Genomic DNA, 104,115 nt, shown 5'->3' on the forward strand with positions numbered 1-104,115 from the left:
GCCCCATCACCACAAAGATGGTCAGGATCACAATCTCAGCGACCAAAATGTAGCGGTTAGCCCGGGCAGTGAATTTAATCCCTACCAGGTTGACGGCACTGTTGATGACGATAAAGCTCACTATCCATAACCAGGACGGAACATCAGGCAGAATCGGCCTCAGAGCCGCCGCGCTGACGATATACAGTAGTGAAGGGACCAGAATGTAATCCAGCAGGATTAGCCAACCGGCAAAGAAACCGGCGGTTTCATGAATACCACGCTGCGCATAAGCATAAACCGAACCGGAAACCGGAAAGGCAAGGGACATCGACCAGTAGCTCATCGCGGTGAAGAACATCGCGACCATACCGATCAGATAAGCCAGTGCCACCATTCCGTTTGAGCCATCCCACACATAGCCGAAGACGCCAAAGGGGGCGATGGGCACCATAAAGATCATGCCGTAAATCACCAGATCTTTAAGTGTCAGGGTACGGTGCAATTCCTGTTTATAGCCAAATTGTTCTACAGACATGCTTCGGACTCCTAGTCCAGGCTGATGTTTAACTGGGTTGCCACGCTACGTGGTAGCGCGAAGCGGCAAGTTTTCAGTGGATCAACCACCTGACAGATTTGCAGGTCGCCAGTGATACTCAGCACATTGATGGCATCGGCGAGGGAAAGCTGACTGTGATCGGCGACAAAGTGTGCCATATTGTGTGTCGCCAATTTGGCCGCGTCATCCAGAGTTTTCGCCGAGGCCAGGGTATAGAGTGCTTCTTGGGTACTGATCATTGGGGTGGGCAGGGCGCACTCTTTTACTACGGTCAAATTCACCACGACTTCACCTGGGATCTCCAGCCCACAGACTGACACTTCGCCATCGCCCATGGCGGCATGCAAATCACCAAGGGCAAACAGGGCACCAGGAACGTTCACCGGTAGCCAAAGTGTGCAGCCTTCAGTGATAATTTTGCAGTCCATATTACCGCCATGAGCATCAGGTGTTCCGCAAGGTACGGCTTCCCCTGCTGGGGCAACACCAATTACGCCAATCATCGGTTTTAACGGCCAGCGCACACCGCCTGGCAGTAGTGCGTATCCCTCTTCCAAGGGGATGGTACGAATTTGCGGTTGCTGGAGTTGATCGCCAATCACTCCCAGACCGGGAGCGGTGACCATCACCGCCTGGTTGCTGCGTGGGGTAATACGTTTGATTTCGACCCGCAATATATCGCCAGGCTCGGCATCTTGTACGTAAACTGGGCCAGTGGCTGGGTTGATTCGGCTCCAATCTAATTCGGTAAACGTGGCCTGCTCAGAAGCAATCTGATCTTCAAAGCAGTCACAGGTTTCAAAACAAACGTCACTGCCGCTGGCGATACTGATGACAGGGGCGTTATCACGTGACATGGCGTAAACCACATGCGTGCGTGGGATCTTCTCCATGGTGATTCCTATTATTGTATTGATATTGTGTTGGTGGCATGAATCTCAATGTGTCGTTTCAACGCCACTTTCCTTGCCGGAACGGATTAATAAATCATATCCGTTGGGATGGAAGCAAGAGGCACTAACCGGGGCCAGATCGGGGTCAGAATCGCCATCTCAACTTAATTGGTGGGATATGCTTTAAATGTTTATCTCGACGAATTTTTAGCTCGAGTTAAGCTATTTTTATCGCATAACCGTTTGGCTAGTGGATGAAAATAGCCTAAAGTTTCTAATAGAGAATCTGAGCCATTTGAAGGTAAAGGGGGGCTCATCGCGATGAGATAAAAAGAAAGGTGACAGATTTAATCCTCAGATGGATTCAAGTGGGATATCCGCTGCAGCATGCATCAACCTGAGGATACAAGGTGTCAGGTGTGTTAGAAAGTGGCATGATTGATGGCGATATCTGTTGGTGCTGCCTGCCGTCAATGGCAGAGCAAATGTTACTGGGCTGTCATCCTTAATTCATTATTTTTTGCTATTAATCAGGGAATGTATGAGTAAACGTACGCTAATAGCGATGCTTATTGCTGCTGCTGTCGCCGGTTTCAGTGTGCTATATGAGAATGAAGGGCGTGTTATCGCTCCTGTTTCTGCCCCGGCAGCAGCGGCAGAGAGCATCGATAAGCTGACAGAGCAGAAACGCGTGGTTAGCTATTTGCAGCAGCATCGGCGGCTGCCGGACTACTACATCACGAAAAAGCAGGCACGGGAGCAAGGCTGGAATTCCCGCAAAGGCGATCTCTGTTCTGTATTACCGGGTAAGGCTATTGGCGGTGACTATTTTTCAAATCGTGAACGGCAGTTACCTACTACCAACAAACGAGTATGGTACGAAGCGGATATTAACTATCAATGTGGTCACCGCGGGAGTGATCGGTTGTTGTATTCCAGTGATGGCTTGATTTTTGCCACCAATGACCATTATAAAAACTTCGTTCGAGTGGAGTGAGCCAATGGGGAAAGTAGAGTTTGATTTTAACCAGATACCAGACTTGCCAACATTCTATCGCCGCTTTGCCGAACAATTCGGATTGGGTAAAAATGGCGAATTTGGTGCCAATCTTGATGCGTTATGGGATGAGGTGACTGGCGGTATTAATCTGCCGGTGGAGATTGAATTTCTCAATCTTAATGCTCGCCGCACACGCCGTTTTGGCGCCATTATTCTGTTACTTGAGGAAGCGGAGGAAGAGCTGGAGGGTAAACTGCGGTTCAATATGCGAGAGGTCAGCAATACGCTAACCCATCACCAGGGATGAGCATCATTCATTCCTGGTGAGGCGGTGGGTGAGTTATTGTTGCGCTTCAGCCAGATCGCGCAGGTATTGAAAGATTTGGCGGAATGATTTCGGCGGCTTGTTAGCAGCCTTCTCTTTTTGCGCATTACGCACCAGTGCACGTAATTGTTGACGATCGGCTTCTGGATATAACTCCAACACCGAGGGGATGGCATCATCACCCTCTTCCACCAGACGATCTCTTAGCGTTTCCAACTTATGGAACAATGAAACCTGCTGGTTATGGCGGTTCTTCAATTTATCGAGGGCAGTTTTAATCGGTTCGACATCACGTGCACGCAGCATTTTACCGATCAGTTGAAGCTGGCGGCGTCGACCTTCTCTGGTGATCTTTTGTGCCAATTCTATGGCGGCGCGCAGATCTTCATCCAGCGGGATACGCTCCAGCGCATTTTTACCCAACTCGACCAGTTCGCTTCCCAAGTCTTTTAGTGTTTCAGCGTCACGTTTTATTTCGCTTTTACTGACCCAGATAATCTCGTCTTCGTCCTGGTTTTCGTTCTGCGGGACATCGTCGAGCCAGTCTTTAGGTAGTTTGTTCATGGCAGGCTCCGTTAAAAAGAGGCTAATCCTAACAGGTTGTCGGCTTTATGCGAAATTTCGTGCGGTTCCTGTTAGACTCAAACTCATCTATTCGAGTTCATTTCAGACTGCAATCTGGCATCATTTGAGCTTCCAATCTGGCATCATTTGAGCATAAATGTGCAGCCTGAAATAATTTTAGCGTGCTATTGGGTGTAAGATTATGCCGCTACGGCACTTTTTCCAACGATTCTCTGATCAATGATGGCCGACTGATGAAAGTAGTCACTCAAGTTGCAGAACAGCGCAAGGCGCTGGAACAAGCGGTTTCACAGGCTCTGGAGTTGGCGCGTGCCGGTTCCGATGGAGCAGAAGTTGCCGTGACCAAAACCACCGGTATTAGCATCAGCACCCGTTTTGGTGAGGTGGAAAACATTGAATTTAACAGCGATGGCGCATTAGGTATCACGGTTTATTGTCAAAACCGTAAAGGCAGTGCCTCGTCTACCGATCTCAGCCCAGACGCTATTTCCCGCACAGTCCAGGCGGCGTTGGACATCGCGCGTTATACCTCGTCAGATCCTAACGCAGGTCCGGCAGATAAAGAGTTACTGGCGTTTGATGCCCCCGATCTCGACCTTTTCCACCCCACAGAACTGGATGCTGACCGAGGTATTGAACTGGCGGCTCGTGCCGAACAGGCTTCGTTGGCCGCCGACAAGCGGATTACCAATACCGAGGGCGGGAGTTTCAACAGCCATTACGGGATCAAGGTGTTCGGTAACAGTCATGGCATGTTGCAAGGTTACTGCTCTAGCCGCCATTCGCTCTCCAGTAGTGTGATTGCCGAGCAAGAAGGTGATATGGAGCGTGATTACGCTTATACCATTGGCCGCGCAATAGAAGATATGGCGAGCCCGGAGTGGGTGGGGCAGGAGTGCGCACGCCGCACCTTGGCCCGTCTTGCACCTCGTAAGCTGGCGACCATGAAAGCGCCAGTATTGTTCGCTTCTGAAGTTGCAACCGGTCTGTTTGGCCATTTGGTGGGTGCCATCAGTGGTAGTAGTGTTTACCGTAAGTCCACCTTCCTGCTTGATTCGCTGGGCCAACAGATCCTGCCTGCGTGGCTGACCATTGAAGAACACCCACATTTGCTGAAAGGGTTGGCTTCAACGCCTTTTGATAGCGAAGGTGTTCGCACTCAACGCCGTGATATTGTCAAAGAGGGCGTGTTGCAGACTTGGCTCCTGACTAGCTATGCGGCACGTAAGCTGGGGTTGCGTAGCACTGGTCATGCCGGAGGGATCCACAATTGGCGCATAGCCGGGCAAGGGGATGATTTTGCTGGCATGCTTAAGCAGCTAGGGACAGGGCTGGTGGTCACTGAGTTAATGGGGCAGGGGGTCAGCGGTATTACCGGCGATTATTCCCGTGGTGCTGCCGGTTTCTGGGTTGAAAACGGCGAGATCCAATATCCTGTCAGTGAGATCACCATTGCCGGTAATTTGAAGGATATGTTACGCAATATTGTGAGTATCGGTAGTGATATTGAAACGCGCAGCAATATTCAATGTGGCTCTGTTCTGTTGCCAGAAATGAAAATCGCCGGGCAGTGAGTGATGCCCAACGATAATAAAATGTACCGGCATCGGTAATAAACATCGCTAATAAACATCAGTAGTTGAGTTGTCGAGTATTTAGCATCATAGGGGCGCGCCAGTGCGCCCCTATGGTGAAATCGTCGGTCAATTCAGTTCATTTTCCTTGAGGAAGCTCTTTCCCCCGAGTTGCTGCATTTGGTGCAAAATCCATTGTTGTCGCTGAATCACATAGCGAGAAGGGGCATTCACTTTAAAACGATGCGGGTTAGGCAACACCGCTGCCAGCAAGGCCGCCTCGGAAGAGGTTAGGCGTATCGCGGGCTTGTTGAAAAAGCGTTGTGCTGCCATTTCTACACCAAAAATTCCGTCACCGAATTCGGCGATATTCAGGTAAACGGTTAAGATACGGCGCTTGGCCCAGGCAAGTTCAATACCTGTTGTTAATCCAGCTTCCAGCCCCTTGCGTAGCCAACTACGGCCATCCCACAAGAACAGGTTCTTTGCTGTTTGTTGCGATAGTGTAGAGGCGCCACGGATAGACGTCTGGTTTTTTTCATTATGGCTGATCGCCTTTTCGATGGCATCAATATCGAATCCCCAGTGGTCAGGGAACTTTTGATCTTCTGAAGCCATCACGGCCAAGGCCATATTGGGTGAAATATCATTCAGTTCAACCCAGTCGGAATGGGCCACATAACGGAAATTACCACTGAGCCAGGCGCTGACTTGTCGTTCCACCATTACGGCGGAAAATGGTACAGGCAGAAAAGCAAACAGGATAATGCCTGCCAACCATAAGCCCATGAGGGTTATGGCTCCACGTTTTGCCCAAGACCACAGGCGAGGCAATAGGGTTTTGCGTGAAAGTATTCTCATTTCGTTAAATTCAACACTCACTTGTCTCGATATCATCGACAGAGAAAATCACCTTTTCCCTACCCAGGTTATCCATCATGTTATCAAGAGAGGGAACGATTCCAATGGTCAGACGTGAATTTTGGGCAATAAAACAAAGGGAAAGCAGATAAGTTCTATTGTTTTACCTATCTTATGCATTGGTTGAGTAAGTTTGGCTAAATATTTATCAGCCAAATATTCAGCACCATCATTAGTAAAATCACTCAAATTCTTTACCCCAGTGCATCCACCAAGAGCGATTACCCCACCCAATTGATTAGCATCTGTTTGCGATAGGCGATAAATTTCTCTTCGGATAATCGATGTCGCCGCAAAAGAAACGTCACATTGCCCGGGTATTTTATCGCTGGATAACTGTTTAATTATAGGTTGTTGCTCTCTTTTTTGTATAAAAAGCAACCACTGGTATACCAATATCATCTTATGCGATTAACGTAAGGAACACTTTATGGATCTTGGCACTAGCATCAATAGCTAACCACTTAGCACGATACTCACTCGCTTGATTGCGGCTCTCCCGGTTAGGATGACCTATCAAGGTGGACTTAGTGTTTACAAATAATAAGTACATCACATTTTTTAATGAATCTTCTAACGAGAACACTTACATTTGCTATGTTGTTCACTGTATGATGTGCATGAGTTATTTAAGACCTGTTCGACAAAACACGCAATACCAATGTACAGGTAGTCGATTTCCCTGGTGTTGGCGCAATACTTCGCGCACCCCGGCCTCGGTCGGGGTCATTTTTTTTCAGCGCTCTCCACCCAAGCACGTAACATCGCTACGTCATTGCGCCATTCTTGTTTCAACTCATCTACCCAATCCTGCACGTTATCCCACCAAGCTGGTAAGGTTGGCGTCTGGATCTGCTGTGCCAATTGCTGCAAATGTTTTAGTCCTACGGAACCAGCGGCACCTTTGATTTTATGCCCCTCTTCAGCGATCCCTTTTTGGTCGCGTGCGGTCATATTGGAATCCAGCAGCGCCAGATAACCTGGCATCATCTGTTCAAACATGGCCAGGCTTTGATGAATCAACTGAGGCCCAACCAGCTCTATGTATTGCTCCAACATAGTGGTATCCAGAAACGACTCATTAATCTGCATCGGTTCTTGCTCCGTTTTCTTTAGGGTATGTAGCGGTTGATGATCCCAATAATGTTTAATCATCGCGGTTAGGGCGGGTACTGATAACGGTTTGCTCAGCACATCGTCTATACCTGCAGCAAGATACTCTTTTTTGTCTTTCAATACGTTAGCTGTCAAGGCAATCAATGGGGGCAGGGTGCGGTGAGCATAACGCTCGCGTAATATGCGTGCGATATCCAGTCCAGTCATATCCGGCAATTGTATATCCAGCAATACCAGATCAAATTCATCAGGGTCAAACATCGCTAGCGCATCATGGCCATTCATCGCGACTTCTACGCTGTTTCCCAGTTTTTCCAACACCGAGCAGGCAACGGTGACGTTCAGCTCAATATCTTCCACCAACAGGATATGCAGTGCTGGCAGTGGTAGCTCTTCCTCAACCTCTATCTGGTCCTCTGTCGGTTCCATGGCTGGAGAGACGATGGTCAAGGTAAAGCAGGAACCCTGCCCCGGTGCGCTTTTTACCGTAATATCCCCGCCCATACTCTGTGCCAGCCGTTTAGAAACCGCCAGACCGATACCGGTTCCCGTCGCTGGGTGGCCACCATGCTGGTCTTTGACCTGGTAGTACATGGCGAAAATTTTCTCTTGTTCTTCCAGCGGGATCCCCATGCCAGAGTCTTCCACTTCAAACACCAGCCGTTTGTGCTCCTCATACTTGATGCGTACGACGATTTGCCCCTGCTGCGTGAATTTCACCGCATTGCCGATCAGATTCCACAGGATCTGACGCAAACGCGTGCCGTCAGCCATGACTTGGGCTGGTAGTGGCAGTTGCGGTTCCATCACCAATTGCAGCCCTTTGGGCTGGGCTAATAGGCCGGAAAGATTCTCCAGATCCGCTAGAAAACCGGTAAAATCGACGGGCTGATTATCAAGCTGTACTTTGTTGCGTTCGAGTTTATCCATCTCGATGACGTCATTGAAAATATTACCCAGGGTAATGGCGCTGACATGGATAGTTTTCAGGTATTTCAGTTGTTCGTCGTTCAATTCGGTATCGAGCAGAATGCGGCTTAATCCGACAATGCCGTTCAGCGGTGTACGCAGCTCATGGCTGATCGTGGATATGAAGGTGGTCTTTTCCCGGCTGGCGTTCTCTAAGGCGTCTTGGTAACGCTTGCGTTCGGTGATATCGCGGCCAAAGCCCATCAACCCGTGGCGTTTACCGACGCGGTCATAAAAGGGCACTTTACGTAGTTCAAAACAGGCTTTGCGCCCATCGGGATAGACCAGCCATTGTTCATAAGTCAGAGAGACATTGTGGTGGAAGACTTTTTCATCGGTTTCGATGATTTTTTCCGCGACCTCTTTGCTGTACACCTCAAAGGGGGTAAGACCAATCAATTGTTTTTCACTTTTGCCGGTTAACAGTTCCATTGCCCGGTTGCAGCCGGAGAACTGTCTATCTTCGTTACGGTAGTAAACCAAATCTGGTGAAGCATCGAGAAAGGAACGCAATAGAACGGACTGTTGTTCGAACTCCACCTGGGCAATTTCACGCTGTTCCATCTCTTTGGTCAGTTTATCCATCACCTGATGGCGTTCTTCTTCTGCCTTGATACGGTCAACAATTTCCTGATTGAGTTGGGTGATGTTCTCTGTCATCTGTTGATTCAGGGTGAGATCACGGTGGCGCATTTCTTCCAGTTTATCCACCAGCCGAGCCAAGCGTTGTCGCGACTCTTCCAGTTGTTCCACCACTACGGAAAGAAAATAGACTGCCAAAGGGGTGATGACTAAACCGAACAGGATAGAAGGGAGAATATCGTGCATTTCTACCCGACCACTCAACAGCATGGTGACCGCTATCTGTACCACCATGGCCAGAATCACCAGCGCGGAAGCCAGTAACAGCGAAAAGCGCACCAGCCCTAGTTTTACCATTAAATCAACATAATACTGCGCTAACATCCGGATTTGCTTCATGAGCTATTCCTAGCAGAGGTCAGTGGTTTTCAGTTGCAGTCAACAACGCGACAGCATGATTGATGACGGATATAAATCATACCGCAAAATAGGGTGGAAATAAGCAACCTTACAATGAAGTGTGGGAGTGATTGCAAATTACTACCCGGCAGTCAGCCTAGGGATGATAGCGCTGGTCTGCACTCAGGGCTGACCCCTGCCCACCTTGGCTCAGGAGATAGCCCCCTACCGCCTGCATACCATTCCAGCGGTTTTCGCACCATAACGGGGCCAGTAAGGTGGGGCGGCGTGCACTGGCGGAAATACGGTGGTAAATAATCTCTTTAGGCGTATGGCGGATCATTTCACCGGCGCTGAAAGCATACTCTTCCAGGGCCAACTCGGGCAGACGCCCGGCCTGCCAGGCTCGTGCCATAATACTACCGGTGACAATATGTAGTGGGTGCAGCTTGATACCCTCAACTCCGCAGTCAATGACCGCTTGTAGTGTAGACAGGTGTTGCAGGTGTGTTTCCCCTGGTAGGCCAACAATCAGGTGGCAGCAAACTTTCAGACCGCGTTGGCGTGCCAGGCGTGTGGTCTGCTGATAACTGGCGAAGTCGTGACCACGGTTGATGCGTTTGAGGGTCTTATCCTGTGCCGTTTGTAGCCCTAACTCCAGCCATACTTCAAAACCTTGTTCACGATAACTGGCCAGTAGATCAAGCGCCGCTGTGGGCACACAATCTGGCCGGGTACCGACACAGATACCGATGATATCTGCCTGCATCAGCGCTTGCTGATACATATTGGCCAGCAGTGCGACTTCTGCATAGGTACTGGTATAGGCCTGGAAATAGGCCAGATAGCGTTTTGCCCGATTGACCTTTTTCGCTTGAATGGCTAACTGCGCGGCGATAGTTTGCTGTTGCATCTGTTCGTCGGCAAACGAGGCCACGTTGCAGAAAGTACAGCCTCCCCTTCCTAGCGTGCCATCACGATTCGGGCAGCTAAATCCACCATGCAGCGTGAGTTTATGGATCTTTTCACCGTAACGGCGTTGAAGATCGCTGCCAAACATATTGACTAACTGTGGCAACTGCATAATTCTGAGGTCTCTCTGTGTTTAAAGCGGGGGATGATGCCTGTCGTCATTTAAGTTGCAGCGAGGCGGGTAGCCCGGTGTATTCTGCTTGTCATGTCAGTCCCCTAGGTATAACCAGAAACGGCTTTCCCTGCGATGACAGAGATCAACGCTTTTCTTTAAAGGCGGGAAATTACATAACTATTCATCATTAGTGCAAATAAACTCATTGCCATGGTAATGAAATTTGCTAATCCTCATCGTTGGGTTAAGTTATTTATGGCATAACAGTGAAAAATAGTTACAAATAATAATTAATATGCCTTTATAAGAATAATAATCTGTTTATAGCGCTTTAATTAGCATGCTAAAGAGATGTAATGGGAAAAACATAGTGATGTCGCTCACGTTTTTTACTCTGATCATCTGCCTTTTCATTATGTTCAAAAATACTAAAAATCTTTATTTTCAGTAAATTAATTGCTATTTTTTGCATGAAAACCGCTGTGTAAGCAATATTTGACCTGAGTATTCTTTCTCGCTAAGTTGGGAGTCCGCTGGAAAGCTTTCTTGGCGGGCAAATATCTCGTCATAATTATGCATTAACTGAAGACCCCCTCTTAGAACAAGTCATCTACCACTTGTGAATCTTTTCACCAGAGGCCATTGATAGAGGGCGGAAAAGCAGATTGTCGATCTTGACCTTGCTGATTGGACTTCTTGGGAAGCCCCCTCGCAGTAGGTTGTAAGCGTTACACAGAGCCCGGGGAGGTTCATTGATGATGTTGTACGATAAATCCCAAGAGAGGGACAACTGTGGTTTCGGCCTGATTGCCCATATTGAAGGCGAACCTAGCCACAAGGTAGTGCGTACTGCGATCCACGCACTGGCTCGTATGCAGCACCGTGGTGCTATTCTCGCTGACGGTAAAACAGGGGATGGTTGTGGTTTGTTATTGCAAAAACCTGACCGTTTTTTCCGCATGGTGGCGGAAGATCGCGGTTGGCGCTTAGCTAAAAACTATGCAGTAGGGATGATGTTCCTCAGTCAGGACGAAGAGCAGGCCCGTGCCAGCCGCCGTATTGTTGAAGAGGAGCTGCAGAACGAAACACTGTCGATTGTCGGTTGGCGTGAGGTTCCCACCAACCCGGATGTGCTGGGTGAGATAGCGCTCTCTTCTTTGCCGCGTATTGAGCAGATTTTCGTTAATGCTCCCGCAGGCTGGCGTCCACGGGATATGGAGCGTCGCCTTTTTGTCGCCCGCCGCCGTATTGAGAAGCGTGTGGAGGATAATGACTTTTATGTCTGCAGTTTCTCCAACTTGGTGACGATCTATAAAGGCTTGTGTATGCCGGCAGATCTACCGCGCTTCTATCTGGATTTGGCGGATCTGCGTTTGGAATCTGCTATTTGCTTGTTCCATCAGCGTTTTTCTACCAATACCGTGCCGCGTTGGCCTTTGGCGCAGCCATTTCGCTATCTGGCGCACAACGGTGAGATCAACACCATTACCGGTAACCGCCAGTGGGCGCGTGCTCGTGCCTATAAATTCAAAACGCCACTGATTCCGGATCTGCGCGATGCCGCGCCGTTTGTCAATGAAACCGGTTCTGACTCCAGTTCGCTGGATAATATGCTGGAACTGTTCCTCAGTGGGGGAATGGACTTAATCCGTGCTATGCGTCTGTTGGTGCCACCAGCTTGGCAAAACAACCCGGATATGGATGCTGACTTACGCGCCTTCTTTGACTTCAACTCGATGCATATGGAGCCGTGGGATGGCCCGGCAGGTATCGTGATGTCCGATGGCCGCTATGCAGCCTGTAACCTGGATCGTAACGGTCTACGCCCGGCACGTTATGTGATCACCAAAGATAAATTGATTACCTGTGCGTCAGAAGTGGGTATTTGGGATTACCAGCCCGATGAAGTGGTGGAAAAAGGCCGTGTAGGTCCCGGTGAGTTGATGGTGATTGATACTCGCACGGGTCAGATTTTGCATTCTGCCGAAACCGACAATGACCTGAAAAGTCGCCACCCTTATAAAGAGTGGATGGAGAAAAACGTTAAGCGTCTGGTGCCGTTTGAAGACCTGCCGGATGATCAGGTGGGCAGCCGTGAAATGGATGATGCCACCCTGGAGACTTACCAGAAGCAGTTTGGATACAGCAGTGAAGAGCTTGAGCAGGTGGTTCGGGTGTTGGGGGATATGGGCCAGGAAGCAACCGGCTCAATGGGGGACGATACCCCATTTGCGGTGTTGTCCAGCCGTCCACGCATTATTTATGACTACTTCCGGCAGCAGTTTGCTCAGGTGACCAACCCACCTATCGACCCATTACGTGAAGCGCATGTGATGTCACTGGCCACCAGTATTGGTCGTGAAATGAACGTGTTCTGTGAAGCCGAAGGTCAGGCCCACCGTTTGAGCTTTAAATCCCCGATTTTGCTGTATTCAGATTTCAAGCAGCTCACCACGCTGGAAGGTGAATACTATCGAGCCGATATTCTTGATCTGACCTTTGATCCGGCAGAAGCAGAATTGGAGCAGGTTATCCGTTCGTTGTGTGATGAAGCGGAGCGTAAGGTGCGTAGTGGGGCGGTATTGCTGGTGCTGTCTGACCGCGCTATCAGCAACCAGCGTTTGCCTGTTCCTGCACCAATGGCCGTGGGGGCGATTCAGACCCGGCTGGTGGAAAAGAGCCTGCGTTGTGATGCTAACCTCATCGTAGAAACCGCCAGCGCCCGTGATCCTCACCACTTTGCGGTGCTGTTGGGTTTTGGTGCCACTGCCGTTTACCCCTATTTAGCTTATGAAAGTTTAGCCAAGCTGGTAGATGACCGGGCGATCGATAAAAAACACCGCGATGTGATGCTGAACTACCGCAATGGCATCAATAAGGGGCTCTACAAGATCATGTCCAAAATGGGCATTTCCACCATTGCCTCTTACCGTTGCTCGAAGTTGTTTGAAGCGGTTGGCCTGCACCGTGAGTTGTCTGACTTGTGTTTTCAAGGGGTGGTCAGCCGTATTGGCGGTGCCAACTTTATTGATTTTCAACAAGATTTGCAGAATTTGAGCAAGCGCGCCTGGCTGAAACGTAAACCGTTGGAGCAGGGCGGGTTGCTAAAATTTGTTCATGGTGGGGAATATCACGCTTATAACCCTGATGTTGTCAATTCATTGCAGCAAGCAGTACACAGTGGCGAATACCGTGATTACCTGGCCTATGCCAAGCTGGTAAATCAACGCCCAATAGCCACGTTGCGTGACTTGTTGGCCATCAAACCGCAACAGACGGCTATTCCGGTTGAGCAGGTTGAAGCGGCTGAGTCACTGTTTAAGCGCTTTGATACGGCGGCGATGTCCATTGGGGCACTCAGCCCGGAAGCACACGAATCACTGGCGATAGCGATGAATAGCCTGGGGGGCTTCTCCAATTCCGGTGAAGGGGGTGAAGATCCAGCGCGTTATGGCACTAACAAAGTGTCTCGTATTAAGCAGGTGGCGTCAGGCCGTTTCGGTGTCACCCCGGCTTACCTGATTAACGCTGATGTGATCCAGATTAAAGTGGCTCAAGGGGCCAAGCCAGGTGAAGGGGGGCAATTACCCGGGGATAAAGTCACCCCTTACATTGCTAAATTACGTTATTCCGTACCGGGCGTAACGCTGATTTCACCACCTCCTCATCACGATATTTATTCCATCGAAGATTTGGCTCAGTTGATCTTTGATCTTAAGCAGGTCAATCCGCAGGCCATGATTTCGGTGAAGCTGGTTTCAGAGCCGGGGGTCGGGACTATCGCGACCGGGGTGGCGAAAGCCTATGCTGACCTGATCACCATTGCTGGCTATGACGGTGGTACGGGGGCCAGTCCGCTTTCATCGGTCAAGCACGCAGGTTGCCCGTGGGAACTGGGGCTGGTGGAAACTCAGCAGGCGCTGGTGGCAAATGGTCTGCGTCATAAAATTCGCCTACAGGTGGACGGCGGCCTGAAAACCGGTGTTGATATTGTTAAAGCGGCGATCCTGGGGGCAGAAAGCTTTGGTTTTGGTACCGGGCCGATGGTGGCGCTGGGTTGTAAATACCTGCGAATTTGCCACCTGAATAACTGTGCGACAGGGGTTGCGACCCAGGATGAAAAATTGCGCCGTGATCACTATCACGGTCTGCCAGAGCGGGTGGTTAACTATTTCCACTTTATCGCCCGTGAAACCCGCGAAATTATGGCGGAATTGGGTGTTAGCCAACTGGTTGACTTGATTGGCCGCACCGATCTGCTTAACGAACTGGATGGGATTACGGCGAAACAGAGCAAGCTGGATCTGTCGCCGTTGCTGCAAACCGCGACACCTCATGCAGGTAAAGCGCCGTTTTGTACCGAAAGCAGTAACCCGCCATTCGATCACGGCGTGCTAAACAAAGCGTTGCTGGCGCAGGCGTTGCCGCATGTTGAAGCTAAGCAAAGTAAGACGCTCTACTTTGATATCTGCAATACTGACCGTTCAGTTGGCGCAACCCTGTCAGGGGCGATTGCCGCGCGGCATGGTGACCAGGGCATTGCTGCCGACCCGATCAAAGTGCATTTTTCCGGGACTGCCGGCCAGAGTTTTGGTGTATGGAATGTCGGTGGGGTTGAACTGACCCTGACCGGGGATGCCAACGACTATGTGGGTAAAGGGATGGCTGGTGGCCGTATTGCCGTGCGTCCGCCGGTGGGGTCATTCTTCCGCAGTCATGAAGCGAGCATTGTGGGTAACACCTGCTTATATGGTGCCACCGGGGGCAAGCTGTTCGCGGCAGGCCGTGCGGGTGAACGTTTCGCGGTGCGTAACTCCGGCGCCATTACCGTGGTCGAAGGAATTGGCGATAACGGTTGTGAATACATGACCGGGGGGATTGTTTGTGTCCTCGGTAAAACCGGCATTAACTTTGGTGCGGGAATGACCGGCGGTTTCGCTTATGTCTTGGATGAAGACGGTGAGTTTCGTAAACGTGTTAACCCAGAACTGGTGGAAGTCTTGGCTGTTGACCAACTGGCCATCCATGAAGAACACCTGCGTGGTTTGATTACCGAACATGTACAGGCGACCGGTTCCTCACGCGCAGAAGAGATCCTGGCGAATTGGCCGGAATGGGCAGCGAAGTTTGCGCTGGTCAAACCGAAGTCCAGTGATGTGAAGGCATTGTTGGGTCACCGTAGTCGCAGCGCCGCTGAGCTGCGGGTTCAGGCACAGTAAGAGGTCATATTGAATGAGTCAGAATGTTTATCAATTTATCGACCTACAGCGTGTTGATCCGCCAAAGAAACCGCTGAAGATCCGTAAAGTCGAGTTTGTTGAGATTTACGAACCGTTTTCAGAAACCCAGGCGAAAGCACAAGCTGACCGTTGCCTGTCATGTGGCAACCCTTATTGTGAGTGGAAATGCCCGGTTCACAACTATATCCCCAACTGGCTGAAGCTGGCGAATGAAGGGCGGATTATGGAGGCTGCGGATCTGGCGCACCAGACCAACAGCCTGCCAGAGGTTTGTGGCCGCGTTTGTCCGCAAGATCGCTTGTGTGAGGGATCCTGTACGCTGAATAGCGAGTTTGGTGCCGTCACCATTGGTAACATTGAGCGTTATATCAATGATAAAGCCATCGAAATGGGGTGGCGGCCAGACATGACTCATGTTCAGCCCAGCGGTAAGACGGTGGCTATCATTGGGGCAGGCCCGGCGGGCTTGGCTTGTGCGGATGTGCTGGCGCGTAACGGTGTGAAGGCGGTGGTTTATGATCGCCATCCAGAAATCGGTGGCCTGCTCACTTTTGGCATTCCCTCGTTTAAGCTGGAAAAAGAGGTGATGATCAAGCGTCGCGAAATTTTCAGCACCATGGGTATCGAATTCCAGCTCAATACGGAAATCGGTAAAGATATCGCCATGGATAAACTGCTGAGTGATTACGACGCGGTGTTCGTTGGTGTTGGCACTTATCAGTCGATGCGAGGCGGCTTGGAAAACGAAGCTGCTCCGGGCGTTTATGATGCACTGCCGTACCTGGTCGCCAATACCAAGCAGTTGATGAAGTACCCTGCACAGCCGGATGAGCCTTATATCGATATGTCCGGCAAACGTGTTGTGGTACTCGGTGGTGGTGATACCGCGATGGACTGTGTGCGTACCGCTATTCGCCAGGGGGCGACACTGGTCACCTGTGCCTACCGCCGCGATGAAGTCAACATGCCGGGGTCCCGGCGTGAAGTGAAAAATGCGCGCGAGGAGGGGGTTGAATTTAAATTCAACTTGCAGCCATTAAGCATTGAGGTGAATAGTGCTGGCCGTGTGGCGGGGATTAAAATGGTGCGCACACAATTAGGGGCTGCGGATGCCAACGGTCGCCAGGTTGCTGAACAAGTGTCCGGCTCAGAGCATGTGATTGATGCTGATGCGGTCATTATGGCCTTTGGGTTCCGGCCTCATTCGATGGGGTGGTTGAGTGAGCAAGGGGTACAGTTTGATGGGCAGGGCCGTATATTGGCACCGGAGTCCGTTGATTGTGCTTTCCAGACCAGTAATCCTAAAATCTTCGCTGGTGGTGATGCCGTTCGTGGTTCTGACTTGGTGGTCACGGCGATTGCCGAAGGGCGTAAGGCTGCTGAGGGGATCCTCAGTTATCTCGAGGTTTAGTAGTGTATTAAGTCCTCTTTTTGCAGAGAGTCTAAGCACCGCTCGATAAGGCAGAGGCACCTTTTGGGTGCCCTCTGCTCAACCGAGTTGGTGTCTGGTACTCAAACGAAATAGTGGGCGATTTCAAGATAACGTTGGCGGTAGCTTGTGGCTTAATGCCAAGCTGCTGCGTCTTCATCGCCTCCTCATGCCCCGCCCAAGTGATTCAAGCGAAAACCCAGCTCGGAGAATAGAACGCAGAATCCGGTTGATCTTCGGCAAAGAGGATAACGGTTTTACGATGTCAAAGAGCAAGTAACTATCATTCATTAACTGTACAAAACTGTACACGTGGTGGTTAGACAGCTTGAGATGGATTAAGCCCTGACATAATCTAGAATGGGTACGGCAGGGGACGAAAATCAATATTCATTCCCGCTGTCTCACATAAAGACTTCATTTCCTCAGATGAAATCACTTTATTTAGTTCTTTTTCATCCCGGCAAAGAGAAAAATCATCATCTACTTTCTTCATAACAAAATCTTCAAGCTTGAATTTTTTTAATTTAGGATAAAAATTTATTGGCTTCTTGGTTTTATCAATAATATCTATATATTTAACTACCTTCATAATATAAAACCCCTTAACATCATCTCCGATGTAATCCAGGATGTTATGACCAGAATATGTTAATGTACATTCTGAAAAAATAACTTCACTGGGACATGTTTTAGTTAAAAAGTCCATAAAATTATGAGAAACCACCTTGATTCCTGATAAGGTATCTATAATGTCAGTGAATATAAGAGACTCAGGAGGAAAGTCATTGGCAATAAATTTTCCATTATAATTGATATTATTATCAAATATGTCGTTATTTACCCTAATAGCATCCTCATAATTTGTTTCTTGTAAGCAGGCATCAGGATGATACTTAAAACTTGATACTAACGAATAAAACATTTTAATCTCCATTAACACGGTTTTGCTAAGGTTAAAGCCCCTGTACTCAGAAAAGGTCTATATCTCAGTTGTAACTGGCGTATTTTCAACGCCGCGCATTTTTTGCTACAATTGTTTGCATTAACAGTTTTTTCTAGTGCATTAAGTTCATCGAGTATCGCTGCATTATAGTCGCAATTTCCTGCTTCTCGCCATCTCGCACAAGGGTTAAACTCTTACCTCGCAAAAACTGTCACCGAGCCTCAACCTTATCCGGCCATACAACTCGGTTCGGAGACCAAAAATCAGAGCCTGGTTGATCTTCGCAAATGAAAACAGGGTTAGTTTACGATGTCAAAGAACGGGGACATCAGGTTAAGTGGTAATGTCAGGGAGGCAAGAACGTCCGCCGGATACAGTTCAACTTACACTCTCCTCTATTGAAATGGCTATGATATATTTTTATTTTAAATATCAATCTAAATTCTTTGCTCCATCAAAAATACGTGGCAAAGGAGAATATCCGGTGCCAAGTATATATTTTATCTGTTCGGTCTGTGTTTTTATAATTAAATCTCGTATGCTTTCCCCTGTATATCTAATAGAAAAGCAATCAGAGTCGACGAAAAAAAACTTAAAAATATTTCCGTTCCTAGCCCAAACCAGGAAATCACCATTAATACTTCTTCCATATATAATTATATTGCTTATGTGTTCAACTAAAAATTCACTTTCTTTGTCCAGAGGTTCAAGGCAGTCTATGTCTCCTATATTAAACCCATCATCAATCGCAGGTTGTAACTTTGAGTTAAATGCATTTTTATTTTGAATTATTCTGTTATGAAGGCCACTGTAATTTTTAAGGGTAATTGGGGTGTCTATAATAAAAAAACCATTTGATGTACCTATTCCATAATAAGATGTAAATTCAACATATGAATCTGGAAATATTATTCCAATATCTTTTTGGCTTTTTAATACCATATCAGATGTTGGTACATATGTTATTGATTTTGAATTAAATAGAGTTTCTATTTGTGACATAGTTCTTCCTTATATTATTTTCTATTTTGAAACAATCCGTTGGATATTGTTGCTCTAACTGTGAATCTCCCATCTGGTGTAACAGCGGTCATTGCTATTGCTGAAGGAATTAAGTTATCACCAATGTAAACTGGGTCAAGTATTCAATGTGTTGAGTGCAGTGTAAAATCTCTGCTTCTGGATGTGGGGAGAGAATGGCTAAAGTTGATGTAAGGTATCCGTTTTGTGAACAAACGGACCCTGTGAGGAAACACGGTTATGGCAAAAGAGGCCATTAGCGTTACCGTTGTCAGTCCTGCAAACGCACCTTCCAGCTCGATTATGCCTATCGCGCCAGCTTTGGTGTTGCTTTTCCAGCAAGGCAATCAGGAACGGTGGCAATCTGCTGCCCTCTGCTCAAACGAAATAGTGGGCGATTTCAAGATAACGTTGGCGGATATGTTCGATCAGCAGCCGGATCTTGCGAGGTGGCTGGCGGGTAAAAGGATAGACCGCATAGATGCCAAGTTTCTTGCCGACCTGATCCAACAGCAGTTCTACCAGGTCCCCATTCATTAGGTCGTGATAGACCAGACAGCGTGGCACATACACAATGCCATGTCCTCCTAGCGCGGCTTTGCGCAGGGCGCCAGCATTGTCAGTTGAGAAATTGCCAGAAACCGACAGCAGATAGTTACCATGCTTGCCTTTGAAAGCCCATTCTGATGCCCCGGTACTCTGGTAGAGGTAATGCAAACAGTTATGAGTGAGTAAGTCATTAGGTTCATGGGGGATGCCGAAGCGCCGCACGTAGGCTGGTGCCGCGCAGATCACCCATTGTGAATCCAAGATGTGACGGGCAATGAGGTTTGAGTCGTCCATAACACTGGTGCGGATCACCAGATCAAATCCTTCCTCCACCAGATTGACAAAACGGTTATCCAGCGACATGTCTACAGTCAATCCTGGGTGCTGTTGGCAGAATTCGGCCACCGCATCAGCCAGTAGCAACTCCCCTGAAATCGTCGGTACTGATATGCGCAGATGACCGGTGAGTTTTTCTCCGTATCCGGCAACCGCATCGAAGGTTTCAAGTGCGGCAGCCTTCACATTTTTCGCACCTTGATAGAGCGTTTTACCTGCTTCACTCAGGGTCAGTTTTCGGGTGGTGCGATAGAACAATTGCACCCCAAGTTGTTCTTCAAGGCGCCCAATTCGTTTACTAACCACTGAGTTTGTAAGGGAATACTGCTCAGCAACCTTGCTGAAAGAGCCGGCTTCTACAACGTGAGCAAACAGAATAAGGTCATCAGTACTGGCCATATTAATCCACTTTTGGAAAAAATATTATTCATTATCTCCATATATCGTTTAAATCGAACAGAGTAAAGTCACTTTTGCATAACAAAATAGCAACAAGGCGGGCGCAGTAGCGCCACCCTGAATAAGGATGCAATGATGACGGATACCCTACAGGCCTTGATGGCCTTTTCGCCTATCGTGGTAAGTGGCGTGCTTTTGGTCGGTTTTAATTGGTCAGCCAAGCGGACCATGCCGATTGCCTTTCTGTTAACTGTATTGATCGCCCTGTGGGGGTGGCAGATGAGCCCGAACAGGGTGCTTGCCTCGACCTTGCAGGGTTTGGTGATTACGCTGACCGTTTTGTGGATCGTATTTGGCGCCATTCTGATGCTCAATACGCTTCAACACACCGGTGCTATTACGGCGATCCGAAGCGGTTTTAGCCATATTTCACCAGATCGACGTATTCAAGCCATTATCATTGCCTGGTGTTTTGGTACCTTTATTGAAGGTGCGTCTGGTTTTGGCACGCCGGCCGCCATCGCTGCCCCTCTGTTGGTGGCGATTGGTTTTCCGGCACTTGCTGCCGTGATGCTCGGCATGATGATTCAGTCAACACCGGTCTCTTTTGGCGCCCTGGGAACCCCGATACTGGTGGGGATTAACAAAGGGCTTGATAGCCAAGCCATCAGCCAAACATTAGCGGCGGGAGGAAGTAGCTGGGACATCTATTTGCAGCAGGTGACAACTTATGTTGCGCTGATCCACGCGAGCATTGGCACCTTTATGCCCGTATTGATGGTGATGATGTTGACCCGCTTCTTTGGGCCTGGCCGCAGTTGGCGTGAAGGGTTGGCCATTTTGCCATTCGCTATTTTTGCTGGGTTGGCCTTTACGGTGCCCTATGCTTTGACCGGTATACTGCTCGGCCCAGAATTTCCTTCTCTGGTGGGTGGCCTGGTGGGGTTGGTCTTGGTGGTTACCGCTGCACGTTATGGTTTTCTGGTGCCGAAAAAGCACTGGGACTTTGCGCCAGAATCTCAATGGCCTGCGGTGTGGCTCGGCTCTATCAAATTCGATCGAAAAGCGACTTCCGAACGCCCTATGTCGTTAACATTAGCTTGGCTGCCTTACGTGCTGTTGGCTCTGTTGCTAGTGGCAAGCCGCATCATCCCTGAGTTTAAAACCCTGTTACTGTCAGTGAATCTGGCTTTCAACGATTTACTGGGCGAAAAAGGGGTCGGCGCCTCCATTGAGTTCCTTTACCTACCTGGCGGGCTTTTGGTGTTTTGTGCAGTGATGGCAAGCCTTATGCATGGTCGCTCACTGGCACCGGTGGGTAAGGCGCTGGGCGAGTCAGGGCGTACGCTGATCGGTGCTGGTTTTGTGTTGCTGTTTACTGTCCCTATGGTGCGTATTTTCATTAACTCGGGTGTTAATGGTGCTGATCTTGCCAGTATGCCAGTGGCTACTGCTAACTTTGCTGCGGGTTTAGTTGGCGAATTTTTCCCTATGCTCAGTGCCACTATCGGCGCGTTGGGGGCCTTTATTGCTGGCTCTAATACCGTATCGAACATGATGTTTAGTCAATTCCAGTTTGAAGTGGCTCAGACTCTTGGGATTTCTACTGTGGTTATGCTGGCTCTGCAAGCGGTAGGTGCGGCAGCGGGTAACATGATCGCTATTCATAATGTGGTCGCTGCCTCAGCTACTGTCGGCTTGCTTGGAAGAGAAGGGGTGACGCTGCGCAAGACCGTGCTGCCGACGTTATATTACCTTTTAGCGACCGGTCTTATCGGTTTGTTATTGATTTACGGTTTCCAGGTAACTGATGTACTGATGCAGTTAAAGTAAGGAGAGAACACGATGAAGGTCATGCGCGTATATCCTGCCAAGCCTGCTGATGTGTACCTTTATGCGACCTGTTTGGTGGATCTGTTTGAACCACAAGCAGGAGTTGATGCGATCACTTTGCTTGAACGTGAAGGCGTCAATGTACACTTTGTGCCGAAACAGACCTGCTGTGGCCAACCTGCTTATACCTCGGGTTACGAGGACGAAGCGCGAGCGGTGGCAACCAGCCAGATGGCGTTGTTTCCTGAGCCTTGGCCTGTGGTGGTGCTTTCTGGCTCTTGTGGTGGAATGATGCACCATCATTATCGGCGGTTGTTTCCTGACAGTGGCGCAGTGGCCGCTTTTTGTGATCGCGTATTTGAGCTTACCGAGTTTCTGGTAAACGTTTGTCGGGTGCGCTGGTTTGGCGTGGGAGAGGCGCGAATTGTGATGCATACGGCTTGCTCGGCTCGGCGGGAGATGCAGGTGCATACCACAGCGCGCAGCCTGCTGGAGCAGTTAGCGGGGGTCACGTTACTTGAACAGGCTGAAGAGAGTGAGTGTTGCGGTTTCGGTGGTACCTTCTCGGTTCGACATCCGGCGATTAGCGAGGCCATGGTGGAAGACAAAGTTCGCCATCTGCAGAATACCGGAGCAGAAATGTTAGTGAGTGCTGACTGGGGATGTCTGCTGAATATCAAGGGGGCCTTGGCTTATCAGGGGAAGGTGTTACCCGCTCAGCATCTGGCCAGTTTTTTGTTGGCTCACAGCCAGCGGCAGGAGAGCGTTCCCAAAGAGAGTGAACAGAGAAACCCGGTATTGACTCATCACAAAGAGGGGGGAAAGGATGAGTACACAGGCTAAATTTTCACCCCGCAATTTCCATCCGCAGGCGGAGGCAGCGTTGGCGGATCCGGTGTTGCGTCAGAATTTTCGTGGAGCGATGGATTACCTTCGCACTAAACGACGAGAGGCGTTTGCTGACCCGGCGGAAGAAGCGGCAGTGCGTGATGCTGCTGAGCAGATCCGCCAGCGCAGTCTCTCGCATTTGCCGGCATTGCTGGAACAACTCGAAGCACGCTGTCAGGAGAATGGTATTCAGGTGCACTGGGCGCAGACGCCAGATGAAGCGAATACCATCATTTATGAGATAGCACAGCGTCACCAAGTGCAGACTATCGTCAAAGGCAAGTCCATGGTGAGCGAAGAGGTGGGCTTCAACCATGCGATGGCTGCTCATGGCATCCACTGCCTGGAAAGCGATATGGGGGAGTATATCGTCCAACTGGATGGTGACGCCCCTTCTCACATCATCATGCCGGCTATCCATAAGAACATACAGGAAGTCAGCGATACCTTTGTTGAACACCTTGATGGCTTTACCCCTACCCATGATGTGGATGCGTTGATTCAGACTGGGCGCAGGGCATTGCGTGAGCAATTTCGCCGAGCCGATATGGGGCTATCAGGCGTTAATTTCGCGGTCGCTGAAACCGGTACCCTCTGTCTGGTGGAAAACGAGGGTAACGGACGTATGTGTACTACCATACCGCGAGTACATGTCGCCATTACCGGAATTGAGAAAGTGGTGGCGTCGTTGAGTGATGTGCCCCCGCTGTACAGTGCGTTGACGCGATCGGCCACCGGTCAGGCTATCACCACGTATTTCAATCTGATCAGTGGTCCGCGTCGCCCAGGGGAGCTTGATGGCCCAGACGAGGTGCATTTGGTGCTGCTTGATAATGGCCGTAGCCAAGCTTATCAGGACCCGGCTTTGCGTCAGACCTTGCAGTGCATTCGTTGTGGTGCCTGCATGAATCATTGCCCAGTCTACACCCGTATTGGCGGCCATGCTTATGGTACGGTCTACCCCGGCCCTATCGGCAAGATAATCTCTCCTCATTTGCTGGGGCTTGAGAACACCCAACATCTGATCACCGCCTCCAGCTTGTGTGGCGCCTGTGGTGAAGTGTGTCCAGTACGTATTCCGATTCCTGATTTGCTGCAGCGCTTGCGGCGTGAAGCCAAACACCCTGCGGCACCAGGCCATTTACCGCTCGCTGGGCAGGGTAAAGCAGCCAAACCGATTGAACGTGTTTTGATGCGGGGGTTTGCCGTGCTAGCCACCCATCCGCGCCTCTATCATACTTTCACCGCGATTATCGCTCGTTTTCAGCGCCTGATACCGAAACACCTTGGCCCTTGGACGCGTTGTCGGCAGGTGCCTAAACCCGCGCCCAAGAGCCTGAATACTTTGCTGCGCCAACAAAGAAAGGAGTGACAGATGTCCAGTAAGGCCGCTATTTTAAACCGTTTGCGCAGCGCTAATGTTGCCCCGCTTCCTGTTTATCCCTCTCAGTGGCAACCTTGGACGGGGGCTGATGATAGTGCCAGAAGGCAACGTTTTTGTATGGCTATCACTGCAGCTCATGCTGAAGTCCTGAGCGTAAAGCACGGGTTGCTTGCTCAGAAACTAGGGGAGTGGCTCAACCGTGAGCAGATAACGACCCTGGTTTGTGGCCGAGGAGGACGCTGGGAGAACGCGGTGAATGAGGCTATACAGGGGTGTGATGTATTACGCCCTGAGGGAGAGTTTGCTGAGTGGAAAGAGGCGTTGTTTGACCGCTGCCAGGCGGGCATTACTCATTGTTATGCCGCTATTGCTGATACCGGCACCTTAATCTTGTTGCCGGACGCCGGAGAGCCACGTACGCTTTCGTTAGTGCCCCCCTGCCATATTGCTTTGCTCGCAGCCTCTACGCTTGTTGACAATTTTGCTCAATGGGTAGCGAATAACGCTTTCGAGCAGGGGATGCCGACAAATTTATTGCTGATATCCGGTCCATCGAAAACAGCCGATATACAGCAGACGTTAGCCTATGGCGCTCATGGTCCGAGTCGCTTACTGGTGATATTAGTGGAGGATTGTTGATGAGCTGGCATGATTTTGATACTGCATTACAAACACGAATTCCCGCCGAGCGCATCATTCGAGATCCGGATCTTCGTCTCGCCCATGGTACCGACGCCAGTTTCTATCGGTTGATACCGGAGCGCGTGGTACGCCTTGGCTCGCTGGATGAAGTTCGTTTTGTTTTGGGCGTGTGCCGAGAACTTAATTTGCCCTGTACTTTTCGTGCTGCGGGCACCAGTCTTTCTGGGCAGGCGCTCAGTGATTCGGTGTTGATCACGTTGACCGATGAATGGCGTGGCCAGCGTATTTTGGATGATGGCAGCCGTATTGCCCTGCAACCCGGGGTTATTGGTGCTGATGCTAACCGCTATCTGGCACCGTTTGGCCGCAAAATAGGTCCTGACCCGGCCTCCATCAATGCTTGTAAGCTCGGCGGTATCGCTGCTAATAATGCGAGTGGTATGTGCTGCGGTACGGCGCAAAACAGCTACCATACTTTACATGCCATGACGTTGTTACTGGCGGATGGTACGTTACTGAATAGTGCTGATCCTCAAAGTCGTCTCGCCTTTGCTGCTGCGCGCCCGGATCTGATCAATGGCCTTGCGGCTTTGCGTGCTGAGGTTCTGGCCAATGAAGCCCTTAGCGCTAAAATTCATCATAAATACCGTCTTAAAAACACCACGGGATACGCTATCAATTCCTTGGTTGATTTTGAAGATCCCATCGACATATTGACTCATCTGATGATCGGTTCGGAGGGAACCTTAGGGTTTATCGCCGAATTGGTGCTTGATACCGTGCCAGAACATCCTTTCAAGGCGTCTGCGTTGTTGATCTTTAAAGACGCTGAACAAGCCTGTCTGGTGACTTCACGTCTGCGTCAGGAGCCTGTTGCGGCGGTGGAGTTGATGGATGGGCGCTCATTGCGCGCAGTGGCCGGTAAGCCGGGTTTGCCCGACTCTATCAACGGCATGAGTCTTGCTGCCTGTGCCTTGCTGGTGGAAGTGCATGGGCAAAATGAGGCGCAATTGAACGCGCGTTGTGAGCAGGTAATGGCGTGCGTTGCCGCGTTTGAACCTTTGTCATCACTCCCTTTTACTCGAGACAGTGAGCCGCTTTGGGCGATCCGTAAAGGGCTTTTCCCAGCGGTAGGTGCTGTGCGTACAACGGGCACCACGGTCATCATTGAAGATGTGGCTTTTCCTGTTGAGCGGTTGGCTGAAGGCGTGGTTGAACTACAACAGCTGTTCGACCATTTCGAATACCACGAAGCAATTATCTTCGGCCATGCGCTGGAGGGAAACCTGCATTTTGTCTTTACTCAGGGTTTTGAGGACCCAGAGCAGGTGGCGCGTTACGGCAAATTTATGGATGCAGTTGCCGAATTGGTGGCGGTTCGCTTCGGGGGTTCCCTCAAGGCTGAGCATGGTACCGGACGCAATATGGCACCTTATGTGGAGTTGGAGTGGGGGCCGGAAGGAATGAGCTTGATGCGACGCATCAAGGCATTACTTGACCCAACAGGCCTGCTTAATCCTGGTGTGATTATCAACGATGATCCGCAGGCGCATTTGACTCATCTAAAACCGATGCCAGCCAGTGATGCCATTGTGGACCCCTGTATTGAATGTGGTTTTTGTGAAGCGGTGTGCCCCTCACGCACGCTATCCTTGTCACCGCGTCAGCGTATTGTGCTTTATCGGGAACTAGCTCGGCGTGAACGTAGTGGGGAGGCCACTGAACAACTTGCCAAGCTTTTTGACTATCAAGGCGTGGAAACCTGTGCCGCGACCGGATTGTGTGCTGACCGTTGCCCCGTGGGTATCAACACCGGCACCTTGATAAAAAAACTGCGTAGTGAAAAATATCGCCGTTTTGTCCCTATTGCTCGCTGGAGTGCGGTGCATTTTGCGGGTATCACCAGTGTGGCTCGCAGCACACTGAAGCTCAGGGGGATAGTCAGTAAAATCGTGGGTGAACGCCCGCTGGCAGGTCTGGTTAATGGTGTACGGCGTATGAGTGGGCAGCGTACTCCCGCTTGGCTGCCGACGTTGCCGGGGCCGAGTCGTTACCAGTTACAAAGTGAAAAAGCGCCGCTCAGTGAAGAGGCAGAGCGGGCAGTGGTTTATATGCCTTCGTGTGCGAGTCGTGTCTTTGGGCAACAGAACGACGCACCGGCTTTACCCGAAGTGGTAAAATCGCTGCTCGCTAAAGCAGGCTGTCGGGTGATTGTTCCAACAGGTCTTGATGGGCTTTGTTGCGGCATGCCGTTCGACAGTAAAGGAATGAGCGAGATTGCAGAAACCAAACGTCAGGGGTTGGCTGAGGCATTGTGGCAGGCAAGTGAGTCAGGCCGCTGGCCAGTGCTGCTGGATACCAGTCCCTGTGTTCAGCGGTTACTGGTAGGCGAACGAGCGGAAGAGAATGGCAGGGGGCTGCGGGTTTTTGAACCGGCTGCTTTTGTGCTTGAGCATCTGATGCCTTATCTAACAGTGACGCCCATTGATGAAACGGTGATGCTGCATGTGACTTGTAGCAGCCGGCGCATGGGTTTGGAGAGCACCATGCTTGCGGTAGCCAAAGCTTGTGCCCGAGAAGTGGTCGTGCCGGAATTCATCCAGTGTTGTGGCTTTGCGGGTGATAAGGGGTTGATGACACCTGAGTTAAACGCCTCTGCGCTATCGAGCTTGCGCCATCAGGTGCCTACTGACTGTCGCCAAGGTTTTAGTAATAGCCGTACCTGTGAGATGGGGTTGAGCCAGCATGCAGGTATCCCCTATAACAATATTTTGTATTTGGTGGATCAGGCTGCTGATTAACCCATTGGGTTTTGGCGATTGCCAAGGTGATCGTCAAGTATGCTTGCAACTGTGGGATTTGAAGGTATTCAGGAATGCATAGCGTCCAGGCTTTATGTTCTGGACGCTAGCTATTTCAGGTTACTTCACCACTCGTAACGCTGGGCGGCCACCACGAGGAGGTGGTGGCGGCTCATCATCAGTGTGATGGTTATCATCGCTATCTGGGCGATCACCATCAATCAATGACATCAGATTCCCTGCTGGCGTTGCTGGCTGGTCTATCTCACCGAGGTTATCTTCGATTTCGTAGGCAGCTTCCGGTTCAAACAGGGTACCTGCACCGTTTTCTCGGGCATAAATCGCCAGTACGGCACCCATCGGCACTTGAACCTGGCGAGGAATGCCACCAAAGCGGGCGTTAAAGCTGACTTCTTCATCAGCCAGTAGCAGGTTGCCGACTGCGCGCGGCGCAATGTTGAGCACAATCTGACCATCGCGGGCAAACTCGATAGGAACCTGAACGCCAGGATACATGATGTCCACCACCAGATGAGGGGTCAGTTGATTATCCAACAGCCAGTCATAGAATGCCCGTAACAGGTAAGGGCGGCGTGGGGTCATTTGCGACATATCCATAACACTTAGACTCGAGTTTGGAGCCGCATTTCGCGCTCGGCTTCAGTAAGGGAGGCCAGGAATGCGTCACGCTCGAAGACGCGGGTCATGTAGCCTTTCAGCTCTTTGGAGCCGGCACCGCTCAGTTCAATACCCAATTGCGTCAAACGCCACAACAATGGGGCGAGGTAACAATCGACCAGGCTGAACTCTTCACTCATAAAATAAGGGGTTTGAGCGAAGATAGGCGCAATGGCCAGCAGTTCTTCGCGCAGTTGACGGCGTGCTGATTCAGCTTCCTGTGCGTTGCCCTGCTCGATTTTGTACATCAGCGAGTACCAGTTTCGCTCGATACGCAACATCATCAAACGGCTTTCACCACGCGCCACAGGATAGACCGGCATGAGCGGTGGGTGAGGGAAACGCTCATCAAGGTATTCCATGATGATACGTGATTCATACAGAGTCAGTTCACGATCAACAAGTGTCGGTACGGTTTGGTAAGGATTGAGGTCAATCAGATCCTGCGGCAGATTGTCCGGTTCAACCTGCTCAATCTCGACGCTGACCCCTTTTTCCGCCAGTACGATACGTACTTGATGGCTAAAGATGTCGGTCGGGCCAGAAAACAGCGTCATTACCGAACGTTTGTTGGCAGCGACAGCCATGAAAACCTCCAAGTTTTATCTAGAAAATATGGCAAATAGCCAAATACCCATTACCTTGCATGCTACTCACTCTATGCTGCTGATGGCGATGATGAATACCCGTCATCATTCAGGCCACAGATAAACCAGAGGTCAAGAACACGGCCTCAAAGGTAGACTCGCAGTAGCTGCGTAGTGAACAGGGGCAAAAGTGGATAATAGTTTACCAGATTTTGATTTTTTTGTGGGGGGCATGCAGTGATTTCATGTGGAATTATCTGTATGACCGCGAAATTTGGTTGTTTTAATTTATTGTAACAATAAAAAAACCCGGTGAAGCACCGGGTTTTCGCGTAAATCGTACTGTCGAAACAGTAGAAATTAACGCTTGGAGAACTGCGGACGGCGACGTGCTTTACGCAGACCGACTTTCTTACGTTCAACCTGACGAGCGTCACGAGTGACGAAGCCAGCTTTACGCAGTTCAGAACGCAGAGTCTCGTCATACTCCATCAGTGCACGGGTGATACCGTGACGGATAGCGCCAGCTTGACCGGAGATACCACCACCTTTAACAGTGATGTACAGATCCAGTTTGCCAACCATATCGACCAGTTCCAGTGGTTGACGAACTACCATGCGGGCAGTTTCGCGACCAAAGTACTGTTCCAGGCTGCGCTGGTTGATAACGATGTTACCGCTGCCCTGCTTGATAAAAACGCGAGCGGCGGAGCTTTTGCGGCGACCAGTGCCGTAGTATTGATTTTCAGCCATTGCCTATAATCCCGATTAGATGTCAAGAACTTGCGGTTGCTGTGCCGCGTGATTGTGCTCAGTGCCAGCGTAAACTTTCAGTTTACGGTACATTGCACGACCCAGCGGGCCCTTTGGCAGCATGCCTTTAACCGCGATTTCAATCACACGCTCAGGACGGCGGGCAATCATCTCTTCAAAGGTCGCTTCTTTGATACCACCGATGTGGCCAGTGTGGTGATAGTACACTTTGTCTGTACGCTTGTTGCCGGTAACGGCCACTTTTTCTGCGTTCAGAACGATGATGTAATCACCGGTATCAACGTGCGGGGTATATTCCGCTTTATGCTTGCCGCGTAAACGACGAGCCAGTTCAGTCGCTAGACGGCCTAAGGTTTTACCGTCTGCATCAACAACATACCAGTCGCGTTTGACGGTTTCTGGCTTAGCTGTAAAAGTTTTCATTAAAAAGCTTACCCAATAATTTAGTTACACGTAGGTGTTCACCCAACGCTTAAAAACAGTTGAGGCTCACACGACCATCAAGTCCAGCAAACCTACCCCTTCGAATAGCCATTGCCGGCACTATAAAGTTTTTGGGAAAAAAACTTTGTTGTAACGTGGGGTCGCAGGATTATAGAGAAGTCACTATCAAAGATCGAACAGTTTTTGATTTTGAGCGCAATTATTTGTGTCGCCGGGGGGAACTATGCCCCTTTAGACTGGATAATGGGGCGGATGTCAAAAAAAGCCCCATTGCTCAGTATTACGGCAGGTGGGGTAACTTTAGGTATTCCTCACTCTGCATCTCCTGCAAGCGCGATAAACAGCGTTGGAACTCGAATTTTAGCTGTTCCCCCTGATAAATTTCAAACATAGACCCCTCGGCACTGATCACCAGGTTGACGTGGCGTTCATAAAATTCATCAACCAGCGCCAGAAAGCGGCGAGCGGTGCTCTCGTTCAGTGGCCCCATCACGCGGACATTGTATAGCATCACGCTGTGGTAAAGGCGTGACAAGGCGATGTAATCCAACTGGCTGCGCGCTTCTTCACACAATGTATGGAAATCAACGGCCAATACGCCATCCACGGCGTGCAGAACTGGGAGGGGGCGATGATTGATTTGTAACACCAACCCAGCATTACCCATGTTGCCTGCCAGCCTGAGGAACATATGGTCCATTGCCTCTTGCGTCTGCTCAGTGAGTGGGGTCAAGTAGAGATGCGCTTGTGTCAAGGTGCGCAAACGGTAATCGATGCCAGCATCCACGTTCATGACCTCACAATGCGCTTTGATCAACGCAATGGCGGGTAGGAAACGTGCGCGTTGCAGACCATGGCGGTACAGATCGTCTGGCTGAATGTTTGAGGTGGCGACCAGCGTGATACCTCGGGCGAATAACGCTTGCAGTAGTGTTGCCAGCAGCATGGCGTCAGTGATGTCAGAAACAAAAAACTCATCAAAACACAACACATCTGTTTGTGCCTTAAAGCCATCGGCAATGATTTCCAACGGGTTTTCATGCCCCTGTAATGTCATCAGTTCTTCATGCACCCGCAACATGAAACGGTGGAAGTGCAAGCGTAGTTTGCGGTCATCTGGCAAGCTGTGGAAGAACAAGTCCATCAGCCAGGTTTTACCACGACCCACACCGCCCCACATATATAAGCCCTGCACCGGGCGCGGGTGTGTCGTTGCTGGCCCTTTGCCCAGCCAGTGGCTGAGTTTCCAGCGACTCCCTCCTTTGGTCGCAACGTCAGTCGGCCGGTGTTGCAAGGCTTGATAAATATGATCCAACTGCGTAACAGCCTGGTGCTGGACCGCATCGGCCTGATATTGCCCCGCGTCCAGAGCCTGCTGGTAGCGTGATAACGGTGACTGTACTTGCATTTATTCAAAAATCCCTAAGAACATTGAGAATTAATTTAGCAAATTTTCGTGGCGGATAGCTGCAACTTCACTACCTGTTTATGGTATTTATCAGCACTATATCCAGAGGAAAAACCAATAAACATCAGGTAAAGGTTTAACAAGATTCCACTTAGACAAGGTTAACGGTTATAGTGGATATTATTAAGTAAAAAAATCCCTGCGGAACAACGAAGTTAACATAGGAGTCATTATGACCTGGGAGTATGCGCTGATTGGTTTGGTGGTCGGTATCGTCATTGGCGCGGTAGCGATGCGTTTCGGTAATAGTAAATTACGGCAACAAAAAGCGCTGCAGAGCGAGCTGGATAAAAGTAAAACCGAATTGGAAGAGTATCGTAAGGAACTGGTAGGCCATTTCGCACACAGTGCCGAGTTGCTTGATAACATGGCGCGTGACTATCGTCAGTTGTATCAGCATATGGCGAAAAGCTCTAATCACTTGTTGCCGGATCTTCCCGTACAGGATAACCCATTTCGCTATCGCTTGACTGAATCAGAAGCAGATAACGATCAAGCACCTGTGGAGATGCCGCGTGACTACTCTGAAGGGGCATCTGGTTTGTTGCGTGGTACAACAAACCGCGATTAATTTCGGCCAATGGGAATATTTCCATTACGGTTGAACGTCTCTTTTTCCACTGCGAGGTCCATTCCTGGGCCTCGCCATTTGTCACATGCCCATGCTGTTCGAAACGCATGGGGGTGGTCATAATTTGTGCATCGGTATCAGAGTGGCTTATCATTGATTGATAGCCCTGTGAATACTTTGCGCAAATTTACAGTCTTACACTTCACTGACATGTTACTGTTGCTTTATTATCATTATTTCACCTGCAGGTATAAAGAGAGAGTTCTTAATGATGAAGAAACCATCTTTAATTCTTAGTGCATTAGCAATAGGTATGAGCTTGGCGTTTGCTTCTGTTCCAATGGTCAACGCCGCAATGCCTGTAGCTGTTGAAGGGCAACCACTGCCAAGCTTGGCACCGATGTTGGAGAAAGTACTGCCTGCTGTAGTGAGTGTGCGTGTGGCAGGTACTCAGGTGCAACGCCAACAATTACCTGAGCAGTTTAAATTCTTTTTTGGACCGAATGGACCTTCGCAACAGGGAGGCTCACGTCCTTTTGAAGGATTGGGGTCCGGTGTCATTATTGACGCCGCAAAGGGTTATATTTTAACCAATAACCATGTGATTAATAACGCTGATAAAATTAGCGTGTTACTCAATGATGGCCGTGAATATAGTGCCAAGCTGATTGGCCGTGATGAGCAATCTGATATTGCATTGTTGCAGGTTACTGATGGCAAAAATCTGACAGCGATAAAAATGGCGGATTCCGATCAACTGCGTGTCGGTGACTTTGCCGTGGCGGTAGGGAACCCCTTTGGTCTCGGTCAGACAGCAACATCAGGGATTATCTCGGCACTGGGTCGTAGTGGCTTGAATCTGGAGGGGCTGGAAAACTTTATCCAGACCGATGCCTCTATCAACCGTGGTAACTCCGGTGGCGCGTTGATTAACCTGAATGGTGAATTGATCGGTATCAACACCGCGATCCTAGCACCAGGCGGTGGCAATGTCGGGATCGGTTTTGCCATTCCTAGCAACATGGCACAAAGCCTGAGTAAACAATTGATCGAGTTTGGCGAAGTGAAACGCGGCCTGCTGGGTATCAAAGGGAGTGAAATGACCGCCGATATGGCGAAAGCGTTCAATTCCGAAGCGCAGCGCGGTGCTTTTGTCAGTGAAGTATTGCCAAAGTCGGCCGCAGCCAAAGCAGGTATCAAGGCTGGTGATATTCTGATTTCTCTGGACGGCAAGCCTATCAGTAGTTTCGCTGAACTTCGAGCCAAGGTAGGTACCACCGCTCCAGGCACTAGCGTTAAAGTGGGCCTACTACGTGAAGGTAAATCGATGGAGCTTTCTGTTACGTTGGATAACAGTGAAAGTGCATCAACCAATGCCGAGACTTTGTCGCCTTCCTTGCAAGGGGCATCCTTGAGTAATGGCGTTTTACCCAACGGCGATAAAGGCGTGAAGATTGACAACGTTGATAAGGGTACCCCAGCGGCACAAGTCGGCCTGCAAAAAGGGGATATGATTATCGGTGTCAACCGTATACGTGTCGAGGATCTCACGGCGTTGCGTAAGCAGATGGAGAACAAACCTGCAGTCATAGCGCTGAATATTGTACGCGGTGACGAAAACATCTACCTGTTATTGCGTTAACTTGTTCAAAAACTGGGCTCAGTGGCATACTGTGCCCAGTTAACTCGTGTTATCCTTTCTCAATCGTTCCATCTATGCACTGAAACTCCATGTTTGCTAAGTTATTACGTTCTATTGTTGTTGGTTTGATTGTCGCTGGCCTGTTGCTGGCGGTCATGCCCGTGTTGCGTTCTTCCAGCAATCTATTTACCAGCAAATCTGAGAGTACCAGTGATGAAATCCCCCTTAGCTTCAATGCGGGTGTGCGTCGCGCAGCCCCAGCAGTGGTTAATATTTATAATCGCAACATAAGTGGAGCAACTAATCTGCTTTCGCTGGGTTCCGGTGTGATTATGAATGATCGCGGCTATATCATCACCAATCGTCATGTGGTCAAGAATGCCCAGCAGATTACCGTTATGTTGCAGGATGGGCGCCGTTATGAAGCGCTGTTGGTGGGGGCTGATAGCTTAACCGACTTGGCGGTATTAAAGATCGATCCAGGTAATTTACCGGTTATCCCTATCAACAAGGCGCGTCCAGCCCATGTTGGTGATGTTGTCCTGGCGATAGGCAACCCCTATAACCTGGGGCAGACGGTAACTCAAGGCATCCTCAGCGCTACTGGCCGAGTCAGTTTGAGTACCACTGGCCGGCAAACTTTTCTGCAAACCGATGCTTCAATTAACCGCGGCAATTCTGGTGGTGCCTTGGTGAACTCACTGGGTGAGTTAATGGGCATCAATACGCTGACTTACGATAAAGCGACTAATGGTGAGACACCAGAAGGATTAGGTTTTGCGATTCCAGTGGAACTGGCCACTAAAATTATGGATAAGTTGATTCGCGATGGGCGGGTGATCCGTGGGTATTTCGGTATTCAGGGGAAGGAGATGCCGATTCGCCCCATTAATAGCAATATTGAACATTTACAAGGGATCATTGTGACCGAACTTGCCGCTAATGGCCCAGCTGCCAGTGCAGGGTTTCATATTAACGACATCATCATCAACGTAAATAACAAACCCGCGACCTCCGTTTTGGAAACCATGGACCAAGTGGCAGAGATCCGACCGGGTACCGAGATCCCGGTAGTGGTATTGCGTGATGGTCAGCGTATGACATTGACTATGACGGTGGGGGAGTTCCCGGAAGATAATACTTAAACGTTTGTTTGTTGCATCGGGGCACGTGGGTGAGCCCCGAACATGACAAATCTATTACTCGCCTTTTATGCGCTCAATATTGGCACCCAAAGCACGCAGTTTGTCTTCAATACGCTCGTAGCCACGATCGATATGATAGATACGATCAACAATGGTCACGCCTTGAGCAATACAACCGGCCAATACTAGGCTGGCGGAAGCACGCAAATCCGTTGCCATCACTTGTGCACCTGAAATCTGTTCTACACCATGACAGATCACGGTATTGCTTTCTATTTCGGCGCTGGCCCCCATACGGATCAACTCAGGAACGTGCATAAAACGGTTCTCGAAAATGGTCTCGGTGATCACGCCGGTTCCTTCTGCCACTAGATTCAGCAAGCTAAACTGTGCCTGCATGTCGGTGGGGAAACCAGGATGTGGGGCTGTGCGTATGGTCACCGCTTTGGGGCGTTTGCCATGCATGTCCAGGCTGATCCAGTCTTCACCGATCTCAATATCAGCGCCTGCCTCACGCAGTTTAGCTAACACTGCATCCAGCGTATCTGGACGGGTATTGCGACACAGCACTTTACCACCGGAAACGGCGGCGGCAACCAGGAAGGTACCGGTTTCAATACGGTCTGGCAGCACACGATAAACCCCACCACCGAGGCGTTCAACACCCTCAATAGTGATTCTATCGGTGCCTGCACCACTGATTTTGGCACCCAGAGTATTGAGGAAGTTGGCAGTATCAACAATTTCCGGTTCACGGGCCGCATTCTCAATAATGGTGGTGCCTGTCGCTAAGGTTGCCGCGCTCATGATGGTGACGGTGGCACCTACGCTGACTTTGTCCATAACGATATGTGCGCCTTTCAAGCGACCTTCCACCGAAGCCTTGACGTACCCTTCTTCCAGCTTGATTTCAGCACCCAGTTGTTCTAGGCCGGTGATATGTAAATCAACCGGGCGAGCGCCGATAGCACAGCCGCCAGGTAGCGATACCTGACCACGGCCAAAACGTGCTACCAATGGCCCCAGAGCCCAGATCGAGGCCCGCATGGTTTTTACCAGGTCATACGGCGCACAAAATTCATTGACTTGGCTGGCATCAACAAACACTGAGCCGTTACGCTTGGTTTTGGTACCTAGCTGGTTGAGTAGTTTGAGGGTGGTATCGATGTCCTTGAGTTTCGGGACATTCTGCAGCTCAACGGGCTCTTCTGCCAGCAGGGCGGCAAACAGGATCGGCAGGGCAGCATTTTTTGCCCCGGAAATGGTGACTTCACCACGAAGACAGGTTCGACCCTGCACACGAAATTTATCCATTTGACTACTCTCTATTATCTATTCTGAGCTGCCTGCCTAGCGGCAAACAGCCTTAAAATCCGTTGAGTTTGCGATCCCGCTTCCACTCTTCAGGGGTGTACGTTTTGATGGATAAAGCATGAATACTATTATCCGCAATGTACTCCATCAGCGGTGCATAGATGGCTTGCTGTTTTTTGACACGGCTCATGGTGGCGAACTGTTCGCTTACTGCAACCACCTGAAAGTGGCTACCATCGCCAGTAACATGGACTTCATCCAGTGCCAATGCGTTCATCAGCACCTCTTCAATTTTGCTATTTTCCATAGTATTCGGTTCTATATAGTATTGAGTTTTGTATAGTGTTCAGTTTTGTATAGTATTCAGTTCGGTATTGGCCCTGATATCAGCCAATTGACCCTATGTCTGTCGTTATTTAAGCAGCAGGGTTATGGCGCGGCTCCCGGGGATTTCCTCCGGGAGTCGCGCAAGAGCTGTTTAAAAACGCTTAATGTTTTTGTTGCAACGTGCATAAACCTGGCGTAACTCACTGTAAGCAGAAACAGCGCTAATGAGTGGTTTCAACGGGAATGATCTGTTGTAAATTATAGAGACTGATCAGTGTTTGTAACCGTTCAGTGATCCCCAAAATTTTCAATTCAACCCCTTGCAGGTGCTGTTGCTGGCGTAAGTGCAACAATAATGCCAAGCCACAGGAGTCGACTCGTTGTAGTTGAGCCACATCAATGGCGGTTTTATCCGCCAACAGTATCTCACGTTGTTGCCAGAGTGGCAGTAACGTTTCACGATCAAGCTCGCCTCGCAACACTAAAGTTTGCTGTTGTGACATCCAGCTTAATGCTTCAGCCATCAGCTTTTCCGATCCAGCGTAATGGGCTGTTTAGCTGCCGCTTGCAGTTGCTGAGTCAGTCCCTCAATCCCTTTAAGACGTAACGTTGCGGCCCATTCATTCTGCTTAGTGGTGATCATACTCACCCCTTCGGCAATCATATCATAGGCCTGCCAATAGCCGGTCTTGCTGTTCTTGCGCCATTGGAAATCCAGACGTACTGGGGGACGCCCTCCGTTATCAATGATAGTCACACGGATGGCAATAATATCGGCATTATCCACGGGCTGCTGGCGATCAATCTGGTAGGTTTGATTTTCATACATCGCCAGTGCCTGACCATAGGCCTGTTCCAGATACGCTTGGAAAGCGGTGAAATAGGCTTCACGCTGTGCTGGGGTGGCATCTTTATAATAACGCCCCAAAACCAGAGCACCTGCGTACTTAATTTGAACAAACGGCATTAACTCTTCACGTACGATAGCACGCAGGTAATTAGGATCCTGCTTGATCTTTGCTTGCTCGTTTGTCAGGCGAGTGAAGGTTTTCGCCGCAGCATCTTGCATCAAGCTATAAGGATTAGTTTGGTCAACTGCGTTAGCCAGCGGCGCAACCACCAACAAAGCAATCATCAGTAAACGTTTAAACATCCAGTTGTCCTCTATTATTAATGAATGTTAGCGGGTGGAGGAGGGGCATTAGTTGCCGGTTCCGTTACTGTATCCGGCTTATCGCTACTTGCCGGGGTATTGCTTTTGTACAGGAACTGGCCGATTAAATCCTCCAGAACGATGGCTGACTTGGTGTCTTGAAGCGTCCCACCATCCTGCAAGATGCTGGTGCCCATCTCAGGGTCTTCAAAACCTACGTTCAGTGCCAGATATTGCTCACCCAACAGACCGGAAGTACGAATGGCCAGCGAACTGGTATCCGGGATCTGGTTGTAGCGGGTTTGAATATCCAGTGCCACGAGAGGGGTATAGGTTTTCGGGTTGAGAGAGATATCCGCTACCCGGCCAACCACTACCCCACCAATTTTCACGGGAGAACGCACTTTCAAACCACCAATATTATCGAATGTGGCGTAAATGCGGTAGGTCGGTTCATTACCGATCGATTTGATATTCGCCACCTGGAGACAAAGGAAGACGATAGCACACAGTGCCACTAGCATGAACGCACCAACCCAGATTTCACTCTTCTTCGTTTGCATTGTATCAATTCCCAAACATCAGTGCCGTCAGCACAAAGTCCAATCCCAACACCGCCAGTGACGAATGTACTACGGTACGTGTCGTTGCCCGACTAATTCCTTCAGAAGTCGGTATCGCATCATAGCCATTGAAAATCGCAATCCAGGTCACGGTAATCGCAAACACCACACTCTTAATCAGACAGTTGAGTAAATCTTTACGCCATTCAACCGCCTCTTGCATGGCTGACCAGAAGAAACCACTGTCGATGCCTTTCCAATCGACACCGACGATGGCGCCTCCCCAGATACCGACAGCCACAAAAATCATTGTCAGTAGCGGCATGCTGATTAGGCCAGCCCAAAAACGCGGAGCCACAATACGCCGGAGTGGGTCAACGGCCATCATTTCCAGGCTGGAGATCTGCTCAGTGGCTTTCATTAAGCCAATTTCAGCCGTTAGTGCAGAGCCTGCACGGCCAGCGAACAACAGGGCGGTAACCACTGGCCCCAGTTCACGCAGTAACGATAATGCCACCATCATACCCAGACTGGCTTCTGCGCTATAGGTGGTCAGTACCAAATAGCCTTGCAGCCCTAAAACCATGCCGATAAAGACACCGGAAACCATGATGATCAACAGTGATTGAACGCCAACGCTATACAGCTGTTTAAGCAACAGCGGCCACTGTCGGCGTGGCTCGGGGCGACCGACCAGTGCGTGAAACAGCATCAGTCCGGCGCGTCCCAAAGAGGCACTGGTATTGATGCCACGACGTCCTAATGACGCCAACGCCTGTAAAAACATGAGGTTATTTTCTCCCTTCCCCTAAAAGTTCGCTCAGATAATCACCTGCGGGGTAACGGAATGGTACAGGGCCATCAGCAATACCATCCAGAAATTGACGTACACGGGGGTCTGGATTGCTTTGCAATTGCTGTGGTGATCCTTCGGCAATCACATGGTGGTCCGCGACGATATAAGCGTAATCTGCAATACTTAACACTTCCGGTACATCATGTGAGACCACGATACAGGTGACGCCTAGCGCATGATTCAGTTCCGCGATCAGCTTCACTAATACTCCCATGGTGATGGGATCCTGACCAACGAAAGGTTCATCGAACATGATCATTTCTGGATCCAACGCGATAGCCCGAGCTAGGGCTGCACGCCGTGCCATACCACCGGAAAGTTCATTAGGCATGAGATCTGCCGCGCCACGTAGCCCAACTGCCTCTAACTTCATCATGACTGTGCTGCGCAGAATCGGTTCCGGCAGACAACTATGCTCACGCAGAGGGAACGCGACGTTTTCAAATACGGTCAGGTCGGTAAATAGTGCCCCGGATTGAAATAACATGCTCATCTTTTTGCGCGATTCATAGAGTTGATGGCGGGATAAGGCGGGAATGTTGTCACCATCAAACCAGATTTCACCACTGTCAGGAACCAGTTGGCCACCGATCAAACGCAGCAGTGTTGTTTTACCGATACCGGATGGCCCCATGATGGCCGTTACCTTACCACGAGGAACGGTCAGATTGATGTCTTCAAATATCAGCCGACCGCCACGTGAAAAACACATATTGCGCACTTCGACTACATTCTCTGCCTTCTGATACATGTTTGTTGATCCTGTACAGGTCATGTTTGCCAAATCACTGGGTGCCAGCAAAGCAATATATCTTGTTCCCCGGCAAATTGCAGGAGGGTAAACTCGTTTGCCGCGTTACTTGGCTCAATTGAGGCCTCAGCCACCAGTGGCCAGTGCTATCGCTGTTAAAAAACGCCTGGCGTTTTGTCCTGAAGCGAGCTGTCATCCTGTTATGCGCACGATGGACTCTATTTTTACAAAAAAATAGCGCTATTTCGCTACCCATGATGTCATTAGTTTTACTTTTTGTCCCCAGACGGTCAAAATTAAGCAATAACGCAAAACAATCAAATTGTTTAACTTTTCGCCATTTAACACCTCTGTTGCTCGATCATTGCTGACGATGAGCAGTAAATAATCGGGTTATTACGGTATTGGTACCCAAATTGATTCAAGCGACAGCCAACGCATCTGAGACTTGAAGAGTGGCAAGTATACCCAATAAAGGACGCTGAATGTTTTTCGCGGTAGTGTTGCTAATTGTTGGTTTATTTTTATTGGTGTATGGGGCAGATAGGTTGGTGTATGGCGCGGCGGTCATCAGCCGTTCCCTGGGTGTCCCACCACTGATTATTGGCATGACTATTGTCGGTATCGGTACTTCGTTGCCGGAATTGCTCGTTTCGGTCACTGCTGCGTTGAATGGGCAGCCAGATATGGCTGTCGGTAACGTTTTAGGGTCGAATATCGTCAATATCTTATTGATTGTTGGGGGTGCAGCGCTTATCCATCCTTTGGCTGTACATTCTGAGGTATTGCGGCGTGAACTGCCGTTGCTGTTAGCGGTCACACTGTTATGTGGCTTTGTCCTGATGAATCATACCCTGAGTCGGTTGGATGGCGTGGTGTTGTTGCTTGCAGCGGCGGGATTTATCCTGCTGATGCTGAAAATCGCCAGGTTGGCGCAGCGCGAGGGCAACGATAGACTGACAGTAGAACAACTGTCAGAGTTGCCACAAGATAGCAGCAGTACCGTCGCGATACTCTGGTTGATTCTGGCCTTTGTTATCCTGCCACTGTCGTCAAAAATGGTGATTGATAATGCCACAGTGATTGCGCATTACTTTGATATGAGTGAATTGGTGGTTGGCCTGACCGTGGTGGCGATTGGTACCAGCCTACCTGAACTGGCGACATCTATCGCCGGTGCATTAAAAGGCGAAGATGATATGGCCGTCGGTAATATCATTGGGTCAAATATTTTTAACACCGTCATTGTGTTGGGTATCCCGGCGCTGTTGTCACCGGGCAGTATTGATCCTGCGGCTTTCCAGCGCGATTACTGGGTGATGTTGACCGCCAGCATGTTGCTTACCGTCCTTTGTATTGGTCGCAAACATCGTATCGGTCATCTGGCGGGGGCTCTGTTATTATGTGGATTTATTACGTATCTTGCAGTGCTGTTTTTCAACCCTTTCAGTTCATATGGCTTTGTCCTATAGCACCAAGAGAGAGCCAATACCGCCGTTCCTGACGGATAGCGGGTAAAAATCGATGGGAATGTGTATGTCATCTATCCAGTTGCAACCAGGTTTTGATTTTCAGCAGGCCGGCAAAGAAGTACTACAAATTGAACGTGAAGGTCTGGCTCAACTTGAGCAGTATATTGATGGGGATTTTACCCGCGCTTGTGAAGCGATTGCCGGATGCAGTGGTAAAGTGGTGGTGATGGGGATAGGCAAATCCGGCCATATTGGCAACAAAATTGCCGCTACCTTGGCCAGTACCGGCACTCCGGCGTTTTTTGTACACCCGGCGGAAGCCAGCCACGGTGATCTTGGCATGGTCTCAGCACAGGACATTGTGTTGGCTATCTCCAATTCCGGTGAGTCTAATGAGATTCTGGCATTGATTCCGGTCTTAAAACGCCTGCAGATCCGGCTAATTTGCATGACCAGCAACCCGGAAAGTGCCATGGGGAAAGCTGCCGATGTCCACCTTTGCATCAAGATCCCGCAGGAAGCTTGCCCGCTGGGTTTGGCACCCACCACCAGTACCACCGCCACGCTGGTGATGGGGGATGCTTTGGCAGTCGCATTGCTGAAAGCCCGTGGGTTTACGCCGGAGGATTTTGCCTTGTCTCATCCAGGGGGGGCTTTAGGGCGTCGTCTGTTGTTACGCGTTAGTGATATTATGCACACCGGTGATGAGATGCCACACGTCAGTGCAGAAGCTTCCTTGCGAGATGCCTTGCTGGAAATTACGCGTAAAAATATGGGTATGACTGCTGTCTGCAATGACCTGATGAAAATTGCTGGTATCTTTACTGATGGTGACTTACGTCGAGTGTTCGATATGGGTATTGATCTCAACAATGCCAAGATCGCTGATGTCATGACCTCAGGGGGTATTCGAGTGCGGCCAAACATGCTGGCAGTTGATGCGCTTAACCTGATGCAACAACGCCATATTACTGCAGTGCTGGTTGCTGATGGCGACCAATTGCTGGGTGTGGTACATATGCATGATATGCTGCGTGCTGGCGTCGTTTAATACAAGGAACGAACTGAATGAGTTTGGTTGAAACCTGCTACGGGCCGGTAACTGAAGACGTAATGGCTCGTGCCGGTAAGATCCGTATGCTGATTTGTGATGTTGACGGTGTACTATCAGATGGTTTTATCTATATGGGCAACCAGGGTGAAGAGCTGAAAGTCTTCAATGTGCGCGATGGCTACGGTATCCGCTGCCTGAAAACATCCGGTATCGAAGTGGCTATCATTACAGGTCGCTCAGCTAAACTGTTGGAAGACCGGGCAAAAACGCTGGATATTACACACCTGTATCAAGGGCAGTCCGATAAGCTTTTGGCCTTCCGGGAACTGTTGGATAAACTATCAATGGTGCCGGAAGAGATTGCTTATATTGGCGATGATCTGATCGACTGGCCGGTCATGGCCCAGGTAGGGTTGGCAGTGGCGGTGGCGGATGCTCATCCTCTGCTGTTGCCGCGGGCTCATTATGTCACCCGCATTGCGGGTGGGCGTGGGGCCGTTCGTGAATTGTGCGATTTGATCCTTCTGGCCCAAAACAAGCTGGAGGGCGCCAAAGGGCTGTCGATATGAGTAGAGCCAAATTGGGTATCACCCTTATTTTATTGGTGATTGTGCTGGCGTTGATCGGCTGGAATATGACTGAGGTTAGCCATGACAGTGGCACCATGCCGGTTAATAATCAGATGCCGACTTATCAGAGTCAACATACGGTGACGGTGGTTTATAACCCAGAAGGTAAGTTGAGCTATAAACTGGTGGCAGAAGAGGTTAATCATTACACCGAGGATGAAGTAACCTGGTTTGCTCAACCGGTGATGACGTTATTTGATACTAATGCGCTGGCTACTTGGTCAGTACGTGCAGATCGTGCCAAGTTGACCAAAGATCGTATGCTGTATCTGTATGGTAACGTTGAGGTGAACAGTTTGACGACGACCTCGCAATTGGAAAAAATCAAAACAGATAATGCGCAGATTAATCTGATAACCCAAGATGTTTCTTCCGATGATGAAGTGACGCTGTTCGGGGCGAATTTTACCTCTAACGGAATGAGAATGCGTGGCAATCTGCGGGAAAAAACCGCTGAGCTGATTGATAAGGTTAAGACCAACTATGAAATTCCAAGTAAAAACACAACTCCGTAATCTATTGATCGTCAGCCTGGTTTTAACCGCCAGCACGTCAGCATTGGCGTTGAAATCTGATGCTGATCAACCGATCAACATCAATTCGTTGAAACAGTCACTGGATATGCAAACCAATGTCAGCACCTTTACTGATGAGGTGGTGATCAGGCAAGGGACGATTGAGATCAAAGCCGATAAAGTGGTGGTGACTCGTCCTGACGGTGATCAGAACAAAACCTTTATTGAGGCATTCGGTAACCCAGTCACCTTCCAGCAGATGCAGGACGATGGCAAACTGGTGAAAGGCCATGCGCAGAAAGTGCGTTATGATGTTGCAACTCAATTGGTGACACTGACGGGCAATGCCTTCCTTGAACAGCTTGACAGCAACGTTCAGGGGGATCGTATTACATACTTGGTGCAGCAACAACAGATGCAGGCGTTTAGCGATAAAGGCCGACGCGTGACCACCGTGTTGGTCCCATCACAGTTGCAAGACAAAAACGCTCAAAAGAAGAGTAACTAATCACCTATGGCAACACTCATCGCAGAAAATCTGGCGAAAGCCTATAAAGGCCGTAAAGTCGTTGAAGACGTCAGTCTGAAAGTGAAATCTGGCGAAATTGTCGGTCTATTAGGGCCAAATGGTGCAGGTAAAACCACCACATTTTATATGGTGGTCGGTATCGTTCAGCGTGATGCCGGGCGTATTGTGATCGATGACGAAGACATCAGTATTTTGCCGCTGCATGCTCGTGCCCGCCGTGGCATTGGCTACCTGCCTCAGGAAGCCTCAATCTTTCGTCGATTGAGTGTTTACAATAATTTGATGGCGGTGTTAGAGATCCGCTCTGACCTCACACATGAGCAGCGTGATGATCGTGCCGTTGAGTTGATGGAAGAGTTCCATATCTCTCATCTGCGTGACAACCTGGGCCAGTCACTCTCCGGTGGTGAACGCCGCCGGGTGGAGATAGCCCGGGCACTGGCTGCTAATCCCAAATTTATCTTGCTGGATGAACCTTTTGCGGGTGTTGACCCGATTTCTGTTATCGATATCAAAAAGATTATCGAGCACCTGCGCGACAGTGGCTTGGGCGTATTGATTACTGATCACAACGTGCGTGAAACATTGGACGTCTGTGAACATGCGTATATCGTCAGCCAGGGCAAACTGATTGCGCATGGTACGCCGGACATTATTTTAGCTGATGAACAGGTGAAGCGCGTTTATCTGGGCGAAGAGTTCCGCCTTTAGATTGCAGTCGTCCGTCCACAGTTCGCTGCTAATGGAAATAAACAGAAGATTATGAAGCAAGGTTTGCAACTCAGGTTGAGCCAACAGTTGGCGATGACCCCTCAACTACAACAGGCGATACGCTTGTTGCAGCTGTCTACGCTTGAGCTTCAGCAGGAGATCCAACAGGCGTTAGAGAGCAATCCGCTGCTTGAACAGTTTGAGGATCAGCATCAGGAAATTGATGCTAAAGAAACCGTCGATACTGAAGAGATGGATACCAGCACGGCGCTGGAGCAAAAGGAGATGCCCGAGGAGTTGCCGCTGGATGCCACTTGGGATGAAATCTATACGGCGGGCACCCCGTCTGGTACCGGTACCGATTATCGTGATGATGAATTGCCAGTCTATCAGGGGGAGACCACACAAACCTTGCAGGACTACCTGATGTGGCAGGTGGAACTGACGCCGTTCTCTGATACTGATGCCGCGATTGCTACTGCGATTGTTGATGCTGTTGACGATACCGGTTATCTCACCGTATCGCTGGACGATATTCTCGAGAGTATTGGTGATGATAATGTGGCGATGGATGAGATTGAGGCGGTATTGAAGCGCGTACAGCGTTTTGACCCAGTCGGCGTCGCCGCTCGTGATCTGCGTGACTGCCTGCTGATCCAGTTGTCGCAATATGCTAAAGAGACCCCTTATCTTGAACAGGCCCGGTTGATCATCAGTGAACATTTAGATTTACTGGCTAATCATGACTTTCGTAGCTTGATGCGAACAACTCGGCTAAAAGAAGATACACTAAAAGAGGTGATGGTGTTGATCCAGTCTCTTGAGCCGCGGCCAGGGCAGTCGATCAACACCGGCGAGTCGGAGTATGTGATCCCTGATGTGCTGGTGCGTAAGGGGCAAGACCAATGGTTGGTGGAACTTAATACAGATAGTATTCCACGCCTGAAAATCAACCAGCACTACGCGGCAATGGGCAACAGTGTACGTAATGATGCAGATGGTCAGTTTATACGTAGCAATCTGCAAGAAGCGAAATGGCTGATTAAAAGCCTGGAAAGCCGGAACGAAACACTGCTCAAGGTGACACGTTGTATTGTTGAGCAGCAGCAGGCGTTTTTTGAACAGGGTGACGAGTTTATGAAACCCATGGTACTGGCGGATATCGCTCAGGCTGTGGAGATGCATGAATCGACAATATCGCGCGTGACGACGCAGAAGTTTCTGCACAGTCCGCGTGGTGTTTTCGAGTTGAAATATTTCTTCTCCAGTCATGTGAATACCGATAGTGGCGGTGAAGCCTCTTCAACGGCAATCAGGGCGTTAGTGAAGAAATTAATTGCGGCGGAAAATCCCGCTAAGCCGCTTAGCGACAGCAAACTGGCTACAATGCTTTCCAAACAAGGGATCATGGTAGCTCGGCGTACTGTCGCCAAGTATCGAGAGTCTTTGTCCATCCCGCCGTCCAATCAACGTAAAAAGTTGGTTTGACCTCAATAGAGAAGGAAGACATTATGCAGCTCAACATTACCGGACACCACATCGAAATCACCGAACCTATGCGTGAGTTCGTCAATAATAAATTTGCCAAACTCGAACAGTATTTTGACCACATCAATCAGGTGTATGTCGTACTCAGTGTGGAAAAGGTGCAGCAGATTGCGGAAGCAACGGTGCATGTGAATGGCGGCGAGTTGCACGCCTCTTCGGAAAAAGAAGATATGTATGCCGCGATTGATTGCCTGATCGACAAATTGGCGCGTCAATTGAACAAACATAAAGACAAACTAAAACAATACTGACATTCTGGGCCACCACCGTCGTATGCGGTGGTGGCCCATATCGTAGTTGAGTTGGCTACATAACGACCATCGGCACCTTATCTACTACACGGCTGGTGCTGATAAGCCATCAGGGTTAAATAGGCGAAAACTGTTTTATCACCGCAATCAAGTTCACTTTTTTACTGATAAGAGCGCGGAGTGAGGCAGTTTTAAGTGAAAATAAGATGAACAACGAAATAATGCAATTAAGCTCGGTGCTAAACATCGAGTGCACCAAAAGCTCGGTACACTGCACCAGCAAGAAGCGAGCTTTGGAGATTATCAGTGAATTGGCCGCGACTCAGCTTAACCTGCCTTCACAGGTGGTTTTTGATGCGGTTCTCACGCGGGAACGAATGGGCAGCACAGGGATTGGTAATGGTATCGCCATCCCGCATGGCAAACTGGAAGAAGACACGTTGCGAGCGGTAGGTGTTTTCATCCGTCTTGACCAACCTATTGCCTTTGATGCCATTGATAATCAACCGGTGGATCTACTTTTTGCATTACTGGTCCCGGCGGATCAATGTAAAACTCATTTGCATACTTTGTCGCTGGTCGCCAAACGATTGGCTGATAAAACGGTGTGTCGCCGCTTGCGGACGGCGCAAAGTGATGAAGAACTGTACCAGATTATCACCGAGTAAACATAGGCAGAGACTTCCCGTATGGAAAGCGCCTGTATTGTTTATTAAACCTAACCGTGGTGTAACCACCACGCTAATGTCAGGGAGAGTTGCCACATGGTGCTGATGATAGTCAGCGGCCGTTCCGGTTCAGGAAAATCTGTCGCCTTGCGGGCGCTGGAAGACATGGGTTTTTACTGCGTTGATAACCTGCCAGTGGTACTGCTGCCACAGCTTGCCCAAACATTGGCTGAGCGCAATAGTTCTGCCGCGGTGAGTATTGACGTGCGTAATATGCCGGAATCGCCGGAAGTTTTTGAGTATGCGATGACTCAGTTGCCAGAGAGCTTCTCGCCGCAACTCCTTTTCCTCGATGCTGATCGTAACACCTTGATCCGTCGTTACAGTGATACTCGTCGTCTGCACCCACTCTCGGCTAAAAACCTGTCATTGGAAAGTGCCATTGATGAAGAAAATGATCTGCTGGAGCCATTACGTTCGCGCGCTGATCTGATCATTGATACCTCTGAAATGTCAGTTCACGAGTTGGCTGAAATGCTGCGTACCCGCCTGTTAGGTAAGCGTGAGCGGGAACTGACGATGGTATTTGAATCCTTTGGCTTCAAGCATGGCATTCCTATTGATGCGGACTATGTATTTGATGTGCGTTTTCTGCCCAATCCGCATTGGGATCCCAAACTGCGGCCGATGACCGGTCTGGATAAACCGGTGGCGGCGTTTCTTGATCGTCATACGGAAGTTCACAATTTTATCTATCAGACGCGCAGCTATCTGGAACAGTGGTTGCCGATGTTAGAGACCAATAATCGTAGCTATTTGACTGTAGCGATTGGTTGTACCGGGGGTAAGCACCGTTCGGTTTATGTGGCGGAACAACTGGCGGATTATTTTCGTTCGCGCGGTAAGAATGTGCAGTCACGTCACCGCACGCTGGAAAAGCGTAAGCAATGACGGTCAGGCAAACGGTAGAGATCAAAAACCGCTTGGGGATGCATGCGCGGCCTGCCATGAAGTTGTTTGAGTTAGTGCAGAGCTTTGATGCCGAAGTGTTATTACGTAATGACAGTGGCACCGAGGCAGAGGCCAGCAGCGTGATTGCGCTGCTGATGTTGGACTCTGCTCAGGGTCGCCATATTGAGATCGAAGCCAGCGGGCCAGAGGAACAGCAGGCCTTGGCGGCGGTCATTGAACTGTTTAATTCCGGTTTTGATGAAGATTAACCTCCGTTATCAATGTTTGCTCTTTGTTGTTTATCTCTGATATTGACTTCTAGAGCTTGAGGTATGACAGGTATAAGGTGACGAACATGGCTTCAAGCCTGATGATTACCAACCGGCAAACCTGGTTTGGTCATGGCACTATCCAGCGTTTGATTCCGTTGCTGCGCAGTGAGCCGCAGCCAACATTACTTTTCACCTGCCGTTCATTTCTTAATGGGCCTATTTATGGCTCATTGGCGGATACACTGGCACCATGCTTAGTCGGTAGTGAGATTGTCGCTCATGAAGCCTCACCCCAGGAGATCGACCAATGGGTTACGCGCTGGCGTGGAAAAGTGCAGCGCGTGGTGGCCATTGGTGGCGGGAGCGTGCTTGATGCTGCCAAGGCGTTCTCTGCGCTGATCGAACATCCTTTACCGACCCTACGTTATATGGAGAAGGTCGGGGATAGCCAAATCAGTGGTGCCACACTGCCATTAATCGCCGTTCCTACCACCGCCGGTACCGGGAGTGAGGTCACGCAAAATGCGGTGATTACCGATACCGAGATCAGCAAAGTGAAAGCCTCTTTGCGGCACGCCAATTTTGTCCCCCAAGTGGCGATCCTTGATCCCGAACTGTTAACAGGGACACCAGATAACCTATTGGCCTGTTGTGGCATTGATGCTTTCACGCATCTGTTGGAGTCTTATCTCTCTGACAAGGCCAGCAACTGGTCTCGAGAGATGTCGCTGGTGGGTATGCGTCACTTTCTGTCGGCCTGGCCTGATCTGAATCGGAGTGATAAAGCGCGAGAGGCGATGATGCAGGCTTCCTATCTTGGTGGTTTGACGCTGAGCATGGCAGGGTTGGGGGTGATCCATGGTATTGCTGGCGAGATCGGCGCCCTGCGAGATTATCACCATGGGCAGGTGTGTGGGCGTTTACTGCTACCTTTTCTTGAACTGCTGGCTGAAAGTGCACACCCGCAACAGCGCCTGTTAATGGCGGAGCTGGCCTTGCGATTGTTTCCACAACAGCAGGGTGCTCCAGAACGTTACCTGAGTGACTTTATCACCCGCCATGCCATTGCTCCTTTCTGGCAGCAGGCCCTTCCTCTCAGCCAACAGGCGTTTGCCACGGTATTGGAGAAATCCAACAGTAAAAATTCCTGGGTGACTTATTCCACAGAACAAAGAGCGCTGATGATTGAACGGGCGTTTCTGGTTGAATGACAATAAATATAATTAGGGTAGAGCGAACATGAGTCTGATTAACTGGATACTGGTGGGTATTGTGCTGGGCCTGCTCATTGGGGCGTTGATCAAGGTGTTGAGCAATAAGAAGGAGAAATAAGGCCAGCAGTTTTCTCCTTTATTCCCTAAGCGTATCGAGTGGCTTAAATTCGGCTCAGGCAGTCTAGGGCAACGGCTTTAAAACTTTCGAAATTATCGCTGCCCAACAAGCGGGTCATCGAACGTTCACGCACAAAGGTGACAAACAAATCATAGATTGCCATGGCTTCTTCATAATCATCTTTGCTGATCGCCAGCAGGAAAATGACATGAGCCACTTCTCCTTCCCCCCAAGAGATCCCTTGAGGGGCTAGCAAGGTGACCACCACGGTTTTTTTTGCCAGTAGCCCCAGAGAGTGTGGTAAGGCAATCCCTTCCCCTAACAGAGTAGAAACGATGGCTTCTCGTTCGACTACCGAAGGGTAAAAATCACTGCCAACATAGCCTTCTTGCTCTAATTGAGAACAAACCTTGGTAAACAACTGTTGTTGAGAAAGCGGTTCATCAATAACCATGAAATGGTCGGCATCGAAGAACTTTTCCAGCATATAGGGTCTGGTACGATCCACCAGGACCAATTTGCCGAGCTGTTCTAACTGATATTCTGTAGGGAATGGCGACATCACGACAATCGGTTTGTTCTTTTCATTGATACGGGCATTGGAAATAATAAAATCCTCTTCAATATGGTTGAGAATCTCATAATCGCGCAGTGAAATGGTGCGTGTGATCACCAGTTGCGGATATTTGCGTGCGATTTGAGCCTGGATCATCCGTATCGTCGAGTTACCGGTATCGCATACCAACATCACTTGTGGATGGCGTTCGTAACCAATGTTGTAGTGCCGCTCAAGACCGACACCGATATGCAGCACCAGATAGCCGATTTCGTTTTCGCTCAAGGTATAAGGCGTGTGTTTACCCCAACTGGAGATGGCCGCCAGTGTCACATCATAGGCCATGGGATAATGCTGCTTAATATTTGCCAACAGCGGATTGGGGATGTTGATCTGGTATTTCACCCGGGTGATCATGGTTTTGATATGGGTGAGCAGGTCTGCCCGTAATTGCTTATCGCCTTGTAGGTTGTAGTTATAGTGCGAGTTGATATAGGAGAGAATGTAATCTCCCAACGCCTCTTCATCATCTGCATTGATTTTGCTGGGTTGTACATTTTGCACCTGCCTGGCGGCAATATTGACGCGCAAATAGGCTTCTTCCGCTGAGGAGATCGCCTTGCCCGCGGCGTTGCGCAGTTCACCAGCCAGCCAGGTTGATGCTTTACGTACCGCTTCGTCGCCGTCTTCCACCTCAAATTCTTGGAGTGGATAGCCATCGATGATGCGCCGTAGCGCAACGGCACAATAGAAAATCAGGTATTGTTCGCCTTCATCCGTTAGGCGGATAGCATATTGGGACAGCAATGGATGTAGTGAGCTGGCAAAGGTAGCGACTTGCGGTTGGTGAAGGATGTTATTGTTCAGCAAGGGGCTTTCCGCATCGGTCAGATGCAACTGAAACAGCAGGTTGGTCAGGCAGGCACGGATCGCCATTTCTGAACCAAACAACTTCATGCCATAGCGTGGTTTGGTCTCAATGGTTAATTGGTAATTTGCCAGCCGTTCTCTCACCTCAGCCATATCGTTTTGCAGCGTACCGCGGCTAACAAACCATTCATCGGCCAGATCCTCCAGCTTCATCGAGAAAGCTGAGGTCAGAAAACGGATCAACAGATAATTTACTCGCTCTGGTGCGCTGCGCGGAGTGGCCTGCTTTTTGTGCTTTTTCTGTTGCAAGGCACTAAACAGGGTTTCATCGTCTACCTGTAGACGATAGCCAGCGCCACGGCTATGCACAAAGTGTGCGCCGTAGTTTTTCAGTATCTCGTTTAGCGCCGTGATATCCGTGCGTACTGTGCGGGTAGAGACGGCAAAACGCTTTGCCAACTCGTCCTGAGGTAACACCTCGGACTGCAAGGCATCAAACAGGTACGCCAGGCGTGGATAGGGGAACCTTACCATTCTATTTCCGTTATCAATGAGCCTGCCTAACGGTGTCAGGCAGGCAATGGTGTGACTGCATTGCTATACAAGTTATGTCTTGTCGTACCGCTGATGTTTACCCTAGCAGTTTTTTGCTAATTTCCAACAAAGTTTTAACATCCTGAGGGCGGGTATTGCCAGTGGTGGAATCAATGATTGAACTGTAGATGTGCGGGATCACCTGCTTGACACCCGCTTGCAGCGCAATCTCAAGGATGGGCTCAAAGTTTTCCAGGTCAATACCACCAGTGGGTTCCAGCATAAAGTCATGTTCGGCACAAGCTTTTGCCACGTACTGGTATTCGTCCTGGTGTTTCAAACCGCCCATAGGGAAATATTTAATCGAACTGCCTCCCATATCTTTCAGTAACGCAATGGCAGTTTCCACGGGTACGATGCCATCCGCCGCCAGTGCACTTAATGGCCCGGTTGAAATCTTGACCCAACCCACGCGACCAGTAGGTGAAACCAGGCCGTTAACCACCGTGTCACTTTGCCCAAGCAGAGCGCGGCTGGTACCCACACCGGTAAACACCTGGTTGACATGCTGTGGTTGAACCTGTTGAGCGATCAGGCTGACCATCGCTGATTGTTTCGGGTCACCAGCACCTAATCCGATAGAGAGCGCATTGTCAATCAGGCGGGCATAACGGCTCATATCCGCCACGGCGCTGTCCACATCCGGATAGTTTTTGGAAAGTACACCTACCAGCACATGCCCTTGCGCGGCGTCATAGATTTCCTGCGCATTATCTTTTGACCCTGCTAACACGTTAAGACAAACACGATCTTTATAATAATTCGGTTTCAGTTTCATGCTGATTGCTCCGTAAACAGATTTTTAATGCAGGTAAAAACGGTCATCAATTGCTGTTGGTTAACGCTGCGGACATCCACTTCAATTTTGCCTTCGTTGGCCTTGTAGCCACGGAAATAGATAGCAATATCGCCGGTTTTCAATGCCTGGACGATATCCACGGTGGACATCCCCAGTACCGCTTCATCAAAGGTAATTTCAACCCTGGCGATATCGCGCCCGGCACTGTCCCAGACAGTTTTGGCACTAATGCCATTCAGGGTATTCAACTGGGTAATAAACGGTGTCATCAACTCAACCATTTGCGCGCCAGTGGTTTTCTCAAGTGTCAGATAGCTTTCAATCGCCTGTGTCAGGCCAATAATGCCCTCTTTGCCTACCTTCATGGCACGACCAATACCGTTGGACTGCTGTTTCACCCATTCCACATATTGCTTCTTGCCGATCACCAGACCGCTGGTGGGGCCTTCGATAGCTTTGGCACCACTGTAAATCACCAGGTCTGCGCCCATCTGGTAGTAACACATCAGATCTTCTTCTGCAGCAGCATCGACGATCAGCGGTAGATTATGGTTTCGTGCTACCACGGCGGCCTGCTCAACGGAGAGAATACTTTTTTGCACGCAGTGATGGGATTTCACATACAAAATGGCGGCGGTTTGCGCGGTGATGCAGGCTTCGAGCTGCTCTGGGGAACATTCGTTGGCATAGCCCGCTTCCACTACTTTGCCACCACCGAGTGCCACCATGGTATCTACCGGGGCGCCGAAGTTGACATTATGACCCCGTGGCAACACGATCTCGCGCGGTTCATTGACCGGTGCCGAATGCAGATTGACTAACAGATTGGTGTTATTTTTGACGATCACTGCCGCTACCGATTGGGCGATACCCGCAGACGCACAAGAAACAATCACCGCATCTTCCACATTCAGCAGATTGGCAATATAGGCCCCGGTCTTGTTGACCAGATCCTTGATTTCAAAGTAATGATTCAGGCCGTAGTTTACGGCGTCAATCACTTCCTGGCGTGGTGTAGAAACACCGAGAATGGTCATACGACCCGAAGTATTGATCACCTGCTTTAAATTATATTTTTTATAGATTGAAGACATGAGCCGCTTTTCCTTCATCGGTTAATAGGACTTCACCAGCCACAATGGCGGCCAGTGGTACCAACAGTTGTTCACCATGGACTGACTCCCCTTCAGAGTCAGCGAACACCTGCGGTGCTGTGTGGATGTCAAAAATGGTCAGGTCGGCATCAAAACCCGGGTGCAGTTGCCCTTTGCTCGTTAACTGTAGTGCTGCGGCGGCATTTTCTGTCACGCAGCGAATCACCTGTTGCAGAGAAAGCCCGATGGTAAAGAATTTTGACATCACGGTTGCCAGGCTATGCACTGGGCCAGCCATGCGGTTACGGCAGTAAATATCGGAACTGATGGTGTGTGGCAGGATCCCCAGTGCGATGGCCTGCCGGGCAACCTCAAAACTGAAACTGGCGCTACCGTGACCTACATCCAGCAAGACGCCACGTTTTAATGCACGCTCGATGGAGGCGCGTAACTTGCCTGCGGGAGTCAGAATACGGTTTGGTTTGCCGTTGTAGCAGTGAGTAATGATGTCACCTTGGGTCAGCAAATCGGCAATTTCATCCAGATCGGGCGGATTGTTGCCAATATGCACCATCAGTGGCAATGAGTGATTCTCCTGCTGGATCTCTTTTGCCATCACCAGCGGTTTGATACCGTTCTGACCCACGACGCTGTTACTCATGCGCGCTTTGATGCCAATAACGAAACCGCTCTTGTCATTGATGGCCTTGTTGACCTGTTCCTTATTGATATCCGTTATATCGGCCAGTTCATTTTGTCTTAACAGGCCGATACGGGAGATATTGAGGAAGGCAAAAACGTTGGTTTTAGCACTGCGTGTCAGGGCATAAAACTCATCAATGTCATCAGTTCCTGTACTACCGGCATCGACTACCGAAGTGACACCGGCTGCCACGCCAACGCGATCCGGCTCATCATGATAAATCGGTGAGGAGGGATAACAGTGTACGTGGCTATCGATCCAGCCAGCGCTCAGGCGATAAATGCCCGCCAGATCCAGTAACTTGTGAGCGTGAGCGTCTTCAGGCAGTTGCCCGATAGTGGCGATTTTACCCCCCACAATAGCTACATCGGCCAAGGTGTCATCCACCAGTCTGGCGCGCCGAATGATGAGGTCATACATACGAGGTACTCCTTTCCCCCTGGGCGGTGAGCCAGGGGGAAATTAAGATTAAGAAATAGCTACCGGGAAAATCGCCCCTAATATCATGGCACCCAAGATGGCTCCACCGGTGATAGGTTTACCCCAGATGTAAAACAGCAGTGCGCCGAGCAAAGAACCGACACCAATGGGGATTGACGCGGCCATGGCAGACAAGATGATCAACGGCCCAAGGAAACGCCCGGAGGAGTTACCCGCACCCATCATCACGTCGGCGCCGTAGGTTGAGTTACTCTGGTTGATGGTGAACTTACGGGCGAGAATAATCAGATAACCGATCGCCAGGCCAATCACTAAGCCCGTTACTAGCGATGCAGCAAAGTTGGCAACCGGAAAAACAATGCCTGCACCTAATAACAGTGCGGGGACACCAAGACCCACCCCGGTCTGGATCGCACCACCGATATCCAGAATACCCACCAGTGAACCTTCGATGATGCGGGCAAACAGGAAGCTGGCACCGAACGCCGCCACTGCACCGTAAACCCCGGTATCCATCCCAGCGCGCAGCATGGAAACAAAAGCCACTTCGTTAAACGCGCCAATACCGTACAGGTAATACATATGTGTACCGGCGAACACGCCAGATGAGAGTAGGCCAACAAAAATCGGAAATGACCAGTCGGCATACCAGAAGCCTTTTTGAGTCTGTGCTTCCATGAGTTAGCTCCTTATTTACCGCTCAGGGTATTGTGAATGGCGTCCAGCCAGCCAGGGATGCCCAGACTGAAGGATTGCAGCAGTTTGATATCAAAGCCACGGAAGAAACCGCTCAGCACGAACAGCAGGACAATCACCGCCATCATGATTTTGGTCACTTTATTCCAGCCGCTTTCTTCCACACCTTTACCGATCAGGATCCCTAACACCAGGCCGGGAACGGCGTTACCCATGATTAACTGTGCCAAACCACCGAAAATAGTGCCCCAGAAACCCGAGCGTTTACCGGCTTCGATGGCCGCCAGCCAGAAGATCACCGGCATCACGGTATTGACCAGCAGGTTAGCCGCAGGCACCAAAACTTTGATTGCGGTGACCTGCAAAGCGGCAGGGACTGCCGAAGCCGTGGTGTTGAGGAACGCCACCACCAAAATGCCAATAATGCCGCAGGCAATGGCCATTTTTTTCGGGTCGTGCAGTGTTTCTGCCACATTACGGTTCTTGATCATCAAGGCCGCGGCACCCCAGTTGGGAATAATGCGGTGGTCAACATCCTGCGTGAAGGCACCCGCCGCCACAGACGATGCCCAGGCGTTGAAGAAGAAACCAAGACCAAAAGAGAAGTGAGATGCAGGGTCTCCTTCGCAGGAGTTCAGCTCACCCAAGGTGCGGAAAGCCCCCATACCCTGTGTCGTCGGAGCATGGAACATACGTGCGGCACCGGCTCCTACGCCGACACCTACCAGCCCGCCGATAATAATCGACTTAAATAAGATGATTAGAAACATCATAATACCCTTTTTATGTTATACACTTTATTCTTCAAGCTGCCTGGGCGTCGGCTGCGGTTACTCGCTTCATCCATGAGACTCACCCCTTACAGGGCTGCCGCCAGCGGCGTTCAAATCTGCTTCGCGCAGATTGGTTGTTCACCCTAGTTACATAGTTATCTATGCTCCTAGGGATTAATGAACCTTATCCATGAGGTTCACCCTGAGGACCAGCGCAAGCGCTGTTCAAATGGGTTCCTGACCGATTTTTTGCTCAGTTGCCGCCTACAAGCAACTCGAATTATTTTGTGTATATATCCCCTGGAACTTATAAGTGGTGTCAATGGCTCATAACTTAAATAATTAGGGGAGTAACGTTTTTATTTTGTGACAAAGACCACCTGTTCCGTATTGATGATGGTGACAGTCACGGTTATTTCCAAAGAAACGCTATAGCTTTTCCTTTCACGCGGTAGAAAGAAGAAAAGAAATTTTTCTTTGGTTATTTTTTCTTCCGCTTTTAATATGCTGACGTCCTGCGGCTCAATGCGCAGCAGAATATTATTGGTGGATTTTAAAATCGCACCCTGCACATTCGCTAACGCAGAGGCAAAGGCTTTTGCTTTAGTATCGCCTTTTCCCTCTACCTTTACTGACGTTGTGTAGAGCTCTTTCATCATGCATTGCCATATTTTTTGATATAGGCTTCTACCAGGCGCTGGCCTAACTCCTCTTTATCCATAAAGCCAAAGCCTAATACGTTATATCCCTCATTAATTGCCGTGACACCTTCTTCAACAGAGCGCATACCATATTTCGCTTTATAGCCATATTTATTCTGGGCAGTAATGGCTCCGGCTCCGCCACTACCACAGAAAGAAATACCCAACTGGGCGTTTTCTGCTTTCATCACATCACCCAGTTTCATATCTGCCGCCATGCCAGGGATTACGATGGCTTTGGCTCCCGCATTTTCGATGCCCTGGCCTACTTTTTGCCCTTTACCCAGACGGTCTCCGATAACTACTGTGATTTGTGCCATAGTGTATTCTCCTGATTAAATGATATTTATTGGTTATTATCTTTAGCTACTTCAAAATGGACAGAAAGTAGATACGCTTCCTCTATCGGTAAGGTGGGGAATTTGTCCACCACCTGTTCTGCTAGTTGCATTGATTCAGCAGATATTTCATCAAATAGTGATTTATCAACTTCAGGTAATGGTTCACCGGTTATTGAGCGCAATACCATCGCACGGATATGCGACTCCAGCATTTGCTGTTGTACCGCATTGGTGTAAATATTATTTGCATTCAGCATGGTGCTGATATCAGCCAATACCTGCGTGGTTATTGCTGAGGCCTTGCTAATATCAACCTGTGCTATTTTATTTACCGAAGCTATCCCTTCATTCACTTTTCAGTCACCTCTGGATATTCATCTGGACAGATGCTTTTTTTGATGCCTTTACCCTAACCGCAGGAGAATTTATTGTGTAGTCCGTTTTTTTCCAGTTCGAACTGGAAATTAAGTGGCAGCCGGGGATCGGTTTCTCAAAACCAGGGGGAGAGGATTATTTTGTCTGGTATTTCAGTGCCATGGCAGGGAGTTAGCCGCTGCGGAAATTATCGCCTAGGCTTCGTGATCGAGATCTCTTTCTTTTCTTGCCATTAAGGCCTACTATCATCAAGATAAGTCAGCATTTCCAACACCCCCGTGCCTAAAAGTGCGGGGGTGTTGCTTTGTGTTGTTTTTCCGAATTTATGAGCGCGAGAAGGGCGCCTTTTGATTGGACTGGAGAGTGGAATGAGCAAACCAACCATTACCATTAATGAGCTGGATGCGGAACGTCTGGATACACTGCTGGCACAGCCAGCTTTTGCTAACACTGATGTTGCAGTTGCACTGAATGCTGAACTGGATCGTGCTGATATTGTGCCGCCATCGCAAATTCCGCCCTATGTCGTCACCATGAACAGTTGTGTGCGTTTTCGGGATTTACATACCTCGGAGGAACATGTGCGCACGCTGGTCTATCCGGCTTCCCTCAAAGACAGCAACCAACAACTGTCGGTAATGGCCCCGTTGGGCGCGGCGCTGTTAGGCATGCATGTTGGCAAACAGATCAGTTGGACATTGCCAAACGGTGAGGAAGCGCAGATTGAGGTGTTGGAGCTGCTGTATCAACCGGAAGCAGCGGGCGAATATCACCGCTAAGGTGTCAATAGCTTCGCAGTTAATTGCTTTTCCTGGCTTCTAAAGCGCAAGGGCAGACTTTTCAGTCTGCCCTTCATAAGATCTCTACGCTTCATTCTTCAAGTTGCTTGCTGACAAGCAACTTGAATTGTTTTACTCGAATCGTTTTGAGCGTAGCTCATCACCGCCTATCGATTAGCGGAATTTCTTGTGGTTGACATCGCGGGTCTGTTTAAACTCTTGCGCTACTTTGCGTGCTTCTTCCAATTTGCCTTCATTCGCCAGCGCCATGGCTTGTTCAATCTGTGATGTCAGGGTTGACATCCCTTCGCGGAATTGTTGCATTTCAGGGCTGTTCTTATCTTTGCCTGCCAGTTTTGCTGGGGTACCTTGCTGAGAATCTATGGCAGCCTGATGCATTTTTTGCAGGCTCATCTTGAAGGTATCGATAGAGTCAGTTTTTAATACGATTTTGTAATTGGTCGCGAGCGCTCCCATACTTGTTTCCAAGTCGGCAGAAATCGCCCAAGAACTGGCAGCCAGTAGCGTCAGTGCCGTCATTACTTTAAATGTCTTTTTCATATTTACCTTCCGTTGTTATGGTATTTGAACCCAGTTTAACTACCAATTGTAGTCTGTAGGTTTGCTTTTCTCACTTTTTGTTTACTTCACGTAGGTAAAAGCGGTGGTGACATGCTTTACCCCACTAACCTGGCTGGCAATTTTCGCCGCAGATTGTCCCTCTTTCTGTGTCACCAGCCCTAACAGAAAAACTTCGCCATTTTCGGTGGTCACTTTCACATTGGAGGATTTGACCGAATCACTGGTTAACAGCTCTGAGCGAACTTTGGTGGAAATCCAGGCATCTGAAGATGCGGTACCCAAACCGACCGGCGTCCCTTGGCGGATTTCATTATAGATGGCAGTGGCACCTTCAACGCCAAGGGCGATTTGCTTGGCACGGGTGGCGAGTTCGGTATTAGGGGCCTGACCTGTCAACAAAACCTTGCCTTGGTAGGCCGTAGCGACGACGCGGGCTTCTTTTTTCAGTTGTTGATCTTTGCGCACGGCATTCTCGATCCGGGCTGCCAATGTGGTGTCGTCTACCTGTGTTCCTACGCTACGTGGGTCGGTCGCCGTTTTGGTTGCAACAGCGGCACCACCGGCAACGACGCCAGCGATACAACCTTGTAATAGCAAAGTGCTTAACAGCACCACAAATGTGGCTTTTAGCTTCATTTCTGCTCCTTAATCATCCTGGTGGGGGAACAATGTATTATCGATCAGGTCACATAGGCAGTTTACGGTAAGCATATGCATCTCTTGAATACGCGCGCTACGGTGAGAGGGAATACGTATTTCCACATCCTGCTGACCCAGTAAACCCGCCAACTCACCCCCATCGTAACCGGTAAGCGCAATAATGGTCATATCCCGTGTTACTGCAGCTTCAACCGCCTTCACAATATCACGGCTATTGCCCCGGGTAGAAATGGCCAGCAAGACGTCACCGGTGTTGCCCAGAGCGCGTACCTGTTTGGCATAGACCTCATCATGCAGGCGGTCATTAGTAATTGCTGTTAGCACTACGCTGTCGGCATTTAATGCAATGGCAGGCAGGCTGGGACGCTCACTTTCAAAACGGTTAATCATACTGGCAGCAAAATGTTGAGCATTGGCCGCCGAGGCACCATTGCCACAACACAGAATCTTGTTACCATCAAGCAGTGATTGCACCATGGTCATTGCTGCACGGGATATGGCATCAGGCAAGGCTTCTGCCGCTGCAATCTGGGTTTGGATACTCTCGGTAAAACAAGCTTTGATTCTATCTAACACGTTGTATTAATCCATATAAGTGCCTGGTTTATCAGGCTATTATACCCAGGTTCATTCAACTTGCTGGTCGCTGGTTACCGCTCGAATGACGACGAGTATTTATGAGTCATTTGAGCCAGAATGGTCGGCATCAGTCATACCATGATTAATCTGCGTTGAAGGCATTAGGTATCCACTCTAATTGGTTATCAGTAATGGCTAAAACATCAAAACGGCAAGATGATGTGTCAAAACTGGCACCTCGTTTGGCCAGCCAAACAGCCGCAGCATGCAGCAAACGTTGTTGTTTACGGTAAGTTACGCTACTGGCCGCATCGCCAAAAGCCGCATTGCGCCGGTAGCGTACTTCAACAAACACCCAGGTTTGACCATCACGCATAATCAGGTCGAGTTCACCACCTCTTATCACGACATTGGCCGCCGTGAAGGTCAATCCCGCGCGTTCAAGATAATGGCGGGCTTGTAGTTCATAGCCCGCCCCCTTGGCGCGTTGACTCAGGAGACCGGTACGACCGAGCCTTGACGGTATTGCAGCCAAGTCAGTTTCCTGTTTATCACACAATTTGGTGAGGATGATAGCACACCGGTGGCCCCGGCCACCTGGAATCCAGGCAATTGGCGCATTTCAGCAAAGTGGTTGGCCAATGCCCAAGCATCCATCCCCATGGCATAGAGGCGCACCAGAGAATAGTCGTTGCGGAATTGTCGGCTGACTTGCTGTTGCAACTGTGGATTGACACCGGCCAATAAAGGAATATCGCTGAACTGCACTCCTTCCATTTCCAGCCGGAAATCCGGGCCAGCACCTGCCTGATAACTACGCGAGCTGGCAAATATAGCTGGTTTGCTGCGAGAGTTGGTGGTCATATCGATCAACGGCTTAATCAGGGCTAGTTGATTTTGCCCTGCAACAATATAAACCGCATCAATCCCTCCACCGATGGTTGTTGAGGTCTCGCTGGGTTGAGCAGGGATAGTCAGACCTGCAATGGTAACAGACTGTTCTGCTGGTGCTGATACGGTGACGGGGGTACCACTCATGCGGATACCACCCCCATTGACCATCTGGCGCAACTCACCAGCCGAACCGATCTCTTGCTGCAGCACGGTTTGCCCCCCCAGTTTCTGCCACTCCTCGGCGAAGGCTTTGGCAATACGGCCACCAAATGCGCCACGAGGGAGCAACAACAAGGGTTGGCGCTTCTGTTGTTCCCAAATATGGTGCGCAGCATCACGGGCTTCGTCTTCAGGAGACAAGGCAAAGTAACAGATATTAGGATTATCTTTGGGTTGCTCTGGTTGATTGAGAGCCAGTACGTTGAGCGGGGTCGGTGTGCCAGTAAGTTGTTCTACATCGGTTTTCAGCAATGGACCGACCACCAGAGTTGCCCCTTCCTGCTGCGCCTTAGCCAGTAAAGCGGGTAAAGGCTGGCTGGTAGTATCGTAAACTTTTACCTGACTATTGATAGTCATTGGGGTGGGAACCGCTGTGGCGGTTTCCACCGCAGTCACCGGGGCTGTATTTTCCGCCTCTGTTGCAGGCGAAACAGCACTTTCGGTGTTGCTACCGATAGCAGCCTGATCAGGATTATTGGTTGATGCTTGAGCCTGGACCTGCATGGCGAGTGTTACGCCACTTTGGGCTGCGACAAAGCCTTGCTGGATAGCATCAGCAAACACTTTAGCTTGGCCGTTCAAGGGCAACAGCAAGGCGATATGTGAAGCGGAAGCTTGAGTAAAACTCTGCACATGGCTTAACTGGGTTGGCAGGCTTGTTGCGGCTGGGTTTTGTGGGTAACGATTTTGCCAGTCTTTGATCCCGGCTTTCAGTAGTTCAGGATCCTGTCGGTTATCCTGATAGATATGCAGCAGATCCAACCAGCCTTGCAGCACGTTTTCATCGGCATTAATCACCAGACTGTTGAGCTCTGTTGGTTTCAGCGCCACTAATGTCTGCCAGGTTTTATCCAGGTTATCCTGATATGCCGGACCCTTCAGTAAGGGTTGCAGAGCAATATAGGTGCGGATTAACGCTAATGAGGCTTGCCCCTGGTGAGCGGTGATCTGAGCCTGATAGAGGCGCACCAACTGATTAGATGACAGCATACTGCTATCAACATGACTCAGAGTCTCTCGGGCAGAGGCATAATCTTTGCCGGCGACTTGTAATTCGGCGTTCAGTAATAGTCGTTCTCGTTGCTGTAGACCTGTCATGTCGTGCGGCAAGGTATTCAGTTGCTGGGTGGCTTGTGGCAGATTGCCTTCGCGAATTAACGCGCGAATAGCAAGTAATTGCCAGTCAGCCTTGTTATCATCAGTGCTTTGTTGCAACTGTTGCAGGTAATAATAGGCACTGGCTCTCGCTTCGCCCTGAATATTGGCAGGCGGAGTTTGCGGTGCTCGGCTAGGACAACCAGCTAATAGGAGGGCTACCAGCATCGCAGGTATTACACGCCCTACTTTGGAACGAACGAACGTTGAGGAAAGCATACTGTATCCAGTGATGTTCTTTTCAAGATGCTCAATATTAAATCGGCAATCCGGATGAGACAATGAATCAACACCAACAATCAGTTATTTCTGCATCAACGCTGTATGTGGTACCTACCCCTATCGGTAACCTGGGTGATATCACTTATCGAGCCCTGGAGGTACTGAAAAGCGTTGATTTGATTGCGGCAGAAGATACGCGTCATACCGGATTGCTGTTGCAACACTTTGCTATTAGCGCGCGGTTGTTTGCGCTACATGACCATAACGAACAACAGAAAGCGGATCAACTGCTGGTCAAATTGCAGGAAGGGCAGAGCATAGCATTAGTTTGCGATGCTGGCACACCACTGATTAATGACCCTGGCTATCACCTGGTGCGCCGCTGTCGTGAAGCGGGGGTGCGTGTGGTTCCCTTGCCGGGTCCTTGTGCAGCGATTACTGCACTTTGCGCAGCCGGTGTCGCCTCTGATCGTTTTTGTTATGAAGGTTTCCTGCCAGCTAAAACCAAAGGTCGCAAGGATACTTTGCTGGCATTGGCGACCGAACCACGGACACTGATTTTCTATGAATCGACCCACCGTTTATTGGACAGTTTGCAAGATATGGTCACCGTGTGGGGGCCGCAACGCTATGTGGTGTTGGCTCGCGAACTGACTAAAACCTGGGAATCCATTTACGGCGCCCCGGTGGGGGCGTTATTGGCATGGGTCCAGGAAGATGAAATGCGTCACCGGGGGGAAATGGTGCTGATTGTCGAGGGGCACAAAGTGCAAGAGGAGAGCTTACCCCCTGAAGCGCTGCGGACCTTGGCCTTGTTGCAACAAGAGTTACCCTTGAAGAAGGCAGCAGCATTAGCGGCAGAGATCCATGGGGTGAAAAAAAATGCGCTGTATAAGCATGGGTTGGAACATCAGGAAAAGTAAAACATTTGACCTGCTGTAACCGCCACGCTACTATCCGCGCCGGAGTTGACTAGACAATCGCCGCTTTATTGCCGTCCCCTTCGGGGAGACGAGTAAAGGGGAGGAAAGTCCGGGCTCCATAGGGCAGGGTGCCAGGTAACGCCTGGGGGGCGCAAGCCTACGACCAGTGCAACAGAGAGCAAACCGCCGATGGCCCGCGCAAGCGGGATCAGGTAAGGGTGAAAGGGTGCGGTAAGAGCGCACCGCGCGGCTGGCAACAGTTCGTGGCACGGTAAACTCCACCCGGAGCAAGGCCAAATAGGGGTTCGCATGGTACGGCCCGTACTGAACCCGGGTAGGCTGCTTGAGCCAGTGAGCGATTGCTGGCCTAGATGAATGATTGTCCACGACAGAACCCGGCTTATCGGTCAACTTTCGTTATACAGATAACCCCGTGTGGTATTCGCCATACGGGGTTTTTCTTTCTTTATATATATATATTTCCCAACTTCCCCAACTCGCGATATCGCTACGCCAGCAAATCAATCAATAGCACACGTAGTGGTGTAACCGCCTGGATGGTCAGCTGTTTCTCTTCGCGGATAAATGCGCCATCCCCACAGTTGATAGGTTGGCTAGGGTGATGTTCGTCACTGACTGTTGCAGATCCGTGGATTGATTGCAGGTAAGCGCGTGTTCCATTGAGCGCCACTGTCTTCTGTTCCCCAGGCTGTAACTCCAGATGATGTATCCAGAGCTGTTGCCGTAGTTGCAGGCTGCCTTGTTCACCATCGGGTGAGGCCAGTAATGCATGAGGTTGCGTCGGCAGCTTCAGACGCTGTACCTGCTGGTTGCTGCGTGTCGGGCAAGCATCTAACCACAGTTGCATTTGGGTCAAGGGAGACGTGTTACTGATATTCCGAGCGCTATAACTTAGCCCCGGGTGAGTCGCCAGCAACAGCGCTTCGCCTACTCCAGCCCGGATAGTATGGCCGTCATTGTCCCGGTATTCGATTTCACCTTGCAAAATCAGGCTCAGAATATCCACATTAGGATAGGTGCGTGGTTGGCATGAGGCCCCTGGTGCTAAGACTTCCTGGTTGAGTACCCGCAGTGAACCGTATCCCATCAGTTTGGGATCAAAGTAATGACCAAAAGAGAAGGTATAACGCGCTTGTAGCCAACCAAAGTCAGCTTGCCCACATTGTTGTGCTGTTCTACAGATTATCATGGCAATCGACTCTTTAAATTGATGGTTTATAGGGTAAGCATCTGGACGGCAGATTGTTAGCCAGTTAATCTGGTAGGCATATTCAAATTTCCTGAAAGAGAGATTCGATGGCCAGAGAGCGTGCGTTAACACTAGAAGCGTTGAGGGTCATGGATGCGATTGACCGCCGAGGCAGTTTTGCTGCTGCTGCCGATGAGCTGGGGCGGGTGCCTTCTGCATTGAGCTATACCATGCAGAAATTGGAGGAAGAGCTTGATGTGGTCCTGTTTGACCGTTCAGGTCATCGCACCAAATTTACTAATGTCGGTAGAATGTTACTTGAGCGTGGCCGTATCTTGCTTGAGGCGGCGGATAAACTGACCACCGATGCCGAGGCGCTATCTCGGGGCTGGGAAACCCATATCACCATTGTCAGCGAAACGTTGTCACCGGCTGCTAAATTGTTTCCGTTGCTCGATAAGCTGGCGTTGAAAGCGGATACTCAGGTTTCGATTCTTACTGAAGTATTGGCTGGAGCCTGGGAGCGGTTAGATCAAGGCCGGGCGGATATCGTTATTGCACCGGATATTCACTTTCGCGCCTCTTCTGAGATTAACACGCGCAAATTGTATAAAGTCATGAGTGTCTATGTGGCGGCACCGGATCACCCGATCCATCAAGAGCCTGAACCGTTATCAGAACTTACCCGCGTCAAATACCGTGGGATCGCCGTGGCGGATACCGCGCGGGAAAGGCCCGTATTGACGGTGCAATTATTGGATAAACAGCAGCGTTTGACCGTGAGTAGCATTGAAGATAAACGCCGAGCTTTACTGGCCGGGCTGGGAGTGGCCACCATGCCCTATCCTATGGTGGAACAAGATATTGAACAGGGGCGTTTGCGAGTGGTGGGGCCTGAATACAAAAGGGAAGTGGACATCATCATGGCCTGGCGGCGTGACAACATGGGGGAGGCTAAATCCTGGTTTCTACGTGAGATCCCGCGTCTGTTTGCCCGGCAGGAAAAGCAGTAATCTTTACTTTTATACCTTAAATAATTCAAGTTGCAGGAGGGTAAGCTGCAACTTGAACACAGTTAATTATCTAAAATTACCACTTTTTGTTCAGCAGGCGATCAATACTGAAACTGCCTGGGCCGACGATTGCCAGAACGATAAACCCACCAGCAATGCTCAAGTTTTTCATAAACATCAGTTGGTTGACGCCTTCAGAAAACTGAGAGTGGAAGATAAATGCGGTCAGAATGGTGAAGCCTGCAGTGAATAGTGACACTGTGCGGGTCAGGAAGCCGAACAGAATAGCCAAACCGCCGCCTAATTCCAGCAGGATGGTCAGTGGCAGTAAAAAGCCAGGTACGCCCATCGCTTGCATGTAGCCTTGCGTACCGGCATAGGCATCACCCATTTTGCCGTAACCAGCAACAATAAACAGGATAGGCAACAGAATACGAGCAACCAATAAACCAGTATCTTCTAATTTTTTCATCATTAACTCCAAAAAGCCAATCTTGGCTGTTATTACATCATTATGGCTGTTCTTAGCCAAAACGGATTAGTGGAGTGAATGTTAAACGGGGATGGTTTAGGTTGTTAGTAATAATTATTGGTGTTTTCTTTCAAAAAAAATGAGTATATCAGAGGTGTTTAAAGCCACCAGATGGGGGATGCCCATAGTGATGGTCGCAGCGGTGCTGCCATTTGAGTGCATACTCGGCGCTTAATCCTTTACGCGTAATGCCCGATAACTTTTACGCATTAAGCGGAATGTTCCCCATAAGCTCAATGCTCTGCGTGACCAACGCATCAGCTTGTTGGGGTGTCGCAGACTGTAAAACGTAAAAATTGTGGAGCCGATGGCGATATATTTACGTAGGCCATATACCACCTGCCAACCGTGATCGATGGGGGCGGTTTTTTCCAGCCATAGGGTTTTACTGGCAGCCAGATCCAGCCGCTGTTGCTGGATCTGCAGTAACAATTGCTCTTTTTGCCATTCACGGTATTGGCGGTGATTCATGTTCCCCCTCCAATGCCGAACGGTCGAGTTCTAATTGCTTGCGTGTTGCCCCTAGTAGGGTTGAACGGCGAGCCTTGTTTAATGTCCAGATGCCTACCACGATTGCCAGGAACAGCAAAGCAGCCGTGGTGGTACCCAGTGCTATCAGACGGTAAGCCGGATCGACTGCCCAGAAGATCAGCAGCAATAGGCTCATTAGCCCAAAGGCGGTAAACAGCAAGGTGATCCCGGCCATCATCAGTAACTGGACGAGGTTGGCTTTCTCCTCTTCCAACTCGATAACAGCCAGCTTGACTCGCGTTTCCACTATCCTGACCAAGATGGTAAGAATACGTTGCGCAATATCCAGAACCCCTTTAGCGGGGCCCTGTTCACGAGATTGTGTAATATTTGCCATAATCAGCGGCGCGCGAGCAGAACGCCTAACACCACGCCAACTGCAGCACCAATGCCTACACCAGCCCACGGATTGCCACGCACATACTCATCAGCGTGACCAGCAATTTGCTTGGTTTGGTGGACTAATTTATCACCCGCATCGCTGAGGTGAGCTCGGCTATCTTTCAGTGCGCTTTCTGCTTTGGCACGGAGTTTTTCGAGCTCAGCTTTCGATTTGTCGGAGGAGCTATTAAGTACTTCTTCCAGTGTATCGGCCAACGACTTCAGTTCGGCGCGTAAACTTTCTGCATGTGGATCTTGTGCCATGATAACGACTCCTTAAGATTAACTGAGACAGAGCTTCAACATAGCTGATTTATGGGGGAGAGCAAAGGGATGTAGCCCACAATTGTGACTATATCTATCGTAATGGACTCGTTACAGAGGGCGGAGTGGGTTACTGTTCCTGATATCAACGCTCTGATACCACAAAGAGGGGCATACTTGCGTATGTTCCCCCTCTACTTGTTACGCGCGTTACTTTTGCTTATTAGCGCGCTTCTTACGCCATAGCATCACCAAGGAACCGAAAAATCCAAGCACCAGCAGCACTACTGGCAACATCATCAGCCCGGACATCAGTTTCTCTTCATATTGATGGAACACGGCGGTGTTCCCCAAACTAAAACCCACAGAAACCAGGATCAATACCCACAGCAATCCGCTAACCCAGTTGAAAAACTGAAAACGAACATTACTTAAACCGGACAAACCAGCGATAGTCGGTAACAAGGTACGCACAAACGCCAGGAAACGGCCAATCAGCAGTGCTGACAGGCCATGACGATAAAACAATTGGTGAGCGCGCTGGTGGTAATGTGCTGGCAAGTGTGAAAGCCAGTTTTGCACAATACGTGTGTTACCCAGCCATCGGCCTTGTATATAACTGAGCCAGCACCCCAGGCTGGCTGCCGTCGTCAGAATCAAGATAGTGACGGGGAAGTTCATGGTCCCTTTGGCGACCAGCACCCCCACCAGGATCAACAGACTGTCACCCGGTAGAAAGGCGGCGGGTAGCAGGCCATTTTCCAGAAATAAAATAAGAAACAGCAAGACATAAAGTGTCCAGACTAACGAAGGGTTAGCCAACATTTCAAAGTCTTGTTGCCATAATGCATGCAACAATTGCTTAATAATTTCCATCCGGTGTTCCTAAAAACGTCATTGTTTGTTTTCGTTCAGTAGTTGGGCGGCGGTAAACAAGATGATCGCGAAAGCCTATAACTACTGAAAATAATGAGACAGGGCTGCGTTATTCTTTACTTCACTTCTTTTGGGGCAACACCCGCTCACGAATCATAAGTCAGTGAGCCACGGTAGAGTATGTTACTTTCTTTCCAACCGCCGACTCTGTTTTGTTGCGCTGGTGAGTGCAGCATCCAGTTGATCTGTTGAAGTCGTTGGGCAATAGGGGGAACTGACCGCCATTGTTGACGCATACCACCGATTGGCTCTGGAGTTTCTGTCGTTAAAGTATAGGCCGGAACCAACCAGGAAGAAGCGAGCAGTGAATTAGCGTAGGCATGTACCCGGAGCAACAGTTGCGGTCTCTGGCTAAGGGACTTACGGCGCAAATCACTGGATGGACGATCAAGCTCAACATGATGTTCAGAAGCTGAAATCCCGGGGCGCTCATCAGCGATTATAGCACTGAGCGAGGCAACGAGACCGGTGGTTTTGGTTGCATGAGATGTTTGGCCGGTAGCCGAATCGGCCCAACAAAAAAGTACAATCAGCATGGCAAACAACCCGTGCATCTATTCGCGTTCCGCCCCAGTATCCACAGATAAAAAAGTGGTCTCACTTTACCAAAATAGCACGATTGGCAACAGGGAAATCTATGTTGAAAGCGGCGTAATATGACACGAAAGTAAGGGAATCTGGGATCGATTCAGCCGTTTTTACAAAATCTGACACTGAAGCCCCATGCATTACTCTTGGATGACCTTATACCTGTCGTTATTCACGGTATAGGGGAGCTTGAATAGCAGACAAAAATAAAGACTATTTGCTACCGGTTGCCAGAGTATCGAGATGGATCACCGGGTTCTCTGCAAACAAGTAGCGGTCTGCATTGTACTCAAAGTCATCTGTTGTTGCGTTAAATAGCATCTGCTTGGTGTTTTCCAAGTGCTGCCACATTGCCAGTTTGGCTCCATGGGGGTCTTTGCGGATCAGGGCTTTGAGAATTTCATCGTGGTCGTCACACCAACTGGCAATCGAGCGTGCGTCGATGTGTTCATGCAGTTTGAGCCAGTAAGGGTTGCTGACACGCTGAGCCCACATTTTTTCTACAATGGTCGCCATGGCGGTGTTCTGGGTCGCTTGGGCTACTTGAACGTGAAATTTAAGATCCCATAACGAATCGCGGAAGCGGTCTTCCTGGCGCGCTTGTTCCTGGATCTCCATCAACAGGACGATATCCTGCTTGGTGACTTGGGTCGCGGCGAATTCGGCAATGTTACTTTCGATTAACTGGCGCGCCTGTAGCAGTTCAAAAGGCCCGGCAGTGGCAAATTCGAGACTGTCGCTACTCCCCACCAGATTCTTCTGTTGGTTGGAAATGACATGGATCCCAGAACCTTTACGTACCTCGACATAACCTTCCACTTCCAACATGATGATGGCCTCACGCACCACGGTGCGGCTCACATTCATCTCTTCAGCGATATAACGTTCGGCTGGCAATTTATCACCCACTGAATAAACCCCTCCTTCAATGCGTCGCTTGAGTTCGGCGGCTAACTGCTGATAAAGGCGTCTGGTTTCAGTGAATTCCATCATGAATACTCGGCGGTAGGCAGGAAAATAGGCTGTAATGAGGGTTGTTATACCACTTAACCCCGGTGGCTGCCAATGAAAAGCCCGGTACAGATGACCGGGCTTCAGGTAGGGTTAACTATAATTGTCTATTATTTTTAGTCGTTCCTGTTCCAACTCCACAACTGAGTGGTTTTGCAACACGATCCAGATGACGATGGCACCCAGGATATCGAATACAGACAAGGCGGCGAATAGTGGGCTGAAACCCCATGTATCGGCCAGCGCACCAACCACCAGAGCAAATAGGGTGCTCGCGGTCCAGGCAGCCATACCGGTCAGACCGTTAGCGGTGGCTACTTCGTTGCGGCCAAACACGTCTGAAGACAAGGTAATCAGTGCGCCAGACAGGGATTGGTGAGCAAAGCCACCGACGCACAATAGCGCAATGGCGACATAAGGGCTGGTAAACAGACCAATCAGCCCAGGGCCAATCATCAGCACTGCCCCCATAGTCACCACGAGCTTACGGGAGACGATTAAGTTGACTTTAAAGTGCTTTTGGAAGAATGGCGGCAGATAACCCCCCACAACGCAACCCAGATCGGCGAATAGCATTGGCATCCAGGCGAACATGGCAATCTCTTTCAGATTAAAGCCATAAGCTTTAAACATGAATAATGGGATCCAGGCGTTAAAGGTGCCCCAGGCGGGTTCTGCCAGGAAACGTGGTAAAGCAATACCCCAGAACTGACGGTTGCGCAGGATCTGCCAGGCAGACATCTTTTTGGCGTTAGTGGTCTGATGATGCGCTTCTTGTCCTTCCAGAATATAGTCACGCTCTTTATTAGAGAGTTTCTTCTGGTCTTTAGGGTGTTTGTAGAAGATCAGCCAGCAGATAGCCCAGATCAGGCTCAGGATACCGATGATGACAAATGCCATTTCCCAGCTGTATACCACAATGGCCCAGACCACCAACGGTGGCGCCAGCATAGCGCCGATAGATGAACCGAGGTTGAAGTAACCGACGGCGATAGAACGTTCTTTGGCTGGGAACCATTCACTACTGGCTTTTAAGCCGGCAGGTATCATTGCAGCTTCGGCCATACCGACTGCACCGCGAGCCAGGGCTAGACCGCCCCAGCTATTCGCCAGTGCGGTGGCCATACAGAAGATGGCCCACAGGATGGCAAACATGGCATAACCGATTTTCGTGCCGAGCAGGTCAAGGATATAACCTGCCACAGGCTGCATAACGGTATAACAGGCCGAATAAGCGGCGACAATATAAGAATATTGCTGGGTAGTAATCCCCAACGAGCCTTCTAATGTAGGTGCTGCGACGGACATCGCATTGCGTGTTAGATAACCGAGCACGGTGCCAACAGTCACCAATCCGATCATATACCAGCGTAACCCTTTAATTTTACGCATCCCAAATCTCTCCCAGTTTTGAGTTCCTGCCACTGGCTAACCTGTGGCGGTTGTGCGGTGGTAATTCCCTTTCATCCTGTTGCCGATATTCCTTTACTGGCACTGCCTGCGCATTGGGATAGTGAATTGCCAAAAGCCCTTAGCAGGATGGTGTCACAATAACTTGTCATACAACTTTGAAAGTTGAGTGATATCACAAAAGGCGTTATTTTATTAAGTAATAATAAAACGCATCATATGGCACTAAATTAACGATGAATTTCCCGCGAAATGGGCTTTGGTGCGATGAAAAGGTATAAACCAAGTCAATATGGTGCGGGGTGTTTCATTAAATTGGTATAATATCTTTTTTGGAATGACAGCGATACTAGATAGGACACAAGGTGAGGAACCCGATATGGCCACGTTTTTGAGTGATGATTTTTTGCTAGACAGTGAATTTGCCCGTCGCCTGTACCACGACTATGCTGCGGAGCAACCTATTTTTGACTATCACTGCCATCTGCCACCGCAGCAGATAGCCGAAAACACCCGTTTTCAGAATATGTACGATATTTGGCTGAAGGGGGACCACTATAAATGGCGTGCTATGCGTACTAATGGTGTCGCAGAACGTCTGTGTACCGGTGATGCTTCTGACCGTGAGAAATTTGATGCCTGGGCAGCAACCGTGCCGCATACCATTGGCAATCCACTGTACCACTGGACCCATCTGGAATTGCGCCGTCCATTCGGGATCACCGGTAAACTCCTTTCCCCTACTACTGCGGATGAAATTTGGCAGCGCGGTAACCAGTTGTTGGAGCAGGATGCTTTTCGTGCTCGCGGCATTATGCAGCAGATGAAGGTGAAAATGGTGGGTACCACGGATGATCCGATCGATGATCTGCGCCACCATAAAGCCATTGCGGCTGACAGCAGTTTTGCTATCAAGGTGTTGCCAAGCTGGCGACCTGATAAAGCCTTTAACATTGAATCTGCCGGGTTTAATGATTATATGCAAAAGCTCGAAGCCGCTGCGGATACCTCAATAACCCGCTTTAGTGATCTCTGCGATGCATTGAAAAAACGGATGGACTACTTTGCTGCACATGGTTGCAAGATTTCCGACCACGCGCTGGATGTGGTGGTTTATGGCGAGGCCGATGAAACCACACTGGATAATATTTTGGCGCAACGCTTGAGTGGCAAACAGCCAACAGCGTCACAAGTTGCCCAGTTCAAGACAGCAGTCTTGCTGTTCCTGGCGACAGAATATCAGCGCCGTGAGTGGGTGCAGCAGTATCACATTGGTGCGCTGCGCAATAATAACAGCCGGATGTTTAACCACATTGGCCCAGATATTGGCTTTGATTCCATTAACGATCAACCGGTGGCCGAACCGCTGTCACGTTTACTCGATGCTCAGGCCAAACAAGGAACCTTGCCGAAGACCATTCTTTACTGCCTCAACCCGGGTGATAACGAAGTGCTCAGCACCATGATCGGTAACTTCCAGGGGGAAGGGATGCCAGGCAAGATGCAATTTGGTTCTGGCTGGTGGTTTAACGATCAGAAAGACGGAATGCAGCGTCAGATGACTCAGTTGGCTCAACTTGGCTTGCTTAGCCGTTTTGTCGGCATGTTGACGGATAGCCGTAGTTTCCTTTCTTATACGCGGCATGAATACTTCCGTCGTATTCTGTGCCAGATGATTGGCCGTTGGGTGGTTGATGGCGAAGCACCAGCAGATATGGAGTTGCTGGGGGACATGGTGAAAAACATCTGCTTCGACAACGCTAAACGCTATTTCGCTATCGAATTGGGCTAGTTAGAACTCAAGGTTGGTTTATGCAAAGCATTATAAAGATTCATGCAAAAGATAATGTGGCGGTAGCGCTACGTGATTTGGCTACTGGTGAAAGACTAACATGGGATGACCAGACGATTACCTTGGTGCAGGAGGTGGCTCGAGGGCACAAGTTTGCCCTTGAACCGATTGCTGCGGGGGAGAGGGTTATCAAGTACGGTTTACCGATTGGCCATGCGCTGGTTGCTATTGCGCCGGGTGAGCATATCCATTCGCAAAATATCAAAACCAACCTGAGTGATCTGGATAGCTATCAATATCAGCCGGAATTCCAGACGTTAGCGCAGCAAGCGGCTGATCGTGAAGTACAACTCTATCGGCGTAGCAATGGTGAGGTCGGGATCCGTAACGAACTGTGGATCATCCCGACGGTAGGCTGCGTCAACGGTACTGCACGTCACATCCTGCAGCGTTTTCTGAAAGTGACCGAAGGAGCACCCGGGATTGACGGTGTGTATCTATTCAGCCATCCGTTCGGTTGCTCTCAACTTGGGCAAGATCATGATAATACCCGCACCATGTTGCAGAATATGGTGCGTCATCCCAATGCGGGTGCGGTATTGGTGATTGGTTTAGGTTGCGAGAATAATCAGGTAGATATTTTCCGCAGTACGCTGGGTGATTTTGACCCGCAGCGCGTGAGTTTTATGGTCTGCCAACAGCAGGATGATGAAGTTGAAGCTGGTTTGGCCTCTCTACAGGCGTTATACCAGACCATGCGAGATGATCATCGCCAGCCAGGCAAACTCAGTGAGCTGAAGTTTGGTTTGGAATGCGGTGGCTCTGATGGGTTATCGGGGATCACCGCCAATCCATTACTGGGCTGTTTTTCTGACTATGTGATCGCTAACGGCGGTACTACGGTGCTGACCGAGGTGCCGGAAATGTTTGGTGCCGAGCGGATACTGATGAGCCGTTGTCAGGATGCGGTGACTTTTGAAAAAACCGTTGCCATGGTTAACGATTTCAAACAGTACTTTATTGCGCATGACCAGCCGATTTACGAGAACCCTTCACCGGGTAACAAAGCCGGTGGCATCACCACGCTGGAAGAGAAGTCATTGGGTTGTACCCAAAAAGCGGGGCAAAGTGAGGTTGTGGATGTTTTAAAGTATGGTGAACGTCTGCATCGGCCAGGGCTGAACCTGTTGAGTGCACCCGGTAATGATGCGGTGGCCACCAGCGCGCTGGCGGGGGCGGGTTGCCATATGGTGTTATTCACTACTGGACGAGGAACACCCTACGGTGGTTTTGTTCCAACGGTGAAGTTGTCCACCAATTCGGAGTTGGCGGCTAAAAAACCGCATTGGATCGATTTTGATGCTGGCCGCTTGATCCATGGCGTGCCGATGGCGCAACTGCTGACGCAGTTTATCGATTTAATTGTCGCCATTGCTGATGGTAAACCGACATGTAACGAAGTGAATGACTTCCGCGAACTGGCTATTTTTAAAAGTGGAGTGACGCTGTAAAGTATCAGGGGTAAAATAAAACGTTATTTTGTTTTACCCCTTCCCCTCTCAGGATCCATTCATGACGTTTTATTGGTTTGCCCAGGCAGTCGGTGTGCTGGCTTTTTTTGTCGGTATCACCAGCTTTTTCAATCGAAATGATCAGCGTTTTAAGTTGCAACTGTCAGGCTACAGCCTAGTTATCGGTATCCATTTCTTTATGATGGGGGTGAATGCCGCTGGGACCAGCGCCCTGATCGGCGCCTGCCGCAACCTGGTTTCCATGCGGGTTCGCAGTTTGTGGGTAATGTGGCTGTTTATCATCCTGAACTTGTCTATCGGTTTATGGCGTTTTCAATACTGGGTCGAGTTGTTGCCCATCTTTGGTACCACCATCACCACTTGGGCACTCTTCCGCACCCGTGGTTTAACCACCCGTTGTATCCTGTGGTGTTCAACCGCATGTTGGTTAACACACAATATCTGGCTCGGCTCGATAGGCGGTTCACTGATTGAAGGGAGTTTCCTGTTGATCAACGCTGTTAACATTATCCGTTTTCGGCGCTTGCAACTGCGTGGCATCGATCCTTTTGCGGTGGAAAAAGAGCTACCGACAGCGCAATGCCAGCCAGTTAAACCAGAGAGTACGTGAAGTGTCTTACCCTCTCGCAAGGAGAGGGTAAGGGGGGCATTAACGAACCTTTAGTGGGTCCTTATCAGCCAAGCGCTGATCTTCTGCTTGGCAGACTGCTGCGGTAAACACCACATCAGTAGAGGAGTTGAGAGCAGTTTCTGCTGAGTCCTGCAGCACGCCAATGATAAAGCCGACACCTACCACCTGCATGGCAATATCATTAGGGATACCAAACATATTACAGGCCAGCGGGATTAACAACAGGGAGCCACCCGCCACGCCAGAAGCACCACAAGCACAAACTGCGGCGACGACACTCAGTAACAGCGCGGTAGGAATATCAACAGCAATACCGAGGGTATGAACAGCGGCCAGGGTCAACACAGTGACGGTGATCGCTGCGCCAGCCATATTGATGGTGGCACCCAGTGGGATAGAAACTGAATAGGTATCCTGGTTCAGGTTCAACTTTTTGCACAGTTCCATATTCACCGGAATATTGGCGGCGGAACTACGGGTAAAGAAGGCCGTTACGCCACTTTCACGTAGGCAGGTCAATACCAGTGGGTAAGGGTTACGGCGGATTTTCCAGTAAACGATCAGCGGGTTTAGCACCAGTGCCACCAGCAACATACAGCCGATCAACACCACGAGTAATTGTGCGTAGTCCCTGAGCGCCCCAAAACCACTCTCTGCCAGTGTCGATGACACCAGGCCAAAGATACCCAGTGGCGCACAGCGGATCACTCCCCGTACCACCATGGTTACTGCGTGGGACATATCGGTGATTAATGACTTGGTGGTGTCAGAGGCATGACGCAATGCCAGTCCCAGCCCGATAGCCCAGGCCAGAATACCAATATAGTTAGCATTGGTGAGGGCATGAAACGGGTTGGCGACGACATTCATCAGCAGGCCTTTCAAGACTTCTGTAATACCGCTTGGCGGGCTGATGTCGGTGTTTCCCACAACCAGAGTCAATGTGGTCGGGAACAGGAAACTGAACACGACCGCGGAAAGCGCAGCGGCGAAAGTGCCTAACAGATAAAGGAACAAAATTGGGCGGATATTGGTTTTTTGCCCCTGTTTATGATTAGCGATGGAAGCCATAACCAGTACCAGTACCAGCAGTGGAGCTACCGCTTTCAGCGCACCGACGAACAGCGAGCCCAATAAACCCACTGCCTTGGCAGCAGGGGGTGACACCAGTGTCAGGATAATACCTGCAGCAAGGCCAACCATGATCTGTATAACCAGGCTGCCCTGAGTGATTCGTGCTAATAATTTATTCATGATGCTTTTGCGTTTCCGCTCCCTGATAAGATGACATACAGAGCTCTCTACCTTGGCAGGAACGTTGCCGGGTTATTTATGGTTGTCTCTGTAACGAAGTGTGTTTGCCTTGTTAGTATTCAGTAAACAATGCGCCTTGAAAAGGGGAGACGATGAAATAATATGCGTAGATAACTGGCCAAATACATTTCATTTACATTTGTGTGACCCTGATAACATTCTGTATATATAAGAAATCGCCAAACAATAATGGGGTGATTAACACCCCAAATAATAGATTATGGTTTTTGCCGAGATTTAATATCATTGCGCTGGTTAACCCAGGCATTGATCAGCAATGTCACGAGGAGGATCCCTGCGACAACACTCAATGAGATGGCAATCGGGATATGATAAAAATCGACAATCAACATTTTGATACCGATAAATATCAGGATCGCCGCCAAACCATACTTCAGCAATGAGAAACGTTCAGCCACGTTGGCTAACAGGAAATACATGGCGCGCAACCCCATGATGGCGAACAGGTTGGAGGTCAGCACGATAAACGGATCGGTGGTCACCGCGAAGATCGCCGGGATACTGTCAACGGCGAAAATAACATCGCTCAGTTCAACCAAAATCAGTACTAGCATTAGAGGGGTAGCAAACAATATCCCATTGCGGCGTACGAAGAAACGCTCCCCTTCCAGGTTGTCGGTGATGCGTAAATGGCTACGCAGCCACTTCACTAGGGGCTTATCGCCAATGGCGGCATTATCCTCCTTCGCTATGGCCATCTTGATACCGGTAAACAGTAAGAAAGCACCGAACAGATAGAGCAACCAGGCAAATTGGGTAATCAGCCAACTTCCTGCGAAGATCATGATGGTACGCAAGATGATTGCGCCTAGCACACCGTAAATGAGCACTCGGCGTTGTAAATGGGAAGGAACGGCGAAATAACTGAATAGCATTAGCCAAACGAAGACGTTATCAACAGCCAACGATTTTTCAATCAAGTAACCGGTCAAGAAAGCCAGCGCTTGAGTATCGGCTACTGCGCGTCCTGCGGTTTGATTCAGGTAGTACCAAAAACCAAAGTTGAATAACAGCGCCAGGCTCACCCACACCAGTGACCAGCTGGCAGCCTGCTTAAATGTCATGGTCTGCGCGCCTTTACGGCCCTGTAAAAACAGGTCTATGGCCAGCATTACGACAATGATGACAGCAAAACTGCCCCACAACCAAGGGGTGCCAACGGTATTTATCATTCAGGAAATCCTTCTACAAAACAAAAACGGCCAACGTCGGAAGACGCTAGCCGCTATGATTAACGCTACAAGCAAACCTCGCCTTCCGGCAAGGTCTCACTTACAACGCTGATGTGGTGATAAACACCTTCAACATCAGATTGCCCGGTAACCGGATGCTTGCGCACCGTATTGACGATTAACCGGCAATGAAGTTACTCCCCTTTGCAGCGCAGGAAGTTAAAACAAAATGTGCGGCTGGTCAACGTTAATCCTTATTATGGCACAATTTTTTGTACACCCACGGAGCGGATGAAGTTCTGCAACAGGCTTTGGCTTAACGGCGTATCGCTAGCCTGTTCCTGCAAGATACGTTGCGGGCGTTACCGCTTTGCTTTAATAGCACCGGTTTGCATCAACAACATGGGTTTACATCAACAACACGGGTTTACATCAACAACACCGGTTTGCATTAATAGCAGCGGTTTCATCGGTTATTCACTGTCTGCTGGGAACACCACGCCGGTCTGGCGGCGGATCTCAGTCAATAACTGAGCGATGTGCCGTGAGTTTTCCAGACCAATATGCTCGACCTGCTGTTTCTCTACCAAATCGGCAAACACCTGTGCTTCGTACAGCATGGTATTTTCGTGTTGTGGTTGAGTCAGCACTTGTGATTTCTCACCCCGTGGTGTGAGCACCACATTTTGCACTTCAGAGAGCCGTTCGATCACCAGCGTGCCCTCTTCCCCCTGAATTTCGCTTGGGATATCGGAATTACTCACCTTGGAATGGAAAATAGTGACATCAAAGTCACCATAATTCAGGCAAACGCTGCCGTGGCCATCGACCCCCGTGTCCAACAAGGTCGCGCTGGCCTTCACTTCTTTAGGCGCACCAAACAGGCTGACTGCACTGGCGACACAGTAGTAACCGATATCCATGATCGAACCGTTGGAGAATTGCGGGTTGAAGGTATTCGGGTTTTCACCAGCCAGATAACGCGGATAGCGGGAAGAGTATTGGCAATAATTAAGAAAGACTTTACGCAGCTTACCCAGCGTTGGTAAGGCTTGTTGCAGTACGGCAAAGTTTGGCAAGTAGGCAGTTTTAAAGGCTTCAAATACCACCACCTGATTTTCCCGCGCACAAGCCAGTAATTCTTCCACCTGACCTAAATTAGAGGCTAATGGCTTTTCACAAATCACATGTTTCTTGTGGCTGAGGAACAGCAAGGATTGCGAGTAATGTAGTGAGTTTGGGCTGGCAATATACACTGCGTCGATAACATCGGACTGGGCCAGTGCTTCTAGCGAGTCAAAGAAGTGTTCAACGGGGTAATTGGCCGCAAATGCCCGCGCTTGTTCGAGTTTACGTGAGTAGACGGCGGTCAGTTGCATCTTGCCGCTTTTATGAGCAGCATCGACAAAGCGTTCTGTAATCCAGTTGGTACCAACAACAGCAAAGCGAATCATAGGTTACTCCGGTTGCTCAGGAAAATTATTTACAGCAGATTAGCATGCGAATCATGTTAGGCGAATATCCCTAATATCTGGCAGGTTACCTGGCGGGGGATAGAGCTCACCAAACAGTGACAGATGCGTCAGATACAAGCGGGTATCAAATTCCAATTGGTGGTAGCTCGGCTCCATATGGCAACATAAACTGTAGAACGCTTTATTGTGCTCTTTCTCTTTCAGGTGCGCTAATTCATGAACCACGATCATACGCAGGAAGGGTTCTGGGGTATTTTTAAACACTGCCGCGATGCGGATCTCGGCCTTGGCTTTCAGCTTGCCACCTTGTACGCGGGAAATGGCGGTATGCTGACCTAACGCCTGTTTTAACACCTGAATTTTGCTGTCGTAGGCCACTTTACTCAATGGTTGCGCATTACGCAGATATTGATTTTTCAGATCGACAGTAAACTGATACAGCGACTTATCAGTGGTGCAGTCGTGAACCTGCGGATAGCGCTGTAACAGCACCTTTCCCAGCCGTTGCTGTTCGATAAGCTGTTGTACCTGCGTTTGCAGGTGGTCGGGATAGCCTTGCAGGTAGATCAGTTGAGGCATGTGATTCAATATTCCGTGTTATACCCGTCACCAATCAAGCTGCAGGCGGCAGAGGGGCAGTGCGGTTATTTGGCCTGGTCAGTGTACTCAATCATATCGCGCTGCTCCCGTCTTGGTAAAAAAACATTTTACTGCTGAGCGTTTTTAGGGGATAAACAGCCCAAATTTATTGGTCAGGAGCGGCAATGAGCCAACTCGATTTAGGAACACAGCAACTGGAGCTGGAGCGTTATCCTCAACAGGAAGAGGCCAGTCAACTCCAGGCATGGGAGGCAGCAGATGAGTATTTGCTGCAACAAGTTGAAAACATTGATCTAGGTGAACGGCCACTGCTGATCTTCAACGATAACTTCGGTGCGCTGGCTTGTGCCCTGCATGGCTACAAGCCTTACAGCATCAGTGATTCCTTGATGAGCCAGTTGGCAACCCGCCATAATCTGCAGCTTAATGAATTGGATGTGGAGCAGGTAACACTGCAAGACAGCCTGGCCGCATTGCCTGCCAACCCGGCTGTCGTGGTGATGCGCATTCCCAAAGCCTTGGCGTTGTTGGAACAACAATTGCGGGCATTAAGTCAGGTGGTCGCGCCAGATACCCTGATTGTAGCCAGTGCCAAAGCACGGGATGTTCATACTTCCACGTTACAACTCTTTGAACGGGTACTTGGTCCAACGCATACCAGCCTGGCCTGGAAAAAGGCTCGCCTGATTTATTGCCAGGTCGCTGATATCGTGCCCCCAGCAGCAGCGGAAACCACCAACTGGCCGCTTGATGGTACAGATTGGCTGATTCATAACCATGCCAATGTGTTTTCCCGTGGTAGCCTGGATGTTGGCGCTCGTCTGTTTCTGGAACACTTACCGCAGGATATCAACGGTCATATTGTCGATCTGGGTTGCGGCAACGGCCTTATCGGTATGAAAGCCTTGGTTCAGAATCCGCAAGCGCAGGTCACCTTTATTGATGAATCTTATATGGCGGTGGCTTCCAGCGAACTGAATGTTGCGCATAATTTGCCGCAGGCGTTGGAGCGCTGTGAGTTTAAAGTGAATAACTCGCTGGCGAGTATTGAGGGGGGCAGTCTGCAGGCAGTATTGTGTAACCCGCCTTTCCACCAACAGCATGCCATCACTGACCATACTGCCTGGCAGATGTTCTGCGATGCCAAACGCTGCCTACGAGTGGGTGGTGCGTTGTACATTGTTGGTAACCGTCATCTTGACTACTACCAGAAGTTGCAGCGCTTGTTTGGCAACTGCACCACGATCGCTGCTAATAAGAAGTTTCTGATCCTCAAGGCGGTTAAATCTGGCGTACGCCGTTAGTGGTTAGGTTGGGCCGGGATCGCCCAACCTATACCCGCAGCGATGATGGGCGCTAAAGTGCCATGGCGAGCTGCATACCCTGCTCAATCGCCCGGCGGGCATCCAATTCGGCGGCGCTATCTGCGCCGCCAATCAGGTGAACCACTTTGCCCATCTCCAGCAGCGGTTGCTGTAGTTCGCGACGTGGTTCTTGCCCAGCACAGATCACCACGGTATCTACCGATAGACAGTGTTCTTGCCCATCCCGCAGGATATGTAACCCTTGATCATCAATGCGCAGATAACTGACGCCATTGAGCATTTTTACACCGCGCGCTGCCAAACTGGTGCGATGGATCCAACCGGTGGTTTTACCTAAGGCTTCGCCTATTTTGCTGGTTTTGCGTTGTAACAGAAACAGTTGGCGTGCGGCTGCGGGCACGATTGGCCCTTGATCACTCAGACCGCCACGGTGAGTAAACTGCGGGTCGATACCCCATTCACGGTTGAACGCCTCTAGGTGCAAGCTGCTGGAAGCTCCACTTTGGCTGAGATAGTCGGCAGTATCGAAACCGATCCCACCCGCACCAATGATCGCCACCCGCTGACCAACCGGCTTTTTATCCCGTAATACCGCCAGATAGTCCATCACCATCCCGTGCTTGATACCGGGAATGTCCGGTAGGCGTGGCTTGATGCCACAAGCGAGGATCACTTCATCGAAGCTTGCCAGATCCTGCGCCTGTACTGGTTGCCCCAATTTCAGCACCACGTTATTCAACTTTAATTGATGGTGAAAATATCGCAGTGTCTGGTGGAATTCTTCCTTGCCGGGGATCTGCTTGGCAATATTGAATTGACCACCAATCTGATGATCAGCATCAAACAGCGTGACTTGATGTCCACGCCGGGCCGCGGTGGTGGCGAATGCTAATCCCGCAGGCCCGGCACCGACTACCGCCAGTTTTTTCACTGAAGTGGTGGCAACCCAGGGCATTTCAGTTTCGTGGCAGGCGCGCGGATTAACCAGACAAGACGCGACCTGCCCCATAAAAACCTGGTCCAGACAGGCTTGGTTGCAGCCAATGCAGGTGTTGATTTCGTCGGCTCGCCCTTCAGCCGCTTTCTCTACCCAGGCGGCATCCGCCAGGAAAGGGCGCGCCATAGACACCATATCAGCACCATCGCTAGCTAAAATCTGTTCTGCCACGGCCGGATCATTAATGCGGTTGGTAGTGATCAGTGGGATCCCCACTTTGCCCATCAATTTTGCTGTCACCCAACTGAAGCCTGCGCGAGGTACCAGGGTGGCAATGGTAGGGATACGCGCTTCATGCCAGCCAATACCGGTGTTGATCAGTGTCGCGCCTGCCTGTTCGATGGCACTGGCAAGTTGTTCGATCTCAGGCCAACTGGCGCCGTCTTCCACCAGGTCGAGCATCGAAAGGCGGTAGATCAGAATAAACTGTGCCCCTGTTGCCTGACGTACTGCCCGCACAATGTCCACTGCAAAACGCATACGCTTGATAAAGCTGCCACCCCATTGATCACTGCGCTGATTGGTGCGCGCCACCAGAAACTGATTAATCAGGTAACCTTCAGAACCCATCACTTCCACACCGTCGTAACCGGCCTGTTGCGCTAACGCTGCGCAGTGGGCGAAGTCAGTAATCGTTTGTTCAACCTCTTGTTCCTCCATGGCGGTTGGGCAAAATGGACTAATGGGGGCTTGTAGCGCCGAAGGGGCAACCGGTTGTGGTTGGTAACTGTAGCGCCCGGCATGGAGAATTTGCAGCGCGATCTTACCCCCCGCCTGATGGACGGCATCAGTGACGATGCGGTGGTGTGCCACCTGCTGTGGCTGATTGAGCACGGCTCCCCCTTGATAAACCACGCCTTTTTCATTGGGTGCGATACCCCCAGTTACGATCAAGGCGACGCCTGCGGCCGCGCGTTCGGCATAAAAGGCCGCCAGGCGTTCAGCACCATTGGGCAGTTCTTCCAAGCCGGTGTGCATCGAGCCCATTAACACGCGATTCTTCAGGGTGGTGAAGCCGAGATCGAGCGGGGCCAACAGGTGTGGGTATGAATTCATCGCACTCTCCGAGAGTTATTATGCCAGTCACCATTCAAGCCCAGTGGGCGATGACGAAAAGTGGTCGGATGAGATAAATCTAGCTGTTGTTTACTGACTTGGGAACAGAAGAGCGGTTGAATGTGATGTCGAATGTGATAGTGCGCATGGATCTTGATTATTTCATTACATTTTATAGGGATAAACGCCAGCACCTTCTACCTGCCACTTGAATCGACTTGAGTATATACTTAGGGTCATTTTATGTGGTTTTGAGATAGTGAATATGACACCAGCGACCAACGTTGCCGATGTGATTTATTACAACGGCACCATTTATACAGCGGATGCGGTTAATAGCATTTGCAGTGCATTGGCGATCGGGCAGGGATACGTTTTAGCGGTAGGGAGCGATGAACAGGTGCTGGCACTGGCCTCTTCAGCGACAGAATGTATCGATCTGCAAGGTAAAATGATGATGCCGGGGCTGATCGACAGCCATATGCACCCCTTTTGGGGGGGCAAGCAACTCCAAGGATGCAGCTTGCACTATGCGGCGCTGACGGTGGAACAGACATTGCAGCATATTCAGGCGCATTTGGATAAATACCCCGCAGCTGATGATGAGTGGTTGACGGTCCGTGCCTGGCAGCGTCAAGGAATGGTTCCGGCGGGGGCTGATATGAGCCGTGCGCTGTTGGATGGCCTCAATACGCGTCGCCCGGTGGCACTGTTCTCTAATGATTGTCATACCTTGGCCGCCAATAGCCGTGCCTTGGTCATGTTGGGTATTGATGAAAATACCCCAGTCCCGTCAGATGGCAAGATTGCCCGAGATGCTGATGGGCAATTAACCGGGATTCTGGAAGATGCCCCTGCCATGCGCGCCTTCGACAGCATTCCTTCCGGTACCGCAGAGCAGAACGTACAGGTAGCGGCCCGCGTGCAGCAGGCGTTACATGCGCAAGGGGTCACCACCGTTATGGATACCCGCATATTTGCCGAGCAACTCCAGGCGTTTGCCACACTACGTTCTCGCGGAGAACTGACGCTACGGATGCTTGGGGCCAAAGAAGTGACGCCAGATAGCGTCCCTGGGCCAGAAGATGCGGCACGTGCGGTGCAGGAAGTGGTTGATTTTGCCAACCAGTGGAGCGACAAAACCTGGACACCCAAAGCCGGTATTGCCGTTGAGCATCTCAAACTCTTTGTTGATGGCGTTTTACAGCCCCCAACCATGACGGCAGCGCTGTTGGAGCCGTATCGCGAACATCATGGTGAAGGAACGGGTGATCGCTATGGGGATCTCTACTTCACTACGCCGGTGCTCAATGCGTTGATTGTTGAATGTGGCCGCGCTGGTTTGCACCCACATACCCATACTGTGGGTGAGGGGGCTATTGAGCAGGTACTGGATGCACTTGAGTTGATGCGTGATGCCTGCCCTGGTAAAGATGTCCGCCCGGGATTGGCCCATGCAGAGCTGGTGGCTGCCCATCAATATGAACGTTTTGCCGCTCTTGGGGCTACCGCTGTACTGTCGTTCCAATGGGCGGGATTACCGGCGGTGTTGATTGATGAAGAGCGTGAAATGCTCGGTGAAGAGCGATTCCTTCATCTGGAACCCGCAGCTCGCTTCCTTGATGCCGGGGTGCGCTTGGCTTATGGCAGTGACTGGCCCATTGACCGGCTGGATGAGTGGTATAACCTGCAAGTGGGTATGACACGCCGCGCTTGGGATGCTGAAGGGAATCCTACAGGGCCACGCTTGGATAATGATCGTGACCTAACCCTCATTGAAACATTACGCGCTGCGACCATCGATGCTGCCTACATGATTGCTAAAGAGCAGTATATTGGCTCGCTTGAGGTGGGCAAATTTGCTGATGCCATCGTGCTGCACCATAATTTGTTCGAACAACCGGCGAATAAGATATATCAAACCCGTATTCAGCGGACGCTGGTGGGGGGGGAAGTGGTCTATCAGGCCTAGTACCAACGTTGTTGTTTAACCAGCAGGGGGAAAGGGTAACTTCCCCCTGCAAAAGCCTTTAAATCTGCTTAAATAGATTTAACTGCCTATCACTTTTGGTGAACTTGCTGGATGCTTGGTGGGTGACTCATGGCAATGCTATCGACATATTGTTGAAACATTAAATCAACGGGTTGGTAGCGAATTATTTACCTCTTGTCAGTAGATTGGCTTGAAGCGAATTGTTCACTTCCCCGGTAGCCTTTCTTGTGCCAGAATCCGTGCCTTGTTTTTTCCGCAGCACAGAATAACCCATGGGAATCGGCCCTGAGGGAATGGCGCTGCGCCAGGAGATGATACGGCAATGCCGCAAAATATTCAGTTGCAACGAGTTCTTAAAACCCCAGCCTTAGTGGCATTTGGTCTTGCCTATATGGTGCCATTGGGCGTATTCACCACCTATGGTCAGGTGACGGTGTTAAGCCAAGGCCATTTGCCGATTGCTTACCTGGTGACCATTGTGACCATCTTGTTTACCGCACTGAGTTATTGCCGGATGACTAACGCGATGCCGTTAGCAGGGTCGGCCTATTCTTATGTGCAACGCAGTTTTGGTGGGAAAACTGGTTTTCTGGTGGGTTGGGCGCAGATTCTGGATTATTTGTTTCTGCCCATGCTTAACTATTTGGTTTTAGGTATTTTCTTGCATGAGGCATTTCCATCGATTCCGGCCTATGTGTTTATTCTGGCATCCATTGGTAGTGTCAGCGCCCTGAATATTCTGGGTGTCCGCCTGTTGAGCTCAGTCAACTTTACGCTGATTGGTTTGCAGATGGTGTTTATTGTGCTGTTTATTGTGTTGTCATTTAGCGAAGCGGATCTCAGCCCCGCCGCGTTGATGAAACCACTCTTGGTGGATGCGGGTAATTTTTCCGGCCTGATTGCCGGTGCCGCGGTACTTTGCCTGGCATTTCTTGGTTTTGATGCTATCGCCACCATGGCAGAAGAAGCTGACGACGCTAAGAATACCCTGCCACGAGCGATCCTGATTACGGTGATCAGTGCCGGTGCCATTTTTGTGGCGGTATCTTATGCTGCACATCTGGCTTATCCAGACTGGCAAGCGTTGATTCCTCATCAGGATACTGCCAGCTTGATTATCTCTGAACATGTGGGTGGCAAGTGGATGTATAACTTCTTTATGGCCACTTACTTGACGGGGGTATACGCCTCTTGCATGAGCGCACAAACCAGTGTCTCGCGCATTTTCTACGCCATGGGGCGTGAAGGTGTGCTGCCGCGTAAAGTATTCTTCCATCTCCATTCCCGTTTTCGTACACCATGGCGGGCGATAGTGTTTGTGGCAATAGTCTCTTTATTGGCCCTGTGTATGGATTTGAACATGGTGGTGTCGATGATCAGCTTTGGGGCATTGGGGGCATTTACCTTTGTTAATCTCAGCGTAATCAAACATTTTCTGATTAATGAAAAGCAGCGGGGCCTGAACGCGATGTTCAAATATGGCTTGTTGCCGCTGATTGGTTTTGGCATGTCAGTATGGTTGTGGTTTAACCTGGATAGTGAAGCATTGAAAGTAGGCCTAGGCTGGTTGCTGGCCGGTTTTATCTATCTGCTATGGTTGACCAAAGGATTGCGTAAGGATCCCCCGGCAGTCACCCATGATGATATTTCCCACCTGCTTGATTAAGACTGAGGGTGGCTTAATAAGGCCGCCCTATCTTTTCAATACATGCTTTTCTTTGATAATGCCAACCCAGCCTGTAGCCAATAACGACGAATTATCGTGAGAAAAACATATTGTTAGCAATTTAATGGGTGTTGTAAAATCAGTGTGATTTTATGGGTTCAATTGAGAATAAGCATTATGCTTTCAGGACGAGCAATGTATTGAATACATCACTCTCGGTAAAAAATCGGACACATTATTTTACATTTTATTATTATTACTGGTCACTATAGGCATAGACAAGATAAAAAAATAGGCATTTAATAGCCGCCGTAATAGGGATATATCAGATAGACCATCATAATTTAAGTTGCCTGTGCGCTGGTAATGCTTATAAAACAGAACTATTGACCGAAGTCAGCTGATCAGTTTTTACTTTCCACGCATTTGTAATCCATACCCTAAATAAATCAAGTCACAATTCAAAAGAGTAGCGTATTTTGAATTGTGTTTGTGTTGGCCCAGAAGGGCAGGGCTCAGGGAAGAGCCGAGTAATCAGTCTCTGCCTCCCCGATGTAACTTGAAGTATGACGAGTATCTCTCTGATAGAAATTTATTTTTTCTTGTAGGATACAATCTATGTCAAAGCGACTTTTTGCTGAATTTTTTGGTACATTTTGGTTAGTATTTGGTGGCTGTGGGAGCGCAGTATTAGCTGCTGCATTTCCACAACTGGGTATTGGGTTTACGGGTGTAGCGTTAGCGTTTGGTCTCACCGTGGTGACCATGGCTTATGCTGTCGGTCATATTTCAGGTGGACATTTTAACCCGGCAGTGACCATGGGATTATTTGCTGGTGGCCGCTTCCCGGCAAAAGATGTTGTTCCTTATGTTATTGCTCAGGTTATTGGTGGTATCGCCGCCGCCGCAGTGCTTTATTTAGTTGCCAGCGGTAAAACCGGCTTTGATGCTACCGCAGGTGGTTTTGCTTCGAATGGATATGGTGAGCATTCGCCTGATGGATACTCTCTACAAGCAGCCATTGTTATTGAATTAGTCCTGACCGCATTCTTCTTGATTGTTATTCATGGCGCAACGGATAAGCGTGCACCGGCAGGTTTTGCTCCACTGGCTATTGGTCTGGCATTGACATTGATTCACTTAATCAGCATTCCAGTCACCAATACCTCAGTTAACCCAGCACGCAGTCTGGGTGTGGCGATATTCCAAGGCACTTGGGCGCTACAGCAACTCTGGGTATTCTTGTTGATCCCATTAATTGGCGGCATTATTGGCGGGTTGATTTACCGCTGTCTGTTGGAAGACAAAAAATAAGTATCACTCTCAGGGCAGCCCTTGTGGCTGCCCTGCTATTATTGTAACGACGATAGTTTTAGCGACGATAGTTTTAGCGACCAAAATTTTTGGGTAATGCCAACCAAGCCTGTATCGAAGGGCGTTGCCACTGTTTTTGTGCATAGTGGCGAATATTTTCCGGTACCTCATCACCGTGCATAACCAATCGGTTAAGTATCAGCGCCAGATCGGTATCAGCGATGCACCACTGGCCGAATAAATTCTCATGACCATGGTTCAACAATTGTTGCGCCGCGTTAAGTAATTTTTGAGTAGCTTGCTGGGCAGCGTCACTTAAAGGTGCAAATTTGCCCTGAGCAAAAATGACCTCCGTTGGTCGCTCAGTGCGCAATGGCAAGAGATCACTACGCAGCCAGGCTTGGATTTCACGGGCTTTAGCGCGTTGTTTAATATCCCGTGGATAGACTGGATGTGCGGGATAGGCCTCTTCCAGGTATTCATCAATGGCTGAAGATTCGCAAAGATGAAAATCATCCATCACCAGCGTGGGTATACGATGAGTGAATGACAGTTTGCCATAGGTTTGACTCCGCTGTTCCCCTTGAGATAAATCTACCGGTTTAATGGTAAAGGGGATCCCTTTTTCTGTCAGTGTCACAAATGCTGACATGGCATAAGGGCTGAAAAAGTTTGCATCCGTGTAGAGAACAATGGCTGACTGGTTCATAACATCTTCCTGAAAATAGTGGGAACTGACATCATTAGTCAGCCATCAAACAAAATCAAGGTGATGGTATCGTCAGCGGATACAGACCAGGATAATGCCAGTTTGGTCGATTAAGCCGACAAATTTTGCCCATCGCTGTTTAAGCTGCAGGTATCATGGTTGCCATTCTGTTGCCATTCTATATCCATCGCCAATGAAGCCGCAGGGGTGTTGACTACGTTCTTTCGCCCTAGTCACATAGTTATCTATGCTCCTAGGGACTCGCTCACTTGTCGCCTACCTGCAACTTCATTGAACTTGAGTATAAATCCTCGTTTCACAGGAATATCTTGCAGAGTGAACAGAGATAAACCATCATTCGAAACGACGTTTCACTTCCCCCCAGCAGGCTGACTTTGAACTTACATAGGCTACTTCACCAAAGTGTTGGCAAAACGCCTTGGTATGCCAAGAGAAAGAGTTATCGGGTGCTTTTTTGGCGAGAGATCACGCCACTGGCGATACCGATATTCTTGGAAAATACCTGCGTCTTGTTGATGGGGGTGTTTAGCACCTTTCTGGTGAGCTGGCTTGGTAAGGAGTCGATGGCGGGTGTAGGGCTGGCAGATAGCTTCAATATGCTCATTATGGCGTTTTTCGCTGCCGTCGATTTGGGGACCACTGTGGTGGTGGCCTTTAGCCTTGGCACTCGGAATCGCAAGCGGGCACGGGCAGCTGCGCGGCAATCTCTGGTATTGATGGCCGCTGTGGCGCTCTTGCTGGCATTGGGGATCCATCTGGCAGGGGAACAGATTATTGATGTGATTGCCGGTCAAGCCTCGCCGGAAGTGAAAACCCTGGCGCTTTCTTACCTGCAAACCACCGTGTGGAGTTATCCGGCAGCGGCCATTACCATGATCGGCAGTGGTGCCTTGCGTGGTGCGGGGAGTACCAAAATTCCGCTACTGATTAATGGCGGTATGAACATTTTAAATATCCTGATCAGTAGTGTGCTGATTTATGGCCTGCTTGATTGGCATGGATTGGGTTTTGTCGGTGCAGGCCTAGGGTTGACCATTTCCCGCTATATCGGTGCCGTCTGTATTCTTTACGTGTTGACGGTGGGTGTCAGCCCGGCGCTACGTATTTCACTCAAGAGTTACCTGAAGCCACTCAACCGCAATATCTTGTGGGATGTGTTGGGGATCGGCATTCCAGCCAGTATTGAGTCAGTACTATTCAACAGCGGGAAATTGTTGACGCAGATGTTTGTTGCCGGGATGGGAACCAACGTTATCGCCGGTAACTTTATCGCATTTTCTATTGCGACGTTGATTAACCTGCCGGGTAACGCTTTGAGTTCTTCTGCAATGATCATTGTTGGCCGCCGCTTGGGTAAAGGGCAGAGAGGGCAGGCTGAGCGGCAATTGCGCCATATATTCTGGCTGGCAACCCTCGGTTTAACCCTGATTGCCTGGGGAACAGCGCCGTTCGCCGGGCTATTGGCCTCTTTCTATACCCAGGAAAACGACGTTAAAGAAGTAGTGAAAACGTTGGTCTGGTGGAATGCGGCTTTTATGCCCATCTGGGCTGCCTCGTGGGTATTGCCACCCGGGTTAAAGGGAGCGCGTGATGCTCGTTTTACCATGTGGGTTGCGATGCTCAGTATGTGGGGTTGCCGAGTGATTGTCGGTTATATTCTCGGTGTGGTACTTGGCATGGGGGTGGTCGGCGTCTGGTTGGGTATGTTCTTTGATTGGATTGTGCGCGGTACTTTTTTCTATTGGCGCATGGTCAGCGGCCGCTGGTTGTGGCGATATCCACGCGTTAAGGGACAACCAGCCATTTTGGCAGAAAAACCGCCATCCGCCTCCTGACGGATTAGCACCAAAGCGGCGTAGCGCTACCCTCAATGGTGTTGGATAATAAATCATCGTTTCTGTTGTTTTGTGTCAGACTGTTGTCACCTCTCGGAGATAAAGGCTGAGTAATTGTACAATGGCCAGGGTTAGGATAGAAAATTGTTATTATTCAATGTAGTAATTATTATTTTTTCCCTCATCGATCTTGGGCTGATGGCTTTTTTGTGGCATATAGGGCACCCCTATATGGCCACATTTGCTGTTATGGGTGGGATTTTTCTGTTCATGATGTGGTTGCTCTATAGCATTAATCAGGGTATGCCAATCACGACTCAACAGAGGAAAAGTGTAGAAGCCCGTCGGCAGCATATTACTTGTGATTCTGAAGGGATGATACTGGATTTACCTCTATTTCAGGCTCGGCAGTATATGAAATGGCGTAGTGTTGAGGCAATTATATTACACAGTTACCCCCCTAGAGAAGGGGATGGTCATGAGCAGCGATTAGATATTTCACTAAATAAGTTACCAGAGGTGAAGTATTATCATGATCTTACTTGGTATAATAGAGTGTTTAAGTTAAAGCCCAATAAGCTAAACGTTATTATATATGATTATGCCCAGGAGTTTATTAACTTTACTGCTGAGTTAAACAAACATCTTGATAATGTCAACCCTAAAGCTGAACAATTGATCCGGCAAAGATTTTCCGGCACCCATATAATTTTTGACCGTGGGGGGAATACCAGCAATCCGCTATTGCTAGAGCATAGAAGAAATAGCCTTTAGCGCGATGCTGGTTATCTTTCTTATCGCCCCAACTGGGGGGCAATGAGAAAAATGACCGCCCTAAAATAATAGGGAAAGATCAGCTTATTGGAATTTGGGATCAGGAAATGGCAACTCCTCTTGTGTAGTTGGCGGACCAGCCACCCAGACTTTTGTTTTTGGGTCACGATAAAAATCTGCTTGAGATTCCGATGAACCTGCGTTGTATCGCAAAAGCGTGGTGCAGGAAATTTGCCCTTGGTATTGGGCACCCAAAGCAGGGACACAAGTCCCTAATTGTACGGTAGCATTTTTGAGTAGTTCCGGTGGGAGTTCGAACAGCGTTTGAAGCGCGTCTTTAGCTTCTTGTGGGGAAGGTTTATCGGTTATCGTTGTCGATGATTGGGCATAACAGAAAGCAGCAAACAGCAGGCAAATGGTGCCAAACAACGTGTTAAACATACAATCTCCTTGTTTTGTATTAACTTTGTGGGTAGATCAGTAAGGGCTGGAGGATTGGCTTATCTTTTTCCAATGCAGACCATCAGTAGTTCTAAAGTTTCCGCCAACGATACAGCACCCCCCGGCACCGAATGCTATTCGCCCCAACCAGACGGTAACCGCCCCATTCTCAGCTTTAAGAAATTGCCGATTACAGGAAGATAAAAAAGCAGGCTCAAGTTCAAACACTTTAGACAATTGCCCATTTTTCGCATCCCCATCAATTTTATACACCGCGCAATCTTGTACCACCAGATGGGTATTTTTCCCCGCCAGAGTACGGCTAAAAACCAGCTCGGGCTTTGCGTCACGCAGCATAATTTCAGCAGGGGTCAGCTCCGGTAGAGATGTGGTTCCAGACCAGCTAGAGGTGACAAAAAACATCAAGGATAATAAGCAGGTCAGTTGTCTTGCAGCTAGCGTAATGGTTCTGTTCAAATCGCGTCCTTGTTGAGATGAGTTTAATTATTCGCTCAGACCTAACGGGAAAAAGTTTGGAGTACCACTATTCGTTAGGTTTACTGGAGGCGGCGCTTCATCATCAGGGAATTGTTAATTTACCGACCTATATGCTGGGTGATTATATCGCTCAGGGCGAATTATTACCTGTTTTACTGGACCATGCGGCTAAAGAACCCCCTCTGGTAGGATAGTTTTCACCCTCTAAAATTTAATCAGTTGGGGGTTAAGGCTTGAATGTGCCGAGAACAGGAATACAGCCTTTTCGCGCTCTATCATCCTGGCCATTATCAGGATGATAAAGTGGGTAGCTTTATTGATTTTATTGTCGATCGGGTCTCAATTAAACCTTTTTGGGGTCAATGGATAGAGAAAGTAAGTAGCGATAATTCGCCGAGCTGATTTTCACCAAAACAGAATATTATTCTTTATTTTCTTTATTATTAGGGTATTCCTCTTAAAGTTGTGCGGGAAGAAATTAATGTGTCTAAAATTTCACATTATTGTTATTTTATTGGCAGGGTGGATTGTCAGCACCAGAAGCACTAGTATTACATGTCGCTAAATATATTATAGGGGCCTAATTACTAAGGGTGATGCCGCATGATTAATAAAATCATATACACTTTTTTTTGCTTGCCTATTACCGTGAATGCCGCTTATCAAAACTTCATGTGGGTATTAACGACACCACCAGCCGTTTTTGCAAACAGTATTGTGCTTAATGACTATACGAACACAGGAACTTCTGTAATTTCTGCCAATTCAGCACTATTACCCGGTAGAGCTGTTGCTTCTAATTGCTCGGGCTTCCATCTAAATAACACAAAGGTAGGGGGGAGTAAAACCAATTGGTTGTTAATGCCGACTACATTTAATTATCAAGGTATCAAGTTAACGATAGCACCACCAAGAAGTAATGGCTGGCGGGCTCATGGTAATAATGCGCCTGTACCTGCGGGCTATAGTGCGAGTATAAATCAGACCCAAAGTGAATTTATCTGGAATCAAGCAAATTGTTTTGCTGTTGGAACCCAGCACTCGCAAATTGATTTTCAATGGCAAGATGCTAGTATTAATATTTCGGTAGATCGTGGTTCAGCTATACCTGGTCAATATAACTTCAATGTACCATTTTATTTTGGCTTTGAAGAGGTAAAAACGGATAACAATACCTCTGGAACAGTTGCAGCTAGCGCACCTCAGTTGGTATATGCACAGGGTACACTGATGAATATACCCGTCAGTTTAACCATCAATAGTTTGTGTGGCTATAGTACTGAAGTAATCAACCTTTCCCATGGGGCAATAAACTTGACGGAGGGTGTTACTTCCTATCCAACCAGTGATTATGCTTTAAATATTACCTGCAGCGCGGTGAGCCCCAGTGTGAGTATTAAATTAATGGGAAGTAACCCCGTGCCAGGTATGACTACTAATTATACCCAATGTGGCAGCGGTGGGAGTTGCGAACTGTTGTTTGATATTGCTAATTTCACCAATCAATATAATAGAACGCTTAATATAGCCGGCACTCAGACTATCAAGCTCCGTTCAGTGTATCACCCGAATAACGTTGCAGTGGCCGGGAGCTTTAATGGCTCAGGTATATTAACGATATTGGTCAATTAAAGCGTCTATTATTATGCTGGTGGTGTTAATATCGGTGGTACCAATGGCAAGGCTCTTTGATGAGCCTTGCTACTTGATTGGCTAGAGTGACGTCACAAGGCTAATTCCTTCAACGCTTTTCAACCATCAGCGGTTCAATATCGCTCTCTTTTTTAATGACTAGCGAGTCATCACCACGCAAGCAGGCTCCCCCATAGTTACCCCCGACCGTAAAGGTACAAACCTGAATATACTTGCCAGCAACATTAGGCAGACACCAGAGTTGTTGATAGATATTTTTACGATCGAGGAAGTTACCGGAACTTTGATCAAGCAGTTTATCGTCATGGCTAACCAAATCGATATTGTCACCGCAGCGGCCAGAAATAGGCTTCACCGCATAGCCAGTTTTCGCCAATTGGTTATTGAGCACAAAATCGGTTTCCAGCAGGTAACGATGATGAGGGAACAACTGCCAGAGCACCGGCAAGATCGCTTTATTACCCGGGATCACGGTCCATAGTGGTTCAAAAACCATCACTTCAGGGCGCAGCAGTACATCGATAAGGCGTACTTTTTTGTGTGGGTGGCCGGTATAAATAGGCACGGCGGCATATTCGCTTGGGCTGACCTCGCGCACCTGATCGATGGCGGTTTCCCATGCCCAGGTTTTCCACACGCAAGTGATCAGTCGATTGTCGCTGTCAATCAGTTGCCCGGTGGCATTCCAGCTGAGTTTATCGAGCCCGTTAAGAATTTTGCTGCCGAACCCAGCATCAGTGAGGGCTTGCTGCATAAAGCGGGTGTGGTAGTTCTCTTCCAGATCCTTATCTTGCATGATATGCACAAAGGGACGCGCTTTACTGTGCTTCCAGGCACCGGTCAATTCACTTAATAGCTCTTGGGAGGGGTTGTAGCCTTTGCCTTGGTAACCGGTTTTTGCCCATTGCTCGATGATCAGCTTGCTTTCGGTGTGACAAGAGGCTGAATCTGCATTGTATTCGTACACCTTCAGACCGCGCTCATCCATGCAGAAATCCATGCGCCCGGTGATCATATCATGACGCCGACGCTGCCAGGAAAGCCGTAGCCGTGGCCATAGAATTTTAGGAATGTCGAACAGCGCCAGTAGGTTGTCATCCTTCATCACCTTATCGGTGGCGTGCAGGTACATGAGGTGCAGTTCATTGGTGGCTTTGACCAACTCCTGCTCGGCACGTTGGCTGATGGTGAAATACTGGCAGGGATCTTTATTAATAAAGTGCCCTTTGGACTCGATATAGACCGCCTGCAGGGGATCTTGCTCGTTGAGCCATTTACCCGCGTATTGCCCGTTATTTTCCAGCCGTGCGCTTTCAATCACCAATGCTTTCCCCGGCAATGCTGGTTGTGGCAGGCTATGCTCACGGTCATCGGTCTGGATCATCCAGCCGAGAATGGTGGTGTCATCGAAGCTGTCTTCGATAGTGTAATGGCCCTGGTTTTCTACCAACTTCAGCTCGCGTGTCCACTGTTGCCCTTGTGGCAATGGCGTGTGAACCACGTTTTGTTCTGCAATGCGGACTCTATCGTCCACCCGTTGGGTAACCACTGCCACATGGCCGGTATGTTTAAATTCTCCCCCTTTGTGCCAGATCAGCAATGAACCTGGCAGCGGTGGTCGTTTTGAACCATTGGCAAAGGCTTGCAATGGCAACAGGTTGTCATTGACGACCTGGCGCAAAAAACGTAGTGAGAAAATTTCATAGGCCATACCGACATCGGTAAAGACAAAGCCATAGGTCAGGAACAGAAAACGGCGGGCAAATTCGACACACTGCCACTTGTGACCCATGTATTCGTTATTGATATAGCTGCGAAATGAGACATCTATGGAGGGCGGGCGAGGAGCTAAACTAGCGTAATTTGAGGAATAAATGGCGACGCCACCTGGTGCATATCCTAGTAAGGCTCCAAACGGAGCATCACCACTTATTGGGCTGTTACTCATCAACCTGACCTTCTTAAACCGACTGAGTAACGATTATCATAGCACTCAGAACCAAGGGCGGGGGTAATGTTTTATCTGTGCACGATGGGTGGCGTAAGGGTGATGACGCGTTACCAAACCAAATCGCTGGCAAATCGTCAGTGTGGGGTCAGAACTCCCTGAATCGACAATGATTATCTCATCGGCAATGTTGACTAAAGGAGCTAGTTGCCCAGGGTATGCATTTTGACCACAGCCGTGAAAGGCCAATGAATGGTGTATGGCGAATTTCATTGGAATGATGTTTTACTTTAGTCAATTAGGTCTCCTTGTTCTAAGGACTGCGTCTCAAGGAGAGCAGAACCCTCGTAATGTGATCAACAACAAAATATTAACTTATTAGTTTGTTTTATGCTTTGGAATTTATTATTCTTATTTTATATGGATGAGGAGAGGGAAGACAGTGAATAAGATAGGAATAATAGCCATGGTGGCATGCGTGATGGTCCTTTCCGAGGCTACTTCCCCACAAAGATTAACGAAGACTGGAACCTTCAGCCATACTTTCGCTTTTTCCTAAGCTATAACCCGTTAACGGGGGAAACGACTAACAGTGCTGATTTAGGTGAGTTAAGGCTCGGCTTGATTGTTAACTATAACCTAACTGCCAAGATGACTTTATGGACGAATATGGCATGGGAAACCACCCATTGGGATAAGTCTAAAAATAATCAGCTAGTGACCATTACTCACGGAGATAATAACCAGCAGGATTTCCGCTTGTACTCCGTCGTGTTAATTATTCTTGGTAATGACATTTTCAGAGGCTGAATTAGCAAGGAGTTAGCTCGGCCTTATATCATCAAACCTTCAAGGACACTGAAATGTATAACAGCACTTTTTCTATCACCGCAAAAATGATTGCACTGGTTCTCGCTACGGGAATGCTGTTTGGTTGTGACTCTGGCGAAACGACAGCGAATAATGGTACTAACAATACCGACAGCAGCAACACCGATAACGGCAACACCGATAACGGCAATACCGATAACGGCAACACCGATAACGGCAACACCGATAACGGCAATACCGACAACCGCAATACCGATACTGACGATACCGATAAGCCGGTACAAACTTATTCCCCTTTGTATAAATATGTTAAAAACAGTGACGGAACTTACGGTTACGATACTAATATTCCCGTTGATCTTTATAAAGGTGCCAATCAGTTTATCAGTATCCCTGATAATTATATTGCACCGAAACATGCTTTCAGAAGCGCTTGGGTAGCGACCATTAGTAATCTCAATATGCCGCTTGTCAATAGTGAGGATACCTTTAAGAAAACCTATTTGGGCATACTGGACCGATTTAGCACACTGAATATGAATGCGATGATTTTCCAGATACGCCCGATGCTGGATGCTTTTTACGATTCCGAGATTAACCCTTGGTCACAGTTTCTCAGTAGTAAGCAGGGTAAAGATCCTGGTTATGATCCCCTAGCATGGATGATTGAACAGACCCATCAGCGTGGTATGGAATATCATGCCTGGTTTAACCCTTACCGGGTGACCAATATCAAAATTAGCAGCCTGTTGAAAACTAATTCGCTGGGGTTGTCTACTCAACAAATCTTATCCTCGACGACAGAACAGCAGATTGGCTATCTGGTGAGCGCAGGTATTCTGTCTGCAGATAATTTTGCGGCGAAAAACCCACAATGGGTATTAATGTTTGACGAAAAATTCTTTTTAAATCCGGCAATCCCTGAAGTCATTGAACATGTAGTTGATACGGTGGAAGAAGTCGTGCGCCGCTACGATGTTGATGCCATCCATTTTGATGATTATTTTTATCCTTACCGCATCTCGGTTAACGGTGCCACTGTGCAGTTTGGGGATAAAGGCGAGGACCGGGCTACATTCGAAGCCTATGGTCTGATTAATAACCAGTATCCTGATACACCGCAAGGGATAGAGGATTGGCGCCGCGATAATATCACTCGCCTGATTACTGGCGTGCAAAGTGTCATCACTAAGCATAATCAGGATAAGGGTTCGGCGGTGCAGTTAGGCATCAGTCCGTTTGGTATTTGGGAACATAAAGGGCGTAATGAGCTGGGTTCTAATACACCGCTCGGTTCTTCACAGTCATACAGTGGTAGTATTTTTGCCGATACCCGGAAGTGGGTTAAGGAAGAACTGATTGACTATGTTGTGCCACAGATTTACTGGAGTTTTGATCAAGCGGCAGCGCCTTATGGTGAACTTGCCACTTGGTGGAATAACCAGATGGACGGTTCACACACGCAACTCTATATCGGTCATGCCAATTACAAGCATGTTTCCAATGCCTCCGCTGATGCTGCTTGGATGAACTCTAATGAGATCCCTAATCAAATTTTGTATAATCAGGAGCTTAAGAATGTTTCTGGCAGTGTTTTCTTCAGCTATAACGACCTGTTAGTGTCTAATGTTGCGTCACAACCTGTGGCACAGCAGGCGGCTTACGGTGCGAAGAACACCTCTATTGAGCTGCTGTCGCAAACTTATCTCAGTACGCCGACACTGCCACCGAGCAAACCTTGGCTGGATCAAAAAGTGACCGCTTTGCCGCAGCAAGCTCACTTTGATTCCGACAGTAAAAATACCTTTAGCTGGTCGGACAGCGCGGATAACGATACACGCTACTATGTGATCTACCGTGGTACCGGCAAGCCAAGTACCATCTTTGCCGATCCAAAAAATATCATTGGCAAAGTATGGCGGGGGACAGGTAATAACTTCAATTATCAGGACAGTAATAATCAGGATCAAAGTTATACTTACTTGATCAGTGCTATTGATGCGGCACAGAATGAGACGGCACCCGTCACCGTGACAGTCAAATGAGTCGGTAATACATTGACTGATAATGTGCTGTGATAATTTGCGGCACAATCAAAAATAAATCCATGCTGCTGATAATACAGTGGCATGGATCCTCTCTCTTAAGGCTAGACCGATAAACATTTCGCCATGGTTATTTGTTGGGTTGATTGCAGTACAAAGCCTTGGTGTTGGGTTGTACGGTAAGGCCGATGAATTTTTCCTGTGCCTGATGGCGTCTACAAAACGGGCGTTTATTGGATTGCCATGAGGTTGTGCATTATTCTTTCTACGAATAACTTGGTGTGATACTCAGCATTGTTTACCTATATGAACCGACTAATTGAAAAAGAGGTGAAGTTAAATGGAGAGTAAAGTATTTGGAAGAGTGCTGCTGTTGGCGGGGTTATTTTTTTCTGCAACCGTGATGGCGACACCAACACCAACATCAACGCAAAACGACGATGTGGCTTCATTGATTAACCAGCGTTTGTCTTATATGAAGGACGTCGCAGGATACAAACAGAACCATCATCTTGCCATTGAGGATTTATCTCAGGAGGCCAAAGTATTAGCCAATTCAGTGCTTGAGGCAGAAAAGTCAGGATTGGATAGTGAGTCGGTAAAACCTTTTATACAAGCGCAAATGGATGCTGCCAAGGCGATTCAATATCGTTACCGTGCAGACTGGCTATCGATGCCAGAAAAAGGTTGGCAGCCTGCGCCACTGGAACAGGTAAGAGCAAAACTTAGCGGCTTAAACACGCGCATTCTAGCTGATATCAGTAGCCAATTAACCAAGGGGCAGCCATTTACCGACCCAACCGCCTTTATGAGCGAGCTTGATCAAGCTCAATTAAAACAGGGCGATAAAGAGCGCTTATGGTATGCATTAAAACAGATCACTTTGAAGAAATAGTGAGCAGAAAACCCGCCTCGTTTGGTTAGTCGTTCTGTGGCTTGTTTAGTGGTAGAGGTGATGACATCACCTCTATTCTTGGGGCTAAATTAACCATGCCACTACACTCGCTTTTTATCCTAGGCGGGCGATACGCGATCTGGCCTCGTCAAGGTGGTGGTGTAATGCCTCAAGGCATGGAGTGAAATTGGCGGAGAAGCGGTTGCAACCGCTGGCGATAACCAAGAAGTTTTCCGCCAAACCCAGTGCCTCTCGCCAGATATCCCCGCTAATCACTTCCGGTAGTGACGCCGGTCGAAGCTCGTTCACGATTGCGCCACTTGCTCTGGGGGCGAACCCCATAGGCAGAATGTCGTAGGCTGGCGCGAGGTGATACGGGCGGCCATGGCTATTGATGAACGACAGGTTCCCGTGGTGCATATCGGTGTTGCCAATTAGCATCCCGAATGCCCAAAGCCGAGCGGTGCTGGCGGCGGCATCAGGATGGACAAGCCCCTCCGCAACTAGGCTATTGACCAGAACAGGCCAAGGGGCCCTGGCATTGCCGACAAACTCCGCATCAAGTGCCCGCAGCGAGCAAACGCCGAGACGACCTAGTTGGCCAACGCGGTCGAACCGGGGGATCTCGAGGAAGCGATGACCACCAAAATCATATACCTCTGTTTCTACACCCAGCACCCTTAGTGCCAAGTGCTCGGCCAACAGAAGGTCGCGCCAACGTTCGCTAACCGGATTATCGTCTGGAGCTGAGAATTTCACTAACACATGACCGCGTTCTGTATAAGTGCAAAATTTCGGCTGTTCACCGCCTGCATATGACCCTGGTGCCTCACCGGCATCAGCCGCCAATGCCAGCTTGGGGTAGGTTGTGGCACGCTCAACTGGGGTGGGTATTGGCATTGCCAAGAAACGGTCCCGTTCCTGCTCCCCTATCAGCAGGTTGCCGATAGCATCATGACTGTGTGCAAGCAATGTCCTAATCATATCCGCGTCTGCCCATTGCTCTGGATTCGCCAGCAGGCCGAGCTCAGCCGCATAGGCCGATGCATAGGCCCGCCCGAGATACCCTTGTGGTCGCATGTCAAACAGCCACCAGGGTAGCCCATCACTATGGCGACTCTCATTGTTGGTTTGCACCATAACAAACCCACCCGGACGAACTGGAATGAGCTCGCCAAGGGGCTTAACGCGCCCTTCATCGGTGATGTGGTAAATGGGCGCAGACCTGAATCCGCGATAGGCATCGCGTAGGGCATATTGAATAGATGGACCAGCCCCAATTCGAACAATGTCATCGTCAAGACTCTTCAATGCACGGGACATTGTTGGCTGGCTAATATTCATTATTTCAATTAGTTGCCTTGCCGTTCTCGGCTCTTGGCTGAGCAACTGGCGTATCGTTTCTGAGCGAGTAGGCATAATGTTGAATCACTTAATGAATAGATAGGTGAATAAATAGATGAATAGATAGGTGAATAAATATCCTATCAATTAAATTGTCACTGGTCACCCACCAGAAGGTACCGCCCCAACATCCCCGGCCAGGTACAGCGCATTGCCCGAGTTCACCACTACGGCCTACGGAATCGCCCAGCCGTAAAGGGCTGAAGGTAAAGTATGCCGAGCGTAGATTGTTGGGGGGGAGTGGGGAGGCTGATGAGATGATCCACAAGATGTTATTGCACTGGCTATCTGTTTGAATACATACTGTAAAAGATTTTATCGGTTTCAATATCAAGAACCATTTTATTGGTTATTTAAAATAGAAGGGAGTTGAAGAATGGTTTTTTGTCGTGGTTGCGGTAAAGAAATTCACGAAACAGCAAAAGCTTGTCCACACTGTGGGGCCACACAAGTAAGCGGCCAGCAGGGTTCTAAAAACCGCATCTCAGCAGCATTACTGGCGTTTTTCCTCGGAGGGTTGGGAGTCCACAAATTCTATCTCGGGAAAGTTGGTCAAGGCTTCTTGTACCTACTGTTCTGCTGGACTTTTATCCCTGCAATAATTGCTTTTATTGAGTTTATTATTTACCTGTGCAATTCAGACGAAGAATTTGCCCGTAAGTATGGCTAATTTACCCTAATGCCCGTTTCCCATAGCCTAAAATGCATAAAACGCGTTTTGGGAGCCCAGGCCTTTTTATCGCCCAAAACGGAGCAAAACGCCGCTGACAAATGCCAATGTCATGCATAGTCACTCCCCGCAGTAAACAAGGCGGCATCGATTGCTAGATGTTCGGTTACACCAAACCCAGGGCTTTTGGGGCCAAAAAAATAAATGGGGGGACAAAAAGGGGACATTGACCAATAAGCCAATAAAAAAGCCACCGCTTAGGGGGGCTTAATCGAATGATTTTAATGCCAAAACTTGGCATTCCTACTAGCTCCGCGCGTAATTAAGTTGCATTGCGCGGCAATTTGTCGCGCAATAACGACTGTAGTGCGTCAAACACTGACGTAGCAATTGAAACCACCCCAATACCTTACAGGCTCGGGTGACTACATCATGAGGTTTAAAATGACAACAAGCATCCGCTTAAATGATGATTTTGTTAAAGAAGTTAAAATAGACGCAGACGCGATGAGCCGTAGCGTGCCCAAACAGATTGAGCACTGGGCTAAGATTGGCCGGATTGCTGAGGACAACCCCGATCTACCGTTTTCCTTTATCAACGAAATCCTGCTGGCGAAATCAAAAATGGACAACGGGAGAATGAAGAAATATGTGCGCAGAAAAGACAGGTCAGGAAATTGAGGTTTACCGGTCAAATCGCTTTGAGAAAGCCTTTAATCGCCTCGGGCAAAGTCGCTTAAGAAAATTTAGCAAATTAAAACAGATGGTTATCCTATAGCACCCTCATCAAAGAGGGAGCCAGACAAGCAAATCTACTTTCCCATCGCACAAAACTCTTGCGCCGCCTTATCATTCACCACTTAAGCCATCACTTCCCATATTTGACCCGATCCGTGCTAATTAATGCAGTGTGGACTTATGGCACGAAACGGGCAGATTGATGGGCTGTCAGGTCTGCTATGGGCGATGAGCGGGTATTACGTCTTAGAGATGATTTGGCAACACGGCGTTAAGGCCGAACAGATAATATTGTTCGGCTGCGAACAATGAATCAAAGACCGAAACGGCTAGGGTGCCGCCCCGTCTCTAATCGGCGTACGTGTGCATTTCGTATGTTTCGTTTATTGCGTTTTTCGTTTGTTTCGATTAATCTATTTAGTAACAGCTGCTGTAGCACTAAAACTGAAATTACATACTGAAACCATAAACTGAAATCACACACACATATATACAATTAAATCAACTAGATAACTGGAATACTAAAATGACAAACTCAATTCTTGATAGCCTTAGCCTTCCGGCTAAAGGGGAGATTGAGGCAGCTGTACGTGGACAAAGGGAGCTTGCTGCCTACCTCTCCACAAAAATGGAAACACAAAAAATTGCAATTCAGGACGCAGATAACATAACCCACCAGATCGAACTGCCAACGTCTTCACTGACGCTGCTTATGTCGATTTTAGGTGAACTGGCCCTCGGTAACGCGGTTCAAGTTGTTCCTATACATGCAGAATTAACGACGCAGGAAGCAGCCAATATTCTGAATGTTTCACGCCCTCACATGGTGAAACTGCTGGAAGATGGGAAGCTGCCTTTTCATAAAACAGGTCGCCACCGCCGCGTGCTTTTCGCCGATTTGATGAAGTACAAAGATCAGCGAGATAGGGAAAGCAACCAATCAATGCAGGAGTTGGCAGATCTAAGCCAGGAGCTTGGACTTTACTAATGAACCACACACCTTATCCCGTAGTTTTAGATGCTTGCGTACTTTACCCGTCATTTCTACGGGATTTACTGATCCGCTTAGGGCTGACTGGGCTGTATCAGCCGAAATGGTCAGCCACTATTGAAGATGAATGGCAGCGGAACCTTTTGGCAAAGAGGGCTGATTTAACCCCGGAACAGATTAAACGCACCGCCGCCCTGATGAATACAGCGGTTCCCGATGCGATGATTACAGGTTTTGAACCGCTAATTGATAGTGTCGATTTACCTGACGCTGACGATCGC

General features: G+C 49.3%; 100 protein-coding genes, 1 other RNA gene and 3 pseudogenes (1 of these 104 cut by a window edge). 49 read left to right on the forward strand and 55 right to left on the reverse strand.

Annotation, left to right across the window (positions count from 1 at the left end; translation table 11 throughout):
- Together AC2A06_RS07235 and AC2A06_RS07240 are read right to left on the reverse strand one after the other, a co-directional pair.
- Positions 1-517, reverse strand: the beginning of a protein-coding gene (locus AC2A06_RS07235; protein WP_023490113.1) for an APC family permease. The gene continues 827 nt to the left of window position 1, outside the view; only the first 517 of its 1,344 coding nucleotides appear in the window; the start codon lies at positions 515-517; the stop codon falls past the left edge of the window.
- Between the two features lie 11 nt (positions 518-528).
- Positions 529-1,431, reverse strand: a complete 903-nt coding sequence (locus tag AC2A06_RS07240) for an acetamidase/formamidase family protein (RefSeq protein ID WP_484379849.1) — start codon at positions 1,429-1,431, stop codon at positions 529-531.
- 541 nt (positions 1,432-1,972) lie between these two features.
- On the opposite strand from AC2A06_RS07240, the gene AC2A06_RS07245 reads away from it, so the two are divergent.
- Together AC2A06_RS07245 and AC2A06_RS07250 are read left to right on the forward strand one after the other, a co-directional pair.
- Entirely contained in the window at positions 1,973-2,428 is a 456-nt protein-coding gene (locus AC2A06_RS07245) for a ribonuclease domain-containing protein (protein ID WP_484379850.1), read from the forward strand.
- Positions 2,429-2,432: 4 nt separating this feature from the next.
- Positions 2,433-2,738: a barstar family protein gene (locus AC2A06_RS07250; protein WP_023490110.1), complete on the forward strand. Its 306-nt coding sequence runs from the start codon at positions 2,433-2,435 to the stop codon at positions 2,736-2,738.
- Positions 2,739-2,771: 33 nt separating this feature from the next.
- Here the strand turns inward: AC2A06_RS07250 and yjgA are convergent, their stop codons facing one another.
- The gene (gene yjgA, locus AC2A06_RS07255) at positions 2,772-3,320 is read right to left on the reverse strand and encodes a ribosome biogenesis factor YjgA (RefSeq protein ID WP_473196674.1); all 549 of its coding nucleotides are present in this window, start codon (positions 3,318-3,320) and stop codon (positions 2,772-2,774) included.
- Positions 3,321-3,574: 254 nt separating this feature from the next.
- On the opposite strand from yjgA, the gene pmbA reads away from it, so the two are divergent.
- Positions 3,575-4,915 carry a metalloprotease PmbA gene (gene pmbA, locus AC2A06_RS07260; RefSeq protein WP_023490108.1) on the forward strand — a complete coding sequence of 447 codons (1,341 nt, stop codon included), beginning with the start codon at positions 3,575-3,577 and terminating at the stop codon, positions 4,913-4,915.
- Positions 4,916-5,044: 129 nt separating this feature from the next.
- On the opposite strand, the gene mtgA is transcribed toward pmbA, so the two are convergent.
- The 4 genes from mtgA to mnmL form a co-directional block, all read right to left on the reverse strand.
- Positions 5,045-5,776 carry a monofunctional biosynthetic peptidoglycan transglycosylase gene (gene mtgA, locus AC2A06_RS07265; protein WP_484379851.1) on the reverse strand — a complete coding sequence of 244 codons (732 nt, stop codon included), beginning with the start codon at positions 5,774-5,776 and terminating at the stop codon, positions 5,045-5,047.
- Between the two features lie 108 nt (positions 5,777-5,884).
- Complete coding sequence (locus AC2A06_RS07270; RefSeq protein ID WP_484379852.1) at positions 5,885-6,217, reverse strand: hypothetical protein; 333 nt, start codon at positions 6,215-6,217, stop codon at positions 5,885-5,887.
- A gap of 345 nt (positions 6,218-6,562) precedes the next feature.
- Positions 6,563-8,902, reverse strand: coding sequence for an aerobic respiration two-component sensor histidine kinase ArcB (gene arcB, locus AC2A06_RS07275; protein ID WP_484379853.1), 2,340 nt, complete (start codon positions 8,900-8,902; stop codon positions 6,563-6,565).
- A gap of 157 nt (positions 8,903-9,059) precedes the next feature.
- A complete protein-coding gene (gene mnmL, locus AC2A06_RS07280) occupies positions 9,060-9,986 on the reverse strand; it encodes a tRNA modification radical SAM protein MnmL/YtqA (RefSeq protein ID WP_484379854.1) in 927 nt (308 codons plus the stop codon).
- A gap of 761 nt (positions 9,987-10,747) precedes the next feature.
- Between mnmL and gltB the strand changes: the two genes are divergently transcribed.
- Together gltB and AC2A06_RS07290 are read left to right on the forward strand one after the other, a co-directional pair.
- Positions 10,748-15,208 (forward strand): glutamate synthase large subunit, encoded by a 4,461-nt coding sequence (gene gltB, locus AC2A06_RS07285; RefSeq protein ID WP_484379904.1) that lies wholly within the window; start codon positions 10,748-10,750, stop codon positions 15,206-15,208.
- 13 nt (positions 15,209-15,221) lie between these two features.
- Entirely contained in the window at positions 15,222-16,640 is a 1,419-nt protein-coding gene (locus AC2A06_RS07290; protein WP_484379855.1) for a glutamate synthase small subunit, read from the forward strand.
- Positions 16,641-17,013: 373 nt separating this feature from the next.
- Here AC2A06_RS07290 and AC2A06_RS07295 read toward each other — a convergent pair whose 3' ends face one another.
- On the reverse strand, positions 17,014-17,583 hold the full coding sequence (locus AC2A06_RS07295; RefSeq protein WP_484379856.1) for a hypothetical protein: 570 nt from the start codon (positions 17,581-17,583) through the stop codon (positions 17,014-17,016).
- 453 nt (positions 17,584-18,036) lie between these two features.
- Positions 18,037-18,606: a hypothetical protein gene (locus tag AC2A06_RS07300; RefSeq protein WP_484379857.1), complete on the reverse strand. Its 570-nt coding sequence runs from the start codon at positions 18,604-18,606 to the stop codon at positions 18,037-18,039.
- Positions 18,607-18,800: 194 nt separating this feature from the next.
- Between AC2A06_RS07300 and AC2A06_RS07305 the strand changes: the two are divergent.
- Positions 18,801-18,881, forward strand: a pseudogene (locus AC2A06_RS07305) (IS1 family transposase); the annotation flags it as partial.
- Positions 18,882-19,002: 121 nt separating this feature from the next.
- On the opposite strand, the gene AC2A06_RS07310 reads toward AC2A06_RS07305, so the two are convergent.
- Positions 19,003-19,908, reverse strand: a complete 906-nt coding sequence (locus tag AC2A06_RS07310; protein WP_473196680.1) for a LysR family transcriptional regulator — start codon at positions 19,906-19,908, stop codon at positions 19,003-19,005.
- Positions 19,909-20,040: 132 nt separating this feature from the next.
- On the opposite strand from AC2A06_RS07310, the gene AC2A06_RS07315 reads away from it, so the two are divergent.
- Genes AC2A06_RS07315 through AC2A06_RS07335 form a run of 5 tightly spaced genes read left to right on the forward strand, consistent with a single transcriptional unit; the run spans position 20,041 to position 27,456 of the window.
- Positions 20,041-21,741 carry an L-lactate permease gene (locus AC2A06_RS07315; protein WP_484379858.1) on the forward strand — a complete coding sequence of 567 codons (1,701 nt, stop codon included), beginning with the start codon at positions 20,041-20,043 and terminating at the stop codon, positions 21,739-21,741.
- A gap of 12 nt (positions 21,742-21,753) precedes the next feature.
- Positions 21,754-22,584, forward strand: a complete 831-nt coding sequence (locus tag AC2A06_RS07320; protein WP_484379859.1) for a (Fe-S)-binding protein — start codon at positions 21,754-21,756, stop codon at positions 22,582-22,584.
- Positions 22,568-24,001 (forward strand): LutB/LldF family L-lactate oxidation iron-sulfur protein, encoded by a 1,434-nt coding sequence (locus tag AC2A06_RS07325; RefSeq protein ID WP_484379860.1) that lies wholly within the window; start codon positions 22,568-22,570, stop codon positions 23,999-24,001. The genes AC2A06_RS07320 and AC2A06_RS07325 overlap by 17 nt, the downstream gene beginning before the upstream one ends.
- A 3-nt stretch (positions 24,002-24,004) precedes the next feature.
- On the forward strand, positions 24,005-24,652 hold the full coding sequence (locus AC2A06_RS07330; RefSeq protein WP_023489383.1) for a LutC/YkgG family protein: 648 nt from the start codon (positions 24,005-24,007) through the stop codon (positions 24,650-24,652).
- Positions 24,652-27,456 (forward strand): FAD-binding and (Fe-S)-binding domain-containing protein, encoded by a 2,805-nt coding sequence (locus AC2A06_RS07335; RefSeq protein WP_484379861.1) that lies wholly within the window; start codon positions 24,652-24,654, stop codon positions 27,454-27,456. Before AC2A06_RS07330 ends, AC2A06_RS07335 begins: the two co-directional genes overlap by 1 nt.
- A gap of 120 nt (positions 27,457-27,576) precedes the next feature.
- On the opposite strand, the gene sspB is transcribed toward AC2A06_RS07335, so the two are convergent.
- The 5 genes from sspB to zapE form a co-directional block, all read right to left on the reverse strand.
- The gene (gene sspB / locus AC2A06_RS07340) at positions 27,577-28,074 is read right to left on the reverse strand and encodes a ClpXP protease specificity-enhancing factor (RefSeq protein WP_023489381.1); all 498 of its coding nucleotides are present in this window, start codon (positions 28,072-28,074) and stop codon (positions 27,577-27,579) included.
- Between the two features lie 5 nt (positions 28,075-28,079).
- Positions 28,080-28,721 (reverse strand): stringent starvation protein SspA, encoded by a 642-nt coding sequence (sspA, locus tag AC2A06_RS07345; protein ID WP_023489380.1) that lies wholly within the window; start codon positions 28,719-28,721, stop codon positions 28,080-28,082.
- A 360-nt stretch (positions 28,722-29,081) separates the two neighbouring features.
- The gene (gene rpsI / locus AC2A06_RS07350; RefSeq protein WP_023489379.1) at positions 29,082-29,474 is read right to left on the reverse strand and encodes a 30S ribosomal protein S9; all 393 of its coding nucleotides are present in this window, start codon (positions 29,472-29,474) and stop codon (positions 29,082-29,084) included.
- Positions 29,475-29,489: 15 nt separating this feature from the next.
- Positions 29,490-29,918 (reverse strand): 50S ribosomal protein L13, encoded by a 429-nt coding sequence (rplM, locus tag AC2A06_RS07355; RefSeq protein WP_023489378.1) that lies wholly within the window; start codon positions 29,916-29,918, stop codon positions 29,490-29,492.
- 301 nt (positions 29,919-30,219) lie between these two features.
- Complete coding sequence (zapE, locus tag AC2A06_RS07360) at positions 30,220-31,347, reverse strand: cell division protein ZapE (RefSeq protein ID WP_484379862.1); 1,128 nt, start codon at positions 31,345-31,347, stop codon at positions 30,220-30,222.
- A gap of 232 nt (positions 31,348-31,579) precedes the next feature.
- On the opposite strand from zapE, the gene zapG reads away from it, so the two are divergent.
- From zapG to degS, 3 genes are all read left to right on the forward strand, one after another.
- Positions 31,580-31,978, forward strand: a complete 399-nt coding sequence (gene zapG / locus AC2A06_RS07365; protein WP_023489376.1) for a Z-ring associated protein ZapG — start codon at positions 31,580-31,582, stop codon at positions 31,976-31,978.
- Positions 31,979-32,249: 271 nt separating this feature from the next.
- On the forward strand, positions 32,250-33,620 hold the full coding sequence (gene degQ, locus AC2A06_RS07370) for a serine endoprotease DegQ (RefSeq protein WP_484379905.1): 1,371 nt from the start codon (positions 32,250-32,252) through the stop codon (positions 33,618-33,620).
- Between the two features lie 89 nt (positions 33,621-33,709).
- Positions 33,710-34,765 carry an outer membrane-stress sensor serine endopeptidase DegS gene (degS, locus tag AC2A06_RS07375; protein WP_484379863.1) on the forward strand — a complete coding sequence of 352 codons (1,056 nt, stop codon included), beginning with the start codon at positions 33,710-33,712 and terminating at the stop codon, positions 34,763-34,765.
- A gap of 54 nt (positions 34,766-34,819) precedes the next feature.
- Here the strand turns inward: degS and murA are convergent, their stop codons facing one another.
- From murA to mlaF, 7 genes are all read right to left on the reverse strand, one after another.
- Positions 34,820-36,079, reverse strand: a complete 1,260-nt coding sequence (murA, locus tag AC2A06_RS07380) for a UDP-N-acetylglucosamine 1-carboxyvinyltransferase (RefSeq protein ID WP_484379864.1) — start codon at positions 36,077-36,079, stop codon at positions 34,820-34,822.
- Between the two features lie 52 nt (positions 36,080-36,131).
- The gene (gene ibaG / locus AC2A06_RS07385; protein ID WP_037384164.1) at positions 36,132-36,386 is read right to left on the reverse strand and encodes a BolA family iron metabolism protein IbaG; all 255 of its coding nucleotides are present in this window, start codon (positions 36,384-36,386) and stop codon (positions 36,132-36,134) included.
- 241 nt (positions 36,387-36,627) lie between these two features.
- Positions 36,628-36,930 carry a lipid asymmetry maintenance protein MlaB gene (mlaB, locus tag AC2A06_RS07390; protein WP_484379865.1) on the reverse strand — a complete coding sequence of 101 codons (303 nt, stop codon included), beginning with the start codon at positions 36,928-36,930 and terminating at the stop codon, positions 36,628-36,630.
- Positions 36,930-37,559: a phospholipid-binding protein MlaC gene (mlaC, locus tag AC2A06_RS07395; protein ID WP_484379866.1), complete on the reverse strand. Its 630-nt coding sequence runs from the start codon at positions 37,557-37,559 to the stop codon at positions 36,930-36,932. The genes mlaB and mlaC overlap by 1 nt, the downstream gene beginning before the upstream one ends.
- 17 nt (positions 37,560-37,576) lie before the next feature.
- Complete coding sequence (gene mlaD, locus AC2A06_RS07400; RefSeq protein WP_023490501.1) at positions 37,577-38,122, reverse strand: outer membrane lipid asymmetry maintenance protein MlaD; 546 nt, start codon at positions 38,120-38,122, stop codon at positions 37,577-37,579.
- A 4-nt stretch (positions 38,123-38,126) separates the two neighbouring features.
- Complete coding sequence (gene mlaE / locus AC2A06_RS07405; RefSeq protein ID WP_484379867.1) at positions 38,127-38,909, reverse strand: lipid asymmetry maintenance ABC transporter permease subunit MlaE; 783 nt, start codon at positions 38,907-38,909, stop codon at positions 38,127-38,129.
- A gap of 4 nt (positions 38,910-38,913) precedes the next feature.
- Entirely contained in the window at positions 38,914-39,729 is an 816-nt protein-coding gene (mlaF, locus tag AC2A06_RS07410) for a phospholipid ABC transporter ATP-binding protein MlaF (RefSeq protein WP_484379868.1), read from the reverse strand.
- Between the two features lie 485 nt (positions 39,730-40,214).
- Between mlaF and AC2A06_RS07415 the strand changes: the two genes are divergently transcribed.
- The 12 genes from AC2A06_RS07415 (at position 40,215) to AC2A06_RS07470 (ending at position 49,540) form a co-directional block, all read left to right on the forward strand.
- Complete coding sequence (locus AC2A06_RS07415) at positions 40,215-41,201, forward strand: calcium/sodium antiporter (protein WP_023490498.1); 987 nt, start codon at positions 40,215-40,217, stop codon at positions 41,199-41,201.
- Positions 41,202-41,265: 64 nt separating this feature from the next.
- Positions 41,266-42,252, forward strand: coding sequence for an arabinose-5-phosphate isomerase KdsD (kdsD, locus tag AC2A06_RS07420; RefSeq protein ID WP_023490497.1), 987 nt, complete (start codon positions 41,266-41,268; stop codon positions 42,250-42,252).
- Positions 42,253-42,269: 17 nt separating this feature from the next.
- Entirely contained in the window at positions 42,270-42,824 is a 555-nt protein-coding gene (gene kdsC / locus AC2A06_RS07425; protein ID WP_023490496.1) for a 3-deoxy-manno-octulosonate-8-phosphatase KdsC, read from the forward strand.
- Positions 42,821-43,399: an LPS export ABC transporter periplasmic protein LptC gene (gene lptC / locus AC2A06_RS07430; RefSeq protein WP_484379869.1), complete on the forward strand. Its 579-nt coding sequence runs from the start codon at positions 42,821-42,823 to the stop codon at positions 43,397-43,399. Before kdsC ends, lptC begins: the two co-directional genes overlap by 4 nt.
- Positions 43,368-43,907 (forward strand): lipopolysaccharide ABC transporter substrate-binding protein LptA, encoded by a 540-nt coding sequence (lptA, locus tag AC2A06_RS07435; protein ID WP_484379870.1) that lies wholly within the window; start codon positions 43,368-43,370, stop codon positions 43,905-43,907. Before lptC ends, lptA begins: the two co-directional genes overlap by 32 nt.
- A 6-nt stretch (positions 43,908-43,913) precedes the next feature.
- A complete protein-coding gene (gene lptB, locus AC2A06_RS07440) occupies positions 43,914-44,639 on the forward strand; it encodes an LPS export ABC transporter ATP-binding protein (protein ID WP_473196693.1) in 726 nt (241 codons plus the stop codon).
- Positions 44,640-44,690: 51 nt separating this feature from the next.
- Entirely contained in the window at positions 44,691-46,127 is a 1,437-nt protein-coding gene (gene rpoN / locus AC2A06_RS07445) for an RNA polymerase factor sigma-54 (RefSeq protein WP_037384158.1), read from the forward strand.
- Positions 46,128-46,150: 23 nt separating this feature from the next.
- On the forward strand, positions 46,151-46,438 hold the full coding sequence (gene hpf / locus AC2A06_RS07450) for a ribosome hibernation promoting factor (RefSeq protein WP_023489730.1): 288 nt from the start codon (positions 46,151-46,153) through the stop codon (positions 46,436-46,438).
- Positions 46,439-46,644: 206 nt separating this feature from the next.
- Positions 46,645-47,106, forward strand: a complete 462-nt coding sequence (gene ptsN / locus AC2A06_RS07455) for a PTS IIA-like nitrogen regulatory protein PtsN (protein WP_152554902.1) — start codon at positions 46,645-46,647, stop codon at positions 47,104-47,106.
- Positions 47,107-47,202: 96 nt separating this feature from the next.
- Positions 47,203-48,057 carry an RNase adapter RapZ gene (gene rapZ / locus AC2A06_RS07460; protein WP_023489728.1) on the forward strand — a complete coding sequence of 285 codons (855 nt, stop codon included), beginning with the start codon at positions 47,203-47,205 and terminating at the stop codon, positions 48,055-48,057.
- Positions 48,054-48,326, forward strand: a complete 273-nt coding sequence (gene npr / locus AC2A06_RS07465; RefSeq protein ID WP_023489727.1) for a PTS phosphocarrier protein NPr — start codon at positions 48,054-48,056, stop codon at positions 48,324-48,326. Before rapZ ends, npr begins: the two co-directional genes overlap by 4 nt.
- An 86-nt stretch (positions 48,327-48,412) precedes the next feature.
- Entirely contained in the window at positions 48,413-49,540 is a 1,128-nt protein-coding gene (locus AC2A06_RS07470; protein WP_484379871.1) for an iron-containing alcohol dehydrogenase, read from the forward strand.
- 164 nt (positions 49,541-49,704) lie between these two features.
- Here the strand turns inward: AC2A06_RS07470 and AC2A06_RS07475 are convergent, their stop codons facing one another.
- The 9 genes from AC2A06_RS07475 to AC2A06_RS07515 form a co-directional block, all read right to left on the reverse strand.
- Positions 49,705-51,621, reverse strand: a complete 1,917-nt coding sequence (locus AC2A06_RS07475) for a BglG family transcription antiterminator (RefSeq protein WP_484379872.1) — start codon at positions 51,619-51,621, stop codon at positions 49,705-49,707.
- A 97-nt stretch (positions 51,622-51,718) separates the two neighbouring features.
- On the reverse strand, positions 51,719-52,459 hold the full coding sequence (gene dagF / locus AC2A06_RS07480; protein ID WP_473196696.1) for a 2-dehydro-3-deoxy-phosphogluconate aldolase: 741 nt from the start codon (positions 52,457-52,459) through the stop codon (positions 51,719-51,721).
- Entirely contained in the window at positions 52,456-53,574 is a 1,119-nt protein-coding gene (locus AC2A06_RS07485; protein ID WP_484379873.1) for a DgaE family pyridoxal phosphate-dependent ammonia lyase, read from the reverse strand. Before AC2A06_RS07485 ends, dagF begins: the two co-directional genes overlap by 4 nt.
- A complete protein-coding gene (locus AC2A06_RS07490; RefSeq protein ID WP_023489802.1) occupies positions 53,558-54,697 on the reverse strand; it encodes an amidohydrolase/deacetylase family metallohydrolase in 1,140 nt (379 codons plus the stop codon). Before AC2A06_RS07490 ends, AC2A06_RS07485 begins: the two co-directional genes overlap by 17 nt.
- A gap of 48 nt (positions 54,698-54,745) precedes the next feature.
- Positions 54,746-55,396, reverse strand: a complete 651-nt coding sequence (locus tag AC2A06_RS07495) for a DUF4310 family protein (RefSeq protein ID WP_023489801.1) — start codon at positions 55,394-55,396, stop codon at positions 54,746-54,748.
- 11 nt (positions 55,397-55,407) lie between these two features.
- The gene (locus tag AC2A06_RS07500; RefSeq protein WP_037384152.1) at positions 55,408-56,184 is read right to left on the reverse strand and encodes a DUF4311 domain-containing protein; all 777 of its coding nucleotides are present in this window, start codon (positions 56,182-56,184) and stop codon (positions 55,408-55,410) included.
- 362 nt (positions 56,185-56,546) lie between these two features.
- Entirely contained in the window at positions 56,547-56,843 is a 297-nt protein-coding gene (locus AC2A06_RS07505; RefSeq protein ID WP_473197940.1) for a DUF4312 family protein, read from the reverse strand.
- Positions 56,843-57,208, reverse strand: a complete 366-nt coding sequence (locus tag AC2A06_RS07510) for a glycine-rich SFCGS family protein (protein ID WP_484379874.1) — start codon at positions 57,206-57,208, stop codon at positions 56,843-56,845. The genes AC2A06_RS07505 and AC2A06_RS07510 overlap by 1 nt, the downstream gene beginning before the upstream one ends.
- A gap of 26 nt (positions 57,209-57,234) precedes the next feature.
- A complete protein-coding gene (locus AC2A06_RS07515; RefSeq protein ID WP_473197941.1) occupies positions 57,235-57,570 on the reverse strand; it encodes a glycine dehydrogenase in 336 nt (111 codons plus the stop codon).
- Positions 57,571-57,972: 402 nt separating this feature from the next.
- On the opposite strand from AC2A06_RS07515, the gene rnk reads away from it, so the two are divergent.
- The gene (gene rnk, locus AC2A06_RS07520; RefSeq protein WP_023489321.1) at positions 57,973-58,383 is read left to right on the forward strand and encodes a nucleoside diphosphate kinase regulator; all 411 of its coding nucleotides are present in this window, start codon (positions 57,973-57,975) and stop codon (positions 58,381-58,383) included.
- Between the two features lie 174 nt (positions 58,384-58,557).
- Here the strand turns inward: rnk and cybC are convergent, their stop codons facing one another.
- From cybC to AC2A06_RS07545, 5 genes are all read right to left on the reverse strand, one after another.
- The gene (cybC, locus tag AC2A06_RS07525; protein WP_023489320.1) at positions 58,558-58,944 is read right to left on the reverse strand and encodes a cytochrome b562; all 387 of its coding nucleotides are present in this window, start codon (positions 58,942-58,944) and stop codon (positions 58,558-58,560) included.
- 81 nt (positions 58,945-59,025) lie between these two features.
- Entirely contained in the window at positions 59,026-59,601 is a 576-nt protein-coding gene (gene dolP / locus AC2A06_RS07530) for a division/outer membrane stress-associated lipid-binding lipoprotein (protein WP_023489319.1), read from the reverse strand.
- 9 nt (positions 59,602-59,610) lie between these two features.
- A complete protein-coding gene (diaA, locus tag AC2A06_RS07535) occupies positions 59,611-60,201 on the reverse strand; it encodes a DnaA initiator-associating protein DiaA (RefSeq protein ID WP_023489318.1) in 591 nt (196 codons plus the stop codon).
- 145 nt (positions 60,202-60,346) lie between these two features.
- Positions 60,347-60,700, reverse strand: coding sequence for a YraN family protein (locus AC2A06_RS07540; protein ID WP_484379906.1), 354 nt, complete (start codon positions 60,698-60,700; stop codon positions 60,347-60,349).
- The gene (locus AC2A06_RS07545; RefSeq protein WP_484379875.1) at positions 60,697-62,691 is read right to left on the reverse strand and encodes a penicillin-binding protein activator; all 1,995 of its coding nucleotides are present in this window, start codon (positions 62,689-62,691) and stop codon (positions 60,697-60,699) included. Before AC2A06_RS07545 ends, AC2A06_RS07540 begins: the two co-directional genes overlap by 4 nt.
- A 62-nt stretch (positions 62,692-62,753) precedes the next feature.
- Between AC2A06_RS07545 and rsmI the strand changes: the two genes are divergently transcribed.
- A complete protein-coding gene (gene rsmI, locus AC2A06_RS07550; RefSeq protein ID WP_023489306.1) occupies positions 62,754-63,617 on the forward strand; it encodes a 16S rRNA (cytidine(1402)-2'-O)-methyltransferase in 864 nt (287 codons plus the stop codon).
- Between the two features lie 41 nt (positions 63,618-63,658).
- Positions 63,659-64,036, forward strand: an RNA gene (rnpB, locus tag AC2A06_RS07555) — RNase P RNA component class A.
- A gap of 89 nt (positions 64,037-64,125) precedes the next feature.
- On the opposite strand, the gene AC2A06_RS07560 is transcribed toward rnpB, so the two are convergent.
- Complete coding sequence (locus AC2A06_RS07560; protein ID WP_484379876.1) at positions 64,126-64,827, reverse strand: pirin family protein; 702 nt, start codon at positions 64,825-64,827, stop codon at positions 64,126-64,128.
- A gap of 107 nt (positions 64,828-64,934) precedes the next feature.
- On the opposite strand from AC2A06_RS07560, the gene AC2A06_RS07565 reads away from it, so the two are divergent.
- Positions 64,935-65,840 (forward strand): LysR family transcriptional regulator, encoded by a 906-nt coding sequence (locus tag AC2A06_RS07565; protein WP_023489308.1) that lies wholly within the window; start codon positions 64,935-64,937, stop codon positions 65,838-65,840.
- A gap of 76 nt (positions 65,841-65,916) precedes the next feature.
- Here the strand turns inward: AC2A06_RS07565 and AC2A06_RS07570 are convergent, their stop codons facing one another.
- From AC2A06_RS07570 to AC2A06_RS07605, 8 genes are all read right to left on the reverse strand, one after another.
- Positions 65,917-66,312 (reverse strand): DoxX family protein, encoded by a 396-nt coding sequence (locus tag AC2A06_RS07570; RefSeq protein ID WP_484379877.1) that lies wholly within the window; start codon positions 66,310-66,312, stop codon positions 65,917-65,919.
- Positions 66,313-66,543: 231 nt separating this feature from the next.
- Positions 66,544-66,843: a YqjK-like family protein gene (locus AC2A06_RS07575; RefSeq protein ID WP_484379878.1), complete on the reverse strand. Its 300-nt coding sequence runs from the start codon at positions 66,841-66,843 to the stop codon at positions 66,544-66,546.
- Positions 66,821-67,240: a phage holin family protein gene (locus AC2A06_RS07580; protein ID WP_484379879.1), complete on the reverse strand. Its 420-nt coding sequence runs from the start codon at positions 67,238-67,240 to the stop codon at positions 66,821-66,823. Before AC2A06_RS07580 ends, AC2A06_RS07575 begins: the two co-directional genes overlap by 23 nt.
- A gap of 2 nt (positions 67,241-67,242) precedes the next feature.
- Positions 67,243-67,548, reverse strand: a complete 306-nt coding sequence (locus AC2A06_RS07585; RefSeq protein WP_484379880.1) for an ElaB/YgaM/YqjD family protein — start codon at positions 67,546-67,548, stop codon at positions 67,243-67,245.
- 210 nt (positions 67,549-67,758) lie between these two features.
- On the reverse strand, positions 67,759-68,424 hold the full coding sequence (locus tag AC2A06_RS07590) for a DedA family protein (protein ID WP_023489313.1): 666 nt from the start codon (positions 68,422-68,424) through the stop codon (positions 67,759-67,761).
- 146 nt (positions 68,425-68,570) lie between these two features.
- Positions 68,571-69,038, reverse strand: coding sequence for a hypothetical protein (locus AC2A06_RS07595; RefSeq protein ID WP_484379881.1), 468 nt, complete (start codon positions 69,036-69,038; stop codon positions 68,571-68,573).
- 247 nt (positions 69,039-69,285) lie between these two features.
- Complete coding sequence (gene exuR / locus AC2A06_RS07600) at positions 69,286-70,062, reverse strand: transcriptional regulator ExuR (protein WP_473197944.1); 777 nt, start codon at positions 70,060-70,062, stop codon at positions 69,286-69,288.
- Positions 70,063-70,176: 114 nt separating this feature from the next.
- Positions 70,177-71,475, reverse strand: a complete 1,299-nt coding sequence (locus AC2A06_RS07605) for an MFS transporter (protein ID WP_473196707.1) — start codon at positions 71,473-71,475, stop codon at positions 70,177-70,179.
- Between the two features lie 397 nt (positions 71,476-71,872).
- Here AC2A06_RS07605 and uxaC point away from each other — a divergent pair, with 397 nt between their 5' ends.
- The 3 genes from uxaC (at position 71,873) to AC2A06_RS07620 (ending at position 75,427) form a co-directional block, all read left to right on the forward strand.
- Entirely contained in the window at positions 71,873-73,285 is a 1,413-nt protein-coding gene (uxaC, locus tag AC2A06_RS07610) for a glucuronate isomerase (RefSeq protein ID WP_484379882.1), read from the forward strand.
- 20 nt (positions 73,286-73,305) lie between these two features.
- Entirely contained in the window at positions 73,306-74,796 is a 1,491-nt protein-coding gene (locus tag AC2A06_RS07615) for a UxaA family hydrolase (RefSeq protein WP_484379883.1), read from the forward strand.
- A gap of 61 nt (positions 74,797-74,857) precedes the next feature.
- Positions 74,858-75,427, forward strand: a complete 570-nt coding sequence (locus AC2A06_RS07620) for a YgjV family protein (protein WP_484379884.1) — start codon at positions 74,858-74,860, stop codon at positions 75,425-75,427.
- 39 nt (positions 75,428-75,466) lie between these two features.
- Here AC2A06_RS07620 and sstT read toward each other — a convergent pair whose 3' ends face one another.
- The 4 genes from sstT to AC2A06_RS07640 all read right to left on the reverse strand — a co-directional run bounded on the left by sstT (position 75,467) and on the right by AC2A06_RS07640 (position 80,009).
- Positions 75,467-76,702 carry a serine/threonine transporter SstT gene (sstT, locus tag AC2A06_RS07625; RefSeq protein WP_023489468.1) on the reverse strand — a complete coding sequence of 412 codons (1,236 nt, stop codon included), beginning with the start codon at positions 76,700-76,702 and terminating at the stop codon, positions 75,467-75,469.
- A 278-nt stretch (positions 76,703-76,980) separates the two neighbouring features.
- Positions 76,981-77,955 (reverse strand): TerC family protein, encoded by a 975-nt coding sequence (locus tag AC2A06_RS07630; protein ID WP_484379885.1) that lies wholly within the window; start codon positions 77,953-77,955, stop codon positions 76,981-76,983.
- A 473-nt stretch (positions 77,956-78,428) separates the two neighbouring features.
- Complete coding sequence (locus AC2A06_RS07635) at positions 78,429-79,409, reverse strand: Gfo/Idh/MocA family protein (RefSeq protein ID WP_484379886.1); 981 nt, start codon at positions 79,407-79,409, stop codon at positions 78,429-78,431.
- 51 nt (positions 79,410-79,460) lie between these two features.
- On the reverse strand, positions 79,461-80,009 hold the full coding sequence (locus tag AC2A06_RS07640) for a M48 metallopeptidase family protein (protein WP_473196713.1): 549 nt from the start codon (positions 80,007-80,009) through the stop codon (positions 79,461-79,463).
- Between the two features lie 185 nt (positions 80,010-80,194).
- Between AC2A06_RS07640 and rlmG the strand changes: the two genes are divergently transcribed.
- On the forward strand, positions 80,195-81,334 hold the full coding sequence (gene rlmG, locus AC2A06_RS07645; RefSeq protein WP_484379887.1) for a 23S rRNA (guanine(1835)-N(2))-methyltransferase RlmG: 1,140 nt from the start codon (positions 80,195-80,197) through the stop codon (positions 81,332-81,334).
- A 52-nt stretch (positions 81,335-81,386) separates the two neighbouring features.
- Here the strand turns inward: rlmG and AC2A06_RS07650 are convergent, their stop codons facing one another.
- Positions 81,387-83,408 carry an oxidoreductase gene (locus AC2A06_RS07650; RefSeq protein WP_484379888.1) on the reverse strand — a complete coding sequence of 674 codons (2,022 nt, stop codon included), beginning with the start codon at positions 83,406-83,408 and terminating at the stop codon, positions 81,387-81,389.
- A 265-nt stretch (positions 83,409-83,673) separates the two neighbouring features.
- Here AC2A06_RS07650 and AC2A06_RS07655 point away from each other — a divergent pair, with 265 nt between their 5' ends.
- The 3 genes from AC2A06_RS07655 to aqpZ all read left to right on the forward strand — a co-directional run bounded on the left by AC2A06_RS07655 (position 83,674) and on the right by aqpZ (position 88,381).
- Positions 83,674-85,380 (forward strand): amidohydrolase, encoded by a 1,707-nt coding sequence (locus AC2A06_RS07655; RefSeq protein ID WP_484379889.1) that lies wholly within the window; start codon positions 83,674-83,676, stop codon positions 85,378-85,380.
- A gap of 343 nt (positions 85,381-85,723) precedes the next feature.
- Complete coding sequence (locus tag AC2A06_RS07660; protein WP_473196716.1) at positions 85,724-87,067, forward strand: APC family permease; 1,344 nt, start codon at positions 85,724-85,726, stop codon at positions 87,065-87,067.
- A gap of 618 nt (positions 87,068-87,685) precedes the next feature.
- Positions 87,686-88,381, forward strand: a complete 696-nt coding sequence (gene aqpZ / locus AC2A06_RS07665; RefSeq protein ID WP_023492656.1) for an aquaporin Z — start codon at positions 87,686-87,688, stop codon at positions 88,379-88,381.
- 73 nt (positions 88,382-88,454) lie between these two features.
- Here the strand turns inward: aqpZ and yfcF are convergent, their stop codons facing one another.
- Entirely contained in the window at positions 88,455-89,090 is a 636-nt protein-coding gene (yfcF, locus tag AC2A06_RS07670) for a glutathione transferase (RefSeq protein WP_484379890.1), read from the reverse strand.
- A 395-nt stretch (positions 89,091-89,485) separates the two neighbouring features.
- On the opposite strand from yfcF, the gene AC2A06_RS07675 reads away from it, so the two are divergent.
- A complete protein-coding gene (locus tag AC2A06_RS07675) occupies positions 89,486-90,946 on the forward strand; it encodes an EmmdR/YeeO family multidrug/toxin efflux MATE transporter (protein WP_484379891.1) in 1,461 nt (486 codons plus the stop codon).
- Positions 90,947-91,090: 144 nt separating this feature from the next.
- Entirely contained in the window at positions 91,091-91,720 is a 630-nt protein-coding gene (locus AC2A06_RS07680; RefSeq protein ID WP_484379892.1) for a hypothetical protein, read from the forward strand.
- Positions 91,721-91,804: 84 nt separating this feature from the next.
- Here AC2A06_RS07680 and AC2A06_RS07685 read toward each other — a convergent pair whose 3' ends face one another.
- Positions 91,805-92,161 carry a hypothetical protein gene (locus AC2A06_RS07685; RefSeq protein WP_484379893.1) on the reverse strand — a complete coding sequence of 119 codons (357 nt, stop codon included), beginning with the start codon at positions 92,159-92,161 and terminating at the stop codon, positions 91,805-91,807.
- Positions 92,162-92,197: 36 nt separating this feature from the next.
- A complete protein-coding gene (locus AC2A06_RS07690) occupies positions 92,198-92,638 on the reverse strand; it encodes a hypothetical protein (protein WP_484379894.1) in 441 nt (146 codons plus the stop codon).
- Between the two features lie 56 nt (positions 92,639-92,694).
- Here AC2A06_RS07690 and AC2A06_RS07695 point away from each other — a divergent pair, with 56 nt between their 5' ends.
- Both AC2A06_RS07695 and AC2A06_RS07700 read left to right on the forward strand, forming a co-directional pair.
- Complete coding sequence (locus AC2A06_RS07695) at positions 92,695-92,853, forward strand: hypothetical protein (RefSeq protein WP_484379895.1); 159 nt, start codon at positions 92,695-92,697, stop codon at positions 92,851-92,853.
- 409 nt (positions 92,854-93,262) lie between these two features.
- Positions 93,263-94,291, forward strand: a complete 1,029-nt coding sequence (locus tag AC2A06_RS07700; RefSeq protein WP_484379896.1) for a hypothetical protein — start codon at positions 93,263-93,265, stop codon at positions 94,289-94,291.
- 109 nt (positions 94,292-94,400) lie between these two features.
- Here the strand turns inward: AC2A06_RS07700 and gss are convergent, their stop codons facing one another.
- Positions 94,401-96,260 (reverse strand): bifunctional glutathionylspermidine amidase/synthase, encoded by a 1,860-nt coding sequence (gene gss, locus AC2A06_RS07705; protein ID WP_484379897.1) that lies wholly within the window; start codon positions 96,258-96,260, stop codon positions 94,401-94,403.
- Between the two features lie 474 nt (positions 96,261-96,734).
- On the opposite strand from gss, the gene AC2A06_RS07710 reads away from it, so the two are divergent.
- The 3 genes from AC2A06_RS07710 (at position 96,735) to AC2A06_RS07720 (ending at position 100,031) form a co-directional block, all read left to right on the forward strand.
- Positions 96,735-97,070, forward strand: coding sequence for a hypothetical protein (locus AC2A06_RS07710; protein WP_473196720.1), 336 nt, complete (start codon positions 96,735-96,737; stop codon positions 97,068-97,070).
- Positions 97,071-97,123: 53 nt separating this feature from the next.
- A complete protein-coding gene (locus tag AC2A06_RS07715; protein ID WP_484379898.1) occupies positions 97,124-99,136 on the forward strand; it encodes a family 10 glycosylhydrolase in 2,013 nt (670 codons plus the stop codon).
- Positions 99,137-99,476: 340 nt separating this feature from the next.
- On the forward strand, positions 99,477-100,031 hold the full coding sequence (locus AC2A06_RS07720) for a chorismate mutase (protein ID WP_484379899.1): 555 nt from the start codon (positions 99,477-99,479) through the stop codon (positions 100,029-100,031).
- Between the two features lie 114 nt (positions 100,032-100,145).
- Here AC2A06_RS07720 and yjjJ read toward each other — a convergent pair whose 3' ends face one another.
- The gene (yjjJ, locus tag AC2A06_RS07725) at positions 100,146-101,450 is read right to left on the reverse strand and encodes a type II toxin-antitoxin system HipA family toxin YjjJ (RefSeq protein WP_484379900.1); all 1,305 of its coding nucleotides are present in this window, start codon (positions 101,448-101,450) and stop codon (positions 100,146-100,148) included.
- A 120-nt stretch (positions 101,451-101,570) separates the two neighbouring features.
- Here yjjJ and AC2A06_RS07730 point away from each other — a divergent pair.
- From AC2A06_RS07730 to AC2A06_RS07750, 5 genes and pseudogenes are all read left to right on the forward strand, one after another.
- Positions 101,571-101,731 (forward strand): annotated as a pseudogene (locus tag AC2A06_RS07730) (phage virion morphogenesis family protein); the annotation flags it as partial.
- 80 nt (positions 101,732-101,811) lie between these two features.
- Positions 101,812-102,105: a TM2 domain-containing protein gene (locus AC2A06_RS07735; RefSeq protein WP_473196727.1), complete on the forward strand. Its 294-nt coding sequence runs from the start codon at positions 101,812-101,814 to the stop codon at positions 102,103-102,105.
- Between the two features lie 444 nt (positions 102,106-102,549).
- On the forward strand, positions 102,550-102,786 hold the full coding sequence (locus AC2A06_RS07740) for a ParD-like family protein (protein ID WP_484379901.1): 237 nt from the start codon (positions 102,550-102,552) through the stop codon (positions 102,784-102,786).
- A gap of 583 nt (positions 102,787-103,369) precedes the next feature.
- Entirely contained in the window at positions 103,370-103,831 is a 462-nt protein-coding gene (locus tag AC2A06_RS07745) for a helix-turn-helix domain-containing protein (RefSeq protein ID WP_484379902.1), read from the forward strand.
- Positions 103,831-104,115, forward strand: a pseudogene (locus AC2A06_RS07750) (PIN domain-containing protein); the annotation flags it as partial. The gene AC2A06_RS07745 and the pseudogene AC2A06_RS07750, both read left to right, overlap by 1 nt.

It is taken from the genome of Serratia sp. HNCC26DJ244 (assembly GCF_057180565.1).

Bases quoted from the DNA above. Each gene is read 5' to 3' on its own strand.
- AC2A06_RS07300 (WP_484379857.1), bottom strand. From the start codon at position 18,606: ATGTCACAAATAGAAACTCTATTTAATTCAAAATCAATAACATATGTA.
- aqpZ (WP_023492656.1), top strand. From the start codon at position 87,686: ATGTCAAAGCGACTTTTTGCTGAATTTTTTGGTACATTTTGGTTAGTA.
- mtgA (WP_484379851.1), bottom strand. From the start codon at position 5,776: ATGAGAATACTTTCACGCAAAACCCTATTGCCTCGCCTGTGGTCTTGG.
- zapE (WP_484379862.1), bottom strand. From the start codon at position 31,347: ATGCAAGTACAGTCACCGTTATCACGCTACCAGCAGGCTCTGGACGCG.
- gltB (WP_484379904.1), top strand. From the start codon at position 10,748: ATGTTGTACGATAAATCCCAAGAGAGGGACAACTGTGGTTTCGGCCTG.
- AC2A06_RS07495 (WP_023489801.1), bottom strand. From the start codon at position 55,396: ATGGAAGCACAGACTCAAAAAGGCTTCTGGTATGCCGACTGGTCATTT.
- mlaB (WP_484379865.1), bottom strand. From the start codon at position 36,930: ATGGCTGAAGCATTAAGCTGGATGTCACAACAGCAAACTTTAGTGTTG.
- yjgA (WP_473196674.1), bottom strand. From the start codon at position 3,320: ATGAACAAACTACCTAAAGACTGGCTCGACGATGTCCCGCAGAACGAA.
- AC2A06_RS07325 (WP_484379860.1), top strand. From the start codon at position 22,568: ATGAGTACACAGGCTAAATTTTCACCCCGCAATTTCCATCCGCAGGCG.
- AC2A06_RS07630 (WP_484379885.1), bottom strand. From the start codon at position 77,955: ATGATAAATACCGTTGGCACCCCTTGGTTGTGGGGCAGTTTTGCTGTC.
- AC2A06_RS07475 (WP_484379872.1), bottom strand. From the start codon at position 51,621: ATGGTAAGGTTCCCCTATCCACGCCTGGCGTACCTGTTTGATGCCTTG.
- npr (WP_023489727.1), top strand. From the start codon at position 48,054: ATGACGGTCAGGCAAACGGTAGAGATCAAAAACCGCTTGGGGATGCAT.
- rplM (WP_023489378.1), bottom strand. From the start codon at position 29,918: ATGAAAACTTTTACAGCTAAGCCAGAAACCGTCAAACGCGACTGGTAT.
- AC2A06_RS07245 (WP_484379850.1), top strand. From the start codon at position 1,973: ATGAGTAAACGTACGCTAATAGCGATGCTTATTGCTGCTGCTGTCGCC.
- AC2A06_RS07575 (WP_484379878.1), bottom strand. From the start codon at position 66,843: ATGAATCACCGCCAATACCGTGAATGGCAAAAAGAGCAATTGTTACTG.
- AC2A06_RS07640 (WP_473196713.1), bottom strand. From the start codon at position 80,009: ATGCCTCAACTGATCTACCTGCAAGGCTATCCCGACCACCTGCAAACG.
- mlaC (WP_484379866.1), bottom strand. From the start codon at position 37,559: ATGTTTAAACGTTTACTGATGATTGCTTTGTTGGTGGTTGCGCCGCTG.
- AC2A06_RS07415 (WP_023490498.1), top strand. From the start codon at position 40,215: ATGTTTTTCGCGGTAGTGTTGCTAATTGTTGGTTTATTTTTATTGGTG.
- hpf (WP_023489730.1), top strand. From the start codon at position 46,151: ATGCAGCTCAACATTACCGGACACCACATCGAAATCACCGAACCTATG.
- gss (WP_484379897.1), bottom strand. From the start codon at position 96,260: ATGAGTAACAGCCCAATAAGTGGTGATGCTCCGTTTGGAGCCTTACTA.
- AC2A06_RS07545 (WP_484379875.1), bottom strand. From the start codon at position 62,691: ATGCTTTCCTCAACGTTCGTTCGTTCCAAAGTAGGGCGTGTAATACCT.
- degQ (WP_484379905.1), top strand. From the start codon at position 32,250: ATGAAGAAACCATCTTTAATTCTTAGTGCATTAGCAATAGGTATGAGC.
- AC2A06_RS07650 (WP_484379888.1), bottom strand. From the start codon at position 83,408: ATGAATTCATACCCACACCTGTTGGCCCCGCTCGATCTCGGCTTCACC.
- AC2A06_RS07320 (WP_484379859.1), top strand. From the start codon at position 21,754: ATGAAGGTCATGCGCGTATATCCTGCCAAGCCTGCTGATGTGTACCTT.
- rpoN (WP_037384158.1), top strand. From the start codon at position 44,691: ATGAAGCAAGGTTTGCAACTCAGGTTGAGCCAACAGTTGGCGATGACC.
- rpsI (WP_023489379.1), bottom strand. From the start codon at position 29,474: ATGGCTGAAAATCAATACTACGGCACTGGTCGCCGCAAAAGCTCCGCC.
- AC2A06_RS07615 (WP_484379883.1), top strand. From the start codon at position 73,306: ATGCAAAGCATTATAAAGATTCATGCAAAAGATAATGTGGCGGTAGCG.
- AC2A06_RS07740 (WP_484379901.1), top strand. From the start codon at position 102,550: ATGACAACAAGCATCCGCTTAAATGATGATTTTGTTAAAGAAGTTAAA.
- AC2A06_RS07595 (WP_484379881.1), bottom strand. From the start codon at position 69,038: ATGCACGGGTTGTTTGCCATGCTGATTGTACTTTTTTGTTGGGCCGAT.
- mlaE (WP_484379867.1), bottom strand. From the start codon at position 38,909: ATGTTTTTACAGGCGTTGGCGTCATTAGGACGTCGTGGCATCAATACC.
- AC2A06_RS07660 (WP_473196716.1), top strand. From the start codon at position 85,724: ATGCCGCAAAATATTCAGTTGCAACGAGTTCTTAAAACCCCAGCCTTA.
- mlaD (WP_023490501.1), bottom strand. From the start codon at position 38,122: ATGCAAACGAAGAAGAGTGAAATCTGGGTTGGTGCGTTCATGCTAGTG.
- lptB (WP_473196693.1), top strand. From the start codon at position 43,914: ATGGCAACACTCATCGCAGAAAATCTGGCGAAAGCCTATAAAGGCCGT.
- sspA (WP_023489380.1), bottom strand. From the start codon at position 28,721: ATGGCTGTCGCTGCCAACAAACGTTCGGTAATGACGCTGTTTTCTGGC.
- AC2A06_RS07590 (WP_023489313.1), bottom strand. From the start codon at position 68,424: ATGGAAATTATTAAGCAATTGTTGCATGCATTATGGCAACAAGACTTT.
- AC2A06_RS07560 (WP_484379876.1), bottom strand. From the start codon at position 64,827: ATGATAATCTGTAGAACAGCACAACAATGTGGGCAAGCTGACTTTGGT.
- AC2A06_RS07470 (WP_484379871.1), top strand. From the start codon at position 48,413: ATGGCTTCAAGCCTGATGATTACCAACCGGCAAACCTGGTTTGGTCAT.
- AC2A06_RS07250 (WP_023490110.1), top strand. From the start codon at position 2,433: ATGGGGAAAGTAGAGTTTGATTTTAACCAGATACCAGACTTGCCAACA.
- AC2A06_RS07585 (WP_484379880.1), bottom strand. From the start codon at position 67,548: ATGGCACAAGATCCACATGCAGAAAGTTTACGCGCCGAACTGAAGTCG.
- AC2A06_RS07720 (WP_484379899.1), top strand. From the start codon at position 99,477: ATGGAGAGTAAAGTATTTGGAAGAGTGCTGCTGTTGGCGGGGTTATTT.
- AC2A06_RS07295 (WP_484379856.1), bottom strand. From the start codon at position 17,583: ATGTTTTATTCGTTAGTATCAAGTTTTAAGTATCATCCTGATGCCTGC.
- AC2A06_RS07510 (WP_484379874.1), bottom strand. From the start codon at position 57,208: ATGGCACAAATCACAGTAGTTATCGGAGACCGTCTGGGTAAAGGGCAA.
- uxaC (WP_484379882.1), top strand. From the start codon at position 71,873: ATGGCCACGTTTTTGAGTGATGATTTTTTGCTAGACAGTGAATTTGCC.
- sstT (WP_023489468.1), bottom strand. From the start codon at position 76,702: ATGAATAAATTATTAGCACGAATCACTCAGGGCAGCCTGGTTATACAG.
- dolP (WP_023489319.1), bottom strand. From the start codon at position 59,601: ATGAAGCTAAAAGCCACATTTGTGGTGCTGTTAAGCACTTTGCTATTA.
- AC2A06_RS07745 (WP_484379902.1), top strand. From the start codon at position 103,370: ATGACAAACTCAATTCTTGATAGCCTTAGCCTTCCGGCTAAAGGGGAG.
- AC2A06_RS07605 (WP_473196707.1), bottom strand. From the start codon at position 71,475: ATGCGTAAAATTAAAGGGTTACGCTGGTATATGATCGGATTGGTGACT.
- lptA (WP_484379870.1), top strand. From the start codon at position 43,368: ATGAAATTCCAAGTAAAAACACAACTCCGTAATCTATTGATCGTCAGC.
- AC2A06_RS07620 (WP_484379884.1), top strand. From the start codon at position 74,858: ATGACGTTTTATTGGTTTGCCCAGGCAGTCGGTGTGCTGGCTTTTTTT.
- ptsN (WP_152554902.1), top strand. From the start codon at position 46,645: ATGAACAACGAAATAATGCAATTAAGCTCGGTGCTAAACATCGAGTGC.
- degS (WP_484379863.1), top strand. From the start codon at position 33,710: ATGTTTGCTAAGTTATTACGTTCTATTGTTGTTGGTTTGATTGTCGCT.
- rlmG (WP_484379887.1), top strand. From the start codon at position 80,195: ATGAGCCAACTCGATTTAGGAACACAGCAACTGGAGCTGGAGCGTTAT.
- AC2A06_RS07570 (WP_484379877.1), bottom strand. From the start codon at position 66,312: ATGAAAAAATTAGAAGATACTGGTTTATTGGTTGCTCGTATTCTGTTG.
- exuR (WP_473197944.1), bottom strand. From the start codon at position 70,062: ATGGAATTCACTGAAACCAGACGCCTTTATCAGCAGTTAGCCGCCGAA.
- AC2A06_RS07735 (WP_473196727.1), top strand. From the start codon at position 101,812: ATGGTTTTTTGTCGTGGTTGCGGTAAAGAAATTCACGAAACAGCAAAA.
- AC2A06_RS07565 (WP_023489308.1), top strand. From the start codon at position 64,935: ATGGCCAGAGAGCGTGCGTTAACACTAGAAGCGTTGAGGGTCATGGAT.
- AC2A06_RS07685 (WP_484379893.1), bottom strand. From the start codon at position 92,161: ATGTTTAACACGTTGTTTGGCACCATTTGCCTGCTGTTTGCTGCTTTC.
- lptC (WP_484379869.1), top strand. From the start codon at position 42,821: ATGAGTAGAGCCAAATTGGGTATCACCCTTATTTTATTGGTGATTGTG.
- AC2A06_RS07330 (WP_023489383.1), top strand. From the start codon at position 24,005: ATGTCCAGTAAGGCCGCTATTTTAAACCGTTTGCGCAGCGCTAATGTT.
- kdsD (WP_023490497.1), top strand. From the start codon at position 41,266: ATGTCATCTATCCAGTTGCAACCAGGTTTTGATTTTCAGCAGGCCGGC.
- mnmL (WP_484379854.1), bottom strand. From the start codon at position 9,986: ATGCAGTTGCCACAGTTAGTCAATATGTTTGGCAGCGATCTTCAACGC.
- AC2A06_RS07635 (WP_484379886.1), bottom strand. From the start codon at position 79,409: ATGATTCGCTTTGCTGTTGTTGGTACCAACTGGATTACAGAACGCTTT.
- AC2A06_RS07485 (WP_484379873.1), bottom strand. From the start codon at position 53,574: ATGTCTTCAATCTATAAAAAATATAATTTAAAGCAGGTGATCAATACT.
- AC2A06_RS07500 (WP_037384152.1), bottom strand. From the start codon at position 56,184: ATGTTTCTAATCATCTTATTTAAGTCGATTATTATCGGCGGGCTGGTA.
- AC2A06_RS07655 (WP_484379889.1), top strand. From the start codon at position 83,674: ATGACACCAGCGACCAACGTTGCCGATGTGATTTATTACAACGGCACC.
- AC2A06_RS07240 (WP_484379849.1), bottom strand. From the start codon at position 1,431: ATGGAGAAGATCCCACGCACGCATGTGGTTTACGCCATGTCACGTGAT.
- ibaG (WP_037384164.1), bottom strand. From the start codon at position 36,386: ATGGAAAATAGCAAAATTGAAGAGGTGCTGATGAACGCATTGGCACTG.
- cybC (WP_023489320.1), bottom strand. From the start codon at position 58,944: ATGAAAAAGACATTTAAAGTAATGACGGCACTGACGCTACTGGCTGCC.
- pmbA (WP_023490108.1), top strand. From the start codon at position 3,575: ATGAAAGTAGTCACTCAAGTTGCAGAACAGCGCAAGGCGCTGGAACAA.
- AC2A06_RS07505 (WP_473197940.1), bottom strand. From the start codon at position 56,843: ATGAAAGAGCTCTACACAACGTCAGTAAAGGTAGAGGGAAAAGGCGAT.
- AC2A06_RS07700 (WP_484379896.1), top strand. From the start codon at position 93,263: ATGATTAATAAAATCATATACACTTTTTTTTGCTTGCCTATTACCGTG.
- mlaF (WP_484379868.1), bottom strand. From the start codon at position 39,729: ATGTATCAGAAGGCAGAGAATGTAGTCGAAGTGCGCAATATGTGTTTT.
- yfcF (WP_484379890.1), bottom strand. From the start codon at position 89,090: ATGAACCAGTCAGCCATTGTTCTCTACACGGATGCAAACTTTTTCAGC.
- AC2A06_RS07715 (WP_484379898.1), top strand. From the start codon at position 97,124: ATGTATAACAGCACTTTTTCTATCACCGCAAAAATGATTGCACTGGTT.
- dagF (WP_473196696.1), bottom strand. From the start codon at position 52,459: ATGAAACTGAAACCGAATTATTATAAAGATCGTGTTTGTCTTAACGTG.
- arcB (WP_484379853.1), bottom strand. From the start codon at position 8,902: ATGAAGCAAATCCGGATGTTAGCGCAGTATTATGTTGATTTAATGGTA.
- rsmI (WP_023489306.1), top strand. From the start codon at position 62,754: ATGAATCAACACCAACAATCAGTTATTTCTGCATCAACGCTGTATGTG.
- AC2A06_RS07490 (WP_023489802.1), bottom strand. From the start codon at position 54,697: ATGTATGACCTCATCATTCGGCGCGCCAGACTGGTGGATGACACCTTG.
- murA (WP_484379864.1), bottom strand. From the start codon at position 36,079: ATGGATAAATTTCGTGTGCAGGGTCGAACCTGTCTTCGTGGTGAAGTC.
- yjjJ (WP_484379900.1), bottom strand. From the start codon at position 101,450: ATGCCTACTCGCTCAGAAACGATACGCCAGTTGCTCAGCCAAGAGCCG.
- sspB (WP_023489381.1), bottom strand. From the start codon at position 28,074: ATGGATATGTCGCAAATGACCCCACGCCGCCCTTACCTGTTACGGGCA.
- AC2A06_RS07310 (WP_473196680.1), bottom strand. From the start codon at position 19,908: ATGGCCAGTACTGATGACCTTATTCTGTTTGCTCACGTTGTAGAAGCC.
- rnk (WP_023489321.1), top strand. From the start codon at position 57,973: ATGAGCAAACCAACCATTACCATTAATGAGCTGGATGCGGAACGTCTG.
- AC2A06_RS07335 (WP_484379861.1), top strand. From the start codon at position 24,652: ATGAGCTGGCATGATTTTGATACTGCATTACAAACACGAATTCCCGCC.
- AC2A06_RS07315 (WP_484379858.1), top strand. From the start codon at position 20,041: ATGATGACGGATACCCTACAGGCCTTGATGGCCTTTTCGCCTATCGTG.
- AC2A06_RS07580 (WP_484379879.1), bottom strand. From the start codon at position 67,240: ATGGCAAATATTACACAATCTCGTGAACAGGGCCCCGCTAAAGGGGTT.
- zapG (WP_023489376.1), top strand. From the start codon at position 31,580: ATGACCTGGGAGTATGCGCTGATTGGTTTGGTGGTCGGTATCGTCATT.
- AC2A06_RS07710 (WP_473196720.1), top strand. From the start codon at position 96,735: ATGCGTGATGGTCCTTTCCGAGGCTACTTCCCCACAAAGATTAACGAA.
- AC2A06_RS07290 (WP_484379855.1), top strand. From the start codon at position 15,222: ATGAGTCAGAATGTTTATCAATTTATCGACCTACAGCGTGTTGATCCG.
- kdsC (WP_023490496.1), top strand. From the start codon at position 42,270: ATGAGTTTGGTTGAAACCTGCTACGGGCCGGTAACTGAAGACGTAATG.
- rapZ (WP_023489728.1), top strand. From the start codon at position 47,203: ATGGTGCTGATGATAGTCAGCGGCCGTTCCGGTTCAGGAAAATCTGTC.